This is a genomic window from Paenibacillus rhizophilus, from assembly GCF_003854965.1.
Taxonomy (GTDB): domain Bacteria; phylum Bacillota; class Bacilli; order Paenibacillales; family Paenibacillaceae; genus Paenibacillus_AQ; species Paenibacillus_AQ rhizophilus.
The window spans coordinates 57,672-147,027 of the sequence record NZ_RQPI01000012.1 but is presented as its reverse complement, the minus strand read 5'-3'; the positions used below and the strand labels follow the sequence as shown (position 1 = coordinate 147,027).

The following is an 89,356-nucleotide window of genomic DNA, read 5'->3' as shown; positions in this document are numbered from 1 at the left end:
TTCGTATAACATCGGCGCACGGTACGTGTTGCGCAGTATACACAAAGCCATATCTGAAAAGATGTGGTTGTCCTTGGAGGCCAAAGACCCTTCACTGGCAAAACGAATGTATTGGACGTTGGCTTCCCTCATTCGGGTGCAACAGGCGTTGAGCCTTCAATCATGAAGCTCGCAAGCGTGTGCAACCCTGTATCGATGCCAACAGAAGCCCCCACTTCATGCGTAAGCTAAGTGGGGGAGAGTTCACCAGACAACTACATTAATTTGCTCCCAGTTTTTGGAATGAAAACCCAACTGAACGTTTGCCCAAAATCAGGTTATGATTAAATCAATAATTTTTGCAGGGGAAAGAAAGAGCCTGACGTCAAATGTAGTATAGAGGGGGAGGGGAGACAACTGGAAGAGGCGGAATGGATATCGGCCGTACTGAACGGCGAGCGTCAAGCTTTTGCGCATCTGGTGACGCGCTATCAGGGCATGGTATACCGGGTGTGCGTAAAAATAACGGGAGAACCCGAGTCGGCCAAAGATATGGCCCAGGAGGTATTCATCAAAGCCTACAAGGCGCTTCCCTCCTTCCGGGGCCAATCCTCATTCTCTACATGGTTGTACCGGATCGCCTACCGCACCTGTCTGGACTTCAAAAGAGCCAACGACAGAGAGTGGAAGCACCGCAGCACGGCGGATTACACGGAGAATGACTATGTGACTCTCCAAACGCCGGAGCATGCCGCGCTTCGCAAGGAGACCTCCGAAGAGCTTGGTGAAAGTGTGAACAGTCTGGCGGAACCGTACCGGTCGGTTGTGCAGCTGTACTACTTTAACAGGCAAACCTATCAGCAAATTGCGGAAGTGAAGGGCGTATCGGTAAAAACGGTCGAATCCCAGCTGTACCGCGCCAGACAGATCATGCGAAGAAAAGGGGAGAGATGGGAATGAAATGTTCAACAGTGATGGAATGGATTCCCCATTATATCGAAGGTCTTCTGTCTCCCGAAGCGGAGCGCGAAATGACGCGGCATATCGGAGCATGTCCCGGCTGCGCGCGGTGGCTGGAGGAAGCAAGGGCGATGGAGGAAATGTGGAAAGAGCTGGACGGAGATGTTGATCTGCGGCTGTCTTCCGGGATACCCGATCTTGTCCCTCCGGTGATGGCTGAAATCGAACGGCTGGAGGCTGCGCGGCAAAAGAATGACGCCGGACCCGTTACTTCCAGAAGACGGTTTGCGCTCCGAACCTCATGGATTCACTATGGCCTTGCCGCCTGTCTAACCTTTGTGCTGCTGGAGTTCGGCGTATTTGAACAGCTGGGCTACGGGCTAACGGAAATCAACGGCCATATGTCGAGCTCGGTCACCGAGCTGTTCGGCGCCCAAAGAACGCGCTAAGCGGATAGAAAGATAGATCCATATTTTGCAAGCGGAATGTCGGCAAAAACACATAATCAGGAGGACATCACATGATAAAAAAGAAACGCTGGCTCACCTTTATGCTGGCCATGGTTCCGGGTCTTGGACATTTGTATCTGGGCTTCAAAAAACAGGGAATGCAGTTTATGATCGGCGCGTTTGCCTGCATCATTTGCATCCCTTCCATCCCGCAGGTATTCCCGTTCGCGCTGGCGGCTCTGTGGTTCTATCAGCTGTTCGACGCGCTTCAAAAAGCGACATGGAATAAGCTTGCGGCCGCGGAACACGAGCGGTTGATGTATGAGCCGGAAGGCTTCGGCGCGCCCTGGCCGCCCCTTTCCATGCCCCCAATGCCCGATTATCCGAAGGATGACGTGAATCCGGTGCTGCTTGGAGGAGCCTGTGTCGCAGCGGGGATTATTCTGCTGATCATCACGATGTTCCCGGACTTGTGGCTGTTGCTCTCAGAATTAAATATCGGCACGATTTTGGTTTCGCTGGGCCTGATCGGTTACGGGCTGCATATGCTAAAAAAGAATACTAAAGCATAGAAACGGAGAATTAGGGTCATGGGAAGATGGAAGATCGGAAGTTTGACGGCGGCGCTCGGCTGTATTGCGCTCGGCGTCATCATTGCGCTGATTCAATACGGTAAGCTTACGTACGAGGCCATCGGGTATTTATGGCCGGCGCTGCTCATCCTGCTGGGGCTGGAAATGCTGATGCGTCTTCTGTATAGATCGGAGACCAAGACCCGGACCAGCGGCTTAGCAATCGTCCTGATTGTGCTGCTGGGACTCGTGAGCGGAGGACAATCGGCGCTTCCGGGAGGCTCGCTGGACAGCTTGCTGGGTAAAGCGCATCTAAGCTCCGTTAACGGAACGGTGCAAACCGGCACGAATATTAAGAAGGTCATTATTTCAATTCCAAACGGCAGGGTTAAGATCAACGGTATTGAAGGAAGCGCTCTGACTTACGAAGGCAAACTTCTGTCTCCGGGCAGCAGTCAGAGCGAAAGTGAACAGGCAATGAAAGAGAATTGGAAGGTAAGAACGGATGGCGACACGGTAGTGCTTGAAATGACTGCGGAAAAGAGCTTGTTTTCGGGTATTTACTTCGGTTTTTCCGGCAACAGTCCCTATCTCAATGTGAGTCTTCCTGCGGCGCTCGCAGTCAAGATCGACACAAGCGACGGTTCGCTGGATGTTTCGGACCTTGAAGGCGGAATCGAGGCCGACACCTCCAATGGCAGAATCGAAATGAGAGGCATTAAAGGAGGAGTCAAGGCCAGCACCAGTAACGGCTCGCTCAATCTGCAGAGCGTGGAGGGAGGAGCCCATATCACAAGCTCCAACGGCTCCATAACGCTTGAGAATATTGCCGGCCAAGTGTATGCCAAGAGCAGCAACGGTAAAATCGTCATTAAATCCCCCATCACGGGGAATTGGGATTGCGCTTCAAGCAACGGCAGCATCTCGCTGACGCTGCCTCAGGCGACCGATGCGACGATTGCGGCCGATACGAGCAACGGTTCGCTGAAAGGAAGCGTAAACTGGCAGGAGAAAAGCGGCGACCACGGATCGGCGGTGCTTGGAGGCGGGAATCATGCTGTAAAGCTGTCCACGACCAATGGCAGCGTGACCGCGGATATCGCGGAATAGCCTGAGACAAGAAGAAGCCGCAAGCCGCCGGAGGAATCCCGGCAGCTTGCGGCTATTGTTGTTCTTTGCTTACCAGGCGTATGCCTTGGGAGCGGCCCCTCCGGGGCCGGGAAAGATCTCGTCCAGCCGGGCCATAACGGAATCGTCCAGTGCGACTTCAAGGGAACGCAGGGAACTCTCGATCTGCTCGAGGGAGCGGGGGCCGATGATGGGTGCGGCAACGGCGGGATTGGCCAGCAGCCAGGCCAAGGCGACATTGTCCTGCGGTTCGCCAAGTTCCAGACATAGCTTGGCGAACTGTTCCAGCTGATCCTGGTGCCGTTCGACGCGTTCGGCATTGCCGCCGCTGCGGGTGCCTGCAATTTTTATGGGCACCCGGCTATGTATTCTGGCGCTGAACCTGCCGTAGTATTGTGTTTCCGTCTGACTCTATTCCGGCTTATAGGCGGTGCCTATTAATTGATAGATTCCATATCTTTGTCCTTTTGACCTCGTTATGTTACAACAATATACAGAAGAACTATGTCCGCGTGGTGCGGATCAACTTGAGGAGTGACGAAGAATGAGCGAAGTTAAAAAAATCGCCGTAATCGCAGGGGACGGTATCGGGCCCGAAGTTGTGGCGGAAGCGGAAAAAGTATTAAAAGTAACCGAGGAGGTATTCGGCTACAAATTCGAGACCGAGCATGCGCTGTTCGGCGGCATCGCGATCGACGAGAAGGGTACTCCACTGCCTACGGAAACGCTTGACATCTGCAAGAGCGCGGATGCCGTGCTGCTGGGCGCCGTAGGCGGTCCCAAATGGGACACCAACCCGAAAGAGCTGCGTCCGGAAACCGGGCTTCTGGGCATCCGCAAAGCGCTGGGCCTGTTCTCGAATCTGCGTCCCGCAGTCGTATTCGACTGTCTGAAGGACGCCTCCACGCTGAAACCGGAAGTGCTTGAAGGAACAGACCTGATCGTCGTTCGCGAATTGACCGGAGGTATTTATTTCGGTGAGAAGTTCCGCCGTCAAAGCGAGCAAGGGGAAGAAGCGGTCGACACCTGCGCATACAATGTGACCGAAGTGGAGCGCATCGCTCGCCAGGCGTTTGAAATTGCCGCCAAGCGCCGGGGCAAGCTGGCTTCCGTCGATAAAGCGAACGTGCTGGAAACTTCCCGTCTCTGGCGTGAAGTGGTGATCCGGGTTTCGGCCGATTATCCGAACGTGGAACTGGAGCATGTGCTGGTCGATAACTGCGCCATGCAGCTTCTTCGCCGCCCGTCCAGCTTCGACGTCATCGTGACCGAGAACATGTTCGGCGACATTTTGAGCGACGAAGCCGCTATGCTGACAGGTTCCATCGGCATGCTTGCCTCCGCTTCGCTCGGTGAAGGAAGCTACGGCCTTTACGAGCCGGTCCATGGCTCTGCGCCGGATATCGCAGGACAAGGCCTGGCCAATCCGATTGCTACGATTCTCTCGCTGGCACTGATGTTCCGCATGACCTTCGGCTACGAAGACGCGGCAGCCGCAATCGAAGCCGCTGTGGCGCAGGTGCTTGATGCCGGGCACCGTACCAGCGATATCGCCGTGGACAAGAGCAAGGCGATCAGCACGAGCGAAATGGGCGACCTGATCGTTGCAGCTATCCGGAAATAAGAAAACGTCACACAATTTTGCTTATTTATAATAATTATAAAAAAATAATCACTGTAATCTTGACTTTGATTTTGTGCGGTGATACCATTTGGTTTGTAGCAGCAAAAACGTAACCAAATCCAATCATAACCAAGAAAGACACTGCCTCTTCACCTGATTTCAGAGGGATGGCCGCTTGTTTTTCTTACATAATCAAAGGAGGATTTTCCCAATGGCAGAACGTTTGGTAGGTAAATTGGCTCCGGATTTCACAATGGAAACCGTATCCGGGGATGGCAAAGAATTTGGCAAAGTCAGTTTGTCCGACTATCGCGGCAAATGGCTGGTATTTTTCTTCTATCCGCTGGATTTCACTTTCGTGTGCCCGACTGAAATTACGGCGCTCAGCGATGCGGCCGATCAATTCACGGCGCTTGATACCGAAATCCTTGGCGTGAGCATCGATTCCGTGCACAGCCATAAAGCTTGGATCAATGCTTCGAAAGACGCTAATGGTCTTGGTCAGCTGAATTTCCCGCTTGCTTCCGACATTACGAAGAAGGTTGCCAGCGATTACGGCGTGCTGATCGAAGAAGAAGGCATCGCTCTTCGCGGTCTCTTCATCATCGATCCGGAAGGGGAACTGAAATACCAAGTCGTCAACCACAATGATGTGGGCCGCAGCGTGGAAGAGACCTTGCGCGTGCTGCAGGCGCTGCAATCGGGCGGATTGTGCCCTATGAACTGGAAACCGGGCGATAAGAACCTGTAAGCTGTAAGGCTTCCACTTTTTGTCCTTTGAAATGCTGATTAAAGCCTCCTTCCGGATGTTTATCCGGTCAAGGGGGTTTTTTGCAACAAAACGGCCGTCTTTTGCCTCAATATGTTTGAAAATGGGCGTAAAGGTTAATATAAACCTTAAATCAGCAGGAATCGCCGGCAAGCGTGTATAATACAATAATACGAAATCATTGGAATGACCTGAGGAGGGTGAACAATCATGAGTTTTTGCTGTGGAGCGAGTATGGTAGGTACCAAGGGGACACTGAAGCATTATCGCACGCAAGTCCATAATGTTCCCCTGCTCTTTTGCCCGGTATGTCACCGGGTTGAAGTTCATTACAAGGTCGAGAATGAGTATGAAATCTTGGCGGAATATGCGCACGGCGACGGCGTTACCGACGTGGATTTCCAGGATTATGTGATGGAGGACGAAGAGTCCATTTTTGAAAATGTCGTCAATATGGAAAGTGAAGATGCTTTGGCCATTATTCGCAACCAAATCGATATGGCGCTTGACTTGCTGGCCGTAGCCAAGCAGATTGAAGACGTCAAGTGGGAGAGAGAGCTGAAGAAGAGGCTCGCCGTTATGAGCCAGCGACGTCACCGTCTTCAACAAAAAGCGTAGAGGCATGCAGTATATATTGACTTCATAAGAAAGGCCTCTGCGATTGCGGGGGTTATTTTTTTGGAGAAAAAGTAAGGGATGTTTCCTTTGGCCTGTTCAAGAGCGGCACTAAAGTATCATTTTATGTTTTTTTTGCCATTCGACAGTATCTCCGGTTGCTTTGGTTACTCTTCTTGGATATGATTGGAATATAGTTAAACGCTTGGATAACTGAATATTATAGCGATTGCCGAATGTTCTTGCGGCTTCATTGCATATACTGAAATGATAGCGTAATTTGATGTCGCAGAACTGCCCGTTAATTTTGTAGTCCTGCTTCGTCAATTTCAGTTGAAGGGGGAACTTCACATCGTGTTACACGAAATTCAGGAAAGCCGGCTTCTGCCGGAGCGGCCTTTCCAAGCCGGGCTTCTGGACAGTACATATGAGAATGTTCTGGAGCATATGGACAGTGGCGTCATGCTGTTTGATGAAGAGGGTTTCCTTACCTTCCTTAATGCAAGAGCATACGGAATGCTTGAACTCCAGCGCTATGAACTATCAGGATGCTCAATCGTCGAATTATTAACGCATCTTTCTTTGGCCCGCACCAAAAAGAGACAACTGCTGAAAGTCTATCGGGAGACGGTATGCAAAGGAAAATCGATGTGTGAATTAATGGATGAATACGGCCGGTATTGGGAAGTGAACGCATCTTACGGAGTGGATATGAACGGCAGTTACCTATTTACTATCAAGGAAGTTTCCGATTATAAAAGAATAGAACAGACCGCCTACCAAAATGACAATCTGGCCATGCTTGGCAAATTATCAGCCTCAATCGCCCATGAAATCCGCAATCCGTTGACCGCTATCCGCGGATTTATCCAGCTGCTTCGCCCGCATCTCCAGGGGTTGGGGAAAGAGGAATACGCCAAAATTATATTAGCCGAGATTGACCGGGCAAATGATATTATTCATGAATTTCTGTCCTCGTCCAAGCCTTCCTCTCCGCAAACCAGAATCGCTTCCATTTCCGCCTTATTGAAGGAAGTTATACTGCTGACAGAAAGTGAAGTCTTGATGAAGGGCTGCCAGATTGATCTTCAATCCTTGGCCAACGACTTGTATGTTTCCGTCGATGTGAAGCAGATGAAACAGGTTCTGATCAATATGATACGAAACGCCCTTGAGGCCGTATCCGACCGTTTAGACGGTTCCACAGGGAGAATTGAGTTGGGTGCGCGCAAAGAGGGCAGTGAGGTACGGATATTAATCTCCGACAACGGCAAGGGTATGGATGCATGCACCATGAACCGCCTGTTCAACCAGTTCTTCACCACCAAGGAGAACGGAACGGGGCTTGGGCTTTCGGTAAGCGACCGGATCGTCAAGAACCACGGGGGACGGATTTCTGTCACAAGCCGGGTTAATGAAGGGACCAGCTTTGTGATATCGCTTCCACTAATCACGGGTTTTACCGCATAGCAGGAAAGAGTGAACTCCTTCAGGCCCCTAATTTGTAGGCGGGAGCCTTGCAAGCGAGTGATTGCGGCTATTTGAAATGGGGATTCAGGGGACACCAACACAAACAGACCGGCCAAGTGGATAGCCTTGGCCGGTCTGTTTGTGTTTACGTATGAATAATTAGCGGGATGAACGTCCGATCGGTCATAGTGGGTTGCCGGTAGATCTTTTAGCTTTGACTTGATTGCTGAAAGATTGGAAGCCGCTCATGAGCTTGTCGCGCGCGTCCTTGTTCTTGAGCAGATAAGCAGCGCCTAACGCCAATGTGGTAAACAATGTCTTCTTCGTATTCATTAGGATTACCTCCCCGGAATAGTCTGGATGCGGTTGCTTATAACAAACATACCCGCCCATCCGGGAATTCAAACACTTACATTCCGGCTTGGCTGCTGTGCTGCATTGCTGAAGGCGGAACATTGTTATCCCCGGTGCCGCAGCAGGAGAGAGGAGAGTTCAGGGAAGCGGCCGAGCAGCTCTTGCCTTTGTCGCACCCGGCGCAGGCTCCTTTTTTCCCTTTTTGCACATGGCGGTAAAGAATCCATCCGGAATATCCAAAGATAGCGGCAGCGATCAAGATGTTGATCAATAGGCTAATCATGAGAGTTTCCTCGCTTTCCTCTATTTAGGTCTTTACGCTTCGGGTTAGGCCCATCCAAGGAGCCGTCCGCCTTGATAGATAACTAGACTCACAACGTAGGCAAGAGCAACGGCATAGCCGATGGAGAAGAGGGTCCACTTCCAAGAAGCCGTTTCTTTCTTGATTACGCCCACCGTAGCCAGACAAGGTGTATACAGCAGGATAAAGGCCATAAAGCTAACCGAGCTGAGCGGCGTGAACGTTTGGGCAATCTGCGCTTGCAGTCCGGCGGTTTCCGGTGCGTGGTAAATAATGTTCATGGTCGAAACGACAACCTCTTTGGCCAGGAAGCCCGGAACGAGCGTCGAACCCGCCTGCCAGTTGCCGAAACCGAGCGGCTGAAGCAGCGGAGCCACAAGACCGCCGAATTTGGCGAGAAAGCTGTTATTCATGTCCACGTTGAATCCGGTAGGTCCGGCATAAGACATAACCCAGATAATCACAGAGCCGGCGAGGATGATCGAACCCGCTTTGCGCAGGAAGCCTTTGCCCTTCTCCCATGTGTTTCGGGACAGCGATTTAAGCTGCGGCATCCGGTACGGTGGAAGCTCAATGACGAATACCGAGGACTCGTTCTTGAACAAATATTTCGAGAAAATCTTGCACAGCAGCAGCGCAAACACTATGCCCAAAGCATACATCGTCATGATGACGGCTGCCTGGTTTTGCGGGAAGAAGACGGCGGCGAACAACAGGTATACCGGCAGTCTCGCCGAGCAGGACATAAGCGGAAGCAGCAGGGTGGTCAGCATCCGGTCCTTGGGCTGTTCGATGCTTCGCGCGGCCATAATGGCAGGCACGTTGCAGCCGAAGCCGATGATGAACGGAATAAAAGCTTTGCCGTTCAGTCCCATCCGTTCCATAATGCTGTCCATAACCAGGCTGACACGAGCCATGTACCCGGAATCCTCCACGAAGGAAATAATAAGGAACAGAATGAATATTTGCGGGACAAAGACGATAACTCCGCCAACGCCGCCGATAATGCCGTCAACGATTAACGCGTGAATGAACTCGGAAGCCCCGACGGTATCCAGGAAAGAAGTTGTGCCGCTGCTGATCGGGCCGGAAATCAGACCATCGAGCAAGTCCGAAAGCGGAGCGCCAACCCATTCAAAAGTCGTTTTGAACAGCACATACATGAACGCAAGGAATAGGGGCAGCCCGAGAAAGCGGTTCGTAAGTATGGAGTCAAGCCGTTCCGTCAAGTTATGGGGTTTAATGCCCGATGTGTCCAGAGCGTCTTTGCAAATCGAGCGGATGTAATCGGTTCGGATAGAGCGGATCCATTGCGGAAGGGTAAGTGCCAATTTTTTGTTCTGAAGCTCGTTTTGACAATTTTCACGGATAGCCAGCAATTGATTTATATCGGTTCGATCCTTGAGGAATTGCATAATAACCGGATTTTGCTCTAAAAACTGCAGGGCGACCCAGCGATGATCGGGAAGATCGGCAATGTGACTAAGTTCCTGTTCAATGGAGGAAACAGCTTGTTCGACAATAATTCCATAATCAAGCTTGAAGGTTACAGCCGGGATATTTGCGGAATTCTCCAGCATGCTCAGCACCTGGGAGGTGCCTTTGCCCGTTCTTGCAACCAGCGGCAGCACGTTAATACCAAGCCTGGTTTGCAAAACATCCGGATGAACCTTGATGCCTCTTGCTTTAGCGACGTCGATCATGTTCAAACCGATGACGGTCGGCCTGCCGTACTCCAGCAGTTGGACGGTCAGCAGAAGATTCCGTTCAAGCTGAGAAGCGTCTACGATGTTGACTAGGGCTTCCGGAGATTCTTCAAGAAGGTATTGGGTGGCTACGCCTTCGTCGCGTGAAAGCGGGTGAAGGGAGTAAATGCCGGGAAGGTCGATCAGTGTGCCTGCGCCGTTTTTCAGGTCGCCGACTTTTTTCTCAACTGTAACGCCTGCCCAGTTCCCTACATATTCATAAGAAGAAGTCAGTGTATTAAAAAGGGACGTCTTTCCGGTATTGGGGTTTCCAAGAAGTGCGATCGAACTCATGACACGTTCACCACGATTTTCGAAGCCTCTTTCCGGCGGATGGCCAGCAATTGCCCATTACATTCCAACATGACAGGTCCAAGGAAAGGTCCTTTTCCTTTAAGACAGACGGTGCAACCTTCCGAAACTCCCAAATCGGCCAAGCGGCGGCGCAGGATAGGGTTCATATCTTGAATCTCTTGAATGGCGCCGGCGGAACCCGGTTGCAGTTGCAGTAAGTGACAACAAGCTGATGCAATCATTTTAATCCCTCCGGTGGAGACTGATAATCAATCTCATTTGTTTTTAGTAATTTAGCATTTTTTCCACCGCTTTTCAATGATTTAAATCACAAAAGTTGATTGTGTAGAAGATCCGGAAACAAGATCATCCATAAACGGATGCTTTTTCTTGTGCATAAATAAATCTAGTTACTTGAGGAAAATAGACATATTCTTCTCCACATTTTCGTAAATACGTACTATTTTGCTGATTTCTTTGGAATTGTAAGATATTTTCCTTAAATAATGTCGATATAACACTGTAACTTTACAACCCTATCCAGCCGATATTTATATGGAGGATAAAAAGTTTTATGATTGAAAGAGAATAATTAGACGCGAGGGACCTATGAATAGAGAAGAGAAAAAAACGGTACTTGCAGCAGTCTGCGGCGCGGCGCTTTTTCTGCTGGTCCAAACCTTGCACATCACGCTTGAAGGCACTGTTGAGCGAAATACGCTATCTACTCTGTATCTCATTGCCAGTTGGTGCACCAGTGCCTTTGGGTTTGCCATTTTTGCCCAAGGTTGGCTGCTTTTCTCCAATCAATTATCAAGAGGGAGGCTTTACTCGTCCGCGCTTTTTCTGGGAGTTTGCGTATTTGACCTTTTGCATACGTTCGGTTTTGTGGGAGTTCCGTTTATCAAGAGCATTATAAGTGAGGACAGATCGCTTTGGCTACTGTCTTTCTCGCGGCTGGCGAGCAGTATCGGCATTCTTTCGATTTTTGGGAAGGAAGACTCCCCGGTGCTTGTCTCGGGCAAAAACAGCGTCCTGCGGAAATCGATTCTATTGGTTGCACTGTCAGTGGTTATATTCTCGGCCGGTTGCTATTTCCTCCCCGGGGTTATTAGTCCCGAAAAAGCGGATTCCGCCAGGAAACTGCTGAATTTCCTTGTGCTGCTGATTTATCTGCTGGCCATCGCCGTCATCGTGTATCCGAAACGCGCGGAGAAGTCGTCCTCTCTGCTGATTATTATCAGGTCGCTCGTATTTTTGGCTCTGGGGCAGGCGTTCTATATTAACGTGGGCTACGACAGGAATATCGATTTGCTGTTCGGTGCGGTAAGCAGCGGGGTCGCCTATTATTTGCTGCTTACCGGCGTATACAGACTGACGATTGAGGAGCCGTTTTATGAAAAGCAGGAGATCGAAGAGCAGATCAATTATTTGGCGTATCATGACGATTTGACCGGGCTGCCGAACAGACGCCGGCTTCTGCAATATGTCGAAGAAGTGATCGAGTCCCATAGATCCTCCGCCATTCGCGGTTTCTCAGCGCTTGCCGTCCTCAATATCAATCATTTCAAGAATATAAATGATTCGCTCGGTCATCTTGCCGGAGACCATCTGCTGCAGCTGGTGGCTCAGCGGATTAAAGAAGCAGGCCGGCACGGCGAGGAATTATTCAGTATGGGGGGAGACGTGTTCGCTTATCTGATGACGGACAGAGTCGGCCTGGAAAGCTGCCTTCTCCGTTCCAGAGAGCTGCTACAGCTGTTCGAGAAGCCGATCGATCTGGAGTCGGGCGAGTACCATATATCGCTTAGCCTCGGCATCAGCGTGTATCCCGGTGACGGAGAGACGGCAGAGCAGCTCCTTCAGAACGCGGATGCCGCCGTTCATAATGCCAAGGAACAGGGCGTGGACATCCGCCGGTACGTGCCGCTAATGCAGATGAAGGCAAAGGAAAGGTTAAAGCTGGAGAACGATCTTCGGCGAGCGCTGGAGCGGGACGAATTCTTCCTTGTATACCAGCCGCAGGTTCAATTGTCCACCAAGGAGCTGGTAGGGATGGAGGCGCTGCTGCGCTGGCAGCATCCGAAACGCGGACTCGTGTCTCCGGCCGAATTCATTCCCATTGCCGAGGAGAGCGGTCTGATCGTTCCGATCGGGGAGTGGGTGCTTACAACCGCATGCCGGCAGAACAAGGAATGGCAGAACGCGGGATACCGTCCGATTTGCGTCTCGGTCAATTTGTCTATGCGGCAATTTCTCCAGCCGAACCTGGCAGGCAAGATCGCAGAATTTTTAAAGCGGATCGGTCTCGATCCGTGTTATGTGGACCTTGAAATTACGGAAAGCATGACGCTTGACAAAGAAAAAGCCTTCGAACAACTAAAGCGGCTTAAGGACCTCGGCGTATTTATCAGCATTGACGATTTCGGAACAGGATACAGCTCGCTGCATTATTTGAAGAATATGCCGATCGACCGGCTTAAAATCGACCGTTCCTTCGTCGCGGAGGTTATGGAGGACAGTAACAATGCCGCCATTGTCTCCACAATCACTTCTATGGCGCATCATTTGAAGCTGAAGGTGACGGCCGAGGGAGTGGAGAACGAAGATCAGCTGCAATTCTTGCGCCAGCAGCGCTGCCATGAGGCCCAGGGTTACTTCTTCAGCAAACCGATCAAGGCGCAGGAGTTTGAAAATATCTTCCTGAAACCTACCATTTTCGGATTGCCTTCCTGATTAAGAATTGCCTTATTCGAGTATAAGTGTTAAAATGTTATATGTTCATGAAAAACGCGGGTGTAGTTCAATGGTAGAACTTCAGCCTTCCAAGCTGATAGCGTGGGTTCGATTCCCATCACCCGCTCCAATATTGAAATGTTCAAACCCTTGCAGAGCAAGGGTTTTTTAGTTTTTTCCGGGTTAAAAAGGCTCTTCGCTATCTCCAGCGAAGAGCCTTTTGCCATATGAGTCTGTTTCAATTTGCAGCCGAACCAACCGTTCCGGCTGATTTCAAAAATTCCACGATCGTCAGCAGGCCCTTGTCGAAGTTCTCCAGATTGAAGTGCTCGTCGGGCGCGTGCAGATTCTCGTCGTCCAGTCCGAAGCCCATCAGAACGACCGGCGACTTCAGGATGCGGGAGAAGCTTTCCATGATCGGGATGGAGCCGCCGTCCTTGGTGAACAGGGCGCGTGTGCCGTAGACTTTGCCGTAAGCGTCCGCTGCCAGTTGAAGGAAGGCGTTCGACGGATCGATGTTGAAGGCGAAAGCCTTCTCAATCTGTCGTACATGGAGCTTCGCCCCCGGCTGAATATGCGATTTCAGATGGGCTTCAATCGCGTCGAGAATATGCTGGGGATTCTGGTCCCCGACCAGACGGCAGGTGATTTTGGCATGGGCCTCTTTCGGGATAACCGTCTTCGTGCCTTCGCCCTGGAAGCCGCCGTAAACGCCGTTAAGCTCAAGCGTTGGCCGGGCTCCGACGCGTTCGACAAATGTATAGCCTTCTTCGCCGTAGAGTGCGGACAGTCCGAGTCCCTCCCGGATCTTCTCTTCGTCGAGGCCCTGCTTGGCGAATTCTTCGCGCATCAGCGGAGACAGGTCAGGAACGCCTTTATAGAAGCCGTCCACGGCGACGCGGCCTTTATCGTCATGCAGCGACGCCAGCAGGGAGACGAGAGCGTGCAGCGCATTGGGAACGGCGCCGCCGTAAGAGCCCGAGTGCAAATCCGTGGCAGCGGTCGTAACGCCGACTTCCATCGAGCAAAGGCCCCGGAGTCCGGTGCAAATGGCCGGTCTTCCTCGTTCCAGAAGCGAGGTGTCGGAGACAAGCACGGCGTCCGCCGCCAGCATGTCTTTATGAGCTTCCAGGAAAGAAGTAAGATGAACGCTGCCGATCTCCTCCTCGCCTTCAATGCACAGCTTAATGTTAACCGGCAGAGTGCCCTCCTGCTTCAATACCGCTTCCAGCGCCTTGATATGCATGAAGACCTGGCCTTTATCGTCGGTTGCTCCGCGGGCGTACAGCTTGCCGTCTCTGATATTCGGCTCGAACGGCGGAGTCGTCCAAAGATTCAGCGGATCAACCGGCTGGACGTCATAGTGTCCGTAGACAAGCAGAGTCGGCTTGCCCGGTGCATGCAGATAGTCCGCGTAGACAACGGGATGACCGTCGGTCGGGTGAATTTCGATATGTTCGAGTCCCGCTTTCTTCAGCGTATCCGCGAGCCACTGAGCCGCTGCCAATACATCCTTCTTATGCTCTGACAATGCGGAAATGCTGGGGATCTTAAGCCATTCGTTCAGCTCGTTCAAGTGTTCGTCCCGGCGGGATTCAAAATAGGCTGCGTAAGTCATGATTATGTACCTCCTGGATTTACGGGGTCGCAAGCCTGCGGCTTGTGACGGATGCGCCGAAACGAATTCGCCGCTCCATAGACATTATTATACTGGAATAAACCCCGCACAATCAAAATCGCGCTTGCCGACGCAAAATCATACATTTGCAGCCAAGTTGTTTCACGCGCTGCAGCCATGATAGACTAGGTACAACTAAAGAGTGCAGGAACGGATTAGACGGAGACCGGAAAGGAGCAGGGATAACATGGAGGAAAAATGGCTGACTTGGGCCAAGGAGATTCAAGCGATCGCCCAGACGGGGCTGGAGTATGCGAAGGATGTATACGACATTGAGCGGTATGAGATGCTTCGGGAGCTGAGCGTGGATATTATGGCCAACTACACTTTCGAAAGCAGGGAGACAATCAGAATGTCCTTCGCGGGCGACAAGGGCTACAGTACGCCGAAGGTCGATATTCGGGGCGTCGTATTCCGGGAAGACCGGATTCTGATGGTCCGCGAAAAAATCGACGGTAAATGGTCGCTGCCCGGAGGGTGGGCCGACATCGGTTATTCGCCGAGCGAAGTTGCCGTCAAGGAGATCCGCGAAGAATCGGGGTTCACGGCAAGAGCGGTGCGCTTGCTCGGCGTGCTGGACAAGAAATTCCACGGTCATCCGCCGGACCCTTATCATATCTACAAGCTGTTTATTTTATGCGAGATTGTCGGCGGAGAGGCGGCAGGGGGGCTCGAGACGAGCGAAGTCGGTTTTTTCAAGGAGGAAGAACTTCCGGACCTGTCGGTGGGGCGGAATACGGAGAAACAGATTCGTACGATGTTTGAATTTTTGCGGCACCCGGATAAGGCGATTATCTTGGATTAGGATCGTATACAAAAAATACATAATTGAAAATGAATTTTTTTGTTTAAAAAATTGCCAAAATCGTTTAAAATATGTTTATGAAAGTGCTTACATTAGAAGTATGCCCGCTGAGTCTTTTTGGCTATAATGAATTTACCCGAGACAAAAAAATTTTAGGTCCGGCGGTCTAAATTTTTTCCTCTTTTGTGACGATAAGATTAGGTAGGAGGGGATCGCATGGAAAAACATGAGAATTTGAGATTGCCGCTGAAGCAGGAAAGTGTCAAAGTTCACACCGAAGGCCACTTCTCGGCAGGACTTTTGTGGGGGATTCTGATCAGCATCCCGTTATGGATTTCGTTAATCGGCTGGTTTATGAGCTTTACTAGATAATTCAGGGACCGCTTATATATAGATCATAGGACAAAAGAATGAAATAAGGCCGCCTCTTCGCCAAGAAGAAGCGGCTTTTCTGCATCTCGCCCGATTATCAGTTATTGATGGGAACTTCCAAGCCATTCCTCATACATACCGTCAAGCCCTTGCTGCACCGTTTCCCTTTCGGCGTGAAGGACGGACAGCCGGGCGGCGTCGCTTGCAAGCTGCGGGTCAAGCATCGCCGCGTCGATCTCCCGAAGCCGCTTCTCGGCTTCCGCAATTTCCTGCTCCCAATAAGCGGCGCTGCGGATTTCCCTTGATTGTACGGAACGCAAACGTTCCGGACGCGGCCGTTCCGGAGATTTTACGTCCCCAAGGGGCGCGGGGAAAGAGGCTTTCCCCGGCGCGGCTAGCGATTCCTGTCCGCCGGCTTCGGAAGAACGGGTAATCCATGCTTCCTTCTCCGCCCGCTTTTCTTTGAAATACTCATAGCTGCCTGAAAATACGGAGAACTTTCCATCTTCAATCGTCCATAATTTGCCGAAGCAGCGGTTGATGAAATAACGGTCATGGGAAACCGCAAGGACGGTTCCCGGGAATTCCTCCAGCGCTTCCTCCAGCGCTTCTCTAGAGTCGATGTCCAGGTGATTGGTCGGCTCGTCGAGAATGAGCAGATTGGGCCGGCGGTGCATGAGGACGGCGAAGCGCAGCCGCGTCCATTCTCCTCCGGACAGCCCTCCGACGCTCTTAAACACATCGCTCCCATAGAACAGGAATCTAGCAAGCTGCCCGCGGGCTTCGCCCTCCTCCATTCCTGCCTCCTCGCGGAAGTATTTCAGGACCGACAGCCCGGCGTCTTCAGGGACGGCTTCCTGCGCCAGATAGCCGACGGATGCCCGTGCGCCGAGCGTGCAGCTTCCAGCGTCGGGCTGCTCCAGGCCCAGTATGATTCGCAGCAGCGTACTTTTGCCCGCACCGTTGCCGCCGATCATCGCGGCGGTCTCGCCATAGCGAAGAACGTCCTCGGCTCCCGTAAACAGGATGCGATTCCCGTAGGATTTGCTCACGCCGTCAAGGATCAGCGCCCGGCTGCCCGAACGGTCCTGCTGCTCGAGCTGCAAATCCATGCTTTTGCGCTCCAGCACGGGGCGCTTGATCTTGACCATCCGGTCCAGCGCTTTCTGCATCGAAGCCGCGCGGCGGTGAAAGGAAGGGTTGGGCGGATTGGCGTTGTTGCCCCATTCGATCAGCCGTTTGATGCTTTCCTGCATTTTTTTGATTTTTTTCTGCTGCTCCTGGTAATCGGCGAACTGCTGGAGCAGCCGGGCTTCCTTCTCCTTCTGGAAGCCGGTGTAATTCGTATGATAGGTGATGGCCTCGCCGTCCTCGATCTCGATCACCTTCGTGATAACCGCATCGAGAAAATAGCGGTCATGGGAGATGACGACCACGGTTCCGGCGTAGTCCCGCAGGAACTGCTCGAGCCACTCGATGGCGGCCATATCCAGATGGTTGGTCGGCTCATCGAGCAGCAGCACGTCCGGACGCCGCAGCAGCAGCGCGGCCAGGCCCACTTTGGTCTTCTCACCGCCGGAGAGGGAGGCGAAAGGCCGCCCGAACTGCTCGCTTCCGATGCCAAGGCCGGATGCGACGCGATGGATTTCGGCCTCGATTTCATAGCCTCCCGCAGCTTCGAACTTCTCCTGGAGCGAGCCGTATTCGCGCAGCAGCCCGTTCCAGCGCTCCTCGCCGCTTGCGTTCAAGCCGGCCATTTCCTGCTCAAGCTCCCGCAGCCGCCGCTGCCACGCCAGCGGCTCGGCGAAGCTGCGCTGGAGGACGGCGTATACCGTATCTCCGCCGCCCTCCTGGATTTGGGCCAGCAGCCCGACGGTGCTGCCTCTGCGGATGGAGATTTGTCCCCTGTCGGGCGCTTCTTCGCCGCTCAGGAGGCGGAACAGGGTCGTCTTGCCGCAGCCGTTGCGACCGATAAGGCCGACCTTTTCGCCTTGGCGGACGGCCAGCGTGATATCGCTCAGCACTTCTTGAGCACCGTGGTATTTTTGAACATTTTGACATTGTATGATCATGGGGTTTCTCCTTTAGGCTTCGGCGGACCCTATGGGCCACCGAGCGGGTAATCATCCGGAAAACGCCCCCTGCCGTCTTTCGTGCAAGGACAATACAAAAAGACCGCAGGGAAACGTTCCCCGCGGCCTTGTCCGTGTAAGCCCTAGTTAAGCTGTACGGTCGGAAGGCAGGAAAGACATTTCTGGGTGGTCAGGCGTTATGATTTTGGCAAAAAAGGACAGACTTCTCCCGTTGACGCCAGAAGCATGAACGATGCCCGCCGTCGCTATAGGCAAGCGGCTGACCATGTTACCCAGACCCTCATAATTCATCTTTCCTCACCTCCCTCATTAACAAAGTTACAATAATTTTAAAAGAATATGTTGCCAATAGCAAGAAATTTTTCCTCCGCGTCCTTTAGCATGTCAAAGCGGTAAAACCGGAATACCCGCCTGTTTTTTCAATATGTATGGTGATAGGGCGGCATGCCGTCATAATAGGATGATCAAGAGGAGGGAGCAAAGGTGGCATTTTTTGACGGCCTGCTCGGCAATGCATCCCAGGTGGATCTCAATTCGGCCCGCAAGGAGTACGGACAAATTCTGGCCCCCGGGGAGCAGATCGAGCGAGCCTACAAGCTGATTCGCGACATGTTTATTTTTACGGACAAAAGGCTGATTCTGATCGACAAGCAGGGTGTAACCGGCAAAAAGACGGCGTATCACTCCATTCCCTACAAAAGCATCACGCATTATTCCGTAGAGACGGCGGGGCATTTCGATCTTGACGCGGAGCTGTGCCTTTTTGTATCCGGCAGTTCGCTTCCGCTCAAGAAGACCTTCAACAAGAGCGTCAATATTTATGAGGTGCAGGCTGTGCTGTCCCAGTACATTTTGAAATCGTAAAAAAGAAACGGCTCCGATCCCCGAATAGGGCGGCAGCCGTTTCCTGTTTTTTTTTTTTTTTTGAAAAAATTATTGCCCCGCAGACGTCCGGCCCGGCAACTACATGCTGTACCTGAGAACAAGTCCGCCATAGACAAAAGCGGCGAGAATGACGAGAGCGGGATGGATTTTGCGGCGTTCCATTGCCCAGAAGGCGATGGCCGCAATAATCAGGGTCTGCCAAATTCCAATGGAAGCGGCGGGCCCTTTTCCCATCTGCCAGGTCAATACGGCCATCATGATGGCGATTACAGGCTGGACGAGCAGCGTCATCCCTTTGACAACCTTGGACTGGCGGTATTTTTGCAGCACCCGAAGAAGAACGATCAGGGCGGCGGCCGACGGCAGGACAGTGGCAAGCAGCGCCGCAAGCACTCCGGCCCAGCCGTAAATCTCGAAGCCGACGTAAGCCGCCACCTTGGTGGCGATCGGTCCGGGAAGCGCGTTGCCCAGCGCCAGCATGTTGGAGAATTCCCCGTCTGTCAGCCAGTGGTAATGCGGGACGATTTCTTCATACATGAGCGGAATGGAGGAAGGTCCGCCGCCGTAGCCGAGCAGATTGGCGATAAAGAATCCGATAATCAGTTTAATCCACTCCATTTATGGCGTTTCCTCCTTCTTTCCTTGTCTGCCGCGGCGGCTGGCTACAGCCCGGTAATGCACGGCGCCGTAAGCGAGAAACAGCACGATGACGATAGCCGGATGGACATGCAGCACCTCAAGCAGGAGCAGGGCGAGCAGCATGAAGGCCGCTCCGGCTGCTATGCCGAGGCCCTTGACGGCCTTTTTCGCAAATTCGTACGCCATGACGCCGAGCATGACGGCGATGACGGGCGATACGGCGGCGATCATTCCCTTGACTACCTTCGAGCCGGCCAGGTAGTTAACGGCGGACAACAGCAGAATCATGGCAAGAACGCTGGGCAAAATATGCGCAATTACGGCGAGGAACGCTCCCCATGCCCCTTTGCGCTTGTATCCTAAATAAGCGGCCATTTTGGTCGCGATCGGTCCCGGCAGCGCGTTGGCCAGGGCCAGCGTTTCTCCAAACTCCTCGTCGCTGAGCCACTTATATCGGATGACGGCGTCATGGCGGATCAGCGGAATTACCGAAGGGCCGCCGCCGTAGCCGATAATTCCCGTTCTGCACATCGAAACGACAAGCTCTATATAATCTTTTTGAGTCGGTCTCAAACCCTTTCCCCCTTTGGAGCCAATTCTATACAATCCGTATGAATGCATTCTCATTATATTTCTTTTCGAAGCCCTCCGGCGGGAACTTTGTGCACCGTACACAAATCGCGGGTGCGCCGTCTTTGGAATGCGCGCTTCCGGTTGACTTTAGCCGGCTGTGTAATGTTAAATGACATTAATTCACGGGAGGGAAAAGCTTATGACAAAGCGACCGGTAATCGGTACAAAAACGATGGTAGTCAGCCCGCATTACCTGGCGTCCGCCGCAGGTGCGCGGATTTTGCAAAAGGGCGGGAACGCCTTCGACGCGGCGGTGGCCGTCAGCGCGGCGCTGGCGGTTGTCTACCCGCATATGACGGGCCTTGGCGGCGATGCGTTCTGGCTGACTTACAGCGCTGATGAAGGCCGCGTCCAGGCCTATAACGGCAGCGGCCGTTCTGGCTACGGCGTGCACCGAGGCCGGTTCGCCGGTGAAGCTGCGATTCCGCGGCGGGGCACCCGCAGTGCGGTTACCGTGCCGGGCATGGCCGACAGCTGGGACGCGGTGCTGAGCCGGTACGGTCGTCTGCCGCTGGCGGAGGTACTGGAGGCCGCGATCGATTACGCGTCCGCAGGCTTTCCGCTGTCGCCGGATCAGCACGCCAATACCGTGCTTGCCGGGGCTGCGCTGTCGCCCGAAGCGGCAGCCATTTATATGCCGGGCGGACGGATTCCGAAGGCCGGAGAGAAGTTCGTGCAGAAGGACCTGGCCCGGTCGCTTTCCATTCTGGCTTCCGGGGGCCGCGACGCCTTTTATAAAGGAGAAATCGCCGGGGCGATTTGCGACGGACTGGCAGAGGCTGGCGGTTACTTGCTCCGCGAGGACTTTGCCGACCACCGGGGCAACTGGTGCGAGCCGATCCGGACGGATTATCACGGCTATACCGTCCATCAGGCTCCGCCCAATTCACAAGGATTCGCCGCGCTGATGGCGCTGAATATATTGGAGAAGTTTGACTTCGGCGGCATTCAGCATGGCTCGTATGAATATTATCACCTTCTCGTCGAAGCGATCAAGGCCAGCTTCCGCGACCGCGACGCGGTGCTTACCGATCCCGAATTCAGCGAGATTCCGCTGGACCGGCTGCTGGATAAGACTTACGCTGCACAGCTTGCGGCATTGATTTCGCCCCGCAGCGCGGCCGCGTTGTCCAGCGAGCCTACCGGCCGGGACACGGCCTATGCGGCGGTTGTGGATGCGGAAGGCAATGCGGTGTCCTTCATCCAGAGCCTGTACTTCGAATTCGGGTCGGGAACCGCCCCGGGCGGCTCCGGCATTCTGCTGCAGAACCGGGGCTCCTTCTTCTCGCTGGACCCGGCCGCGGTCAACACACTGGAGCCGCATAAGCGGACCTTCCATACGCTGATGCCGGCGATGGCCTGCCGGGACGGCAAGCCCGCTATCCTTTACGGCACCCAGGGCGGCGAAGGCCAGCCGCAGACCCAGACGCTGCTGCTGACCCGGATGCTGCATTACGGGATGAATCCCCAGCAGGCGGTCGACGAGCCGCGGTTCGTCTGGGGCAGAACATGGGGCGAACCGACCCAGGAGCTGACCGTGGAGAGCAGAGTGGGGGACACTGTGCTGGAAGAACTGGCAGCAGCCGGCCACAAGGTGCGGAAGGCGGCGGACTATGATGGACTTGCCGGCCACGCCCATGTAATCAGCATTGATGACAACGGCTACCGCAGCGGCGGGACCGATCCGCGCTGTGACGGAGCAGCCATCGGCTGGTAGCGGCAAAGCCTCAGCGGTGGAAAGCGGATGTAAGGTTAGATACGCAGGGAGATAACCAAATAGCATCCTGTCAGAGGTTAAACGAGGATTAGGCTTGCGCTTGCTCTCATGCATGTACTTGCAAAAACGAATAAACGGGAAAAGATCCCTTTAATTTCCGGAAAAACTATATTTCAGACAACGAGCGGGAAAACCTCACGCTATTTGCCCGCTTTTTATTTATTTTTGGCTGAAATGCCGGATTTAGCTGGAGATTTTCCAGCTTGGCCCTGGCAAGAAGCCTCTTTGTCAAAAAATAGGTGGAGGAATTCCGCTTCGTCTCTCAATCTGTACACGCTGCAAGGGTATGTTTCAGCAGTTTGGGGCGATTGCGGATACAAATCCTTTACTACTTATTCGGATGAAGCTCTAGGGGAAGAGAAAGCGGAAGGAGGAGAGAGCGGATGAGCTTGGACAACCGGTATGGAGCGTTTATCGATCCCGGACTTGAGGTCCCGCCGCTTGCGCGCGGATCTCTGGACGGAGTGACGTTTGCGGTTAAAGATGTATTTGCAATCAAGGGGCATGCCTCGTCGGCCGGTAATCCGGACTGGCTGCTCAGCCATCCGGCGGCGGCGGAGCATGCCGAAGCGGTTCGCCGTCTGCTGATGGCGGGGGCTGCTCTCAGGGGAGCTGCCCATACGGATGAACTGATGTACAGCCTCGGCGGGGAGAATGTTCATTACGGAACGCCGGTGAACCCGCGCGGAAAGGGAAGAATTCCCGGCGGATCATCCAGCGGCTCGGCGGTTGCTGTCGCCGCGGGGAGCGTCGACTGCGCGCTCGGAACGGATACGGGAGGCTCGATCCGCGTACCGTCCGCGTACTGCGGCATTTACGGTTTCCGGCCGAGTCACGGAGCGGTCGATATGAGCGGCGTAATTCCGCTTGCTCCGCAGTTCGATACCGTCGGCTGGATGGCGGGGAGCCCTGAACTTCTCCTCCGGGTCGGCAAAGTGCTGCTTGAAGGCATGGATAGAGGAGAGAATACGGCGGAGACAGCAACTGGCCCGGACGCAGCGGCGGGCGGCGAGGCTGTTCTTGGTATGAAGAACATGAGCACACTGTTTGTCGCCAGGGATGCCTGGAGGCTGGCGGAACCGGAAAGCGCCGGAGTATTGTCCGGCGCATTGAAGCTTTTGCAGGCCGGCGCCGGGCGGAGTATGGAGACCGAAGTTGCTCCGGAAGGGCTGAAGGCATGGATGGATGTCTTCCGGGAGCTTCAGGGCAGTGAAATATGGGAGACACACGGAAGCTGGGTCCGGAAGCAGCGTCCGACGTTCGGGCCGGATATCGCCGCCCGATTTGCCTTGGCGGAAGAGCTGTACGGACAGAATCATGATGCTGCCGAGTCGTTCCGGAAGGAAGTCGCTGTCCGTCTCAGCAATATGCTTGGCGAGGACGGGGCGCTGGTCATTCCGACGGTGCCCGGTGCGGCGCCGCTGTCCGGAGGAGATGCGGCTCAGCTGGAGTTTAACCGCAGTGGAGCCATGTCGCTCTGCTGCATCGCCGGCCTGGCCGGCCTTCCGCAAATTACACTCCCGGTTAACGGTCCCGGCGGTCTTCCGCTCGGACTGTCCATAATCGGAGGCTTCGGCCAAGATCTGCGTCTGCTGGCATGGGCAAACCAAATCTGGAAGCCGGCGCTGGTTTGATCCGTCCTTTAAAGGATTTGCGGCGTTCCTTCTTGGATTCAATAAAAAATACAGGGCTGTCCCGCGGAAACTCCGTGACTGGCAGCTCTTTCTTTTTATCCGGTGGCGACACTAAAGAAATTCAACAAGAAATATATGTAAAGTTACATAACATAAAGCGGAGTTTCTAAACTTTAATCTTTTCAAAGGGGGGCATATTCTTTATAATGTTACATAAAGTAACACAAAAAAACATAAAAGTTTTGATTTTATAAATATAACGGAGGAGGGGCGGCATGCACCTTACGGTCGAAGAGGCTTTATCGATATATCCTTTGTCGGAAGCAAAGCTGATTGCCGGTTCCAAAGGAACCCGCAGAATCGTCAAGTCGATCAATGTGATGGATGCCCCGGATATTTCAGACTGGATCAAGGAAGGCGAAATGCTTCTAACGACCGCCTACCTCATCAAAGATAATCCTGAGCAGGCGTCGGCACTGCTTCATAAGCTCAACCGGAGGGGCTCGTCGGGACTCGGGATCAAGCTGGGGCGTTTCTGGGAAACGGTCCCTGAAGCTTTGATTGCCGAAGCGGAAGAGCTGAACTTCCCGCTTATCGAGCTGCCGTTCCAGTTTACGTTCTCAGACCAGATGAACGGCCTGTTCCGTGCGGAGCTCGCCCGCAGCACAGGCGCGCTGCAATCCGTCCTTGAGAAGCAGCGGAAGCTGATGCGTTTTGCTCTGCACCCCGTGCGCAGCCGTTCGCTGCTGGAGTCCGTCTCCGAGTGTGTCGGCCATCCATTGGCCGTTATCGGCAGCCGCGGGGAACTGCTCTTCAACAACTCTCCCCACAGCGAACGTGAACTGCTGGGCGGATGGCCGTGGGGGAACAAGAACCGCAAGGTGCGCATCGGAGAGGAGGCGGGTTACCGCCTTCCTCTCCTTCAGGGGGAAGAGTGCGCGGGCTATCTCGTCTTTTGTTCCATCGACCCCTTGCTGCTGTCCATGGAAGAGAGCCTGTTCGTTCAGGGAGCCGAACTTATCGCGTATCACATCCGGTCAGGCGCCCAGGATTATTTCGAGCAGGATCTGCACAGAGAATTCGGCAGACAGCTTCGCCGCTGTCTGAAAGGTGATCTGTCGTGTATCGAGCTGGCAAAGGCGGCTGACGCCATGGATCCCGGATTGCTGCAAGGGGCGTTTCAGTTTGTTCTTAGCGATGTGACCGAAGCGGGAGAACTGAGGCAGCACGAGTTGACCCGCCTGAAAGAAGAGTATGTGCAGCATCCGGAGCTTGGAAAGATGCAGGCTTTTCACCTAATAGTAGATGAAGGGCTGCTGTCAATCTACTCGGGGGAACGGCTGGCTCCGGAGCGCTTTAGCGGCATGATCGAGGCTTGCTTCGACAAGCTGGAGATCAGTGAAGGCTGCTACCCCCGGGCGGCGGTCAGCTGCCGGAAGAGCAAGCCGGAGGAGATCAGGGAAGCTTTTGCCGAAGTGAAGGAAGCCATGCGCTTGACTGCCCACTGGAATGCCGGACAGCAGGTTGCGCATTACCGCCAGCTTGAGCTGGCCATGGTGCTGCAGCAGGTTCCCGCCGAAATGATGCAAAAATACTGCAGCCGCACCCTGGCCGGATTGCTTGGCCGCGAACCTGAGTACGTAAGGGAAATGCTGCATACATTGGAAGCTTTTCTGGAAAATGACGGCCATATCAACGAAACGGCCAAGAAGCTGTTCATTCACCGCAATACAGCCACTTACCGGATGGAGAAGCTGAGCGAGCTGCTGGACGTCGATTTCAAGAAGACCGACGATTTGCTGCGGCTGCAGCTGGCGTTTTTGTTCCGTAAAATGCTGGAGCGCGGCTGAATCCGATCAAGGAAGGCGGCTAAAGGCTGACTGCAGGAGACTGTATGGAGGGAGTTTCATGAGCGCTTATGATATTGCGGCCCACATTAAGAGAAACGACCTTCCAGCTGTGTTGGCCACGCTGATTTCTGTGGAAGGACATTCATACCGAAAGGCCGGATCGGCAATGCTATTTCATGATGGAGGAACGATAGGAAGCCTTAGTCCCGGATGTCTCGAAAGCGATTTGCAGCTCCGGACCGGGGAAGTGTGGGATTCGGGGATGCCGGAAACCGTAGAATATGATATGCTGTCTCCTGATGATTTCTCGTGGGGAGAAGCGGTGGGCTGCGGCGGCAAGATTAAAGTAGTGCTGGAGCCTGTAAAAGACGACCTTAGAAAGTTGCTGGTTGAAGCCCATGACCGGATGGCCTCCGGTCAAAGCGCGATTCTGCGGCGCAGCCGGGCAGGCGGCAGCTATGCCTATTCGCTGGAACCGGCTGCCGGAGCGCAGGAGACACAGTCGGCTGGCGGCGGGAGCGAAGCCTCGTTCATAACGCTGCTTGTTCCCAAACCGCGTCTGATTTTGTTCGGTCCCGGACATGACAGCCGTCCCATCGCTGATTTAGCGTTCAGAACAGGATTTCGGATAGCGGTGGCGGACTGGCGTGAAGCCAGCGTGAAGAATGAACTCCCGGCAGAGGAAAGAGTAATTTGTTCTCCGCAAGAGGCCGCTGAGCGGCTTCGGATCGGCAGAAACGATTATGTCCTGATCTGCAGCCATCAATTTCAGCGCGACCGAATGTTCCTTGAACGCGTTATTGAGCATGAACCGCATTATATCGGGATTATTGGCTCCACCGCGAGAATAGGTTTGCTGCTGGAGGGACTAGGCGTGCCGGAGACACTGCATGCGCCCGTCGGACTGCCGATCCGCGGAGAAGGGCCGGAAGAGATAGCCGTCAGTATCGTTGCAGAGATGATTCAGGTGAGAAGAGCGGGTTCGCGCAAACAGCCGAAAGGAGCGGATAACGTTGAAAGTAGCCGGAATTTACCTGGCGGCCGGGCAGAGCAGCAGGATGGGCACCCCCAAGGTTTCTCTGAGACTGACGCAGGGCGTCGCGCTTGGGAGCGTCGCGCTCAGTGAATTGGAACGCTGCGGCCTTGAGCCGCTGGCCGTGGTTGTAAGGGCTGATGACAAGCTGGAGTGGCTGCCGCCCGAGAGCGGAGTTCGGGGTTCAAGACGGACGGAGACTTGCCTGACTGCCCATTTGGGGCTGTCCTTCTCCCTCCGCTGCGGCCTCAATGCGGTGCTGCCGACCGAACCGGATGCGGTGGTAGTGGCCCTTGCCGACCAGCCGTTCATAACGGCGGGGCTGGTCGGACGCTTGATCGATACCTTTCGGCGTTCACCGGATCTGGATTATGTAGCCAGCCGAGGCGATGGGACGATCATGCCGCCGGCGCTGTTCTCCAAATCACTCTTTCCGGCTCTTCAACAGCTCGACGGTGACCGCGGCGCGGCAAGCATCCTTCATTCCCCTGTCTATAAAGGCGCGGTGATCGAAGGGGATTCTCCATTATTCTCTATGGACGCCGATACCGAAGGGGATTTCATGAAGGTCCGACGCCAGTGGTTGCTTAGAAACGACCGGAATCGGGACTCTGCCGACATGTAAAACGCGCCTATGTTATAATTCCTAACAATTTTAAATATATCAAGGCTTGGGTTAGTGCGATTTGCACAAAATAATCCCTCCTTTTTATCATTATGCACAAACGTATGTTATATAAATTTACGCATGGCTCCGGCCTCATTATAGTTAGAGGTAGAAATTAACCGGAGCCCAAAATGAAGGAGCTTAGGCCAGAAACGGCCAGTTCATATTGTGTAAGCTTCTATGCTACACGACATTTTAGGAGGAGGAAAACAATGAAACAGAGGGGTCGGGCATTTAGTTTGAGTTTCATGCTGCTGTTTGTGCTTGCGGTTGTGCTTGCAGGCTGCGGCGGCAACAATACAGGAGGGAACGCAGGAGCGTCTTCGGAGCCGGCAGCAACGGCGACGGCAGGAGCTTCGGCTGGTGCGTCCGCACAGCCGTCCGGAGAGAAACCGAAGGTGGCGTTCGTATACATCGGGCCTCCAGGCGACGGTGGTTATACTTACCAGCATGACCAAGGGCGCAAAGCAATGGAAGCGGAACTTGGCATTAAGGCTGATGCTGTAGAAAACGTTCCTGAGGGACCCGATGCCGAGCGCATCATTACCGAGCTGGCGCAAAGTCATGACATCGTATTTACAACAAGCTTCGGCTATATGGAACAGACGCTCAGCGTGGCGAAGAAATTCCCGAACGTCAAGTTCGATCATGCTTCCGGCTTCAAGACCGCCGACAACATGGGCAACTACTTCGGAAAGAACTATCAAGCGAGTTATCTGACGGGTATTGCAGCAGGCAAAGTGACCAAGAAAAATCATCTTGGCTATGTCGGCGCTTTTCCGATCAGTGAAGTTATCTACAACCTTAATGCGTTTACGCTTGGTGCACAAAGTGTAAATCCGGACATTAAAGTCGACGTCGTATGGACAAACACATGGTATGATCCGGCGACTGAGCGGCAGGCGGCCATCAGCTTGCTGGATAAAGGCGCCGACGTGCTGCTCGCTTACCAGGATTCCCCTGCTACTATCCAGGCAGCTGCGGAACGCGGCGCATTCGCAGGCGGCAACGACTCCGATATGAAGAAATTCGCACCTGACAATTATTTGACGAACCCGGTATGGAACTGGGGACCGTACTACACGAAGACTGTTAAATCGGTCATTGACGGAACCTGGAAGAACGAGCAGTATTCCGGCGACATGGCTGACGGCATGATCGATCTGGCTCCATTCGGCAACAAGGTTCCCGAGGATGTGCAGAAGCTTGTGGCGGATGCCAAGGCGAAGATCATCAGCGGTGAATTGAATGTCTTCACAGGTCCGATCAGTGATAACCAGGGCAATGAGAAAGTTCCGGCAGGAAAGTCGCTTACGCTTGAAGAAGTGCTGGGCATGAACTGGCTGACCAAGGGTATAGTCGGAACGCTTCCTAAATAAGTGATCTTTGACCTGTTTTAAGCTGTAAAATTCGTTCGTGATATCCATTAATAAGAGGAAGACCATACAGGTGGGGCGGGCTCTTAATCCAAGAACCTTCCCCACCTGTACTACAACTATGAGGAAGGAGGCGTTCCAAATGCAGGAATATTCGGTGGAAATGCGCGGAATTGTAAAACGTTTCGGTTCGGTAACCGCGAGCGACCAAGTCGATTTTTCGGCAAACGCGGGCGAGATACACGCGCTGCTTGGCGAGAACGGGGCGGGAAAAAGCACGGTCATGAGCATGCTGTCGGGCGTGTATAGAGCGGATGAAGGAGAGATTCTGATACACGGCAAACCAGCCAAGATTCGTTCTCCCAAAGATGCGGCTATGCTCGGTGTAGGCATGGTGTTTCAGAACTTCAGACTGGTGCAGACCTTGACGGCGGCGGAAAATATCGTGCTTGGCGAAAAATCGTCTTTCTGGCGCGGAAGAAACTGGATTAAAAACAAACATAAAGAAATTGAGGAATTGGCGGAACGCTTCGGGCTGAAATTTCCGGTGGACCGTCCCATATGGCAGCTTTCTGTCGGGGAACAACAGCGGGTGGAGATCGTCAAGACGCTCTACCGCGGCGCCGACATTATTATTCTGGATGAACCGACCTCAGTGCTTACGCCGGGCGAGGTAGAGGGGTTGTTCAGCACGCTGCGCCGGATGAAGCAGGAAGGAAAGACGGTTATCATGACCACGCATAAAATGAAGGAGGTCATGGCGTCTTCGGACCGAATTTCGGTCATGCGCAAAGGTAAAATGATCGCTACACTCGTAACCAAGGATACCGATGAACGCGAGGTTGCCCGCCTGATGGTCGGCAGAGAGGTAGTTATTGAGCGTCAGGAACGCGAAGCTACGGAGGGCGAAGAACTGCTTAATGTAAAAAACTTGAGCGTTTACGCTGATCACGGCCGCAAGGCGCTTGACGGTCTGTCCCTGTCCGTGCGAAAGGGCGAAATCGTCGGTGTAGCCGGAGTGGCGGGCAACGGTCAGAAGGAATTGGCAGAAGTGCTGACCGGTCTTCGGACATGGCGGGAAGGCGAAATTATTTTTGACGGAAGTCCCGTCAAGACGGCTTCGGTTCGCGGAGCGATTGATTCCGGCATTTCCCATGTGCCCGAAAACCGTATGAAGAGCGGATTGGCCGGACGTCTGGGCTCGGTCGACAACCTGCTGTTCAAGTCATACCGTTCCGAAGAGCATTCGACCTTCGGCTTCCTGAAGGCGGCCAAGAACCGCATATGGTCCGAAGAGCTCGTGCGCAAATTCGATGTGAAGACGCCGGAGCTGGATACGCCTGTCCAGCAGCTGTCCGGAGGCAACCAGCAGAAGCTGCTGTTTGCACGGGAGGTTACCCACCGGCCGAAGCTGATGGTTGCCGTCCATCCGACGCAGGGCCTTGATGTCGGTGCGACAGCGGGCGTACATGAGCTGCTTATGGAGCTCCGAGCTTCCGAGAGCGGCGTGCTGCTTATCTCGGAGGATCTGGATGAGCTGCTGCAGCTGTCAGACCGGATATTGGTCATTTATAACGGAGCAATTATTGGCGAGGAGACCCATGAGACGGCGGACAGAGAAAGAATCGGCCTGATGATGGCGGGCATCCGCAGCAGAGAGGAGAGCATGGTATGAGCCAGGAAAAGGCAAGCGGAAGGGCGCTTTCGGGACCTGTGAAACAGACTTCCGGAGGTCGGCTGCCCTGGCGGCTGGAATATGATTCATCCCGCATCCGCACGCCGTGGTGGACGCCGATCGTATCGGTGGCGCTGGCACTCGTGCTGTGCGCGATTTTTATCTATGCCAACGGAATGAGTCCGGTAACCGTCTACTCCAAAATGTTTAAGGGTGCCTTCGGAACGTCATACGGCATCACCGAAACGCTCGTCAAAGCCATTCCGCTGCTGCTGTGCGGACTCGGCATCGCCGTGGCCTACCGGATTTCGGTCTGGAATATCGGAGCCGAGGGACAGTTGACGGTTGGGGCGATGGCAGCGACCGCCGTTACGGTTTATTTTCCGAATCTGCCCGGCTTTTGGTCCATTCTGCTGATGCTGATCTTCGGCGTTGCCGCCGGCGCTTTCTGGGGGCTGCTCACGGCCATTCCTAAGACGCATTTCGGAGTGAACGAGCTGATTACATCGCTTATGCTCAACTATGTGGCGCTGCTGGCCCTTGATTACGTCGTATTCGGACCATGGAAAGATCCTAACGGTTTCAATATGCCTGGCTCGCCGGTGTTCACCGACGCGCAATCGCTGCCTGTACTCGGAGCAACCCGGCTGCATATCGGCTTGATCTTTGCGCTGGTCGCGGTTGTCATTTATTATCTGATGGTCCGTTTTACCCGCTGGGGCTACGAGCTGCGTCTGATCGGAGCGAATCAGACCGCTGCCCGTTACGCCGGAATTCACATCAAACGCCATATTATTATAGTCATGCTGATCAGCGGAGGACTTGCAGGTCTTGCCGGTATGGCCGAGGTATCGGGGGTAAGCCACAAGCTGATGCAGGGCATTTCGCCGGGCTACGGGTACACCGCCATTATCGTGGCTTGGCTCGCTAAGCTGAATCCGCTCGGGCTTGTTGTCACTTCGGTGCTGTTCGGCGGATTGATTGTTGGAGGTTTTAGCGTACAGACCATCGGTCTGCCGTCGTCCATTTCGGAAATGCTGCAGGGCGCGATCCTGTTTTTCCTGATTGCCGGCGATATGGTCACCCGCTTCCGCATTCGCCGGGGAGCGTAGCCCAAAGGAGGAGTCGAAAGAAATGGATTTTGTCACACCGTTATTAATCGCCGCCATTTCCGCGGGCACGCCGCTGCTCTTGGCGACGCTTGGAGGCATATTAAATGAACGCGCCGGCATTCTTCAGCTTGGAGCCGAAGGCTTAATGCTGATGGGGGCGGTCACAACCTGCATTGTCTTTATTCGTACCGAAAATCTTGGAGTGGCGCTGCTCGCATCCGTTGGAGTAACGGCGCTGTTCGGCTTGATTCACGCCTTCCTGTGCATCACGCTCCGCGCTAACCAGACAATGTCGGGTCTAGCGATGACGCTGTTCGGCAGCGGCTTTAGCGCCTATCTCGGCAAGTCGATCAGCGGCAACCCGCTGCCCGGCGTTTTGCCGAGGCTGCATCTGGACTTTTTGAAGCCAGTCCCGGTGATCGGTGATATTTTTGGAAATCTGGATGTTTTGACCTGGTTAAGCTTTGTGCTTGTCATTGTGCTGCATTTGCTCATTCACCGCACCTCATGGGGGCTGCACCTGCGGGCGGTGGGCGACAGCCCGGCCACCGCAGATGTCATGGGCGTTCACGTCCGGCTAATCCGTTACGGTTATGTCACCATCGGCGCCATGCTGATCGGACTTGCGGGAGCGGATATGGTTCTGACCGTCGCTCCGACTTGGAACGAAGGGCTGACGGCGGGCAGAGGCTGGATCGCGGTTGGTCTCGTTATTTTTGCCAGATGGAATCCGGTAAGGGCGCTGCTGTGCGCCTACTTCTTCGGAGCGCTGGATTCGCTGGGTTTCCGGATGCAGCTGCTCGGCAGCGCCATTCCGCCGTATTTCCTGAAGATGATTCCTTACGTTGTAACCATCCTTGTTCTGATGTATTTGGGGTACCGCAACCGCAACAAGCCTTCCGGCACGCCGGAATCGTTGGGTGTTCCGTACGTTCGGGAGCAGCGGTTCTAGATCTGTAAGACGGGTTCGAAATTGCTGGACAACTGTAAAAAGGAGGGGAGCAAATGGAAGCTTTGCGTGACGAGCCGCTGTGGACGCCTGCTGTTCAAAGGCCCCGAAGCCTGCATGAGGCCTGGGAGCTGAAACGAACGTTTGGCAGGGATGGGGTTTATGTCGCCGGCAGCACTTTGCTGCGGACGCAGTGGGAAGCCGGGACGGTTTCCATGCCGAAATCACTGATTGATTTGCGGGGGATTGAAGACCTTGCAGACATTGACGAAGATGGCGGCGGGCTCTCCATCGGCGCCCTTGCCGACTTGTCCCGGTGCCGGCGAAGCGCCGCGCTGGGACATATGGCGCCCGCCGTTCAGGAGGCGGTCCGCTGCATCGCCGCTCCGGCGGTCCGCAACCTGGCGACGATCGGCGGCAATATCGCCTCGGGATACGGCGATTGTCTTCCCGCGCTGCTCGTCTGCGATGCGGAGCTGGCCGTCTTTGACGGCAAGTTCCTTAGCCGCCGGCGAGTGGAAGAGTGGCTGGCCGACCGGTGGAGCGGGATGCATCCGCAGGAAGATATCCTGACGGGAATATGGCTTGCGCCCCCGGCAGGTCCGGCGGGAAGCCGGCGAATTGAGATCTTCCGCAAAGTCGGCCGCCGGGAAGCGTTCACGCCCTCGCTGGTCACGGTAGCGATAGGATGCTTTATCGACAGCGAAGGCCGTCTGAGCGGCGTGAAGATTGCCGCCGGAGGAGGAAGCGGCCGCCCGCAGCGGCTGGATATTGCCGAAGCGGTTCTGGAAGGCGCCAGCATCGGCAAGGAGCAGCTTGCTTCGGTTTTCGAGGCGGTTGTCACGCAATTCGAGACCTATGGCGATCCCTTTGCAACCGTAGAATACAAGAAGAAGACCGCAGGCAATCTTATTGTTGCCGAACTGTGGAAGGCTTTGGAAGGAAGCGCTGGAAAAGGCGACCATTAATGTAACATAGGGAGAGGGCGAGGAATACCGGAGCTATCGAAAGGGGAGAGGGAAAATGCTGCTAAGCAGAGAATCCAGCGGAGGGCGCTGGAGAACACGGCCCGACGGAATGGAAAAAGTCACCGGCACATTGCAGTATTTAACCGATATGAGCGCAGAGGGCATGTTGACCGGCCGGGTTCTTCGCAGCCATCAGGCTCATGCCCGGATTCTGGCTCTGCGCACGGAGAAGGCGGCAGCCGTTCCGGGCGTGCATGCCGTAATCACGCATGAGGATGTTCCTGGCTTGAACGGCTTCGGCATCGCCCTTCCGCATCAGCCGGTATTTTGCGAAGACCGTGTGCGGCATACCGGCGACGCGATCGCCGCGGTAGCCGCCGACAGCGACGAAATTGCGGAATATGCGCTGTCTCTGATCGAGGTCGACTACGAGCTGCTGCCGGTAATAACGGACCCTGAGGAAGCCATGAAAGAGGATTCTGTGCTTCTTCATCCCGAAGGCAATTTATTGCATCATACCGAATACCGCAAAGGCAATCCGGCGGACGCTTTTGCTGGATGCGCCTATGTGGCGGAGGAGACGTACTTTACGCCCAGACAAATGCATACGTATATGGAAACCGAAGGCGGACTCTTTATTCCTGAAGACAATGGCCGGCTGACCGTTTATTCAGCCACTCAGCACGGACTGATGGACCGCAAGCAGCTGTCCCGCATTCTCGCGATGCCTGAGGAGAGCATTCGCGTGGTATCAAGTCCAATCGGCGGATCGTTCGGGGGCAAAGACGAACTGAACGTTCAGCCTTACGGCGCACTCCTGGCTCTTCGAACGGGGAAGCCGGTGCGGCTGCATAACTCCCGCGCCGAATCCGTCCGGGCAGGACTTAAGCGCCATCCCATGAAGATCGCAATGAAGACCGGCTGCGACAAGGACGGCCGGCTGATGGCCCATCAGGTGAGGATCGTCTCCGACACCGGGGCCTATGCCACACTCGGCACCGAGGTGCTGAACTTCGCCACGGAGCATGTTATGGGTCCATACATGATTGAGCATATGGAGATCGAGGGCTTCTGTATCTATACGAACAACGGAGTTTCCGGCGAATTCCGCGGATTTGGCGGAAATCAGGCCATCTTCGCCATAGAAGGACAGATCGACCGCCTGGCTGAAGCAGCGGGCATTGATCCCTGGGAAATGCGTCTCCGGAATTTGCGGAGATACGGCGATCCCGGCCCGCTGGGCCAGCCGATTGTCCAGACGCATGGAGCCATGCAGGTATGGGAGGCGCTGGCTGCTATTCCGCTGATGGCGGAGAGAAAGAACGGCCCGGGCAGGGACGCCAGGGACCCTTGGACGGTAACCGGCGTCGGTTCAGCCATAGCCATGCACGGAGCGGGCCTCGGTTACGGTATTCCCGACCCGGCAGGGGGCAGGCTCTGCCTGGCGCTTGACGGCAAGATCGAGGCCGTATTCGGGTACGAGGAATTCGGCCAGGGGCTGATCGCCACGATGGAGCAAATGCTGATCGAGCAGTACGGATTCGACGCCGGCGATCTGCGGATCATTATCGGCGATACGGATGTCGTGCCGGACAGCGGTTCGAGCACGGCGTCCAGAGCGACAAGCATGATGTGGATGGCGCTGCGCAGGCTGCATCCCGATTTTACCGCCCGGCTGGCCGAAGCGGCGGAATCCGCTTCCGGCGGTGTTAGCGGCTTGACTCCGGGACCGGGTGGAATGTGGAAGGAAGGGAAACTGATCCTTTCTTACGCCGATCTTGCCCGTACCCTTAATGAACCTATTGTGTGCGAAACGGTGTTTCATTATCCCACAACGCCTCATGAACGGGTCGGCGCCCACTTTCTCTATACGTACTCGTCCATTGCCGTAAAGGTGGAGGTCAATCTGTTGACCGGCCGTGTGCGGATCGTTGACCAGTATCATGCGGTAGCCGCCGGTCCGGTTGCCAATCCGCAGGGTTATCTGGGGCAAATCGAGGGCGGCAGCGGCATGGCGGTCGGCTTCACGCTGACGGAGGACGCGCTGATGAACGCAGGCTCCTATGTTACGAAGAATCTGGATACTTACATTATTCCAACCATTGCCGATATGAGCGGCATTCAGGTAGAGGCGATCGAGGATTTGCCGGAGCATGACACTTACGGCCCCCGCGGGGTAGGTGAAATCGGCTCGGTGAATCTGGCTCCTGCCGTGGCTTCCGCCATTTTTCAGGCGGTAGGCAAGCGGGTTACCAGGCTGCCGATTGAGCCCGAATTTCTGCAGGAAACTCCGTTTATACCACAGAAGGCGGTGAATGCGAATGTTGGATAAATACGCAGCCAATCCGGGAGACAGGGATAATCTGCCGGAATCTGCCAGGGATGCCGAAGAGAACCGCTGCGCGCTGGGCGGCGCGGAGGCCATGCAAGGCATGCCGAACAACCCGGATTGCGCTGACGCAAGCCTTCCGGCGGAACCCGGGGAGACGCTCATCACGCTTAGCTGCCGCATTAACGGACAGCCGGTGACTGCCGAAGTCCCGCCTTCGCGCCGTCTTCTGACGGTGCTGCGCGAAGAGTTCGGGCTTACCGGTACGAAGCGTTCCTGCGAGCTTGGCCGCTGCGGTGCCTGCATGGTGCTGATTGACGGCCGTCCGGTCAATTCCTGTCTGACGATGGCCTACCAATGCGAGGGAGCCGGGATCACGACTATTGAAGGATTGAGCGGTGGCGGATTGCATCCGGTGCAGCAGGCTTTTTTGGAGGAAGGCGGTTTTCAATGCGGATATTGTACGCCTGGTATGGTTATTTCGGTCGTTGCCCTGCTTTCGGAAAATCCGAAGCCGGCCCCGGAAGAGGTAGAAGAGGCGCTGTCCGGCAATTTGTGCCGGTGCACAGGGTATGGCGGCATTATGCGGGCCGTAAACAAAGCAATTGAAAAAGGAGTGGGTTAAACGATGGGAATTCCCGCTTCACCTCTTACGCTTTCAGAGATCAACGGAATGAGCAAGGAAGAGTTTGTGGAAGTGCTTGGAGGCATTTTTGAGCATTCGCCGTGGGTTGCCGAATCGGCTTACGCTTCCCGTCCCTTCGGATCGGTTGGCGAACTGCACGAAGCTATGGCGGAAGCCGCCCGAAGCGCTGGCCGGGAGAAGACTTTGTCGCTGCTGCGGGCCCATCCCGATCTGGCGACCAGGCTACAGGTAACACCGCTGTCGGCTGCCGAGCAAAAAGGCGCAGGGCTTGACCAGCTGACCCCGGAGGAATTCGAATTGCTAAACGATTTGAACAAGAAATATACGGAGAAGTTTCAGTTTCCGTTCATTCTGGCTGTTCGTGGCAAAAACAAAGACGATATCATACAATCCGTCAGCGAGCGTGTTAATCTTTCGCCTGAGGAAGAATGGAACTGGGCGTTATTTGAAATCGGCAAAATTACGAAGTTCCGCCTGGACGATCTGCTGAAGGGATAAGCTGACGAAAAAAAATACATCCTTCATATCATTCCATTATCAAACGGGGGTGTCATCCATGTCATTACCGATGAACGGACGAACAATTTCCGACTTCAGCATCAACTTGGCCGCATCCCGAGAGGCGTTTCAGGCAGCATTCCCGGGAGACGGCAATATCTTGGCGGCTTCGGGAAACTCAATGAGAAGGTTCACGGATAAATACGGCTATTCATCAAAAAATTCGGTATCCGCAGACCGGCTGGTGTTCAGAAGACAGGATATCCCCAGCCTATTTATGAATATTTTCCACAATAATAACGGGACATGCAATGATATATCGCACGCTCCGGCTCGCGGTTTATTAGGGGAGGTGTCAGCATGAGCGGACGCTTGACCACCCATGTGCTCGATATGGTGCGTGGAATCCCCGCTTCCGGAGTCTTCTTGCAGCTGAGGCGGATCGAAAACGGAGAGAATCTTCTGCTCCGCAAGGCGGCTACGAATGCGGACGGAAGGCTGGATGCCCCCCTGCTGGAGGATGCGGAGATGAAGCCCGGCGAATATGAGCTGCTGTTCCACGCGGGAGATTATTTTCGGAAAATGGACGCGGAATCCTCCGGCACATCTTCTTCCGGGGCACAAGGATCAATCGGCTTCCTCGATCTTATCCCGATCCGTTTTCATATCGGAAGCGAAGGCGGCCACTATCATGTTCCGCTTCTGCTCGCTCCCGGAGGATACAGCACCTATCGCGGAAGCTGAAGGCCGGAATTTTTTGAAGAAAATTTGAATAACTGACGACGAAGGGAGGGAACCGCGCGTGAGCGATTCTTATGAACTGATAATTAAAAATGGTCTGGCGGTCCTCCCCGGAGAGGTCGTGAAACTCGATATCGGCATTGCCGGTGGCAAAATCGCCGCGCTGGAGGCGGATATTGAAGCCGGTCCGGATTCAACCGTCCTCGATGCAGAAGGGCAGTATGTGCTGCCTGGCATGATCGACATGCATGTACATTTTAACGAGCCTTCGTTCGGCCACTGGGAAGGCTTCCGAACCGGATCGGCGTCGCTGGCGGCGGGAGGCTGCACCACCTATGCGGATATGCCGCTGAACGGCAATCCGCCGACTGTGAATCTGCCCGCTCTTAGCTTGAAAGCCGAAATGGCCGCCGGTCATTCCGCCGTCGATTATGTGCTGTGGGGCGGACTTGTTCCGGGCAATCTGGAACATCTGGAGGAGCTTTGGTCGGCGGGCGTCACCGGATTCAAGGCCTTTATTTCGAACCCGGGCGGAGAAGGCGAAGGACGCTTTCGCGAGGTTGATGACGAGACCCTGTACCAGGGGATGAAAAAGATCGCCTCGCTCGGCGGCATTCTGGCGCTGCATGCGGAGAGCGACGAGATGACGGCGGTCCTCGCGGCGGAAGCCGTTCGCGAAGGACGAATGGAAGCGCGGGATTTTGCGGCTTCCCGGCCGCCGCAGGCGGAGCTTGAGGCCGTTGCCCGGGCGCTGCTGTATGGAGAGCGGACGGGATGCCGGCTGCATTTTGTCCATATCAGCACGGCCGCTGCCATCGAGATGATTCAGGAAGCCAAATTGCGGGGTCAGGATGTCTCGGCGGAAACCTGCCCCCATTATTTGATATTGACTGAAGATGACATGGAGAGCATGGGACCGGTCGCTAAGTGCGCGCCTCCGCTGCGGAGCGCCGAAGAGCGGGAGAAGCTGTGGAAGGCGCTGGCCGAAGGGAAGATCGACCTTATCGCTTCCGACCATTCGCCTTGTCCTCCCGAGCTGAAGCTTGCCGCCGGGCTGTCATTTTTTGAAGCCTGGGGCGGGATTTCCGGCGCTCAGAGCAGTATGGAGCTGATGTTCCACGAAGGGGTGAACAAGCGCAAACTTCCGGTTACGCTGATTTCACGCCTGCTGTCAGGGCTTCCTGCGGAGCGCTTCGGATTGTCCGGCCGCAAAGGTTCAATTGCTCTCGGCTTGGACGCCGATCTGGCGGTGCTGAATCCGGATATGCCCTATACCCTTGCCGCTTCGGATTTGCTGTACCGTCACAAGCACAGTCCGTATGCCGGCATGAACCTGTCCTGCAGGGTGACTTCCACCATCTGCCGGGGCGAGATCGTCTACACCCGCGAACAAGGCGTGATTTCCCCGGAAGGCGGAGAGTGGATCAAAATCGGCGAAGGGCAGCCGGCCTTATGAGCGCGTCCTTCATTCAATCTCCGGCCGCCGAAATGATGGAGCTGCTCGATGAACTGTCCGCGTTCAGCGCGCCGGGCGACGGAGTCACCCGGCTGCTCTATACGCCTGAATGGAAGCAGGCGCAGCAGTTTCTGCTGAACCGGGTTGCGGAAAGCGGCCTGACGGCCTATTCCGACAGTGTCGGCAACGTCTACGGCAGACTTACCGGCACGGGCCCTGACGAAAAAGTCGTACTGACTGGATCGCATATCGACACAGTTGTTAGGGGAGGGAAGTACGACGGGGCTTACGGGGTAGCGGCAGCTTTTACAGCGCTGCGCTACCTGAGCAGCGTGTACGGCTCGCCGCTGCGGACACTGGAAGCCGTCTCCTTCGCCGAAGAGGAAGGCAGCCGGTTTCCGCTGACCTTTTGGGGTTCGGGCAGCGTGACCGGACTGTACGACGGCGGCGAAGCGGAGAACTGCAAGGATGCCGAAGGTGTGACGCTGCAGGAAGCGATGGAAAGCTGCAGCCTAAGCGGTGAAGAGTCGGCTGCGCCCAGAAACGACATCGCCGCGTATGTGGAGCTTCATATCGAGCAAGGGATCGTCCTTGAGCGAACGGGGACACAGATCGGCGTCGTGTCGGCGATTGCCGGACAGAGGCGGTTCGCCGTGTCGGTCAAGGGAACGGCTAATCATGCCGGAACTACGCCGATGGGGCTGCGCCGGGACGCCCTTGCCGCAGCGGCCGAGATGGTGCTGCAGCTGGAGCGCTCCGCCGCGGCGGCGGGAGATCCGCTGGTAGCCACCACGGGCAGGCTGGAGGCCTTCCCCAATACGCCGAATGTCATTCCCGGCGAAGTGGTGTTTACGCTGGACATCCGTCACAGCAAGGAGGATGAACTGGAGGCGTTCTGCGCCGCGGCTGCGTCCGCGTTTGAAGAGATCGCGAAGCGGAGGGATGTCACCGTTGACATAACTGCCCGGCTGAGCGCTTCTCCCGCGCCGATGGACAGCGGGCTCAGCGCGGAGCTTGAGGCCATATGTACCCGGCAGGGCAGGACGTACCGGACGATGGTAAGCGGAGCGGGACATGACGCCCAGCTCTTTGCGCCCCGCTCCAGGACGGCCATGATTTTTGTGCCGAGCCGCGCCGGCATCAGCCATTCCCCGGAGGAATATACTCCGCCGGAAGAGCTGGCGGCCGGGCTTGATGTGCTGATCGCGCTATTATATAAGCTAGGATACGAGGAAATGAACGATAACGGTTTTGCGCCGCATAACACGAAGGAGAGATGGACATGAAGCGGTTCGAGGACTTGTCGCCGTCGCTGCGATGTATCATGACTCCGGGACCGGTAGAAGTTGACCCGCGCGTTCTGCGCGCCATGTCTTTTCCGGTGCTCGGCCAGTTTGATCCCGAATTTACAAGTATTATGAATGAGACAATGGGCATGCTGCGGGAGCTGTTCGCTACAAGCAACCAATGGGCCTATCCGGTAGACGGAACCTCCCGTTCGGGAATCGAGGCGGCGATGGTTAGTCTGATTGCTCCGGGAGACCGTGTGCTGATCCCGATCTACGGACGCTTCGGGCATCTGCTGCATGAAATCGCCGAGCGTTGCGGCGCCGAGGTGCATACGATGGAGAAGACGTGGGGATCTGTATTCGATAAGGAAGAGATCATTGCCGAGATGCGCAGGGTAAAACCCGATGTGGTGGCGATGGTCCACGGCGAGACGTCGACCGGACGCCTGCAGCCGCTTGAGGGAATCGGGCAGGCCTGCCGCGAAATGGACGCTCTGCTCATTGTCGATGCAGTAGCGACCATAGGCGGTGTGCCTGTCGAGACAGACGCCTGGCAGCTGGACGCCGTTATTGGCGGAACGCAGAAATGCTTGTCCGTTCCATCGGGAATGGCTCCGATTACGTACAACAAGCGCGCCGAAGAGAAGCTGCTGTCGCGTAAGCGCGTGGAGCGGGGGCTGCGAACCGGCGACGACGGCGCAGACGATATAGCGGTGGTAAGAAGCAATTATTTCGATCTTGGAATGCTTCAGGACTACTGGAGCCCCCTGCGGCTTAATCATCATACGGAAATGACCTCCATGCTGTACGCTCTGCGTGAAGGGCTGCGGCTTGTATTGGAAGAGGGGCTGGAGGCGCGGTTTGCCAGACACCGTTTGCATGAACGGGCGCTTGTCGCCGGACTTGAGGCGATGGGACTGGAGCAGTACGGCGATCCCGGCTGCAAAATGCCGATGGTAACCTGCGTGGCCATTCCGGACGGAGTCGACGGAGAATCGGTACGGACCATGCTGCTGGACAGTTTCGGCATCGAAATCGCCAGCTCCTTCGGACCGCTTAAAGGTAAGATCTGGCGTATCGGAACGATGGGCTTCAGCTGCCGCGGGAACAATGTACTGAGAGTGCTGGGCGCGCTTGAGGCGGCGCTGCTCCGCCACGGCTGCCGGCTGCCGGCCGGACTTGGCGTTCAGGCGGCGCTTGACGTTTACGAGCAGGCATAGGATAATCGTGAGAAATGTTGGATGTAAGACATTCGGAGGGTTTACCGGCCGGATGGACTAGAAGAAACGGCTACCGGCCCCTTGGAGAGGGCAGAGCCGTTTTTTCTTAAATTTTTTGTGAAGGGAGCGGTTAAAATATGGTCTTTGCAAGAAAACCTCTTGCCGACAGCGTTCCGGCGCTTGTAGCCACGGCGCGCGGCGATATGCCGGCAACATTGGTCATCACCGGGGGGAAGCTGGTCAACGTATGTTCCGGCGAAATTTTGGAAGGCATGTCCGTCGGCATTCAGGAAGGGCGCATCGCCTATGTAGGCAAGGACGTCTCTCATATGATAGGGGAGAACACCAAGATCATTGATGCGGCGGGAAAATATATCGCTCCCGGTCTGCTCGACGGTCATTGCCACATTGAGAGCACACAGCTGACCGTTACCGAATTTGCGCGCGCGGTTCTTCCGCTCGGAACGACCGGAGGCTTCTTCGACGCCCATGAAATCGCGAATGTATTCGGTCTTAAGGGCATCAAGCTGATGCTGGACGAAATGCGGACGACGCCGCTTGCCGCGTATATGCAGGTTGCTTCCTGCGTTCCGTCGGCGGGTCCCGAATTTGAAACAACCGGGGCGGCGATCGGACCGAAGGAAGTGGCGGAGGCGTTCACCTGGGGAGACGATGTCATTGCACTCGGCGAAGTGATGAACTTTCCCGGCGTTGTCTACGGAGACGATAAAATGCTCGGGGAAATTCAGGCGACCCTCCGGGCCGGAGGTTATGTCGACGGACATTTCACCTGGCCGGCAAGCGATTGGAGGCTGCCCGTATACGCGGCTGCCGGCGTAACCGGCGATCATGAGTGCGTGACCGCCGAGGATGTGATCGAGCGTGTACGGCTGGGCATGTACGCGAAGATGCGCCGCGGCTCCGCCTGGCATGATGTTGCCAAGACGATAACGGCGCATACCGAGCATGGTCTCGACCCGCGGCGGATGATGCTGGTCACGGATGACCGCAGCTCGGAATCGCTGCGCGACGAAGGCCACATGGACTTCGTGCTCCGGCATGCCATTGCCCAAGGGGTAAAGCCGGTGACCGCCTTCCAGATGGCGACGATCAACACAGCCGAACGTTTCGGCGTTGCCCGCGATATCGGCTCCATAACACCCGGCTCGATCGCCGACATCATTCTGCTGGACGGCAATCTAGCCGACGTCAACGTCGTGTTGACGATCGCTGCCGGGACCGTAGTCGCGGAGAACGGAGCTATGACGATTTCCCTGCCTCCCTTTACCTATCCTCAGGAGGTACTGGCTTCCGTCCATCTGCCGAAGCGTCCGACAGCCGGAGATTTCGTCATTAAAGCGCCGGTGGAGTCCGGCAATGTCGCCACCCGGGTTATCAAGGTGCTGGAAAATCACGTGGAGACGATGGAACGCATTCAAACCTTGCCCGTATCGGAAGGGAAACTTCAGGTAGGGGGCGGCTTGTGCAAAATCGCCGTTCTGGAGCGCCATAAAGGAACGGGAAATATGGCGGTCGGAGTGGTGGAAGGAGTCGGCTTTCATGAGCCTGCGGCCATTGCCATGACCGTGGCCCATGACAGCCATAATGTGCTTGTTATTGGCAGCGACGACGAGCTCATGGCCAAGGCGGTAAATACAGTTGCCGACGCGCAGGGCGGGGTTGCGGTTATTACCGGGTCCGGCACGACCCTGTTCCCGCTCGCCATCGCCGGCCTGATGTCCGCCGAGCCGTTTGAAGTCGCCGCCGCCCAATCGGCAGCGATCAGCAAGGCGCTGTACGATGCGGGCTGCACCCTCAACTACGCCTTTATGACGCTGTCGCTGCTCGCGCTTGCGGTTATTCCGACTCTGCGCCTATCCGATAAAGGCCTGGTGCGGATTACGCCGGAGGACGGCATTCAGCTTGTTCCGCTGTTCTGCGGCGAGGGCGTTAACGCCCCGGTATAAAAATCCCGAATTCGGCTGATTGGATCGACGTTTGCCGTGCATCAGCCAGACCAGCAGCGGCCTCGCATATTAATGCATCCGGTTTTACGAACCGGTCACTGTCTGCGCAGCTGCGGTCCGGAAGCGCGGGAACCGGGGCATCTGCTGGACCCGTCTGCGCCGTCCGTCTTCAACAACAAAACTCCGCTGTCCCATTACGGGCAGCGGAGTTTTGTTGTTTGGCTTGAGATGACCAGCCAAAGTAATCACCTTCCTCTGCTAAATCTCAAAATCTCTGAGCAGAATGTAGTTTCTGAATGTTGAAAATGGATTAAATTTACATAAAATTTCTGAAAGTTTGAATTTTAAATGAATTTTATGCGTTTAGGCGACAAATTCATTAACCAAAATGAATAGTTTTGAAACATTTTTTCTGAAAAGATGCTAATATAATATTAATTTAAGGCATCCCGAAGACGATATAACTAAAAATGAATAATAATAGATTTGGTTGATCTAATGTTCAAAGCTTAGCGCAATGCCTAAACAAAAATTATGCGGATGGGGGAACACGAGATGATCAGATTGGAAACGAAGGATATCGTGAGTATCGCCAAGAAGCAAATAGCCAATATTTTTAAGATGGAGCCGCTTGAGCTGAGATTTGTCAACGATTTTCAAGGCGAGAAGAATCTCTTGAATGATGACAAGCTTCATCTGACCAACCGCCATTATTGGGCTAAGGTAATGGATTGCGTCTTTGAAAATCAGGTTAGGCCGGTTCTGATGTGTGAAGTGCTGTATTTTCTCCGCAACGAATTTTTGGAAAGTGAAATCGACTTGAAGTTTTCGTTCGATTTCTCCCAAGGGTCCAACGTCGAAGCCGCTGCCGTGGCGGAGGTTAGCTTTAACGACAAGCCGGAGCTTGGGAAGAACGAAATCGCTGAGCTGATCGATTTTGCGCTGGCGCTGCAGGACAGACAGTGGTTTGAGGAACTTTCCCAGAAATATAAAGAGCTGAGCGCTTAAGCGCCATGCACCGTATAGACATTCTCCGGATATTACCGGCTGAAACGGGCCGCCTCTTTCGACAATGATTTGATTGTTGAGAAGAAGGCGGCCTATTTGTGTGTACGCTAAAAAACCATCACTTTATAGAAGGATTTGAGATATAATTCCAGAAAAAAGGAAATCGTGATTTTTATTATAGGGGGTGTGATTTTACATACAGATTACGTTTTCAACGATCTGCTATTATCAAGCCAGTAATAGCTGGGAAAAGTTACATCTGATTTTGTGAAAATATTCACCATTTCAAGTGAAATTTTTCACCCCTTTTCCCGGACTTTAACAAATGGCCAATCATAAAGGGAAGGTTCAGGCCGAGCGGGAAGGAGGAAGGCCATTTTTATGAAAGTTCCCATAGCTTTCATAATTAGGGAAACGGTTTCATCACTTAGAATTTTAAAAAAAGTTGTATAATACTGGGGATTTGGTAAAGGAGAATCGGGATTGAAAAAACTTATTTCTTTAACTGTAAGCGCTGTGATGCTGTTATCGCCTTTCGCCTTCGCAATTGATGCGCCGGCATTAAATTTAAAGGTCGACGCCGTTTCGGCCGCTTCTGAAGAACAGCCGGCAGCAGAGTCTAAACCGGCGGCGACACCGAAACCGGCCGCAACGCCTAAACCTGCGGCTAAACCGAAAGCCACTGCAAAACCAAAGGCGACAGCCAAACCGAAAGCGACAGCTAAACCGAAAGCGACAGCTAAACCGAAAGCTACCGCCAAACCGAAAGCGACGCCAAAGCCGACTGCTAAACCAAAGGCAACCGTCAAGCCGAGCGTGAAAGCAACCGCCAAGCCTGCCGCAACTGCCAAACCGGCTGCAACGCCTAAGGCTGCTCCTAAAGCTACTGCCAAACCGAAAGCAACCGCCAAACCGGCTACCGTCAGTGCGAACGTGTATCTGGACGGGGTATACGTTGCGTATGGAAACGCTAACACCAAAGGCACCGAAGGTGCCAAGGTTACGATCAAGAATGGCAAGGTTGCCGATATCGAGCTGCTTAGAACGAGCGCAAAGATTATCGACAGAGACGCTCGCAACAATTACAGCGGCGTGTGGGTTGCCTATGAGCTGATGAAGGATAGACTGCTGGGTAAGACGAGAGCAGTCGCGGCCAATGTTGATGCAGTTTCCGGCGCCACTCGTTCGAGCAACGGCTGGAAGCTGTCGGTGGACAGAGCGTTTGAAAGAGCGCTCAAAGTGAAGCCGAAGGCTACCGTTTACTTTGCCGGCGAGCATATGGGTGTCGATCCTGAAGGCAAATACGCCGTATTCTCCACTTATGATGCCACTAAGCTGACGGGCGTCAAAGTATACCCGCTGAGCAGCACAGGCGACATCATTGAAGAAAAAGCGTTCACGCCGGCACAGGCGGCCGCTGTTGCCGCGATTACGCCAGCTCTGCTGGCTAAGGGAACGGCTGCACAGCCTACCGCCGGTTTAGAGGCGGACTTTAAGGCAGCGGTAAATGCTTTCTGGGACGCCGAGCAGAACGCACTCATTAATAATACAAGCAAGTATATTGATGGTTTCTATTCCTCTTACGGCACAGCAAGAAGCGTAGGCGTGGAAAGAGCCGACATTATCATCCGCAACGGCAAACTGGTTGATGTGAAGCTGTACCGTTTGGGAAGCAACCTGCTTGACAGAGGGACAACGGCTTATGCCAAAGTCGTTGAAGCAAATGCTCCTATGACCGCGAAGCTGCTGGCTAACGGTTCGTATATCGCGAACTACGACGAGAAGGTTGACGGCATTTCCGGCGCAACCGAAAGCAGCCACGGCTGGAATCAGTCTGTGGAAAGAGCATTCGAGAAGGCGCTGAAAGTTCCAACGAAAGGCCAATATTTTGACGGCAAATTCGCCGGAGTCGACAATCAGTCGAAGCTGTTGCTGCTGGTTGATATCGCTTCAGATAAGGTTACGGGCATCACCGTCAGCCTGTTCGGCGCCGACAAGAAGCTGATCGCCGCCGACAAACTGACTGCCGAGCAACAAGCCTTGGTAGCGCAGCTGACTAGCGGCCTGCTGGACAAAGGCGTACAATTGGCCGACATTGCTGGCCAGGAAGACCTTTCCGCTGCAGCGAGAGCGGCTTTGGCCGACGCCTTGACTAACGCGTCCAAGGTGCAAGGAGCCTATAAAGACGGCACCTATACCGCTTACGGCGACGCATACGACAAAGGAACAAACCAGGCCAAAGTGACGCTGCGCAACGGCAAAATCGTTGACTTGGCTCTGTACCGCCTGGGCATGAACATGGTTGACCGCGGCGAAGCCGCTTATAAGGAAGTAGTTAAAGCCATTCCACAGCTTACCTCTAAATTTTTGGCGGCAGGCACGAGAGAAGGCGTTCAACAGGTCGATGCTGTCTCCGGCGCAACAAGCAGCAGCAATGAGCTGAAGGCCGCCGTTGACCGGGCATACGGCAAAGCTGAAGTTGCGGAAGCCTACAAAGCGGCCTATTTCAACGGCACCTACATCGGGGTGAGCGCTGATAAATCCGTCAACGTAATGGTAACCGTCAAGTACAACGTTCCAGTGAAAATGCTTGTCTACTATCTGGACGAAAAAGGAAGTGTGAGAGCGTACGATAAACTCTCGGATGACGAGAAGGCCGTGAAGAGTGAAATCGAAACGCCTTCATATGATAGCTTGCACAAGTACGGATACAGAGCTGCGGCATTCGGCGCAAACGATGCCCAGAAGGCTATATCCGCCAAAGCGGTGGAAGCAATCAAGGCCGCGCTGGAGAGCGCAGGCAAATAACGGGCGCGAGCCTCGTTTCGAAGGAGCTGTTCCCGGGACCATTCATATGGACCGGGAACGGCTCCTTTTGTCTTTATTCCGCCATTTAAAGGGATTGAAGCAGCCGATGTCAAAGTTAATGTGGGTAGAAATAGAAGAGGGTTTAACCTAAGTAGGAGGCTCACCATGAAACAAATTAACCAACTGGCGCCACAGGACGAATTCGTCGGCTTTTATCTGCTGCGGGAATTGACGGTCAAACAAACGAACGGCAATCCTCCCAAGGATTATTTCGATATTGTGCTATGCGATTCCAGCGGTCAGCTGTCCGCGAAGTATTGGGATGTGTCGACTGCGGATAAAGAGACCTTTTTCCCAATGGGACTTGTCAAAATTCAGGGCATCGCCCATTTATACCGGGAGAAGCTGCAAATCAAGGTCACTAAAATGAGACTCGCGACGGAGGAGGACGGTGTGTCGCTGACCGAGTTTATCCGATCGGCGCCAATCCGGCCGGTCGACTTGATTCATGCGATCAAGCAGGCGATGAACGCCATAAGTGATCCGGAGATTCGGACGATCGTTGCGTATTGTGTAGGCAAGGTGGAGGAGAAGCTGATGCATTATCCGGCGGCAAAGACTCATCATCACGCCTATTTTGCCGGCCTTGCCTACCATATGGCAAGAATGCTGGAGATTGGGGATTTTCTGTGCAGACAGCGGCCTTTTCTGAATCCGGATCTGCTGAAGGCGGGAATAATCTTACATGATATCGCCAAGCCGGAGGAAATGATCGCCGAGCTTGGAATCGTCTCGGATTACAGTGTTCAAGGCAAGCTGCTCGGTCATATTGCGATGGCCTCGAACTGGATTACGGAGGCGGCGATCCGCTCGAATATCGATCTGGGCTCGCCGAAGGTTCTGGGGCTCCAACATCTGGTGCTGTCGCATCACAACCTCGGAGAATGGGGAAGCCCAGTGCAGCCGCAGACGGCCGAGGCGGTGGCACTGCACCATATCGATGCTATGGACGCCAAGCTTCAGATGGTGGAGGATGCGCTGGATACGACGCCCGAGACCGAAGAGTGGACGCCGTTTATCCGCGGACTGGAGAATAAGGCTGTATACCGGATGAAGCTGTAGATCCTGGCGGCAAAAAGGCCGGCTCAAACGCTTGTTATCGGCGAAGACCGGCCATGAATGAGAGGAGGCTTGTCCTGAAAAGGAGGATGCCTCCTCTTCTTATTCTCTGCCAGGCGCCTCGCTGGAGGCTGCCGTTTCATTATGCTGAAGAAGAGCTTGGGCGGATTCTGCCGGGGCGGCCGCTGACTTGATCCCGGACTTCTTCCCGGCAGCTTTCGTCTTCTTGCCGGACGGCTTGCGTGCCGGGATTGAGAACGGCGTGTAGCCTCCGGTATGCAGCGTGCCGATCCGGCAGCCCAAATCTTCCGCCAGCGCCGTAAGGCCGGAATGCCCCGCCCGCTCCGACAGCTTCAGCAGGATGACAGCCGCGGTGCGGGCATCCTCCAGCGCGTCATGATGCCGCAGGGGAATGCCGAAATATTCGGCAAGTATATTGAGACGGTAAGAGCCGAAGCCGGCCAGCATTTTTTTGGCGAGCAAATACGTGCACCAATATTGAAAGGACGGATAGGGCAGGGAGCACTGATCCAGTCCATAGCGGAGTACGCTCATATCGAAGGAAGCGTTGTGCGCCACCACATTTTTTCCAAGGATAAGCGGTTCAATGACGGGCCACAGCTCGCGGAATGTCGGCTGCCCGGCGACCATTTCGGGCGTTATTCCGTGGATGGCGATATTTCTGCGGTCGAAAGACTGCTCCGGATTAATCAGCCATGCCTGCTCGGACACGATCCTTCCGCCCTTCACTTCCACCAGTCCCAGTGCGCATGCGCTGGCCCGGCCGGCATTCGCCGTTTCAAAATCGATTGCCACAAAATCCATCATTCAAGCTCCTGTCTTTCCGAGTAAGTAGGTTCAAAGATTCCTTTCTACAAGTATAGCAGAGGCCGGCTTTAAAAAAAGAGCGGGTTTACTTCTGCTCTTCCGGAATATCGATGACTTCCTCGTTCAGGGTGACGTCTTGGACGCCGAGCTCCGACACTGCTCCGTCCGGGTCGATAAATCCGTAGGAGGCTGCGCCGATATGGGGCATGGTCCGAAAATAGACAAATCGGCTGTTCAGAACGGGTCGGCTGCCGCTCTCATCCAGCGCTTTGGTATTCTTGAAGAATAGGACACTCTCCGTTACTGCGGCGTTTGTCAGTCTTGCCGTCCAAATCAGCTGGCTTCGTTCGTTCACCACTTCATAATAAGAGACAACATCCCCGCTCTCGGTCATGAACCGCCCATAATCGCCTTCCGGAAAATAATAGGTGAAGTTCTGTCCCTCCAGAGAGGATGGCGTCGATTCAAGGTTCCGAATCATGCTCACTCGGGGCAGCTGGAGGGCCGCTCTGCGCGCTTCGGTCAGATTGCCGGACGCCATGCGGTCCTTCAATTGATCGTCGGCCTTCGCCACATACACCGTGCGGGAGAGAGAATTCCAGGTCACATAAGCGCCCGAGACTTCGGCGATAAAACGCAGCGGAACCAAGACATGCCCCTTGTGAAGGGTGGCGGGTATGGAGAGGGCAATCTTGCCGGAACCGGCGGATGCTGTCTTCTGACCGGCAACCAGCTTAATCACTTTGCAGCCCCTCTTGACCGTTACGGTCTTGGTCTTGTTATCCCAGCTTACCGATATACCCGGAATCTGCTGCACTGCGTTCAAGGGGACCATAGTCGTTCCGTTTGCCAGGTAGGCGGATGTTCCGGACCCTGCCGTTTGGTTGTTCACGATGACTTCGATTTCGCCGGCCGCGGATGCTGTTTCTCCCGATATGATGGCCAGGACAAGGACTCCGGCGCAGCCCAAACTTATCAGCTTTTTCATTGCACATATACCTCCGGAAAAAGATTACATACATCTTAGACGCAGCCCGGTCCATTAAGTTACAGAATCTTACAACAAAAAGCACTCTCCCTACCCGGCAAGGAGAGTGCCATATAGTTCCGTAACCGCCGCCCGGTAAGGGAAAGCTGTTTTTCGTCTTCGTATTATTTCGTGTTATTCCGAATCTTTCTGTCCAGCGCTCTTCATCTGTCCACGCAGGCGTTCCAGCTCGGCTGCCGCCTGTTCCTTTACGCGGGGGTCGGCGCGTCCGCCTTCGGTGTCAACAGCCGGGGAAACACTCCGGACCGGGAAATTCTGTCTTGCTTCCCATTCCTGGATTTTTTCTTCCATCCGCTCGAAGCCCCGCGCGGCGGCATGAGTATTGAGGCCGGAGAAGACGGTTCGGCAGGGAGCTGGAGTGGTGCTGCTTGGAGCGGAAGCGGTGTTCCCTGGTACTTTACGGAGACGCTCGGCGCGTTCGGCAAGCTCGTCTCTTTTGGCTTTCAGCCGGACCCGCTCTTCCTTGGCGGCGGCAATTTCATATCCCAACCCCGCCAGAACCTGCCGGGTCTCCTCCAGAACGGCGGAGCATTCCCGCTCTTTCTCCGTATAGGCAAGCTTCGCCTCGACGGCCTGCTTGGCTTTTTCTTCGTCTCCGTTTTCCAGCGCCTTCAGAGCATCGCCTTCGCTGAGCTCAGCCAGCATCGTGTATTCTTTCAACCGGCGCTCCAGGAGCTTGGCTGCCGCCTGCAAATCGCGGCTTCTCTGCTCGGCTTCCTCGATCCGGTCGTCCAGATCGCGCAAATATTGTCCGGTCATAATGACCGGGTTCTCCAGCCGGTTCAGCCCTTCATGCATGGCCGCTTTCGTTAACGTTGCAATTCTCTCCAAAATACTCATCGGTATCTCTCCCTTTTTTGTATTTAACATTTTACAAAGGCTCTAACTTAGTAATAATGGTGCCCGTCCATGAAGCTTTCTGTCGGTTCGCTCGGAACAATCAGGCTGGCGATCAGATAAAAAAGAATGAACGACCCGACACTGCATAAAGCGACGATTACTGCAACCAAGCGAATAAGGGTGGAGTCGATGCCCAGCCACTGAGCCAAGCCTCCGCACAAGCCGCTGAATTTCTTGTCTCTTTCGGAACGGTAAAGTTTTTTCATGATTTAATCTCTTCCCTTCGTCATATCCGTTATCTATGCTTTTATTCTAGTGGTTTCACGCACGCTGCAAAACGGGCTGGAGACGGTTTTGCGATCTCGACCTTAGACGGGGGGAGGTTCGGCAATTGGACGGGGATAACAAAAAGACTTCCGGCTGCAAGGCCGGAAGCCCCTATCTGAAACGATTGGCACAGGTATTCGGTGCCCAGTGCTATCCGTTCCGTATTCCTCGGTCCGTGCTTTCACGGATCGCCAGGTAGTGGGTGACGTTGGAATGCTGCGGGATATCCGCGGCGCCTCTAATCATTTTGATGAGATTGCGGGTGGCTGTCATGCCGATTTCCGCTGCGGAATACTCCACCGTCGAGAGCTTGGGGCGGATAATCGACGACAGATAGCTGCCGTCAAAGCCGAATACGGCTACATCCTCGGGTATGCGCATGCCGTGGTCCATCAAATAATTCATCGCTCCGAGCGCCATCCAGTCCGTTGAGCAGAATACCGCGCTTGGCATGTCGCCGGTTTCCGCCAGCTTGCGCATGGCGTTCATTCCGTCATCCACGGAAAGCTCGCTCTCCACAACCCAGTCTTCCCGGATCGGAAGTCCCGCATCGCTCATCGCCTGCCGAAATCCCTGGCAGCGGTCGCTTCCAATGCCCGAATCGCCTGTTCCGCGGATCATCGCGATGCGGGTGTGCCCTTGTTGAATGAGATGGGTTACGGCTTCGTAAGAGGCGGTGACGTTATCCACATGGACGGAAGGGATGGACGGAATATTGGAGATTTGTCCGATCACCACACAGGGGATTCGCGCCGCTTCAATGGTTTCAATATGCCTGCGTTCCAGAATGGAGCCGACAAAAATGATACCCTGCGACTGGATATCTCCAAATCTTTTTAAATGATCAAGCTCGCTTTCAAGCGTTCCGTCCGTCAGCCCGATGAGCAGCTCGTAGCCATACAACCGGGAAACCGACCCGATGCCCGCCACCATATCGTTAAGCACGGTGTGGCTGAACTGCGGCGCAATGACTCCGATTAGCTGGGAATCGGTCTTGGCACTGTCGTCCATGGAGGCGCCGGAACGGTAATTCGTCCGCTTAATCGCTTCCATTACCCGCATCCGCACATCCTCTTTGACCGGCTTGCTGTTGTTGATCACCCGGGAAACGGTAGAGATCGAAACTCCGGCCATTCTGGCGATATCGTTAATCGTTACTTTCATGAGCATCACAACTCCGAATATTAAGATAGATGAACGGGAAAATATTTTCCTAATTTGTATCATATCATGCCGAAATCCAACTGCCAATTCCACTTGACTAGGAAAAAAGAGTTGTTTTATACTCCGAATAAGGAAAAACTTTTCCTATAGAGGGTTGGAGGAGCTGACGGAAGTGGAAAGAATCTGGTGGAAAGAAGCGGTGGCCTATCAAATATACCCCCGCAGTTTTATGGACGGCAACGGAGATGGAGTCGGCGATTTGCGGGGAGTTATCGGCAAGCTGGATTATCTGAAAAACTTAGGGATCGACGTGATCTGGATCTGCCCGGTCTACAAGTCGCCCAATGACGATAACGGTTACGATATTTCGGATTATCATGACATTATGGACGAGTTCGGCACGATGGAGGATTTCGACGAGCTGCTGGAAGAGGTTCACCGCAGAGAGATGAAGCTCATCATGGATTTGGTCATCAACCACACCTCGGACGAGCATCCGTGGTTCATTGAATCCCGGTCCAGCAAAGACAATCCGAAACGGAACTACTATATATGGGCCGATCCGAAAGACGGCGCGGAGCCAAACAACTGGGACAGCATCTTCGGAGGGTCCATCTGGGAATATGACATCATTACGGAGCAGTATTTCATGCATGTGTTCTCCAAAAGGCAGCCGGATCTCAACTGGGAGAATCCCGATGTGCGCCAGGATCTGTACGATATGGTCAACTGGTGGCTGGATAAAGGCATCGACGGTTTCCGTATCGACGCCATCTCGCATATCAAGAAGCTGGCCGGTTTTCCCGACCTGCCGAACCCGGAAGGCTTGCGCTATGTGAGCGCCTTTGCCGGACATATGAACCGCGAAGGGATTCACGATTTTCTGCTGGAATTGAAAGAGGAAACGTTCGACAAGTACGACATCATGACCGTCGGCGAAGCGAGCGGGGTCACGGCGGATGACGCGGATCAGTGGGTAAGCAAGGAAAAAGGCAAGTTCAACATGGTGTTCCAATTTAATCATATGCATCTTTGGGATAAAAGCCTGGAGAGCGGGTTCGACCTGATTACCTTCAAGAAGGTGCTTACCGAGTGGCAGAAAGCGCTCGAAGGCACCGGCTGGAACGCCCTTTTCATGGAGAACCACGATAAGCCCCGCTCGGTCTCCACTTATGGCGATGACGGACCGCTGCGGGTGCAGTCGGCCAAGGCGCTGGCGACGATGTATTTCCTGATGCAGGGCACTCCCTTCATCTATCAAGGCCAGGAAATCGGTATGACTAACGTGCAATTTCAGTCGATCGACGATTATGACGATGTGCATATGAAGAATTGGTACCGGCTGGAAAGAGAAGAAGGTAAGGAACATGAAGATCTGATGCCCGTGATCTGGACCAACGGCCGGGATAACTCCCGAACGCCGATGCAGTGGAATGCCGGGGAGCAGGCGGGATTTACGGAGGGGACGCCATGGATGAAGGTGAACCCGAATTACAAGGAAATCAATGTGGAAAGCGAACTGGAGAATCCCGATTCAATCTACCATTATTACAAGAAGATGATCCATCTACGCAAAAGCAACCCGGTCGCCGTCTACGGCATCTATGATCTGATCCTGCCGAAGAACAAGCAAATATACGCGTATACCCGAACGCTTGAGGATGACCAGTTGCTGATCATCACCAACCTGTTCGCGGAAGAGGCGCTGTTCCACCTGCCTAAAGGCATTCGTTACAGCTCCACCGAGCTGCTGCTGTCGAACTATGAGGCCCCTGCGGGCGGCAGCATCCGGACGATCCACCTGAAGCCGTACGAGGCCAGGGTGTACCGGCTTCATGGCAAGACTTTGTAAGCCGCGCCGCGAATTAAGCATTGAAAAAAAATGGGAAGAGGGACGGAGAGATCCGTTCCTCTTTTTTTGTTGCTGCTTGTGAAATCTTCAGAGTTGCTTCTTATGTGATAATAACTGACATTCTTGTTGTTGAAAACAATATGATTTTCATGCAAAAGGAGTGAAATGCAATCAAATAAAAGAGTATTCCGCCATTTTATAAATAAAAAAAGTGTTTACTTTTATTTTGCGATAGAATATTATAAGAACAAGCTTATCAAGGGGGGATTTGGATGAAAGGTTTATTAACTCGTTGTGTTACTTTGGCGTTGTCTTTGACCGTCGTTTTGGCGGGCTGCGGCTCGAATCAGGACAGTTCGACCGATGCGGGCGGCGCTTCCGGCGGAAGCGAACAATCGGGAACGTCCAAGGTGTCCATGGTGTATTGGCCGGGACCGGAGAGCGACGCCATGCAAAAAGTGGTGGACGCTTATAATAGCGGGCAGGGCAAGACTGACGGCGTGAATGTCGAGATGGTGCTGCTGAGCCGTGATGGAACTTACGAGAAGGAAGCGGCCATGATGAGCTCCAAATCGGATGAAGTGGATATGTACTTTACCGCAAGCTATATTATCGGCCAGCATGCACCAAGTCTGGATGCCCTGGACGGTAAGCTGAACACGGACGGTTATTTGAAATCCTCGGTCGACTCCCTGCGAATGAATAACGAGACCCTGGCGATTCCGATGGATGTCAGCAACCATTTCCTGCTGTACCGCCAGGATTTGATCGATCAACTGCTGAGCGATTCCGCTTGGAAGAGCAAATATGGCGAAGTCAGCCAAAAGGTGCTGGGCCAAACCCTTGAGCCCAAAGATCCGAAGGACTGGACATGGGATGACTTTATTGCGGCCGCGGCGTTCTTCAGCCAGGAGTACAATCCGGATTCCCCGACGAAATACGGAACCGCGCTGCAAATGAAGAACCTGATTTTCAATGTGATGATATGGGACGACTTCCTTTGGTCAAGCGGCGGTTCCTGGCTTGATGAGAGCGGCAAGCCGCAGCTCAATTCCGATGCAGCCAAGAAAGCGATGGGTATTTACTCGACCATTTATAACGGTAAAATGACGTCCCCGAACTCGACCGTTGCGGAGTACCCCGAAACCCAAGCGGCCCTGCAATCGGGCAACGCGGCCTTTGCCGTTCAATGGGGAGCGGCGTATGACGAACTGAACGATCCGGCGCGTTCTCCGAATATTGCGGGCAAAATTGCGGTCGCGCCGATTCCGGGCGAGCATAAAACGCATGTTCACGCCCTCGGGGTGGGACTGAACAAATACGCCAAGAACAAGGAAGCCGCACTGAAATGGATGAATTATTTGACGACGAAGGACGCCATGCAAATCTATGCCGATGGCGGCGGGATTCCTCCGATTGCGGAAGTGCTGAACGGTCTGGGCGAGAAGAAGCCGGTGCTGCCGCTCATCGCTGAGCATGTGGATAAATACGGTTATTCCACACCGATTATTGCCGAAACCCAGCCGATCATGCTGAAGCTGGCCGAAGATTTGAGCGGAGCCTGGGCAGGAAAGGACGATATCGGAAAAGCGCTTGAAAAAGCGCAGACCGATGTAACCGAAACTTTGTCCAAGTAAGCTGCAGCCGGTAAAGGGGGGATTCCTCCCCCCTTACCCTATTTTTTAAGAAGAGGTGTTGAAATGGTCTATTCGGAAAAGGCGGCAAAGTGGGTCCTGTCGTTTCCCCTGCTGTTATTCTGGGTTGTCATGGTTGTATTCCCGGCAGGATATGCGATTTACTTAAGCCTACACGATGTATCCATGGGCCAGGGGATGTCCTCTTTTTCCGGGTTCGGCAATTATCTGGAAATTTTGGGGGATGCCGATTTTTGGCACTCCATCGGCTTTACCCTTGAGTTTGCTCTGATTACCACGGTTCTTGAGCTTGTTTTCGGATTTTTGCTCGCGCTGCTGTTTAACCGGTCCTTTCCCGGGAAGCGTCCGCTTCTGAGCATGGTGCTGCTGCCGATTATGGTCGCGCCTTCGCTGATGGGTATCATGTTCCGCCTGATTCTGAATGAGAACAACGGCGTCGCCACCTATTTTTTGTCCCTGCTGCACATCCAGATCAACCTGTTCGATCCCGATCTCGTTGTGCCGCTCATGATCGTTCTGGACATAATGCAGTGGGTCCCGTTTACGTTTCTGATCATCTATTCCGGGCTGCAGGGTGTCGATCCGGGGCTCTTTGAGGCGGCCTCGGTGGACGGTGCTTCATACTGGAGAACCGTTTTGCAGATCATTCTTCCCGTTATTGCTCCGATCTTTTTTATCGCGGCGTTTCTACGGGGAATCGATGCGTTCCGCACGTTCGACGTCATTTATGTCCTGACGAACGGCGGACCCGGCAATGTCACGAAGACGGCGAGCATCTATATCTATGAAGCGGCGTTCAAATCCGGCCAAATCGGGCAGGCAGCGTCTGCCTCCGTCATTGTCGCTGTATTCCTGCTGCTGCTCATTCCGTTCTTCGTGAAGAGATTATCCAAATAAAGCACAAGGAGGGCCGTCCTCTTATGAAAGCAAGAAAGCCGTGGCTTACAACGATCGCCGTCAGTGTAATCGCCGTGTTCCTGCTGCTCCCTTTGCTCAACACACTGATGACCAGCTTGAAAACGACGGGGGACATTAATTCCTTCCCTCCGAAGTTTACGTTCGCTCCAACGCTCGAGCATTACCGAAATGTGATGTTCGCGGCGGGATACGATTTTACAAGCTATTTTAAGAACAGTATCCTGCTGTCCGTGTTCACCAGTCTTTTTGTGATCGTGATCGCGCTGCCGTCTGCCTATTCCGTCATCAGGCTGGGCTTCAGTTCCGGAAGGCTTCTGACCCTTTCCATGGCGCTGAGACTGTTTCCGCCCATTGTATTTGCCATTCCCTACTATTTAATGTTTCAATATTTGGGACTGCTGGATACGGTCACCGGTTTGATTCTCATTAATATTTTCCTGAATATTCCGCTTGGCCTGATTTTAATGGTAGGATTTTTGCAGGAGCTGCCCTATGAGATTGAAGAATCGGCCAAAATTGACGGGTGCAACGTGTACCAGATTCTGTGGAAGATTATACTTCCGCTGATGGCGCCGGGCATCGCCTCCGTGGCCATACTTGCGTTCATTTTTTCATGGAACGATTATTTATTTGCCGTTATTATATCTCTTAACAAGGCTACTCCCGTTACCCTGGGTTCGACGATGTTCATTACGAGCTGGGGAATTAAATGGGGGGATATTTCAGCCGCCACCGTATTATCGATACTGCCGCCGCTTCTGTTCACCTTTTTCGCCCAGCGTTATCTGGTCAGCGGATTGTCCATGGGTGCGGTTAAGGGCTGAACAGGTGCAATGAGGAGGAACTGCCGGGATGGAAAAAATAATTATACCCACCGGAAATGTAATCGCGTTTATCCGAAGCATTTATCCGACGCTGACCAAGGCCGAGAAGAAAGTGGCCGACGTCGTTCTCAGCGAAGTCAAAAATATTATCTTCGATTCTCTAACCGATCTCGCGGAAAAAGCGGAGGTTGGGGAAACATCGGTGCTCCGGTTCTGCCGGCATATCGGGTACAAGGGATTCCAGGAGTTTAAATTGGCCCTTGCCCAGGAACTGGATTCCGGCCATGAGCAGCAAAAAGATCCCATCGGGGATGGCATTACCGAACAGGTCAGACAAAAAAATCTTCATATTATTAATGAAACGACCGCCCTTCTGAAAGAGGAGCAGATTCGGGAGGCGGTAAATATGCTGATCCGCGCCAAGCAGATTGTGTTCTTCGGCGTGGGCTCCTCGGGATTTACGGCGGAAATCGCCAAATACCGGTTTATCCGCACGGGGCTGCCTGTTGAAGCAGTGACGGACGGGCATCTCGGGCCTGTTAAGGCGACCTTGATGACGGAGAGCGATGTCGCCGTATTGCTGTCGGTGTCGGGAAGCACGGTGGATATGGTGGACATTGCCCGAATTGCCAAAGAAGAAGGTAATGCCGGCGTCGTGTGCATCACGAGCCACATCAAATCGCCGGTCACCAAATACGCCGATGTCGTTCTGCTCAGTTCGTCACGGGAGAAGCCGACGGAAGGCAGCGCCTTTACGTCAACGATTCCGCAGCTTTATATTCTGGATATTATTTTTGCGCATGTGATGCAGGAGCTTGGCGAGACCGCTGAGGGAACGATCCGGAAAACGGCAAGGGCCACCAGTAAAAATTTATACTAGAAGGAGTGGCAAAATCAGTGGATAACAGCATGAAGCACGGACTCGTCGTATCCTGCCAGGCGCATTTTAACCATCCGTTGAATCACCCGCTTCACATCGCGGCTCTGGCCAAATGCGCGGAGCTCGGGGGGGCGGTGGGCATCCGGGCGGACAGCCCCGAGCATATCAGAGAAATCAAGAAGAATGTAAACGTTCCCGTAATCGGGATTAATAAAGTGCTGCAGCACGGACACCGCTTCTTTATTACGCCGACGTTCGAGCACGCCAAGGACATCGTGGAAGCCGGGGCGGATATCGTTGCGCTGGAAGCGACCTTCCAGAATCAACCGGACACGGAAGCGCTGAAAGAACTGATCCGGGAGATCAAAGAAGAGCTGAATACGCCGGTCATGGCCGATATTTCCACATACGAGGAAGGTGTGAGGGCATGGGAGCTTGGGGCCGATTACGTGGGGACCACGCTTTCGGGGTATACGGATATCAGCATGGACCGGCAGACGCCCGATATCGAGCTGGTCAAGGCGCTGGCCGATGCCGGCATACGGACGATTTGCGAAGGACATGTCTCCTCGCCCGAGCAGGCGCTTGCGGCGGTTGAAGCCGGCGCTTACTTCGTTGTCGTCGGAACGGCGATCACCGATACGGTAGCCATTACCAAAGGATATACGGGATTATTGCAAAATCACGGCACAGGAAGTGATCGCGATGCTGATTGTCTGCGTTGACGGAGGACAGACGAAGACCTCGATTGATCTGTTCGACGGGAACGCCGGGTTAATCCGGAACTGGAAGACCGAGCCGGTTATCCATTATGCCCGGCCGGGCGGTCTGGACAGCTACTTCCGCATCGCGGCGGGGCTGTGCGAAGAGCTGAACGGGATGAAGCTGGCCGAACCGGTTTCTGTATGCTTCAGCCTTAGCGGCTATCACGGAGATGTGTCCATCATTCCAGAGACGATTGAACGCGGGATGAGCGGCCGAAACTTTTCCATGGCCGGGCTGCTGGTGGTTCCCGACTACTGGGGCAACTGGAGGGCTGTAACGAACGGAAAGCCGGGGATCGTCGTCATCAGCGGCGGCGGCACGGTTGCTTACGGCAAGAATGCGGCGGGAAGCTCGGCGCGTCTTGGCGGCTGGGGACATCATTTGGGAGACGAGGGCAGCGGCTACTGGATCGGCTTGGAAGCCGTCAAGGAAGTTCTTAAAGCGCGGTCCGGCATTTCAGCCTCAACGGCTTTGGAACAACCGGTTGCGTCAATGCTGGATTTTAAAGAGGAAAGCGGGCTTCTGGCCGGATTCTACTCTGGAGAAATTACCGACAAGGATCTCGCCCTGCTCGTTCCGGCGGTCAATGAACAGGCTGAACGGGGAGATCCCGCCGCGTGCCGGATAATGGAAGAGGCGGCAGGGCATCTGTTCCGGCTGGCCTTTGCGGCTCTCAAGCGGCTCGGCGGTGAGCTCCCCGTCTACTTGTCCGGCGGAGTATTCAACGCTTCGACACTCCGGCGGAATCTGAGCTCCCTCTTTGAAACGGCCGGAATTTCCCGGCTTGTGTCTATTTGCGAGGGAAATCCCGCACACGGCATTTACAGCCTGGCCAGGGAGAATGCCGCTTTATGAACCAGATAAAATCTGGCCATTCGTTACTGCCAGATGCAAGGGAGGGTCAATAGCGGCCTTCCCTTTTTCTGTTGAGGAACGGGAGGAGTGTAGCTTTCATTTTTTTGACTCTTCCAGCAAGCTTCCGTTTCATTGTATACTTGACCAAAGTTATTTTGACCTTGGAAGGATGAAGCAGGATGGCCGTCAAGTGTAAGCCCCGTTGGATCGTCTATATGTTACTGTTGTTCCTGTGTCTGCCGGTGATCGCTGGCTGTGCCAGGAATTCGCCGCCGGGCAACGCTTCCGCAACCTCAAGTCCCGCAGCTGCTTCTTGGGATTCGGCATCTGCATCTCCAGGCGAGCCGACAGATTCCGCGGCCGAACATACGGAGCTTCTGGTATCGGCTGCCGCAAGCCTCGGCGATGCTTTAAAAGAACTGGTTCCGAAGTTTCAGGCCGCGCATCCCGATATCGCCGTGCGTCTGAATCTTGCGTCTTCAGGATCGCTCCAGCAGCAGATCGAGCAGGGCGCTCCCGCAGACCTGTTCATCTCGGCGGGTGCCAAACAGATGAACGCCCTTGCGGACAAGCAGCTGACGAATCCCGGCCTGACCAGGACTCTGCTCACGAATGACCTGGTGCTGGTCGTTCCCGCCGACTCGGCGGTTGCGGCCGTTACCGCCGAAGACTTAGCCGGAACCGGCTTCGTGAAGATTGCGGTCGGACAACCTGAATCGGTCCCGGCGGGCATGTACGCGCAGCAATTTCTGCAACATGCGGGCCTCTGGGACACGCTGCTGCCCAAAATCGTCTTTGCCAAGGATGTCCGTCAGGTTCTGACCTACGTGGCGTCCGGCAATGTGGAAGCGGGCCTGGTGTATGGCAGCGACGCGGCCGGGGAACCGAAGGTGAAAGTCGCCATGCAGGTCGACCCTTCCGCGCATGACCCGATTGATTATCCGGCGGCTGTTCTGGCGGAAAGCGCGCATCCGAAGCAAGCGGAAGTCTTCTACGAATACCTGTTTACACAGGAGGCCGGAGAGGTGTTCCTCAAATACGGTTTCAAGCTGGCCGGAAAGTAAAACTTTATTTTCCGCATGATCCGTTCCCTTATAAGGCGATCTGTTTTCGGTGCATCCGGGCAGGTCGCTTTTTTTACTTGATATTAGATGACGCATCATTTATAATGCAATTAAATGATACATCATCTAGTTCTATAAATAATTGATCAAAGGTGATTTTTAGATGGATAGGAATAAGTATTCCAAAGCTGAGACCTTTCGCTACGAAATACTGGCCGTACAACGGCAGGGAAACAGGCTGCTCAATAACTTACTGAAGGAAATCGGGTTAACCGCTTCGCAAGCAGAAGTTCTACGAATATTGGATGAGTGGAAGACCCTTTCTCTGAAAGATCTTGGACATTTATTGATATGTGAATCCGGCAGTCCTTCAAGACTTCTGGACCGAATGTCTGCAGACGGTCTTGTTGAAAAAGTAGTTGATCCCAAGGATTCCCGGTATGTAATCCTTCAACTGACAACTCAGGGATTGGAGAAAGCCAAATTAGTCGAAGGCATCGAGCAGGGGCTATACGAACAGCTCATGCAGATCTATTCCGAAGAGGAGCTTGAGACCATTAATTCTTTGTTGTTTCGTTTTTTAAAGGGGCAGTCTTTGGCGGACACTCTCAAACGGCGCGGATGCGAACCTTAATCGCTGACATTATGCCGGAAGAATCGCCTACAAAATGAAAAGGAATTTTTTTTGTGATATTAAATGATGTATCATTTATTTGTTAAAGCGAAGGAGAAATTAAAATGAACGTACTGATCATTTATGCACACCCCAATCCAAAAAGCTTTAATCATGCCATCTTGGAAAAAGTAAAGCAAGGACTAAAAGAGAAAGGCCATACATTCACTATTATTGATTTGTATGAAGAACAATTTAATCCCGTTCTGAAGTTCGACGAGACCTCAAAGAGAAGAGATTTAAAGAACGATCCGGAAATGGAACGTTATCGTACTCTTGTAAAACAAGCAGATCACTTTATCTTTGTATATCCTGTCTGGTGGTATGGTACGCCTGCGATCTTAAAAGGTTTTTTTGATAGAGTGTTCGTATCCGGCTTTGCCTACATCTATGAAGGATTGATGCCAAAGGGATTATTGGCGGGAAAATCTGCATGGGTCATATATACGATCGACTCCCCTTCCTGGTTTGTGAGGCTTTTAAGAGGAAGCACCGAATGGAAAGTCATCAAGACTTCCATACTGAAGTTTTGCGGCATTCGTTCTGTGAAGAGAATGATGTTTGCGGGAATGAAGGGCAGCAGTACCCAGAAAAGAGAAAAGTGGCTGCAAGATGTCTACCATCAAGCGCGTCAACTTTAAGATTCGTAAATACCTAAAATAATAAAAGAAAGCGGTGTTGTTCATGAAGGTGTTAGATACATTAATTCGAGTATTTGTTGAAAGAGAGGCTCTAGATCAAACCATTCGATTCTATGAAGATTTGTATCAAGAGAAGTGTAAAGCTCGTGTTTATTATGAGGAATTGAATTTAGAATTGGCGATGATTGCCCGTACTGTTATCATTGCAGGAGATGCGGAGTCTAGACGGCTATATGAGTCTGCAAGTGCAACTATTTTAGTTGATTCAATCCAAGAAGCGGCCGTTTATTTGCAGCAGCATGGAGCAGTCCATTTAACGGAACCCAAGCGGACTCCCAGAAGCTGGATTATGCTTGTCAAACACCCGGACGGCTTGATTGCGGAATATGTGGAACTCGTTCACGAGCAACCTTCATATACCTAAGATCATTATACAGAGGCCTTCCCCGCTCCCCTTTTTAAGCGATTTGTTCCGGTGCATCCGGGCAGATCGCTTTTTCAATTGAAATAAATGCTTAAAAACGCTTAACAAATTGCTTAATAATGCTTATAATGAAGATGAGAAGGGAGGAGTTTTCCATTTACCAGGAGGAACGCCTGCTGAAAATTTTGGATCAACTGAAGACCCATGCCCAATTGTCCAATGCGGACGTTTGCGAGCTGCTGGACATCTCCAGAGATACGGCGAGAAGGGACATTATCAAGCTGGTGGAGGAAGGCGCTGCCATCCGGACGCATGGCGGGATCGCTTTGCCTTTTTTCAAAGAAGAAATTAAAGCATACAAGGATCGCGCAGCCTCCGCTTCTACACAGAAGCTTCGAATTGCCCAGACGGCCAACGCCTACATTGCCAAAGGGGAGGTCTGTTTCATGGATGTCTCCACAACGGTCAGGGAACTGTGCGCGCAGGTTCGGGAAAAGATAACGGTGTATACCCACTCACTCGACAACGCGGAGGTTCTGGCGGGCAAAACGGACATCGATCTTCACCTGCTCGGAGGAAAGTTTAACCATGACAACCGTTTTTTTTACGACGAGACTCAAGCGTTGCAGTTGAACGAGATTTACTTTGACAAGGTCTTTTTGGGGGCAGCGGCGATTATGGAGGACGGCATATATTTTGCGAACCGGGAAGACGCGCTGGTCAAAAAGCTTGTAGCGGGGCGCGCCGGGAAAGTGTTTGTGTTGGCGGACACTCAAAAATTCAATCTAACCGCTTCATTCAGGGGCATGGAATTCTCCGACATCGATATGTTGATCACCGACGAAAGTCCGCCGGAGCAGCTGCAGCCTGTCATGCGCGAAAACGGGATCGAGATCATCCAAACGGCCGGAGAAGAGTAAACTAAAATTGTCAAGGAGCGATGTGCCATGATCAAAGCTATTTTCAGCGATATTGACGGAACCCTGCTGAATTCGCGGCACCAGATAACGCCGGACACCAAAACCATCATACAGGAGGTGAAGGATCGGGATATTCCGTTTGTCCTCGTTTCGGCCCGGATGCCGAGCGGTATTCTCTCCCTGCAGCAGGAGCTTGAAATCAATGCGCCCGTCATTTGTTACAGCGGCGCTCTCGTTCTCGGCGGAAGCGATGTCCATGGCGGCAGAGAAACTCTTCACAGCATCGGACTGAACAATAACAGCGTGAGAGCCATGCTCCACATCGTGAGTACGGGCTTTCCTGGCATCAGCTTAAGTCTATACAGCCACGACCAGTGGATCGTCGGTGACCAATCCGATCCGTGGGTTGTTCAGGAGCAGGAGATTATTAAGGTTGATCCGACAGAGCGCGAGCTGTCTTCCTATATTGAAGAAGATCATGAGATTCACAAAATACTGTGCATGGGAAGTCCGGATGAAATTAACCGGCTTGATCGAACCTTGCAAAGCGTTGTTCCGGGGATCAGCATTTACAAATCGAAGGATACCTACCTGGAAATCATGGACGAAATGGTGTCCAAATCGTATGCGATCCGTGAGCTGGAAGAGGTGTTTCATATCTCCAACCGGGAGCTGATGGCGATCGGAGACAATTATAACGACATAGACATGATCCTGTACGCAGGACTCGGAATTGCGATGGGGAACGCGCCGGAAGAAGTGAAACGGATTGCCGACAAGGTCACTTTAAGTAATGACGAAGACGGTTTGAAAGACGGCATTGAGAGATTTGTTTTAATACGCCCTTAACATAAGTTTCTTATAGTAGAAACAAGCTTCTATGACAAAAAAAGGGTGGCTGAACCTATGGGAATTCATGCATATTTCCGGTCTTTGGGCGGGCTTGAACGGATTATCCGGTGTCCGGGGAAGTTCAAATTCGAGGAACACAGTGTGGCGGCCCACTCGTGGAAGGTGGTGCAGTACGCCAAGACATTGGCAGATATCGAGGAGCAGCACGGTGTGAAGATCGACTGGAAGAAGCTTTACGAGATTACGAGCAGCCATGATTATGGCGAAATCTTTATTGGCGACATCAAAACGCCGGTTAAGCATTCCTCCCCGCAGCTTCGTGCGCTGATTCAGCAGGTGGAGGAGGGTATGGTGCACCATTTTATCGAAGAACACATCCCGTCCGAATTCAAAAGCATCTTCTACACACCAGCTGCGTGAAGGCAAGGATCATTCGGTGGAAGGGCGCATTCTTGAAGTCGCTGACAAGCTGGACCAGGTGTACGAGGCGTTCGCTGAACTGCAAAAGGGCAACACGGAGAAGGAATTTATCACGATGTACCGCAGCGCCCTGATGAAGATCAAGGACATCCCGCTGCATTGTGTCGGCTATTTTCTCGACCGCATCCTGCCGGATCTGGTAAATGAAGAGACCATTTCTCCCGTCGACATCAGACGGATAACGGAAGAAGCTTTGGCAAATTAATAAAATGGGCCATGTGCGGCATCTCGCGCAGTGGCAGACAAAAAGCCTAAACCGGTTGGTTCAGGCTTTTTCTATTGTTGATCTTCTCAAACAATCTCTTTAGAATATAACCATTAGCTTCATAAACGCACGGGAAGGAGGATTCGGTATGGAGGTTTTTACGAATATTGCAGATGATCTGAAGCTTCTGGGCGACAGAACCCGCTTAGCAATGCTTTCCCTTTTAAAAGAGCGGGAATGGTGCGTGTGTGAATTTGTCAGCATCTTCGACATTTCCCAGCCAGCCGTCAGCCAGCATTTAAGAAAGCTGAAAAGTAAAGGCATGGTTAAGGAGAAGAAACGCGGACAATGGGTTTACTATTCGTTGAATGTTGAAGACAAGCCGTATATCCGGGACGTTCTTGATCATATGCCGGACTCCAAAACGATCCTGTCCTCCCTGAATAAAGAATCCGTTACCGCCTCATGCGAGTAATGAAGAGTGGGAAGATAATAATTCATACTTGACCCATTGGATTTATCGTGATATATTTTCTCCAATGAAAGTTTAAATTTCATACCCTAAGAGCCCACTGGACAAACCAACGGCCTACCGAACTCTATCAAAGAGCGAAGTAGGCCTTTTTCTATCCAATGAAAGGAGTGAAGGAGAATTTCGCCGCAAGTTGGTATACAAAACGGAAGAGCTTGAACAGGAAACTGAAAAGCTTTTCAGTGGAAAAGGCGTCCGGTGAAAGGTGATAGAGATGAAAGCAACGATCAAAGATGTGGCACGGCTCTCCGGCGTATCCATCAGCACGGTATCCAGAGTAATGAACAATCCCGAATTGGTTGTTCCCAGGAAACGTCAGAGGGTGCTGGAAGCCATCCGCGAGCTGCACTATTCGCCGAACGCATTGGCGCGAGGACTTATACATAAGCGGACCGGGACTCTGGGAGTTTTGATTCCGGATATATCTAATCTTTTCTATCCCGCCGTGCTCAGGGGCATGGAGGATGCAGCCAACCAGTCGGATTACAATCTGATTATTTGCAACACGGATACAAGTACCGTGCGCAGAAATTCCATTCTGAAGGTACTGTATGAGAAGCAGATTGACGGCGTGATTTGGACAAGCGAGCCGCTTTCCCGTAACAGTTACGAGATGTTTGACACGCTCGATTTTCCGGTGGTGCTTGCGGCTACCCACAGTCCGGATTATGAGATTCCTTCCGTAAGGGTTGACGATGAGCAGGCAGCCTATGACGCGACCGTGTATCTGATTAAACGGAGGCATACCCGAATCGGTATGATCAGCGGTCCGCCGAACGATCCGATCTCCGGTTATCCGCGGATTCAGGGCTTTCTTCGGGCATTAAGGGATCATCATCTTCAATTTGACGAATCGGTCTGCGTGGAATTCGGGAAATATCATTTTGAGGACAGCTATGAAGCGATGAAACGTCTTCACGGCAAATATCCGGAAATGACTGCTGTGTTTGCCTCCAGCGATGAACGGGCTTTAGCCGCCATTTCTTATTTGCACGAGAATCAGATCCGGGTCCCGGACGAAATTTCGGTAATCGGTTTCGACGACACGCGGATGGCGGGCATGAGCTTTCCCCGGCTGACGACGGTAGCCCAGCCTCTGTACAACATCGGGTATTTGGCGGTGGACAAGCTTCTGAAAGTGATCAATGAGAACCCCATTGAGGAGCTGCGGACCTGTGTGCCTCATCAAATTATCGAACGGAATTCCGTAATTGACTGTACGCAGCGGGCCGTTATCAAGTAGATGCGGCTGCTGTGGAGTAAAGAGACGGATCAGGAGTAATCGGTTGGCCAAGCTGAAAAGCTTTTCTATTTTGTAATAATTGTAATCTTTTAATCAGATTCCAGAGGAGGATTTAAACAATGAGAACAAAAGCAGGGAAATTAAGTATGGCGCTCATTCTGACAGGGGTACTGCTCGCGGGGTGCGGTAACTCCGGCAACAATGCAGGCTCGGGCAGCGCAAGCGGAGAATCCAGTGCGGCTCCTTCCGCTGGGGCTTCAGCGGCAGCTACCGCCGCACCGGCCGCGGGCGAAAAAGTGAAGATCGTCTTCAGCCAGGGCGCAGACCAGACCGATGGCACCAAAAAACTGGTCGAAGCCTTTGAAGCGCAGCATCCGGACATCGATGTCGAAGTCCGCGAGTTCCCGAATGATTCCTCGCAAATGCATGATCAGCTGCTCACTATTTTGAGCGGCCAATCCTCCGAGATTGATGTCGTCAACCTGGATGTAACGTGGCCGGCCGAATTCGCCCAAGCCGGGTTCCTGCTGCCGCTGGACCGGTATATTGAGCAGGATGGGATTGATACGAACGAATACTTGAAGGGCGGTATTGAGGCCGGTTATTACAACGGCCAGCAGTGGGCGTTCCCGAGATACAACAATGCGGGGCTGCTCTACTACCGCACCGATCTGGTGAAGAAGGTTCCGACGACCTGGGACGAGCTCCTGAAGCAGGCGGAGGAACTGAAAGGCAAAGGCGGAACGAAGTACGGATTCGTAACTCAAGGCAAGCAGTATGAGGGACTGGCCGTCGGGTTTACCGAGCTGGTTAACGCTTATGGCGGCCAAATCATTGACGATCAGGGCAACGTTGTCGTGAACAGCCCGGAAGCCCTGAAGGGACTGAAGAAGCTGATCGAGATCCAAACCTCGAAGGCGGTTCCTTCCAACCTGAACACCTTCACCGAAAAAGAAACCTTGACTGCTTTCATCGAAGGCGACGCCGTATTCGCCCGGCATTGGCCGGCCTTGTACGCACAGGCCAACGATGCCAAAGTATCCAAAGTTGTCGGTAAAGTAGGCATTGCTCCTCTTCCTGCCGGAGACGCCCGTTCCGCGGCGGCGCTTGGCGGTTGGCTGGGCGCCATCAGCAAATACTCCAAGCATCCGAAGGAAGCTTGGGAATTCCTGAAATTCCTGATCAGCGAGCAAGGAGAAAAGATTGTAGCTATCAACAATACGCAAACGCCGACCTACCTGAAGCTGTTCGATGATCCGGAAGTGCAGAAGGCAAGCCCGTTGTTTGCAAGCCGCGATTTCGTAAACGGTCTTGGCAGCGCGGTTCCGCGCACCATTACACCGCAATACGCCAAAATCTCCGGGCTGATTCAAGTAGAAGTCTCCAAGGCGATCGCCGGACAGCAGACCGCCGAGCAGGCCCTGGCTAATTTGGAAACGCAAATTAAAGCCGCTGTTTCTCAATAAGCGTCAATCAAGTCCAATAAGGCGGGTGAAGAGCCGTATTTACGGCTCTCACTCGTTTTTGAAAATATAAGAATGTATAAGCCGACGGCTTAACATTTTGACTTATATTTCTACGAGAAACGTACTTGCGTCTTATAAAGACGCCGTCAGGCGTTTCTTCTTGCTGAACTCGAATAAAGGGGAGTCCATACTATGCCGCTTAAGAAAAAAAGCAAATGGAAAGAAGGACGAGCGGCATATGCCATGATTCTGCCCGCTGTGCTGATTATTGCTGCAGTTGCGCTCTGGCCGCTGCTCCGTTCCTTCTGGATCAGCCTGTTTGATCTCCGGCTGGGCGATCCGACCCGCAATGCCATCCACTACTCGTATTCGATGAATGTCGAGCAGTATGCCGACCGGTTTCCAGGTCTGCTCCGGGCTGTGAAGCGGGAAGCCGGAAATGCCGGAGGCGGCGCATTGTCCGTCCTGTCCGCTGTCGAGAAGAAATTGGATGAAGTCGGCGGCGGTCTTGAGGATGACCGGGCGTTTCAGGAGAGGCTCACCAAGGTGAACGGGCTGCTGGATGCTTTTTCACCGGTCCCGCAAGAGCTGCGGTTCATCCCGGTGGATAATGCGAAGGCCGAACGGCTCAAGGCAGAGCTTCAAGAGATTCGAAAGGAGCTTGCCGGACTGAAGGCCGCCGGGTCCTTGGAACGCCCGGATGAAGTTATTGGGCTGACCAACGCCGTGCTCGATACGTTCCAGGCTCCCAATTTTGTCGGTTTATCGCATTATAAAGACTTGATGTCGGGCCGGCGGCTGTGGGAGTCGCTGGGCAACACCATGTTGTTTACCGTGTTTGCCGTGGCGCTGGAGATGCTGCTGGGACTTCTGATTGCGCTGCTGATGAACCGGACCTTTCGGGGGCGCGGGCTGGTGCGTGCGGCGGTGCTCATACCCTGGGCCACGCCGACCGCCGTGTCGGCCATGATTTGGCATTATCTGTACGACGGGCAGAACGGCATTGTTGCGAAGCTGTTATACGAAGCCGGGCTGATTTCGGATATGGGAACCCTTCTGTCTTCCGGCTCCCGGGTTATGGGTTCGGTCATTATGGCGGATGTCTGGAAGACGGCCCCTTTCGTGGCTCTGCTGCTGCTTGCCGGTCTTCAGAACATTCCCGCTTCCCTGTACGAAGCCGCCTGGGTAGACGGAGGCGGCAGGTGGAAGCAGTTTTTGCATGTAACCGTGCCGCTGCTTAAGCCCGCATTTTTTGTCGCGCTGATGTTCCGTACGCTGGATGCCTTCCGCGTGTTTGATCTGATCTATGTGCTTACCGGCGGCGGCCCCGCGAATTCAACGGAATCGATCTCCATCTACGCGTACAAAACGATGTTCAGTGAACTCGATTTCGGCAAAGGCTCGGCCCTTTCCGTCATTGTATTTGTTTGCGTGCTATTGATCAGCATGGTCTATGTCAAATGGCTTGGAGCCGATGTTGTCGGCCGGCGCGCAAGTTAAGGAGGGGGAACATGAATCAAAAGACGGGTCTGCTGTTATATATCGCCATTGCCGCATTTATTGGAATTGTGATTTTTCCGTTTCTGTGGATACTGCTCGCTTCATTAAAAGCTCCCCTGTATTTATACGGAGAGTATGCTTTCAGTATTAAGGTCCCGGAGTACACGCTCCAGAACTACATTTCCGTGTTTACGAACCATCCATTTGGCAGATATCTGCTGAACAGCTTTACGGTCGGTGTGCTGACGATGTTTCTTTCGATCAGTATCGCGGCCTTTGCATCGTATGCGGTGGCCCGGCTGTACTTTTTTGGAAAAACCTTTTTTCTCGGCATTCTGCTCGCCGTATCCATGCTGCCGCAAATCGCCACATTGTCGCCGCTGTTTTTGTTTATGCAATCCATCGGTTTGCGCAACACGTACGCCGGGCTGGTCATTCCCTATACAACCTATGCCCTGCCGATTGCGATCTGGTACATGACTACGTTCTTCAAGCAGATTCCGGTCGAGCTGGAGGAGGCGGCCAAAGTGGACGGTGCTTCTTTGCTGGGTATTTTTGGCCGGGTGCTGCTGCCGCTCGTGTCGCCCGGGCTGTTCACGACGGCCATTATCGTGTTTGTGGACGCGTGGCATGAGTTCCTGTTCGCGCTGACAATCAATACGAAGCAGTCGATGATGACGGTGCCCGTCGGCATTGCCATGTTCCAGGGGGAGTTTACGTTTCCTTGGGGAGAAATATCGGCGGCGACCGTGACGGTAACGGTTCCGGTGGTGCTGCTCGTCCTGCTGTTCCAGCGTCGGATTATCGCCGGCCTGACGTCGGGAGCGGTGAAGCAATAATGTGGTCAAAAGGAGGAACATGAAATGAAGCGTAAAAATATTTTGCTGATGATCTCGCATGACACCGGCCGGTATTTGGGCTGCTACGGACAATCGGTCAAAACGCCGGCTATTGACGCTTTGGCTGAGGAAGGGGTGCGGTTTGACAATTATTTCTGCCCAGCGCCGCAATGCAGCCCGAGCCGGGGGAGCATCCTTTCCGGGCTCTATCCGCAAAATCACGGAATGATCGGGCTAAGCCATCTCGGCTTCTCCATAAACCCGGAGGTAACAACGCTGCCGATGAGCCTGAGTGAAGCCGGATATGAAACTGCGCTGATCGGCTTCAGCCATGAAACGATCGGCGAAGCCGGAGGTGACCGCACCTCATCTACATATAAGTTGGGATATGAGACGGTCCTCCCGGTGCCGGGCGACCGGGCCGTGGATGTCGCGGAGCGGGTCGTCTCTTTCCTGGAGGATAGAGCGGTAGGGCCGCAGGAACGACCGTTTTTTGCTTCGGTCGGTTTTTTTGAAACCCACCGCGATTTCGACGAATACGCGCCGGTGGCCGATCCGGCGGAAGAGATCGTACCGCCGCCATATCTGCCCGACACGGAGCGGGTGCGGGAAGACTTTGCGCTGCTGCGCGGCTCGGTCAAGACGCTAGACCGGGGCATCGCCCGCATCCTGTCCCGGCTGGATGCATTGGGACTTGCGGAAGAGACGCTGGTGATCTATACAACGGATCACGGTATTGCCTTCCCCCGGGCCAAGGGCACCCTGATGGATGCGGGCCTTGAGACCGCTCTCGTTATGCGTTGCCCGGGGACACTGGAGGGCGGGCATGTCAACGGACATTTGCTCTGCAACGTTGATCTGATGCCAACCCTGCTGGAGTTTGCCGGAGCGGAGGCGCCGCAGGACATCGATGGAGTCAGCTTTTACAGGCTCCTGCAGAATGCGGACGGCCCCTCTACACGCGACCATTTCTTCGCGGAGCTGACCTGGCATGACCAGTATCATCCGATGCGGGGCGTCCGTACGGACCGGTACAAATATATCCGCAATTTCGAGGATGGGCCTTCCGTTTATTTGCCGCTCGACATTCATCTAAGCCCCTCCGGCCATGAAGTGCGGGAAGAATATTACAAGCCAAATGTGCCTGAAGAACTGTATGACCTTGCGGAAGATCCGCTGGAGGAACGGAATTTGGCCGATGACCTGGCGTATGCAGAAATTCTGCTGGAGCTGCGGCGGAAGGTGGAGGATTGGATGATGTCGAGCGCGGACAGGCTGCTGAGCGGTAAAGTTCCGGGCATCGCCGCTCCCGACTGGCAGGAGCAATATGAGAACGGCACGGCATACGGTTCAAAACGAGGGTAAAAGTTTAAACGTTTAGGGGAGAAAAGAGCAGCGAATGACATGAGGTGAATGGATGTGAACGGCGACCAGCCGGAAAACCAGTGAGTAAACCTGCTGCCCGGTTTCGTTGTACATTTGCGGGAGATGCCGCCGAAGTGCCGGGTTATGCTTAATGGAAATAATATGATATGTTAGTGACATCAAAGACAACATATCTATGGAAAGGCTTAAACACCATGCCTGAGAATAAACATGATGCAATGGCGGCCCGCACCAAAGAGCTAATCAAGGAAACCTTCGTCCGTTTAGTTGAGAAAGAGGGCTTCGGCGGGGTGTCTGTCCGGAATTTAACTGCAAGTGCAGGGATAAATCGAGGAACATTTTATCTCCACTACAAAGATAAATATGATTTAATGGAACAAATTCAAACGGAGATTCTGGATGGCTTGCAGAAGGTCATGGTAGTGGATATCTCTTCGGTTGAGCTTCAGCAAACCTATTTAGATGAACAGCCCTATGCTCCATTCGTTTGCATATTCCAATATCTGCATGAGCATGGGGGCTTAATCCGATTGCTGTTAGGTCCCAAAGGAGAATCCGGCTTCCCGGGGAAAATGAAAGAGGTGGTGAGCGAAAGCTTCTATAAGAAGCTGTTCAACCACCATACTTTTGAAAATAACCCTTCGATCCCGAAAGAATATTTGACCGCTTTCTCGGTATCCGTATTTCTTGGTGTCACGGAGGAGTGGTTAAACCAGGACCCGCCTTATTCCCCGGAACAAATAGCCGTAATTTATATCAAATTACTCTTCTTTCAGCCTTTTAGATAAATCACCCCTTGCGGCAGAGCGGCGGTCAAGCTCAACTAATCATGAGCCCGGCCGCCATCTGCCGCAAGGGGAGGAATTGTCTTCTTAAACGCCATTACTGCCGCCAATCCAAGTTAATCAATACTTTCCCCCGGATTTTTCCTGCCTGACTTTTGTTGTGAATCAGCGCCAGATCGTCAAGCTTTACTCTTTCGGTAATTACGGGCTTAATTCGCCCTTCGTCTACCAATGCGGCAATTTGCGAAAGCTGTCCGGCATTGCGCCCCACATACATTCGGATCGTCTGGACACCCGAACGATTGGCGAGTTCAGCGTCCGCCGGGCTTGTGGTCGATACAAAAATCCCCCCCTCTTTCAGCAAGGGCAGCCACTTATTCAATTCCGCCGGGCCTTCCGGAGCAAGATTGAGAATCAGGTCCAGCTTATCGCTTACTTTTTCCTCCACAGCCTCATGCTTATAGTCAATAATCTGATCGATCCCAAGCCCTTGGAGAAGCGGGAAGCTCGCTTCCGAAGCTGTGCCAATTACATGTGCACCCTTCCACTTGGCCAGTTGAACGGCATAAGATCCGACTCCGCCTGCGGCTGCGGTAATCAGTACACGCTGGCCTTCTTGAAGCTTGCCATGGTCGAACAATCCTTGCCAAGCCGTTAAAGCCCCTACAGGAATTGCGCCAGCATCCTGGAGATCAATACTCTTAGGAGCAAGAGCGGCATTTTCAGTTTTGGTCACGACATATTCGGCAGCGGCGCCGTCTTTGGTCATATCCAGAAAGACAAAGACGGGATCACCCGGTTTAAAGTTTGTTACGGCCCCGCCGATGCTTTCAATGACGCCGGATGCTTCGACATTCGGGATATACGGCATCCGATGAGGAAAAATGTTCTTCAGCGCTCCCATTCGAATCGCTGCATCCACAGGATTAAACGCAGTCGCAGCCACCTTGATTAATACTTCATCTTGGTCTATTTCAGGGATAGGAGTCACTTCATAACGAATAACCTCGGTGCCGCCATATTCATGAATTCTGACAGCTTTCATATCACCTTTTATTGTCATTTTGAACACCTCACAGTCTTTTTTAATGCAAGCATTAATGAACAACGTGTTGATCATTTGCATGAATCTATCTTACTCTCTGATTATCTTCAAAACAATCAACAATACTCTTTGAAATGTTCAGTGCAGTCTCGTCGGTCCTTGATGCCGGGAATGCGGCCATTAAGGTGTATGCAGGAAAGGTCAATGGAAAATTGACCGCTCGGACAAGCCATTTGTGGGGCCTTTCCTTCTTGATCTTTAGTGAGTATGCTATATAATGTTGGCAAGATTGCATACGGGACTTACATTGTATATAAAACGGATAAAGGGCAGATTGTCAAAGAATATGCAAATGGTGAGATAGTACCAATAAACGATCAGGAATCTTTACATGAATGAGCAAGTGGCAATAAAAATAATGGCAGTGGCATGAGTAAATTCGAAATTTGATTGTTCTGACTTTTTCAGCGGCCTCCGGATGCGGGAGGTCTTTTTTTCAAAGTCGTCAACATAATTGCAATAGACAGTAGAGGAGTCGTTGGAAGGTGCAGAAAATGAATGGAACACAAACGCTCAGCCGCGCGCTGGATATCCTGTTCGCCTTGGCGGAAGCCGGCGATACGCTTACAGTCAGCGAGATTGCCGAGAAGGTCTCGATACCGGAGAGCACCACGTACCGGCTTCTCCAGACGCTGGAGCAGAACGGCATAGTGGAGAGAAGGGGGAGAAGCCGGATCGCCCTGGGGCTGCGGATTCTGGATTTGGCAAGGAGCCTCAACCTGCAGTTTCAGCGGGACCTGCTGCCCCTGGCGCTGCCGATTATGGAGGAGCTGACGGAGAAGGTGCAGGAAACGTCGGTGCTGTTCGTGCGGACCGGCAATAATGCCGTGTGTATCCAGAATGTGAAAAGCAACAGTAGTCTGATCCAGTTCTCCATCGAGAATGGACGGATTTTGCCGCTGCATTTGGGCGCTTCCGGCAAATGTATCCTTGCTTTTGAGAGCGGCAAGGTCGCCCAGCGGATTTTTGAGACGATTGAGGATGCCGAGGACAGAGCGCGCCTGAAAGCGGAGCTTGAAGCGGCCCGGGCTCACCAGTATATCATTACCAAGGGCGAGGTGGACCCCGATGTGTTCGCCATCGCCGCCCCGATTACGGACGGACACGCCCAGGCGGTCGCCAGTCTGTCCGTCGCCGGTCCAAGCTTTCGCTGCAGCCCGGAGCGGGAGGGCTTTATCATTGAAGCGGTGAAGCAGGCTGCGGTCGAATTATCGCGGCGAATGGGGGCTGGACATTAATTTTTTTAAATTCCGATAAAAATACTAGAATTAATGGTTGACAAAATAAGGCTATCAATAATAATATTGAACTGTGGAGTTTAATTATCATATGTTAATAAATAATCCTTGATTATGAATGAATCATTCGTATCGAGCCGATATTCCATGCGCTTATCACAAGCACTTAAGGTGTTTGTGATTTATCTTCACCCTAATTCATATTATATTGATTTGAATACTACATATTTGTGAGGTGTTTTACGGCATGAAGTTCATCTTGCCTCTTCGCGTGAAAATCCCGGGAACCGGGCGATGTCGAAGCTCCAATATTCAACTACAAACGACACCGGCCGCTTTCACCATTTTATTTTGAAGGGCGGTGATCCTGATTGATTGATCGGATACTCGAATATCTGTCCGAGAACCAGGACGTCTATCTCAACGCTGTACTGACGCACATCGGCATCAGTGTTGCAGTTGTAACGATTGGCATATTGATCGCTGTTCCTTTAGGAGTATTGTGCGCCAAGTTTTTGAAGTTGTCCCAGCCGGTCCAGGGACTGTTTAACATTCTCCGTCTGATACCGAGCCTCGCCATTCTGATTGTGATGATGCCGGTGATCGGAACAGGGCTTGCTCCCGCGATATTTGCGTTGACGCTGCTTGCTTTTCCGGCGATTTTGATCAACACGAGCATTGGCTTCACGGGAATAAGCCCTTCGGTTATCGAGGCGGCCAGAGGGATGGGGATGAGCCCGCGCAGGATTCTGTTCACGGTTGAATTTCCGCTTGCTTTTCCCATGATTATCACGGGAATAAGAACGGCTGCGGTGGAAGTGATTGCGAGTGCAGCGTTGGCCGCTTATATCGGAGCCGGCGGTCTAGGGGAGCTGATCATCATCGGACTCCAGGTGCCAAGCACAGCTATTTTACTTGTCGGGGGGGTGTCGGTAGCGATCCTGTCCATAGCGGCGGACGTCATTCTTGCCATTACCCAGAAGAGACTTACGAGACATTTGTGGCTGAACTGAGATTGGGCGGCTGCAAGATTGAAAGGCTGGATAGTTTACCAGAGAACTGATAAATATTTTTAGTTGGGGAGAGAAAACCATATGAAAAAATCCATGAAGTCCATATTCACCACTACGCTACTGGCTATTGTCGTCCTTTCTGCATTGCTCTCGCTCGCCGGCTGTTCCAAGGGAAGCGCAAGCGGCCCGGCCATTACGGTAGGCTCCAAAGATTTCACGGAGTCGCTGGTTCTTGCCGAGATTTACGCAAAAGCGCTCGAAGACAACGGATTTTCGGTGAAGAGAGAATTTAACATCAGCGGGCAAGGGCCTCACGAGGCGCTGCTGAAAGGCAGCATTGATTTATATCCGGAATATACCGGAACGGCGTTAACGGTTATTTTGAAGGAGCCGGCATTGTTTGACGCCAAGCAAGTGTACGACAAGGTTGCAGCTGAGTACAAAGACAAGTTCAAGCTCGCCCTGCTCGACCAGGCCAATATCAATGACTCGCAAGGTCTGGTTATCACCAAGAAAGCTTCGGATCAATTTGGCATCAAGACGATATCCGATCTGCAGAAGAATGCGGACAAAATCAGATATGCCTCCAACGGTTCGTTTGACGAACGCGAGGATGGACTGATCGGCCTGAAAAAAGTGTACGGAGAGTTCAACTTCAAATCCTCAAAGGTATATGACGACGGCATCAAGTATCAGGTGCTTAAAAATGACGAGGCCGATCTGGCCGTGGCGTACACGACAGAGGGCTCGCTGGTCGATCCGCAGTTCGTCGTGCTGGATGATGACAAACATCTGTGGCCTCCTTATTATGTGGCGCCGGTTGTCAGAGAGAGCGTAGTAAAGGATTCGCCGAAGGTGGCGAACGTACTGAACGCCGTGTCGGCAAAGCTTGACAATCCTACGATTATCAAGCTCAACGCCGCCGTAGATATCGACAAAAAAGAGTATGAAGAAGTAGCGGGCGACTATTTCGAGACCATCAAAGCCGATGTGAAAGCGGCAGCGGGCAAATAAGATTACTAACCAAAAAGGAAATGAAAACCACGTATCGATTGGGTAGTGGTTTTCATTTTTTCTTGGTGATTATGACGGTTAGGTGGAGAGGGGTTGATATCGGTGAGCAAGACAGCGCTTGAATTTAAAAACATAAGAAAAAGATTCTCCCATACGGAGGCTGACGCCGTTTCCGATGTCAGCATCACCGTAAATGAAGGTGATTTTATCACCATACTCGGGACATCCGGCTCCGGGAAAACCACGCTGTTAAAAATGGTCAACCGGATCTATGAAAGCACTTCGGGCGATATCTACTTCTATGGTGAAAATATTAAAAAGCTGAAAGTGGAGGACTACCGGAGAAAAATCGGCTATGTCATCCAGCAAATCGGGCTGTTCCCGCATATGACCGTGGCGGACAACATCGCTACCGTGCCCAAAATTCTCCGTTGGAGCAAGGAGAGAATCAATGCCCGCGTGGAAGAACTGCTTGAACTGGTAGGATTGCCGGGCGAAAGCTACCGGAAGAGGTATCCTTCGCAGCTCTCCGGCGGGCAGCAGCAGAGGATCGGGCTGGCGCGGGCAATGGCCGCTGATCCTCAGGTCATGCTGATGGATGAGCCGTTCGGCGCGATCGATGCGATCACAAGACAGAATCTGCAGGATGAGCTGATCCGCATACAGAAAAAACTGAATAAAACGATACTATTTGTCACTCATGATATTCATGAAGCCTTCAAGCTCGGCAATAAAGTCATCATTATGGACCAGGGGAAAGTCCAGCAGTACGACACGCCGTTCAATATCCTTTTTCACCCGGCCAATGAATTTGTTGCGCAATTAGTAGCTTCCGAGAATATCATCAACCGGCTCAAGATTCTGAAAGCTGAAACCGCCGTGCAGCCATTAACCCGGACCCCGGATGATACGGATATCTATATCGGCAAGGATGAGTTTCTCGACAGTGTGCTGTCAAAGTTTTTTGAAAGTGGAATGAAAACTATCATTGTGACGGATGCGGACAGCAAGCCGGTCGGAGAAATCGCTTGGGATCAGTTCAATCAACTGCTGCGTTCAAAGGACAGCGGGTCGCCAACCGGCAGCCAAAACCGGATCAGTGAGAAGGTGGGCATCCATGCTGCAATCCATAGCTGATTTTCTGGCCTATTTTGCAAAATATCATGACAAAATGCTTACCATGACGCTTGAGCACCTGCAAATCGTTACGCTCGTCCTGCTTATTTCGATCATTATCGCCGTGCCGCTCAGCCTTGCTCTATATCATTCGCACAAGCTGTCAACGGTTGTACTGGCTGTGCTTGGAGCGCTGTATGCTATTCCCAGCCTTGCTTTCTTTGCGATCCTGATTCCGCTTCTCGGGCTGGGCATCCCCACAGCCGTTACCGTGCTGGTTGTCTATACCCAATTTATTTTGGTGAGAAATATTTTGGCCGGTTTCAAATCGGTCGATCCGTTCTTGCTGGAAGCGGGGCGAGGGATGGGTCTTAGCGCATCGCAGCTATTTTTCAGAGTGCAGCTTCCGCTTGCCATGCCTGCCTTGCTCGGCGGCCTCAGGCTGGCAGTTATTTCCGCTATCGGGATGGCGACGATCGCCGCAATGATTGGAGCAGGAGGTCTGGGCACGCTGCTGTTTGACGGTCTCCGCATGAATTTCGCATACAAGATACTATGGGGAACGATTCTGGCCTCGGCGCTGTCCCTGATCGCCAACTGGATTCTTTTGTTCTTTGAAAAGCGGGCGATGAAACGGGCGCGCGGCGAACTGCATCTGCCGAAAACGGGGCAGCCGTCCCAAAATCTTCGCCAAGCTCTTGAAGAGTAAAGGGGGCCGCTGCTTATGAAGAAGATCCCCTTAGTAATGGATGTCGATACCGGCACAGACGATGCCATTGCCATCATCTGCGCGCTGATGAGCACGGAGGTGCTGGATATAAAAGCATTCACCGCCGTCGCCGGAAATGTCGGAGTCGATCTTACGAGCAGCAATACTCTTAATATTGTGGATTATCTTGGCTTTGATATCCCTGTTGCGATCGGCGCGGCGAAGCCGCTAAACAAGGATCTGCATACCGCGATCAGTCATGGCGCAACCGGCCTCGGCGATGTGATTGTGCCGAAATCGAACAGGGCATTTTACGAAAGAGATGCGGCTGACACCATCTATGAGCATGCCGTTGCCCTGCAAGGCGAGCTTGAAATTGTGGCCGTCGGCCCGCTTACCAATATTGCCGAGGCAATTATTCGTTACCCGGATATTATACGGCTAATCAAACGGATTACGATTATGGGCGGCGCGCTCAGAGGCGGCAATATGACCCCGGCTTCCGAATTCAATCTGTATGTTGATCCGGACGCCGGGAAAATCGTGTTCGAATCAGGCATCCCTCTGGTGATGGTCGGCCTTGATGTGACGCTGAAACCGCAGCTCCCGCTTGCTGTTGTTGAAACCGTCAAGCGGCTGGACAACAAATTTGCGAACTTGGCTGCCCGGATTTTCGACTTTATGCTGCGCCGCTGCAAGCAGTTCGGATTTGATCCGCCGAATGTCCATGATGCCATCGCCTTGGCCAGCCTGATCGTTCCCCGGCTCGTTACCCTGAACAAATATGTAATGACGGTGGAAACCGAAGGGACGGTAACCCGCGGCATGACCGTTGCCGACTTCAACAACGTTACGGGCAAAGAACCGAATGTGAGTGTTGCGGTTGATGTGGACTGCAATCTGTTCTGGGACTGGATGACAGGCAAATTTTTAAGCGCGGAGAGAGATATGATTGAAACAGAAAGGAAGGGATAGCCGTGGGCAGAATTACGGCGGCAAGAGGAGGAGAATTACGCTGCAAGGGGTGGCGGCAGGAAGCGCTGCTGCGGATGCTGGAGAATGTGCTGGAGAACGGCGAGAACCAGAAGGAGCTTATCGTCTATGCTTCATTGGGCAAGGCGGCGCGGAACTGGCCGTCCTACAGAGCCATCGTGGACACGTTGAAGAACCTGGAGGAGGAAGAGACGCTGGTCATTCAATCGGGCAAACCGATCGGCGTCTTCCGTACGCATCGCCAGGCTCCGCTCGTTGTGATGGCGAATTGCAATCTGGTGGGCAGATGGGCGACCAGTGAGAACTTCTATGAATTGCAGGACAAGGGCCTGATCATCTGGGGAGGGCTGACAGCCGCCGCGTGGCAGTACATCGGTTCGCAGGGCGTTATCCAGGGAACGTATGAAATCTTCCAGAGCATTGCGCGCCTGCATTTCGGCGGAAGCCTGCAGGGCCGTTTCATTCTGACGGCCGGTTTGGGCGGCATGGGCGGGTCTCAGCCGCTGGCCGGAACGATGGCGGGCGCAGCTATTCTATGCGTGGAGGTCGCGGAGGAACGGATCGACAAGCGCATTGCGGCGGGGTACTTGCAGCGCAAGACCGCAAGCCTGGATGAAGCGTTGGCCTGGATCGAAGAGGCGAAACGCAGCGGAGAGGCGTTGTCGGTCGGCCTGCTCGGCAATGCCGCCGACGTCTATCCCGAGCTGCTGGCGCGCGGGGTGCTGCCGGATATTGTGACGGACCAGACTTCCGCGCATGATTTGCTCTACGGGTATATTCCGAGAGGCTATACCCCCGTCACTGCGGCGGAGGCCCGCAAGCAGGACCCGGCCGGACTTCAGGAAGCCGCCGGAGCGTCGATTGCCGCCGAGGTCGGAGCGATGCTGCAATTCAAGGAGCGCGGCGCGGTCGTCTTCGACAACGGCAACAACATCCGTTCGCAGGCGGTGAAGTATGGCGTCGTGAGCGCATTTGACATCGATATCTTCACCGAAGCTTTCCTGCGGCCCTTGTTCGCCCGAGCCATCGGCCCGTTCCGCTGGATCGCCCTCAGCGGCGACCCGCAGGATATCCGGACCATCGACGAATATATTTTGCGTGAATTCAGCGACAACGAGATCGTGTCGAACTGGATCAAGCTGGCGAACGTTCACATACCGTTCGAGGGGCTGCCGGCCCGAATCGGCTGGTTCGGCCACCGGGACCGCAGCAGACTGGCGTTGGCCGTGAATGACATGGTCCGCGAAGGCAAGCTGAGCGGTCCGGTGGCGTTCTCGCGCGACCATCTGGATGCCGCCGCCATGGCCCATCCGAACATCATGACGGAGCGGATGAAGGACGGCAGCGATGCGATTGCCGACTGGCCGCTGCTGAACGCGATGCTGAACTGCTCCTCCATGGCCGATCTGGTGGCCATTCATTCCGGCGGCGGGGGTTACGCGGGATACATGACGAGCGCCGGCGTCACCATTGTCGCTGACGGCAAAGCGGAGAGCGACCTGCGGCTGCGGACCGCCCTCGATAACGATACCGGGCTGGGCGTGCTTCGCTATGCGGATGCCGGATACGAGGAGTCGCTGGATGAGGTGGAACGCAAGGGAATCGCACGAATTGATACCGGGAGAAACGAAGAGATTTTGGCGGATTAAAACTTGAACCGGCTGAATTTGGCCGACTGATACGTGTGCAAAAAATAATGGCCGCAAGCCGAAAAAGCGCGGGCATCAGCGCATGAATGCCTTTCACGCGCCGCACCCGGCTTGCCGCAGGAGGAGACTGGGATAAATGAGAGAGTTAACGAGAGATGATGTAAACGCCGCGGTTAGAGGCGGTTCCGTATTTGCCAGCGGCGGGGGCGGCTGGGTGGACCACGGTCTGGATATCGGTCACGCCGCGCTTAGCGTGGGCCGTCCGAAGCTGGTGTCGGTCGATGAACTGCCGGAAGACGCTATTGTTCTGACTTGCACAGCCATTGGCGCCCCGGCGGGCCGCGACTGGCAGATGCTCGGCAAAGATTACATCAAGGCCGTGCAGCTCGTAATCGACCACTACGACGGCAAAATTGCCGGAGTCATGACGCCGCAGAACGGAATGTCCAGTACGATCAACGGCTGGCTGCCTGCGGCCGCGCTCGGCCTTGCGGTTGTGGACGCCACCGGGGACATCCGCGCCCATCCCACAGGCAAAATGGGCTCGCTCGGCCTCGCCTCGTCCATTGATTACGAGACGGTCCAGGCGGTGGCCGGCGGCAAGCCCGAGCTTGGCAGCTACATTGAGCTGGTTGTAAAAGGGACGCCGGCGCGGACCTCGAACATTTTGCGTACCGCGTCCGACATGGCCGGCGGCTTCATCGCCGCGGCTCGCCATCCGCTCCCGGCGAAATATATCAAGGAGCATGCCGCGCTGGGCGGCATCTCGATTGCGATTGAGCTGGGGCGGGCTATCCTTGCGGCCGAGCCGGATGGCGCGGAAGCGGTGCTGAACACGATCGTGCGCCATACGAAGGGCAAGATTGTTGGCAAAGGCACGGTAACAAAGAAAAATGTGCGGTATTCCGGCGCTTTTGATATCGGCACAATCGAAGTGGAAATTCCGGAAAATACGCTGATCCTGCATGTGATGAACGAATATATGGCGGTGGACGACCAGTCGGGCAAACGGCTGACCACTTTCCCCGATGTCATTGCGACCATCGATTTGGCCACAGGCCGTCCGGTAAGTGTGGGGGATCTGCAGGAAGGGCAGGAGATTGCCGTATTTGCCATAGATAAATCCAATGTTCCGCTCAGCTCCAGCGTCAAGGACCCGAGCGTCTATCCTGAAGTGGAAGCGGTGCTGGGGATTGACCTCCAAAGCTACGCCTTCAATAAGGAGAAGAAGGTTCATGCCTGAAAGAAGCTGCCAACTATCAGGCAGCGCTCTTGTGCTGGACGGAACCGGTCTTAGCGTTGCCGATGTGGACAACGTCGCCCGCGGCCGCCGAAAGGTTGAGATCGCGCCGAGCGCCTGGGAACGGCTGAAGAAGGCGCGGCAGGTTATCTTCGAGCTGGCGGAGGAAGGACTGCCCGTATACGGGTTGAACCGGGGCGTGGGCTGGAATAAGGATAAAGTCATTTCTCCCGGTTTGTATGAAGATTACAACCGCAGCCTGCTGCTGTCCCACAGCGCAGGGATCAAGCCCGAGGCCCCGGAGGAGGTGGTCCGGGCGACGATGCTCGCCCGGCTGAACGGATTGCTCGCCGGAGCCACCGGCTCGCAGCCGGAAATCGCCGCGCGCTACGCCGATTTCCTCAACCTGGGGCTTCACCCCGTACTGCCGCTGCGCGGTTCGGTGGGCGCTGCGGATATCACCCTGATCGCCCACCTGGGTCTGGCGATGATCGGGGAAGGGGAGGCGGAGGTTGGCGGACGCCGCCTGAAGGCCAAGCAGGCGCTCGCGGAGCTTGGACTGGCTCCGCTGAGGCTGGGGCCGAAGGACGGGCTGGCCATCGTCAGCTCCAATGCGCTCTCCGCCGGGAATGGCGCGCTGGCGCTGCATGATCTGGCCGGATTGCTGGAAGCCGCCGATACGGTGTACGCCCTTTCGCTGGAGGCGATTCGCGGCAATATCAGCCCGCTGGACGAAGCCGTTCACCGCAAGCGTCCATTCCGGGGGCAGCTTGCAAGCGCGGCGAATGTCCGGAATAATCTTGCTGACAGCGGCCTTTGGGAGGCGTATAATGCGGACTCCCTGCAAGACCCGCTCAGCTTCCGCGATGCCTGCCAGATCCACGGCGCGGCCCGTGATGCGCTTGACTATACCCGGGAGCTGCTGGAGATTCATCTGAACAGCCCGGACGATAATCCCTGCGTGCTGACGGAAGAGCGGCGCATATTATCCTGCGCCAATTTTGATCCCGTTGTCTGGACGCTCGGCTTTGAGATGCTGGGCAGCGCCCTGCATCATGTCTCCAAAAGCTCCTGCTACCGCATCCTCAAGCTGGGCGACCCGGCCTTTACCGGCCTCAGCCGCTTTCTGACGCCGGATGCGGACCGCTCGCTCGGCTTCAGTACCGTCCAGAAGACGGCCTCTTCGCTGGATGCGGAAATCCGCCATCTGAGCAACCCGTCATCCGCCGATTATATGTCGCTGGCGGGAGATATCGAGGACCACGGAACCAACGCGCCGTTTGTCGTCTCCAAGACAAGGGAGATCATCGACCGGCTCACCTATATGCTGGCGATTGAAGCCATTCACGCCGCCCAGGCCATTGACCTGCGCGGCGGGGTCAAGCTTGGACGGGGAACGGAGGCGGCCTACCGTCTGCTCCGCTCCGCCGTGCCTTTTCTGGATGCGGACCGCTGCCAGACGATTGATATAGAGGCGGCGTACTGTCTGATCAAGGACGGGGAGTGGCTGGCAGCGGTGCGGCAGGCGCTACGTGAGTGAATGTTAGAGCGAATGATGTCGCACACCCCAAAAGAAGATATATTCGTACAAATTCCCCGTACAGGCGGCTACTAGGCGGCATCGAAATCATCAGCGAGACTGTGCTGTAAGATGCTAGGATTGGACCCGTCAACTGGCATCAGGACAATTGAGGTTGATAACCAGGGTGAAGAACATTGCAATTATTGTCAATCAATCCACGGATGGCGAATTTTTTATTCCAACTATGATTTCAAAATATAAATAAGAGTTACATTATCCGTTTTTTCCGTCGCAGGCAGATGCCTGCTTTTTTTGCGCCTTTAGCTGCCCAAAGGTCAAAAAAATACACATCAACCGGTATGAGACCTATACCGTACTTTGGACCGCCGGTTGCTATAATAGGGTCGAATAGAAGCGGCGGACCCTGCCGGGAGCGGGAATTCGCCGGGAAAGCGAGGCTCGTATGGATAGCTACAAATTGAAGAGCAGGGAAATCCCGCTGAATACTTCCTATGAGGTGATCGTCGTCGGCGGCGGACCGGCGGGCTGCACTGCCGCGGCGTCGGCCGCGCGGGAAGGGGCGAAGACGCTGCTGATCGAGGCCACCGGAAGTCTCGGCGGAATGGGGACATCGGGGCTGGTCCCGGCATGGTGCCCATTCTCGGATAAGGAGAAAATGGTCTACCGCGGGCTGGCGGAGAAAGTGTTCGAGACGCTGAAAGCGCAAATGCCCCATGTGAAGCCGGAAGCGCTCGATTGGGTGCCGATCGAGCCGGAGAAGCTGAAGGTCGTCTATGACGATCTGGTGACGGAGGCCGGCGCCGACGTGCTGTTCCTCACCTCGCTGGCCGAGGTGGAGACGGACGGGCAGGGAAACGTGACGGCGATTATCGTCCTGAACAAGGGCGGGCTTCAGGCGTTCCGGGCGCCGGTGTATATCGATTGCACAGGCGACGGGGATGTCGCCGCCTGGGCGGGAGCGGAGTACCGGAAAGGCGACAGCGCCACCGGAGATCTCCAGCCGGCTACCCACTGCTTCGTCCTCGGCAATGTCGACGATTACGCTTATCTATACGGTCCGCTTCTCCATAAGGAGAATCCGCGGAGCCCGATCCACGAAGCGTTTGCATCAGGCCGATATCCGGATGTGCCGGACACCCATCTCTGCAACAATCTGATCGCTCCTCGCGCCGTCGGCTTCAACGCCGGCCATCTGTGGCAGGTGGACAATACGGATGCCCATTCCGTATCCAGGGCGCTGATCCGTGGGCGGAAGATGGCCGCCGCCTACCGCGACATGCTGGCCGAGATCCAACCGGCCTCCTTCGGCAACGCTTATGTGGCCAGCACCGGCACACTGATGGGCACACGCGAATCGCGGCGCATCATCGGCGATTATGTACTGACGGTGGATGACTACGTCTCCCGCCGGAGCTTCGAGGATGAAATCTGCCGCAACAGCTATTTCATCGATGTGCATGGCACCGAGAAGGAGGAGAAGAGCGAAACCGGCTCGGCGCAGACGATTACGCTGTACGGGCCGGGCGAATCGCACGGCATCCCCTACCGCTGCCTGACTCCGCGCGGCCTGCGCAATGTGCTTGTGGCCGGGCGGTCCATCTCCTGTGAGCGCCGGGTGCTCGGCAGCGTCCGCGTCATGCCGGTCTGTCTCGCGATGGGCGAAGCCGCCGGATTGGCCGCAGCCCTCGCCGCCTCGGCGGGCGGCGATGTGCATGCAGTCGACGTCGCAAGGCTGCGGCAGCGCCTGCGGGAAGAAGGGGCCTATCTGCCGGAAATGTCTCCCGCCGGGAACAGGGGAGATCTGAGATGAGCCAACATGCAACCGTACAGAAGCAGCTGGCCGCAAAGGATAAGAGAACGTACTGGACGCGCCGGCGGCGTGAACAGCTGGCCGGCTGGCTGTTCATTGCGCCCGAGGTGATCGGCATGCTTGTCCTCGCTGTATTTCCGCTCATTTTCAGCCTGGGCCTCAGTCTGACCGAGTGGAACCTGGTCGGCGGCCTGTCCGCCATCAAGTTTATCGGCCTCGATAATTTTGCCGAGCTGTTCCGGGACGACCGGTTCCTCAAGGCGCTGAAGAACAACATCGGCTTCACCGCTGGCACAGTGCCGGCTACGATGCTGCTGGGCGTCGTTTTTGCAGCGATCATCCACAAGAAATTGTACATCAAGGATTATTTCAAAGTGGCGTTCTTCGTACCTTATATTTGCTCGACGGTCGCGGTTTCCGCGGTGTGGTCGGCGCTCTATCATCCGTCCAAGGGACCGCTCAACCAGCTGTTAATCCAGCTTGGCGTCGCCGATCCGCCGCGCTGGCTGGTGGACACGAGCTGGTCGCTGGCCGCAATCATGGTGATTTATATCTGGCAGCTGCTCGGTTACCAGATCATCATTTTTCTGGCGGGGATGGCCAATATTCCGGATGAACTTTACGAGGCCGCGACGATCGACGGAGCGACAGGCATCCAGCAGTTTCGGCGGATCACGCTGCCGATGCTCGGGCCGACGACTTTTTTTCTGGCGATTACCAGCATCATCTCTTCATTCAAGGTGTTCGACATGATCAAGTTCCTGACAAACGGCGGACCCAATTACTCCAGCACGGTCATCGTATACCAGATTTATGAAGAAGGATTCCAGCATTTCCGGATGGGCTACGCTTCGGCCATGTCCTGGATACTGTTCCTGATCATCATGCTCGTGACTTCGCTGACCTGGATTACGCAGAGCCGGAAGGTGCATTATTAAGTTTCGAAATTAAGTTTCGAAGAAAGGACATAAGCGCAATGACGATACGAAAAATCAAGCTTGGGTCTGTCGTGCTTACGGCGCTGTTCGGCGCTCTATCGATCTTCTTCCTGCTTCCGCTGGTCTGGATGATGTCCTCAGCCGCCAAGACGGAGAAAGAGGTCTGGACATTTCCGATTCAGTGGATTCCTGAAGATTGGCATTTTATTGAAAATTTCAAGACCGTCTGGATGGGGGATGTCTCCTTCGGCCTCTTCTATATGAACTCGGTCAAAATCGCCTTGATCTCCACACTGGCGACGCTCATCGTCTCCGCCATGGCCGGTTATGCGCTGTCCAAGCTGAAATTTACGGGGAAGGGCCTCGTCTTCAGCGCGATGATGGCTTTCATGATGATCCCGGAGCAGGCGACGCTCGTTCCCCGCTATATCATGATCAAGGAAATGGGCCTGTACGATACGCATGCCGCACTGATTCTGATGGGCATGTTCTCCAGTTATTTCACCTTTTTGCTGAGGCAGTTCATGATCGGGGTGCATAACGATCTGCTGGAGGCGGCAGAGCTGGACGGCGCCGGGTTCTTCCGCATCTTCTGGAGTGTCATGCTGCCCCTGAGCCGTCCCATTCTGGCGACCGTCGGCATCATCAAATTCATCTGGACCTGGAATGATTACCAAGGGCCGCTGATCATGCTGAATTCGACCAATCTGTATACGATTCCGCTCGGCATGCAGTTCTTCAAGGAGGAGTTCGGAACCACGATTTCCGTGATGATGATGGCTTCGCTTGCCGCCATTATCCCGCTGCTCGTGCTGTTCCTGGTGCTGCAGAAGCAGGTGATTAAGGGCATTTCCATCGGCGGGGTAAAGGGTTGAAGCGCCCGGCCTGGACTGGCGGAACTTGCGCAGACGCAAAGTCAAAAATGTCTACGCACGCACCGCAAGACTGTACACGGTGCCCACGGCGGCGAGGGAGTATAATTAAATTGCATCAACCAATTGAAGGGGGAAATGGTATGAAGAAACCTGCATTATGGTTGGCCGGCCTGCTGCTGACGTTCTCGGTCACCGCATGTTCCGGAAGCGGGAATGCTCCGGCTGCGAACGATAAAGAGGCCGCCGATCCGACCGCGGCAAGCCAGACGAGTACACCAGGGGAGAAAGAAAAAATCAAATTTTACACCTTTAAGTCCAATAAACCGGAGGAGCCGGCATACCAGGCGGTTCAAGCCTACAACCAGTCGCAGGACAAAGTGGAGGTGGAATATGTTTCGCTTGTCCAGAACAGTGATAGTACGGAGTTCCTGAAGAAGCTGGACGTTCTCGTTGCCGGCGGTGAAATTGTAGACGCTTTCATGACCGGTAATGAGGAAGAATTGATGGAGCGGGCTTCGCGCGGAGTTGTGGAACCGCTTAACTCGTATTTTGAGGCCGAGGGCGTAAAGCCGGAGGATGAATATTTCAAGGTGCTCAAGCTGGATGGCAAAGTCTACGGGCTGATGGGTTCTGCAACGCAGTGGTTTACGGTCTTCAACAAGAAGTATCTGGATGAGGCCGGACTTAAGCTTCCGGAAATGGGCTGGACCTGGGACGACTTCCGCGATTATGCCAAAAAGCTGACGACCCCGGATCACTACGGGACCTATTTCCACACCTGGGGCGAATATGCGAACATCATCGCGTACACCGAGCATCCGAATCCGCAGCTGAACGCCGATCTGAAGCCGATCTTCGACGACCCGTCCTTCAGCTATTTCTTCAACCTCCGCCGCGCCATGGAGAAGGAAGACAAGAGCGTCG

84 protein-coding genes, 1 tRNA gene and 2 pseudogenes (1 of these 87 running past the window's edge) are annotated in these 89,356 nt (G+C 53.9%); 69 read left to right on the top strand and 18 right to left on the bottom strand.

Translation table 11 applies throughout. From position 1 onward, the window contains the following. Positions 1 to 327 precede the first annotated feature (327 nt). The 4 genes from EH198_RS18465 (at position 328) to EH198_RS18450 (ending at position 3,070) form a co-directional block, all read left to right on the top strand. Positions 328 to 939, top strand: a complete 612-nt coding sequence (locus EH198_RS18465; RefSeq protein ID WP_124696993.1) for an RNA polymerase sigma factor — start codon at positions 328 to 330, stop codon at positions 937 to 939. Then, entirely contained in the window at positions 936 to 1,388 is a 453-nt protein-coding gene (locus EH198_RS18460; protein WP_185702967.1) for a zf-HC2 domain-containing protein, read from the top strand. Before EH198_RS18465 ends, EH198_RS18460 begins: the two co-directional genes overlap by 4 nt. Positions 1,389 to 1,459: 71 nt before the next feature. Beyond that, complete coding sequence (locus tag EH198_RS18455) at positions 1,460 to 1,960, top strand: hypothetical protein (RefSeq protein ID WP_124696991.1); 501 nt, start codon at positions 1,460 to 1,462, stop codon at positions 1,958 to 1,960. 18 nt (positions 1,961 to 1,978) lie between these two features. Continuing rightward, the gene (locus EH198_RS18450) at positions 1,979 to 3,070 is read left to right on the top strand and encodes a DUF4097 family beta strand repeat-containing protein (protein WP_124696990.1); all 1,092 of its coding nucleotides are present in this window, start codon (positions 1,979 to 1,981) and stop codon (positions 3,068 to 3,070) included. 69 nt (positions 3,071 to 3,139) lie between these two features. On the opposite strand, the pseudogene EH198_RS18445 reads toward EH198_RS18450, so the two are convergent. Next, a pseudogene (locus EH198_RS18445) lies at positions 3,140 to 3,436 on the bottom strand (aldo/keto reductase); the annotation flags it as partial. Between the two features lie 196 nt (positions 3,437 to 3,632). Between EH198_RS18445 and leuB the strand changes: the two are divergent. The 4 genes from leuB to EH198_RS18425 all read left to right on the top strand — a co-directional run bounded on the left by leuB (position 3,633) and on the right by EH198_RS18425 (position 7,566). Further along, a complete protein-coding gene (leuB, locus tag EH198_RS18440; RefSeq protein ID WP_124696989.1) occupies positions 3,633 to 4,712 on the top strand; it encodes a 3-isopropylmalate dehydrogenase in 1,080 nt (359 codons plus the stop codon). A 211-nt stretch (positions 4,713 to 4,923) separates the two neighbouring features. After that, the gene (locus tag EH198_RS18435) at positions 4,924 to 5,463 is read left to right on the top strand and encodes a peroxiredoxin (protein ID WP_124696988.1); all 540 of its coding nucleotides are present in this window, start codon (positions 4,924 to 4,926) and stop codon (positions 5,461 to 5,463) included. A gap of 228 nt (positions 5,464 to 5,691) precedes the next feature. After that, positions 5,692 to 6,099 (top strand): hypothetical protein, encoded by a 408-nt coding sequence (locus tag EH198_RS18430; protein ID WP_124696987.1) that lies wholly within the window; start codon positions 5,692 to 5,694, stop codon positions 6,097 to 6,099. Between the two features lie 351 nt (positions 6,100 to 6,450). Then, positions 6,451 to 7,566 (top strand): ATP-binding protein, encoded by a 1,116-nt coding sequence (locus EH198_RS18425; protein WP_124696986.1) that lies wholly within the window; start codon positions 6,451 to 6,453, stop codon positions 7,564 to 7,566. A gap of 183 nt (positions 7,567 to 7,749) precedes the next feature. On the opposite strand, the gene EH198_RS24795 is transcribed toward EH198_RS18425, so the two are convergent. The 4 genes from EH198_RS24795 to EH198_RS18410 all read right to left on the bottom strand — a co-directional run bounded on the left by EH198_RS24795 (position 7,750) and on the right by EH198_RS18410 (position 10,502). Beyond that, positions 7,750 to 7,899, bottom strand: a complete 150-nt coding sequence (locus tag EH198_RS24795) for a hypothetical protein (protein WP_185702966.1) — start codon at positions 7,897 to 7,899, stop codon at positions 7,750 to 7,752. Between the two features lie 76 nt (positions 7,900 to 7,975). After that, positions 7,976 to 8,191, bottom strand: coding sequence for a FeoB-associated Cys-rich membrane protein (locus tag EH198_RS18420; protein ID WP_124697002.1), 216 nt, complete (start codon positions 8,189 to 8,191; stop codon positions 7,976 to 7,978). Between the two features lie 56 nt (positions 8,192 to 8,247). After that, complete coding sequence (feoB, locus tag EH198_RS18415; protein ID WP_124696985.1) at positions 8,248 to 10,260, bottom strand: ferrous iron transport protein B; 2,013 nt, start codon at positions 10,258 to 10,260, stop codon at positions 8,248 to 8,250. Beyond that, complete coding sequence (locus EH198_RS18410; protein ID WP_124696984.1) at positions 10,257 to 10,502, bottom strand: FeoA family protein; 246 nt, start codon at positions 10,500 to 10,502, stop codon at positions 10,257 to 10,259. The genes feoB and EH198_RS18410 overlap by 4 nt, the downstream gene beginning before the upstream one ends. A 367-nt stretch (positions 10,503 to 10,869) precedes the next feature. Here EH198_RS18410 and EH198_RS18405 point away from each other — a divergent pair, with 367 nt between their 5' ends. Further along, positions 10,870 to 12,996: a putative bifunctional diguanylate cyclase/phosphodiesterase gene (locus tag EH198_RS18405; protein WP_124696983.1), complete on the top strand. Its 2,127-nt coding sequence runs from the start codon at positions 10,870 to 10,872 to the stop codon at positions 12,994 to 12,996. 56 nt (positions 12,997 to 13,052) lie between these two features. After that, positions 13,053 to 13,126 (top strand) — tRNA-Gly (locus tag EH198_RS18400). Positions 13,127 to 13,234: 108 nt separating this feature from the next. On the opposite strand, the gene EH198_RS18395 is transcribed toward EH198_RS18400, so the two are convergent. Next, a complete protein-coding gene (locus EH198_RS18395; RefSeq protein WP_124696982.1) occupies positions 13,235 to 14,614 on the bottom strand; it encodes a dipeptidase in 1,380 nt (459 codons plus the stop codon). Between the two features lie 247 nt (positions 14,615 to 14,861). On the opposite strand from EH198_RS18395, the gene EH198_RS18390 reads away from it, so the two are divergent. Both EH198_RS18390 and EH198_RS24790 read left to right on the top strand, forming a co-directional pair. Next, a complete protein-coding gene (locus tag EH198_RS18390) occupies positions 14,862 to 15,479 on the top strand; it encodes an NUDIX hydrolase (protein ID WP_124696981.1) in 618 nt (205 codons plus the stop codon). 216 nt (positions 15,480 to 15,695) lie between these two features. After that, the gene (locus EH198_RS24790) at positions 15,696 to 15,851 is read left to right on the top strand and encodes a hypothetical protein (protein WP_185702965.1); all 156 of its coding nucleotides are present in this window, start codon (positions 15,696 to 15,698) and stop codon (positions 15,849 to 15,851) included. A gap of 101 nt (positions 15,852 to 15,952) precedes the next feature. Here EH198_RS24790 and abc-f read toward each other — a convergent pair whose 3' ends face one another. Next, on the bottom strand, positions 15,953 to 17,923 hold the full coding sequence (gene abc-f, locus EH198_RS18385) for a ribosomal protection-like ABC-F family protein (protein ID WP_124696980.1): 1,971 nt from the start codon (positions 17,921 to 17,923) through the stop codon (positions 15,953 to 15,955). A 147-nt stretch (positions 17,924 to 18,070) separates the two neighbouring features. Then, positions 18,071 to 18,235, bottom strand: a complete 165-nt coding sequence (locus EH198_RS24785; RefSeq protein WP_185702969.1) for a hypothetical protein — start codon at positions 18,233 to 18,235, stop codon at positions 18,071 to 18,073. 192 nt (positions 18,236 to 18,427) lie between these two features. Between EH198_RS24785 and EH198_RS18380 the strand changes: the two genes are divergently transcribed. Next, the gene (locus EH198_RS18380) at positions 18,428 to 18,808 is read left to right on the top strand and encodes a PH domain-containing protein (RefSeq protein ID WP_124696979.1); all 381 of its coding nucleotides are present in this window, start codon (positions 18,428 to 18,430) and stop codon (positions 18,806 to 18,808) included. Positions 18,809 to 18,907: 99 nt separating this feature from the next. On the opposite strand, the gene chrA is transcribed toward EH198_RS18380, so the two are convergent. Both chrA and chrB read right to left on the bottom strand, forming a co-directional pair. Then, the gene (chrA, locus tag EH198_RS18375; RefSeq protein WP_124696978.1) at positions 18,908 to 19,447 is read right to left on the bottom strand and encodes a chromate efflux transporter ChrA; all 540 of its coding nucleotides are present in this window, start codon (positions 19,445 to 19,447) and stop codon (positions 18,908 to 18,910) included. Beyond that, positions 19,448 to 20,041 (bottom strand): chromate efflux transporter ChrB, encoded by a 594-nt coding sequence (chrB, locus tag EH198_RS18370; protein ID WP_281278021.1) that lies wholly within the window; start codon positions 20,039 to 20,041, stop codon positions 19,448 to 19,450. A 199-nt stretch (positions 20,042 to 20,240) separates the two neighbouring features. Between chrB and ggt the strand changes: the two genes are divergently transcribed. The 19 genes from ggt to EH198_RS18275 all read left to right on the top strand — a co-directional run bounded on the left by ggt (position 20,241) and on the right by EH198_RS18275 (position 43,288). Beyond that, a complete protein-coding gene (gene ggt, locus EH198_RS18365) occupies positions 20,241 to 21,818 on the top strand; it encodes a gamma-glutamyltransferase (RefSeq protein WP_124696977.1) in 1,578 nt (525 codons plus the stop codon). Between the two features lie 108 nt (positions 21,819 to 21,926). Further along, positions 21,927 to 22,265 carry a hypothetical protein gene (locus EH198_RS18360; RefSeq protein WP_124696976.1) on the top strand — a complete coding sequence of 113 codons (339 nt, stop codon included), beginning with the start codon at positions 21,927 to 21,929 and terminating at the stop codon, positions 22,263 to 22,265. Between the two features lie 2 nt (positions 22,266 to 22,267). Continuing rightward, positions 22,268 to 23,512: an amidase gene (locus EH198_RS18355; protein WP_124697000.1), complete on the top strand. Its 1,245-nt coding sequence runs from the start codon at positions 22,268 to 22,270 to the stop codon at positions 23,510 to 23,512. Positions 23,513 to 23,787: 275 nt separating this feature from the next. Beyond that, on the top strand, positions 23,788 to 25,362 hold the full coding sequence (locus EH198_RS18350; protein WP_124696975.1) for a PucR family transcriptional regulator: 1,575 nt from the start codon (positions 23,788 to 23,790) through the stop codon (positions 25,360 to 25,362). A gap of 58 nt (positions 25,363 to 25,420) precedes the next feature. Continuing rightward, the gene (locus EH198_RS18345; RefSeq protein ID WP_124696974.1) at positions 25,421 to 26,488 is read left to right on the top strand and encodes an XdhC family protein; all 1,068 of its coding nucleotides are present in this window, start codon (positions 25,421 to 25,423) and stop codon (positions 26,486 to 26,488) included. Further along, the gene (locus EH198_RS18340; protein ID WP_185702964.1) at positions 26,421 to 27,020 is read left to right on the top strand and encodes an NTP transferase domain-containing protein; all 600 of its coding nucleotides are present in this window, start codon (positions 26,421 to 26,423) and stop codon (positions 27,018 to 27,020) included. Before EH198_RS18345 ends, EH198_RS18340 begins: the two co-directional genes overlap by 68 nt. 254 nt (positions 27,021 to 27,274) lie before the next feature. After that, complete coding sequence (locus tag EH198_RS18335) at positions 27,275 to 28,441, top strand: BMP family ABC transporter substrate-binding protein (RefSeq protein WP_124696972.1); 1,167 nt, start codon at positions 27,275 to 27,277, stop codon at positions 28,439 to 28,441. 139 nt (positions 28,442 to 28,580) lie between these two features. Continuing rightward, positions 28,581 to 30,113 (top strand): ABC transporter ATP-binding protein, encoded by a 1,533-nt coding sequence (locus EH198_RS18330; protein WP_124696971.1) that lies wholly within the window; start codon positions 28,581 to 28,583, stop codon positions 30,111 to 30,113. After that, positions 30,110 to 31,225 (top strand): ABC transporter permease, encoded by a 1,116-nt coding sequence (locus tag EH198_RS18325; protein WP_124696970.1) that lies wholly within the window; start codon positions 30,110 to 30,112, stop codon positions 31,223 to 31,225. Before EH198_RS18330 ends, EH198_RS18325 begins: the two co-directional genes overlap by 4 nt. A 22-nt stretch (positions 31,226 to 31,247) precedes the next feature. Continuing rightward, a complete protein-coding gene (locus tag EH198_RS18320) occupies positions 31,248 to 32,177 on the top strand; it encodes an ABC transporter permease (RefSeq protein WP_124696969.1) in 930 nt (309 codons plus the stop codon). Positions 32,178 to 32,230: 53 nt separating this feature from the next. After that, on the top strand, positions 32,231 to 33,142 hold the full coding sequence (locus EH198_RS18315; protein WP_124696968.1) for an FAD binding domain-containing protein: 912 nt from the start codon (positions 32,231 to 32,233) through the stop codon (positions 33,140 to 33,142). A gap of 55 nt (positions 33,143 to 33,197) precedes the next feature. Further along, complete coding sequence (gene pucD / locus EH198_RS18310) at positions 33,198 to 35,474, top strand: xanthine dehydrogenase subunit D (protein ID WP_124696967.1); 2,277 nt, start codon at positions 33,198 to 33,200, stop codon at positions 35,472 to 35,474. Between the two features lie 100 nt (positions 35,475 to 35,574). Continuing rightward, entirely contained in the window at positions 35,575 to 36,096 is a 522-nt protein-coding gene (locus EH198_RS18305; RefSeq protein WP_124696999.1) for a (2Fe-2S)-binding protein, read from the top strand. A gap of 3 nt (positions 36,097 to 36,099) precedes the next feature. Then, the gene (uraD, locus tag EH198_RS18300) at positions 36,100 to 36,615 is read left to right on the top strand and encodes a 2-oxo-4-hydroxy-4-carboxy-5-ureidoimidazoline decarboxylase (RefSeq protein WP_124696966.1); all 516 of its coding nucleotides are present in this window, start codon (positions 36,100 to 36,102) and stop codon (positions 36,613 to 36,615) included. Positions 36,616 to 36,975: 360 nt separating this feature from the next. After that, positions 36,976 to 37,359: a hydroxyisourate hydrolase gene (uraH, locus tag EH198_RS18295; protein WP_124696965.1), complete on the top strand. Its 384-nt coding sequence runs from the start codon at positions 36,976 to 36,978 to the stop codon at positions 37,357 to 37,359. Positions 37,360 to 37,417: 58 nt separating this feature from the next. Beyond that, positions 37,418 to 38,812, top strand: coding sequence for an allantoinase (locus EH198_RS18290; protein ID WP_124696964.1), 1,395 nt, complete (start codon positions 37,418 to 37,420; stop codon positions 38,810 to 38,812). Next, positions 38,809 to 40,098 (top strand): M20 family metallo-hydrolase, encoded by a 1,290-nt coding sequence (locus tag EH198_RS18285; protein ID WP_124696998.1) that lies wholly within the window; start codon positions 38,809 to 38,811, stop codon positions 40,096 to 40,098. Before EH198_RS18290 ends, EH198_RS18285 begins: the two co-directional genes overlap by 4 nt. Next, positions 40,095 to 41,321, top strand: coding sequence for a pyridoxal-phosphate-dependent aminotransferase family protein (locus EH198_RS18280; protein ID WP_124696963.1), 1,227 nt, complete (start codon positions 40,095 to 40,097; stop codon positions 41,319 to 41,321). The genes EH198_RS18285 and EH198_RS18280 overlap by 4 nt, the downstream gene beginning before the upstream one ends. Before the next feature lie 137 nt (positions 41,322 to 41,458). Next, positions 41,459 to 43,288, top strand: a complete 1,830-nt coding sequence (locus tag EH198_RS18275; protein WP_124696962.1) for an adenine deaminase — start codon at positions 41,459 to 41,461, stop codon at positions 43,286 to 43,288. Positions 43,289 to 43,372: 84 nt separating this feature from the next. Here the strand turns inward: EH198_RS18275 and EH198_RS24780 are convergent, their stop codons facing one another. Continuing rightward, positions 43,373 to 43,537 carry a hypothetical protein gene (locus EH198_RS24780; protein ID WP_185702963.1) on the bottom strand — a complete coding sequence of 55 codons (165 nt, stop codon included), beginning with the start codon at positions 43,535 to 43,537 and terminating at the stop codon, positions 43,373 to 43,375. A 306-nt stretch (positions 43,538 to 43,843) separates the two neighbouring features. On the opposite strand from EH198_RS24780, the gene EH198_RS18270 reads away from it, so the two are divergent. Beyond that, positions 43,844 to 44,296: an IDEAL domain-containing protein gene (locus EH198_RS18270; RefSeq protein WP_124696961.1), complete on the top strand. Its 453-nt coding sequence runs from the start codon at positions 43,844 to 43,846 to the stop codon at positions 44,294 to 44,296. Positions 44,297 to 44,595: 299 nt separating this feature from the next. On the opposite strand, the gene EH198_RS25200 is transcribed toward EH198_RS18270, so the two are convergent. After that, positions 44,596 to 45,147 carry a hypothetical protein gene (locus tag EH198_RS25200; RefSeq protein WP_246014416.1) on the bottom strand — a complete coding sequence of 184 codons (552 nt, stop codon included), beginning with the start codon at positions 45,145 to 45,147 and terminating at the stop codon, positions 44,596 to 44,598. On the opposite strand from EH198_RS25200, the gene EH198_RS18265 reads away from it, so the two are divergent. After that, entirely contained in the window at positions 45,113 to 47,104 is a 1,992-nt protein-coding gene (locus tag EH198_RS18265; protein ID WP_246014413.1) for an FMN-binding protein, read from the top strand. The genes EH198_RS25200 and EH198_RS18265 overlap by 35 nt on opposite strands. Positions 47,105 to 47,269: 165 nt before the next feature. After that, positions 47,270 to 48,226, top strand: a complete 957-nt coding sequence (locus EH198_RS18260) for a 3'-5' exoribonuclease YhaM family protein (protein WP_124696959.1) — start codon at positions 47,270 to 47,272, stop codon at positions 48,224 to 48,226. 99 nt (positions 48,227 to 48,325) lie between these two features. On the opposite strand, the gene EH198_RS18255 is transcribed toward EH198_RS18260, so the two are convergent. From EH198_RS18255 to EH198_RS18235, 5 genes are all read right to left on the bottom strand, one after another. Beyond that, entirely contained in the window at positions 48,326 to 49,048 is a 723-nt protein-coding gene (locus EH198_RS18255) for a 3'-5' exonuclease (protein ID WP_124696958.1), read from the bottom strand. Between the two features lie 88 nt (positions 49,049 to 49,136). Next, positions 49,137 to 50,039: a copper amine oxidase N-terminal domain-containing protein gene (locus EH198_RS18250; RefSeq protein WP_124696957.1), complete on the bottom strand. Its 903-nt coding sequence runs from the start codon at positions 50,037 to 50,039 to the stop codon at positions 49,137 to 49,139. Between the two features lie 174 nt (positions 50,040 to 50,213). Next, complete coding sequence (locus EH198_RS18245; protein WP_185702962.1) at positions 50,214 to 50,939, bottom strand: PspA/IM30 family protein; 726 nt, start codon at positions 50,937 to 50,939, stop codon at positions 50,214 to 50,216. A gap of 47 nt (positions 50,940 to 50,986) precedes the next feature. Further along, positions 50,987 to 51,205 (bottom strand): PspC domain-containing protein, encoded by a 219-nt coding sequence (locus EH198_RS18240; RefSeq protein ID WP_124696955.1) that lies wholly within the window; start codon positions 51,203 to 51,205, stop codon positions 50,987 to 50,989. A 211-nt stretch (positions 51,206 to 51,416) separates the two neighbouring features. Then, positions 51,417 to 52,430: a LacI family DNA-binding transcriptional regulator gene (locus EH198_RS18235; protein WP_124696954.1), complete on the bottom strand. Its 1,014-nt coding sequence runs from the start codon at positions 52,428 to 52,430 to the stop codon at positions 51,417 to 51,419. Between the two features lie 172 nt (positions 52,431 to 52,602). Here EH198_RS18235 and EH198_RS18230 point away from each other — a divergent pair, with 172 nt between their 5' ends. The 21 genes and pseudogenes from EH198_RS18230 to EH198_RS18130 all read left to right on the top strand — a co-directional run bounded on the left by EH198_RS18230 (position 52,603) and on the right by EH198_RS18130 (position 73,192). After that, entirely contained in the window at positions 52,603 to 54,282 is a 1,680-nt protein-coding gene (locus EH198_RS18230; RefSeq protein ID WP_124696953.1) for a glycoside hydrolase family 13 protein, read from the top strand. 272 nt (positions 54,283 to 54,554) lie between these two features. After that, a complete protein-coding gene (locus EH198_RS18225; protein WP_124696952.1) occupies positions 54,555 to 55,919 on the top strand; it encodes an ABC transporter substrate-binding protein in 1,365 nt (454 codons plus the stop codon). Between the two features lie 63 nt (positions 55,920 to 55,982). Continuing rightward, positions 55,983 to 56,834: a carbohydrate ABC transporter permease gene (locus EH198_RS18220; protein ID WP_124696951.1), complete on the top strand. Its 852-nt coding sequence runs from the start codon at positions 55,983 to 55,985 to the stop codon at positions 56,832 to 56,834. Positions 56,835 to 56,857: 23 nt separating this feature from the next. After that, complete coding sequence (locus EH198_RS18215; RefSeq protein WP_051499842.1) at positions 56,858 to 57,679, top strand: carbohydrate ABC transporter permease; 822 nt, start codon at positions 56,858 to 56,860, stop codon at positions 57,677 to 57,679. A gap of 28 nt (positions 57,680 to 57,707) precedes the next feature. Further along, a complete protein-coding gene (locus tag EH198_RS18210) occupies positions 57,708 to 58,559 on the top strand; it encodes a MurR/RpiR family transcriptional regulator (RefSeq protein ID WP_124696950.1) in 852 nt (283 codons plus the stop codon). Between the two features lie 17 nt (positions 58,560 to 58,576). Then, positions 58,577 to 59,284, top strand: a complete 708-nt coding sequence (locus tag EH198_RS18205) for an N-acetylmannosamine-6-phosphate 2-epimerase (RefSeq protein ID WP_221621540.1) — start codon at positions 58,577 to 58,579, stop codon at positions 59,282 to 59,284. Further along, positions 59,265 to 60,179 (top strand): N-acetylglucosamine kinase, encoded by a 915-nt coding sequence (locus EH198_RS18200; protein ID WP_124696949.1) that lies wholly within the window; start codon positions 59,265 to 59,267, stop codon positions 60,177 to 60,179. Before EH198_RS18205 ends, EH198_RS18200 begins: the two co-directional genes overlap by 20 nt. 215 nt (positions 60,180 to 60,394) lie before the next feature. After that, entirely contained in the window at positions 60,395 to 61,243 is an 849-nt protein-coding gene (gene modA, locus EH198_RS18195; protein WP_124696996.1) for a molybdate ABC transporter substrate-binding protein, read from the top strand. A gap of 163 nt (positions 61,244 to 61,406) precedes the next feature. Continuing rightward, the gene (locus tag EH198_RS18190) at positions 61,407 to 61,877 is read left to right on the top strand and encodes a MarR family winged helix-turn-helix transcriptional regulator (protein WP_124696948.1); all 471 of its coding nucleotides are present in this window, start codon (positions 61,407 to 61,409) and stop codon (positions 61,875 to 61,877) included. A 104-nt stretch (positions 61,878 to 61,981) separates the two neighbouring features. Beyond that, positions 61,982 to 62,557 (top strand): NAD(P)H-dependent oxidoreductase, encoded by a 576-nt coding sequence (locus tag EH198_RS18185; RefSeq protein WP_124696947.1) that lies wholly within the window; start codon positions 61,982 to 61,984, stop codon positions 62,555 to 62,557. 43 nt (positions 62,558 to 62,600) lie between these two features. Then, positions 62,601 to 62,981, top strand: coding sequence for a glyoxalase/bleomycin resistance/dioxygenase family protein (locus EH198_RS18180; protein ID WP_124696946.1), 381 nt, complete (start codon positions 62,601 to 62,603; stop codon positions 62,979 to 62,981). Positions 62,982 to 63,109: 128 nt separating this feature from the next. Beyond that, positions 63,110 to 63,901 (top strand): DeoR/GlpR family DNA-binding transcription regulator, encoded by a 792-nt coding sequence (locus EH198_RS18175; RefSeq protein ID WP_221621539.1) that lies wholly within the window; start codon positions 63,110 to 63,112, stop codon positions 63,899 to 63,901. Between the two features lie 27 nt (positions 63,902 to 63,928). Then, positions 63,929 to 64,750 (top strand): Cof-type HAD-IIB family hydrolase, encoded by an 822-nt coding sequence (locus EH198_RS18170; protein ID WP_124696945.1) that lies wholly within the window; start codon positions 63,929 to 63,931, stop codon positions 64,748 to 64,750. A 57-nt stretch (positions 64,751 to 64,807) separates the two neighbouring features. After that, a pseudogene (locus EH198_RS18165) lies at positions 64,808 to 65,438 on the top strand (YfbR-like 5'-deoxynucleotidase). A gap of 148 nt (positions 65,439 to 65,586) precedes the next feature. After that, positions 65,587 to 65,913, top strand: coding sequence for an ArsR/SmtB family transcription factor (locus tag EH198_RS18160; RefSeq protein WP_124696944.1), 327 nt, complete (start codon positions 65,587 to 65,589; stop codon positions 65,911 to 65,913). A 271-nt stretch (positions 65,914 to 66,184) separates the two neighbouring features. Further along, entirely contained in the window at positions 66,185 to 67,213 is a 1,029-nt protein-coding gene (locus EH198_RS18155; protein WP_124696943.1) for a LacI family DNA-binding transcriptional regulator, read from the top strand. Positions 67,214 to 67,332: 119 nt separating this feature from the next. After that, positions 67,333 to 68,679, top strand: a complete 1,347-nt coding sequence (locus tag EH198_RS18150) for an ABC transporter substrate-binding protein (RefSeq protein WP_124696942.1) — start codon at positions 67,333 to 67,335, stop codon at positions 68,677 to 68,679. A 192-nt stretch (positions 68,680 to 68,871) separates the two neighbouring features. Continuing rightward, a complete protein-coding gene (locus EH198_RS18145) occupies positions 68,872 to 70,179 on the top strand; it encodes a carbohydrate ABC transporter permease (RefSeq protein ID WP_124696941.1) in 1,308 nt (435 codons plus the stop codon). Positions 70,180 to 70,190: 11 nt separating this feature from the next. Beyond that, positions 70,191 to 71,018, top strand: a complete 828-nt coding sequence (locus EH198_RS18140; RefSeq protein ID WP_124696940.1) for a carbohydrate ABC transporter permease — start codon at positions 70,191 to 70,193, stop codon at positions 71,016 to 71,018. Positions 71,019 to 71,042: 24 nt separating this feature from the next. Next, positions 71,043 to 72,383 carry a sulfatase family protein gene (locus EH198_RS18135; RefSeq protein WP_124696939.1) on the top strand — a complete coding sequence of 447 codons (1,341 nt, stop codon included), beginning with the start codon at positions 71,043 to 71,045 and terminating at the stop codon, positions 72,381 to 72,383. A 215-nt stretch (positions 72,384 to 72,598) separates the two neighbouring features. Then, on the top strand, positions 72,599 to 73,192 hold the full coding sequence (locus EH198_RS18130) for a TetR/AcrR family transcriptional regulator (RefSeq protein ID WP_185702961.1): 594 nt from the start codon (positions 72,599 to 72,601) through the stop codon (positions 73,190 to 73,192). Positions 73,193 to 73,286: 94 nt separating this feature from the next. On the opposite strand, the gene EH198_RS18125 is transcribed toward EH198_RS18130, so the two are convergent. Beyond that, positions 73,287 to 74,234, bottom strand: coding sequence for an NADP-dependent oxidoreductase (locus tag EH198_RS18125; protein WP_185702960.1), 948 nt, complete (start codon positions 74,232 to 74,234; stop codon positions 73,287 to 73,289). A 554-nt stretch (positions 74,235 to 74,788) separates the two neighbouring features. On the opposite strand from EH198_RS18125, the gene EH198_RS18120 reads away from it, so the two are divergent. From EH198_RS18120 to EH198_RS18060, 13 genes are all read left to right on the top strand, one after another. Further along, positions 74,789 to 75,532 carry an IclR family transcriptional regulator gene (locus tag EH198_RS18120; protein ID WP_124696936.1) on the top strand — a complete coding sequence of 248 codons (744 nt, stop codon included), beginning with the start codon at positions 74,789 to 74,791 and terminating at the stop codon, positions 75,530 to 75,532. Positions 75,533 to 75,903: 371 nt separating this feature from the next. Next, positions 75,904 to 76,545, top strand: a complete 642-nt coding sequence (locus EH198_RS18115) for an ABC transporter permease (RefSeq protein ID WP_124696935.1) — start codon at positions 75,904 to 75,906, stop codon at positions 76,543 to 76,545. Positions 76,546 to 76,626: 81 nt separating this feature from the next. After that, positions 76,627 to 77,559: a glycine betaine ABC transporter substrate-binding protein gene (locus EH198_RS18110; RefSeq protein WP_124696934.1), complete on the top strand. Its 933-nt coding sequence runs from the start codon at positions 76,627 to 76,629 to the stop codon at positions 77,557 to 77,559. Between the two features lie 102 nt (positions 77,560 to 77,661). Next, positions 77,662 to 78,696: an ABC transporter ATP-binding protein gene (locus EH198_RS18105; protein ID WP_124696933.1), complete on the top strand. Its 1,035-nt coding sequence runs from the start codon at positions 77,662 to 77,664 to the stop codon at positions 78,694 to 78,696. Next, positions 78,677 to 79,384 carry an ABC transporter permease gene (locus EH198_RS18100; protein WP_124696932.1) on the top strand — a complete coding sequence of 236 codons (708 nt, stop codon included), beginning with the start codon at positions 78,677 to 78,679 and terminating at the stop codon, positions 79,382 to 79,384. The genes EH198_RS18105 and EH198_RS18100 overlap by 20 nt, the downstream gene beginning before the upstream one ends. Before the next feature lie 15 nt (positions 79,385 to 79,399). Then, positions 79,400 to 80,359 (top strand): nucleoside hydrolase, encoded by a 960-nt coding sequence (locus tag EH198_RS18095; RefSeq protein ID WP_124696931.1) that lies wholly within the window; start codon positions 79,400 to 79,402, stop codon positions 80,357 to 80,359. 2 nt (positions 80,360 to 80,361) lie between these two features. Further along, a complete protein-coding gene (locus EH198_RS18090) occupies positions 80,362 to 82,026 on the top strand; it encodes a thiourocanate hydratase (RefSeq protein WP_124696930.1) in 1,665 nt (554 codons plus the stop codon). Between the two features lie 136 nt (positions 82,027 to 82,162). After that, a complete protein-coding gene (locus tag EH198_RS18085; protein WP_124696929.1) occupies positions 82,163 to 83,269 on the top strand; it encodes a thiohydantoin desulfurase in 1,107 nt (368 codons plus the stop codon). Beyond that, positions 83,262 to 84,806 carry an HAL/PAL/TAL family ammonia-lyase gene (locus EH198_RS18080; RefSeq protein ID WP_124696928.1) on the top strand — a complete coding sequence of 515 codons (1,545 nt, stop codon included), beginning with the start codon at positions 83,262 to 83,264 and terminating at the stop codon, positions 84,804 to 84,806. The genes EH198_RS18085 and EH198_RS18080 overlap by 8 nt, the downstream gene beginning before the upstream one ends. A 445-nt stretch (positions 84,807 to 85,251) precedes the next feature. Then, positions 85,252 to 86,619 (top strand): FAD-dependent oxidoreductase, encoded by a 1,368-nt coding sequence (locus tag EH198_RS18075; RefSeq protein ID WP_124696927.1) that lies wholly within the window; start codon positions 85,252 to 85,254, stop codon positions 86,617 to 86,619. Next, positions 86,616 to 87,557, top strand: coding sequence for a carbohydrate ABC transporter permease (locus EH198_RS18070; protein ID WP_124696926.1), 942 nt, complete (start codon positions 86,616 to 86,618; stop codon positions 87,555 to 87,557). Before EH198_RS18075 ends, EH198_RS18070 begins: the two co-directional genes overlap by 4 nt. A 38-nt stretch (positions 87,558 to 87,595) precedes the next feature. Continuing rightward, complete coding sequence (locus tag EH198_RS18065; RefSeq protein ID WP_124696925.1) at positions 87,596 to 88,432, top strand: carbohydrate ABC transporter permease; 837 nt, start codon at positions 87,596 to 87,598, stop codon at positions 88,430 to 88,432. 140 nt (positions 88,433 to 88,572) lie between these two features. After that, positions 88,573 to 89,356 carry the 5' portion of an ABC transporter substrate-binding protein gene (locus EH198_RS18060; protein WP_185702959.1) on the top strand. The gene runs 572 nt beyond the window's last position, so the window shows 784 of its 1,356 coding nt (coding positions 1–784); the start codon lies at positions 88,573 to 88,575; the stop codon falls past the right edge of the window.

Excerpts from the sequence above, each read along its gene's own strand:
- EH198_RS18460 (WP_185702967.1), top strand. The coding sequence starts at position 936 with ATGAAATGTTCAACAGTGATGGAATGGATTCCCCATTATATCGAAGGT.
- EH198_RS18455 (WP_124696991.1), top strand. The coding sequence starts at position 1,460 with ATGATAAAAAAGAAACGCTGGCTCACCTTTATGCTGGCCATGGTTCCG.
- EH198_RS18450 (WP_124696990.1), top strand. The coding sequence starts at position 1,979 with ATGGGAAGATGGAAGATCGGAAGTTTGACGGCGGCGCTCGGCTGTATT.
- leuB (WP_124696989.1), top strand. The coding sequence starts at position 3,633 with ATGAGCGAAGTTAAAAAAATCGCCGTAATCGCAGGGGACGGTATCGGG.
- EH198_RS18435 (WP_124696988.1), top strand. The coding sequence starts at position 4,924 with ATGGCAGAACGTTTGGTAGGTAAATTGGCTCCGGATTTCACAATGGAA.
- EH198_RS18430 (WP_124696987.1), top strand. The coding sequence starts at position 5,692 with ATGAGTTTTTGCTGTGGAGCGAGTATGGTAGGTACCAAGGGGACACTG.
- EH198_RS24795 (WP_185702966.1), bottom strand. The coding sequence starts at position 7,899 with ATGAATACGAAGAAGACATTGTTTACCACATTGGCGTTAGGCGCTGCT.
- feoB (WP_124696985.1), bottom strand. The coding sequence starts at position 10,260 with ATGAGTTCGATCGCACTTCTTGGAAACCCCAATACCGGAAAGACGTCC.
- EH198_RS18410 (WP_124696984.1), bottom strand. The coding sequence starts at position 10,502 with ATGATTGCATCAGCTTGTTGTCACTTACTGCAACTGCAACCGGGTTCC.
- EH198_RS18405 (WP_124696983.1), top strand. The coding sequence starts at position 10,870 with ATGAATAGAGAAGAGAAAAAAACGGTACTTGCAGCAGTCTGCGGCGCG.
- EH198_RS18395 (WP_124696982.1), bottom strand. The coding sequence starts at position 14,614 with ATGACTTACGCAGCCTATTTTGAATCCCGCCGGGACGAACACTTGAAC.
- EH198_RS18390 (WP_124696981.1), top strand. The coding sequence starts at position 14,862 with ATGGAGGAAAAATGGCTGACTTGGGCCAAGGAGATTCAAGCGATCGCC.
- EH198_RS24790 (WP_185702965.1), top strand. The coding sequence starts at position 15,696 with ATGGAAAAACATGAGAATTTGAGATTGCCGCTGAAGCAGGAAAGTGTC.
- abc-f (WP_124696980.1), bottom strand. The coding sequence starts at position 17,923 with ATGATCATACAATGTCAAAATGTTCAAAAATACCACGGTGCTCAAGAA.
- EH198_RS24785 (WP_185702969.1), bottom strand. The coding sequence starts at position 18,235 with ATGAATTATGAGGGTCTGGGTAACATGGTCAGCCGCTTGCCTATAGCG.
- chrA (WP_124696978.1), bottom strand. The coding sequence starts at position 19,447 with ATGGAGTGGATTAAACTGATTATCGGATTCTTTATCGCCAATCTGCTC.
- ggt (WP_124696977.1), top strand. The coding sequence starts at position 20,241 with ATGACAAAGCGACCGGTAATCGGTACAAAAACGATGGTAGTCAGCCCG.
- EH198_RS18360 (WP_124696976.1), top strand. The coding sequence starts at position 21,927 with ATGCATGTACTTGCAAAAACGAATAAACGGGAAAAGATCCCTTTAATT.
- EH198_RS18350 (WP_124696975.1), top strand. The coding sequence starts at position 23,788 with ATGCACCTTACGGTCGAAGAGGCTTTATCGATATATCCTTTGTCGGAA.
- EH198_RS18345 (WP_124696974.1), top strand. The coding sequence starts at position 25,421 with ATGAGCGCTTATGATATTGCGGCCCACATTAAGAGAAACGACCTTCCA.
- EH198_RS18340 (WP_185702964.1), top strand. The coding sequence starts at position 26,421 with ATGGGCACCCCCAAGGTTTCTCTGAGACTGACGCAGGGCGTCGCGCTT.
- EH198_RS18335 (WP_124696972.1), top strand. The coding sequence starts at position 27,275 with ATGAAACAGAGGGGTCGGGCATTTAGTTTGAGTTTCATGCTGCTGTTT.
- EH198_RS18330 (WP_124696971.1), top strand. The coding sequence starts at position 28,581 with ATGCAGGAATATTCGGTGGAAATGCGCGGAATTGTAAAACGTTTCGGT.
- EH198_RS18325 (WP_124696970.1), top strand. The coding sequence starts at position 30,110 with ATGAGCCAGGAAAAGGCAAGCGGAAGGGCGCTTTCGGGACCTGTGAAA.
- EH198_RS18320 (WP_124696969.1), top strand. The coding sequence starts at position 31,248 with ATGGATTTTGTCACACCGTTATTAATCGCCGCCATTTCCGCGGGCACG.
- EH198_RS18315 (WP_124696968.1), top strand. The coding sequence starts at position 32,231 with ATGGAAGCTTTGCGTGACGAGCCGCTGTGGACGCCTGCTGTTCAAAGG.
- pucD (WP_124696967.1), top strand. The coding sequence starts at position 33,198 with ATGCTGCTAAGCAGAGAATCCAGCGGAGGGCGCTGGAGAACACGGCCC.
- EH198_RS18305 (WP_124696999.1), top strand. The coding sequence starts at position 35,575 with ATGCCGAACAACCCGGATTGCGCTGACGCAAGCCTTCCGGCGGAACCC.
- uraD (WP_124696966.1), top strand. The coding sequence starts at position 36,100 with ATGGGAATTCCCGCTTCACCTCTTACGCTTTCAGAGATCAACGGAATG.
- uraH (WP_124696965.1), top strand. The coding sequence starts at position 36,976 with ATGAGCGGACGCTTGACCACCCATGTGCTCGATATGGTGCGTGGAATC.
- EH198_RS18285 (WP_124696998.1), top strand. The coding sequence starts at position 38,809 with ATGAGCGCGTCCTTCATTCAATCTCCGGCCGCCGAAATGATGGAGCTG.
- EH198_RS18280 (WP_124696963.1), top strand. The coding sequence starts at position 40,095 with ATGAAGCGGTTCGAGGACTTGTCGCCGTCGCTGCGATGTATCATGACT.
- EH198_RS18275 (WP_124696962.1), top strand. The coding sequence starts at position 41,459 with ATGGTCTTTGCAAGAAAACCTCTTGCCGACAGCGTTCCGGCGCTTGTA.
- EH198_RS18270 (WP_124696961.1), top strand. The coding sequence starts at position 43,844 with ATGATCAGATTGGAAACGAAGGATATCGTGAGTATCGCCAAGAAGCAA.
- EH198_RS18260 (WP_124696959.1), top strand. The coding sequence starts at position 47,270 with ATGAAACAAATTAACCAACTGGCGCCACAGGACGAATTCGTCGGCTTT.
- EH198_RS18255 (WP_124696958.1), bottom strand. The coding sequence starts at position 49,048 with ATGGATTTTGTGGCAATCGATTTTGAAACGGCGAATGCCGGCCGGGCC.
- EH198_RS18250 (WP_124696957.1), bottom strand. The coding sequence starts at position 50,039 with ATGAAAAAGCTGATAAGTTTGGGCTGCGCCGGAGTCCTTGTCCTGGCC.
- EH198_RS18245 (WP_185702962.1), bottom strand. The coding sequence starts at position 50,939 with ATGAGTATTTTGGAGAGAATTGCAACGTTAACGAAAGCGGCCATGCAT.
- EH198_RS18240 (WP_124696955.1), bottom strand. The coding sequence starts at position 51,205 with ATGAAAAAACTTTACCGTTCCGAAAGAGACAAGAAATTCAGCGGCTTG.
- EH198_RS18235 (WP_124696954.1), bottom strand. The coding sequence starts at position 52,430 with ATGAAAGTAACGATTAACGATATCGCCAGAATGGCCGGAGTTTCGATC.
- EH198_RS18225 (WP_124696952.1), top strand. The coding sequence starts at position 54,555 with ATGAAAGGTTTATTAACTCGTTGTGTTACTTTGGCGTTGTCTTTGACC.
- EH198_RS18220 (WP_124696951.1), top strand. The coding sequence starts at position 55,983 with ATGGTCTATTCGGAAAAGGCGGCAAAGTGGGTCCTGTCGTTTCCCCTG.
- EH198_RS18215 (WP_051499842.1), top strand. The coding sequence starts at position 56,858 with ATGAAAGCAAGAAAGCCGTGGCTTACAACGATCGCCGTCAGTGTAATC.
- EH198_RS18210 (WP_124696950.1), top strand. The coding sequence starts at position 57,708 with ATGGAAAAAATAATTATACCCACCGGAAATGTAATCGCGTTTATCCGA.
- EH198_RS18200 (WP_124696949.1), top strand. The coding sequence starts at position 59,265 with ATGCTGATTGTCTGCGTTGACGGAGGACAGACGAAGACCTCGATTGAT.
- modA (WP_124696996.1), top strand. The coding sequence starts at position 60,395 with ATGTTACTGTTGTTCCTGTGTCTGCCGGTGATCGCTGGCTGTGCCAGG.
- EH198_RS18190 (WP_124696948.1), top strand. The coding sequence starts at position 61,407 with ATGGATAGGAATAAGTATTCCAAAGCTGAGACCTTTCGCTACGAAATA.
- EH198_RS18185 (WP_124696947.1), top strand. The coding sequence starts at position 61,982 with ATGAACGTACTGATCATTTATGCACACCCCAATCCAAAAAGCTTTAAT.
- EH198_RS18180 (WP_124696946.1), top strand. The coding sequence starts at position 62,601 with ATGAAGGTGTTAGATACATTAATTCGAGTATTTGTTGAAAGAGAGGCT.
- EH198_RS18175 (WP_221621539.1), top strand. The coding sequence starts at position 63,110 with ATGAAGATGAGAAGGGAGGAGTTTTCCATTTACCAGGAGGAACGCCTG.
- EH198_RS18170 (WP_124696945.1), top strand. The coding sequence starts at position 63,929 with ATGATCAAAGCTATTTTCAGCGATATTGACGGAACCCTGCTGAATTCG.
- EH198_RS18160 (WP_124696944.1), top strand. The coding sequence starts at position 65,587 with ATGGAGGTTTTTACGAATATTGCAGATGATCTGAAGCTTCTGGGCGAC.
- EH198_RS18155 (WP_124696943.1), top strand. The coding sequence starts at position 66,185 with ATGAAAGCAACGATCAAAGATGTGGCACGGCTCTCCGGCGTATCCATC.
- EH198_RS18150 (WP_124696942.1), top strand. The coding sequence starts at position 67,333 with ATGAGAACAAAAGCAGGGAAATTAAGTATGGCGCTCATTCTGACAGGG.
- EH198_RS18145 (WP_124696941.1), top strand. The coding sequence starts at position 68,872 with ATGCCGCTTAAGAAAAAAAGCAAATGGAAAGAAGGACGAGCGGCATAT.
- EH198_RS18140 (WP_124696940.1), top strand. The coding sequence starts at position 70,191 with ATGAATCAAAAGACGGGTCTGCTGTTATATATCGCCATTGCCGCATTT.
- EH198_RS18135 (WP_124696939.1), top strand. The coding sequence starts at position 71,043 with ATGAAGCGTAAAAATATTTTGCTGATGATCTCGCATGACACCGGCCGG.
- EH198_RS18130 (WP_185702961.1), top strand. The coding sequence starts at position 72,599 with ATGCCTGAGAATAAACATGATGCAATGGCGGCCCGCACCAAAGAGCTA.
- EH198_RS18125 (WP_185702960.1), bottom strand. The coding sequence starts at position 74,234 with ATGAAAGCTGTCAGAATTCATGAATATGGCGGCACCGAGGTTATTCGT.
- EH198_RS18120 (WP_124696936.1), top strand. The coding sequence starts at position 74,789 with ATGAATGGAACACAAACGCTCAGCCGCGCGCTGGATATCCTGTTCGCC.
- EH198_RS18110 (WP_124696934.1), top strand. The coding sequence starts at position 76,627 with ATGAAAAAATCCATGAAGTCCATATTCACCACTACGCTACTGGCTATT.
- EH198_RS18100 (WP_124696932.1), top strand. The coding sequence starts at position 78,677 with ATGCTGCAATCCATAGCTGATTTTCTGGCCTATTTTGCAAAATATCAT.
- EH198_RS18095 (WP_124696931.1), top strand. The coding sequence starts at position 79,400 with ATGAAGAAGATCCCCTTAGTAATGGATGTCGATACCGGCACAGACGAT.
- EH198_RS18085 (WP_124696929.1), top strand. The coding sequence starts at position 82,163 with ATGAGAGAGTTAACGAGAGATGATGTAAACGCCGCGGTTAGAGGCGGT.
- EH198_RS18080 (WP_124696928.1), top strand. The coding sequence starts at position 83,262 with ATGCCTGAAAGAAGCTGCCAACTATCAGGCAGCGCTCTTGTGCTGGAC.
- EH198_RS18075 (WP_124696927.1), top strand. The coding sequence starts at position 85,252 with ATGGATAGCTACAAATTGAAGAGCAGGGAAATCCCGCTGAATACTTCC.
- EH198_RS18070 (WP_124696926.1), top strand. The coding sequence starts at position 86,616 with ATGAGCCAACATGCAACCGTACAGAAGCAGCTGGCCGCAAAGGATAAG.
- EH198_RS18065 (WP_124696925.1), top strand. The coding sequence starts at position 87,596 with ATGACGATACGAAAAATCAAGCTTGGGTCTGTCGTGCTTACGGCGCTG.